Genomic DNA, 92147 nt, shown 5'->3' on the forward strand with positions numbered 1-92147 from the left:
GCACGGTAATCAGCAGCATCTCGTTGCTTTCGAACCTGGCCACGTAGGCCAGCAGCCGCGGGACCAGCAGGATGCCGATGACCAGGGCGACGATCATGAACAGCGAGAGTTTGCCGACGGTGGAGAACACTTCCCCGGAACTGACAGTGCCGCTGACCGCGATGCTCGAGAGCAAGGCGATGATGCCGATGCCGAGGATGTCTTCGACGATCAGCACGCCGAAGATCAGCTGGGCGAAGCGCTGGTTCTTCATCTTCAGGTCGTTGAGCGCCTTGACGATGATGGTGGTCGAGGAAATCGCCAGGATCGCGCCGAGGAACAGCGAGTCCATGGTGTTCCAGCCGAACCAGCGGCCGATCTCGTAGCCGATCCAGATCATCAGCACGATTTCCATGAACGCCGCGATAAAGGCCGTGGCGCCGACCTTGAACAGCTTGCGCAGGCTGAACTCCAGGCCCAGGCAGAACATCAGGAAAATCACCCCCAGCTCGGCCAGGGTCTTGATCGTGTCTTCGTCGTGGATCAGGCCGAACGGCGGGGTGTGCGGGCCGATGATGAAGCCGGCGACGATATAGCCGAGGACCACCGGCTGCTTGAGCCGATGGAAGAGAATGGTCACCACGCCTGCGACCAGCATGATCACTGCCAGGTCCTGAATAAAGCTGATGGCATGCATGGCGTGGGGCTCCTTGGGGTCGTGTTCTTGCGGGCGGCGCGGGGGCGTTGCGCAGCCTGCCGGCCAGCGGGAAAAGCCCTTGGGACGGGCTTTTGAAGGTTAACATCGCGACTTGTGCCAGAAAGGCGGTGCAATATATGGAAACAGATAGATCGCCGCGTGACGGCGATCGCGGGCGCAGCGTCCCGTTATCGATGGTTTGAAACGCTGACCAAGCACCCGCAGAGGTGCGCCCCGCAACCCCTGCCTTAACCCGTGAGTGTGCTATGGAACCCGGAAACGCCCAGCTGTCGATGACGGTATTGATGACCCCTGACATGGCCAACTTCTCAGGCAATGTCCACGGCGGCACCCTGCTCAAGTACCTCGATGAAGTCGCCTACGCCTGCGCCAGCCGTTATGCCGGCCGTTATGTGGTGACCCTGTCGGTGGACCAGGTGATCTTCCGCGAGCCGATCCACGTCGGCGAACTGGTGACCTTCCTGGCCTCGGTCAACTACACCGGCAACACCTCGATGGAGGTCGGTATCAAGGTGGTCACCGAGAACATCCGCGAGCGCTCGGTGCGCCACACCAACAGTTGCTTCTTCACCATGGTAGCCGTGGACGACCAGCGCAAACCCGCCGCCGTGCCGCCACTGCAACCGCAAACCAGCGAAGACAAGCGCCGCTTCATGCAGGCCCAGCAACGCCGGCAGATCCGCCAGGAGCTGGAAAAGCGCTATCAGGAAATCAAGGCCGACGCCTGATCGTCCGAGACAGGCTCGCTTTTACCGAGCGAGCCTGTTGGCGATAAGCCCCCGCGCAACCCGTTAGTTACAGATCGATCGGTACCGCCTCGAACCGCACCCGTGGATGGGTGATCCGGTCCTGGGCCCGGATCAGTTGCAGTTCGTAACTGGCGCAGGCCTGGGTTTCCAGCAGCACTTCATGCACCGCCGCGGCGGTGAACTCGAACGCCGCCACCAGGCTGTCGCCCAGCAGCACCCGGGCCAGGAACAGCCCCGAAGTCAGGTCGCCCACACCCACCGGCTGACGCGGGAATGCCAGCAGCGGACGACGCAGGTGCCAGCTGCCTTCGGCGGTCACCAGCAACATCTCGAAGCCGTCCGGCAGCTTGCCCGGGTAATCCAGATGCTTGACCAGCACCGCTTTCGGACCACGCGCCAGCAGCGCCCGGGCCATGGCCAGGCAGTCGAACAGCGACTGCGGCTTGCGCCCGGCGAAGCTGTCCAGCTCCAGTTGGTTGGGGCAGAGGAAATCCGCCACGGCCGCCGCCTCTTCCAACAGGAAGTCGCTGACCTCCTGGGGCACGCTGCAACCCTTTTCCGGGTGGCCCATCACCGGGTCGCACAGGTACAGGGCCTTGGGGTTGGTCGCCTTGATCCGCGCCACGCCACCGAGGATCGCCCGCCCCTGCGCCGCGCTGCCCAGGTAGCCGGACAGCACCGCGTCGCAGTTACCCAGTTCGCCGATGGCGGCAATGCCTTCCACCAGCTCCGGGATCTGGTGCGGCGACAGCACCTCGCCGGCCCACTGGCCGTATTGCGTGTGGTTGGAGAACTGCACCGTATTGAGCGGCCAGACATTCACCCCGACCCGCTGCATGGGAAACACCGCGGCGCTGTTGCCGGCATGGCCGAAGACCACATGGGACTGGATCGCGAGCAGATGAGGCGTACGTTTCATTCGGGTCATTCCGTAAAACGATTGAAATTCGAGCCGCGCAGTATGCGACTAAACGCAACCTGTACGACAGACCGAAGACGCAGTTAAGCTGGTGCGACTTCGTTGGAGCGCACCTCATGCTGACCCTTGGAAACATTTTCGTGCTGATGCTGCTGGCGACCGGCGCCGCCTGGCTATGGCACAACCACGGCCTGCGCGAGCGGGCGCTGGAGAGGGTCAAGCAGCATTGTGCGCGGCTCGATATCGAGCTGCTGGACGGCAACGTGGCGTTGAAGCGCATCGGTTTCGTCAGGGACGCCAGTGGTCGCCGGCGCCTGGCCCGGATCTACACCTTCGAATTCACCGTCACCGGCGAAACCCGCCATGCGGGGACCATCACCCAGTTCGGCGCCCACAGCGCGCAGATCGAGCTGGCGCCCTACCCGATTGCAACGCCCGCGCCGCCACCCGTGCCGACACACAGCGCCGAAGTGATCGAACTGAGCCAATGGCGCGAAGGACGCAGCAAGTAAGGCCAACCGCCTATGCACTCCTGTAGGAGCGAGGCTTGCCCGCGATAGCCGCGAAGCGGCGATTTTTCCTGGCAAAACGCGTCATCGTTGACGATTTTTTCGCGGGCAATCGAGCGTCGACCGGCCGCTCCTACAGAAGCAGGGGTTGGATTATTGGCAGCACTCAGCCAGGGACTGTTGCAGGGTGGCCACGTCCTGCGGCTCGCTGAAGATCAACTCGATACGTGAATCGCGGCGCCACTCGCTGGCTTGCCAGTGCAGCGCGGCGTTATCCAGGGCGTTGCCCGAAACCCAGCCCTGCGCACCGTGGATCACCAGCTTGGCCCGGCGCCAATCAAGGCTCGCCAGCCATTGCTCGAGGCACCGAACATCGAATACCTGGCTCGGGTGCCAGCGCCAACCGATGCTCCAGCCGCCCTCCTGGGCCTGGCTCAGGCAGATGGGCTGGGCCGGATCGGTCCAGATCGCCGGCAGCTGTGCCAATCCCTTGGGTACTTCGAAGGCCTCGATGGCAGCCCCCGCGCGAGCCTCCACGCCAGGCAAGCGCTCCAGCGCCAAGGTCCCGCGGGTAGTCCAGAGCAGCGGACAGGCCGGCAACTGCTCGAGAATGCCCTGACGCTGCGCCGCGTCGAGCCCTTCGTCCTTGTTCAGCAGCAACAGGCCGGCACTGGGCAGCGCCTCCTGTTGGGCCTGCGGCAGCGGCTTGCCGGCCGCCAGCGCCTGGGCATCGAGGACCAGCACGCAAGGTTGCACGGCCAGGACCGTTTGCCAGGGCGCCTCGCGCAATTGCTGGAGCAGTTGCGCCGGGTGCCCCAGGCCGGAAGGCTCGATAAACAGGCGATCAGGCCGGGCCTTGCGCAACAGGCGCCCCAGGCCCACCTGGAACGGCGCGCCGTTGACGCAGCACAGGCAGCCGCCGGCCACTTCGCCCAGGGCGATACCGTCCTCGTCCCGGGCCAGCAGCGCCGCATCCAGGCCGATCTGGCCGAACTCGTTGATCAGCACCGCCCAGCGCTCATTGGCCGGACGCTGTGCCAACAGGTGCTGGATCAGGCTGGTCTTGCCCGCGCCGAGGGGACCGGCGATGACGTGGGTGGGGATGTTGTGCAGCATGGGGGGAACGCTCGGAAAGGAGGTGATTGATCCTACGCGCTAACCCGCGGCAGCGAAATTCCCGTAGCCGCTGCCGCAGGCTGCGATAAGGCGCGCAGCGCCTTCCGAGGGCCTCAAGAGCACGTCTCCTGCGGAGCCGATCGCACAGCTACAGGGTCAGCCGAGCCAGTCCAGGGTGAGGATCAGCCGGCGCTCGCCGGGGGCCGGTTGCGGCGAGCGGTGGATCAGGCCGAAACCCTCGTTGCCCAGCCATTTCTCACCCTTGAACAGGGCCACCTCGCCGCTGGCCATCTGCTGGATCAGCGCGGCATCCGTGGGTTCGGCCTCGGCCTGGCCCAGTTGCCGACGATCCATCGCGCCCTCGCGCAGCCATTGGCTACCGGCGCCGGCATAGGTGGTGATCAGCCGTACCGGCACATGGTCGACATGAAAACGCGGGCACATGGCCTTATCCAGCACCCGCAGGCGCAGGCCGACGCGCTTGGCGCCCAGCAGGCAGGCAAAGGCGCTGACCAGCCAGGCGACATCGGCGATAAAACCATCGTAGCCCTGCAGATCGCTGAAGCCAGAAGCCAGGCCGCGCAGGTTCGGCTCGGCGTCCTCGGTGTCGAGTTCCAGCGACAGCGACTCGGCCAGCGGCTCGTTCAACGACAGCAGCAAGGCGCCGAAATCGGCGATATGCGCCGGCAACTGGCGCTGCCACAGGGCCAGGTTGACCTCGTCGTCCAGCGCCTCGGCGAGGACGATAGGGGCCGGGCCGCAAGCCTCGCGGCGTATCGGTTTGTGCAGGGTTGGCCGCAGGAGCGGCTTCGCAAGCAGGTTCGCTCCCACAGGGGACAGTGGTTGGTAGAGCATCAGGCGGCGACCTCTTCATGCCAGGGGCCGAACGGATCGCGCATCAGGCGCCAGCCCTCCGCGCCCAAGGCCATTTCGTCGTCCGTCAGCAGGCAATCGTCGAGTTCGACGGTGAGCCGGGCGAAGTCGATGTTCTGGCCGATGAACACCAGTTCCTGGCGGCAGTCGCCGGTGGCGGCGGTCCAGTTCTGCATGATCGCCGCGGTGCTTTCCGCATCCTGCGGCCAGTGCTGCTTCGGCACGAAACGCCACCAGCGTCCGGCGAAACCATGACGCATCAGCCCCCCCGCCTGGGACCAGCTGCCGGCCTCCTGGTGCTTGCTGGCAAGCCAGAAAAAGCCCTTGGAACGCAGCAGTTTGCCGTTGCTCCAGGGGCGGTTGATGAAATCGAAAAAGCGCTGTGGATGAAAGGGTCGGCGCGCCCGATAGGCGCTGGAGGCGATGCCGTATTCTTCGGTTTCCGGCACATGCTCGCCGCGCAGCTCCTGCAACCAGCCCGGCGCCTGGGCAGCGCGCTCGAAGTCGAAACGACCGGTGTTGAGGATCTTCGCCAGCGGCACTTCGCCCATCACCATGGGGATAATTTCCGCCTGGGAATTGAGGCGTTCGAGGATGGCGATCAGTTCCTGGCGCTCGTCGCTGCCGATCAGGTCGATCTTGCTGATCAGGATCACGTCGGCGAACTCGATCTGTTCGATCAACAGATCGGTGATCGAGCGCTCGTCTTCCTCGCCCAGGGTTTCGCCGCGGGACGCCAGGCTTTCCGCGGCCTGGTAATCGAGCAGGAAGTTCATGCCGTCGACCACGGTGACCATGGTGTCCAGGCGCGCGATATCGGCCAGGCTCTGCCCCGCTTCGTCGCGAAAGGTGAAGGTCTCGGCCACCGGCAGCGGCTCGGAGATGCCGGTGGATTCGATCAGCAGGTAATCGAAACGCCCGTCCCTGGCCAATTTGCCGACCTCTTCCAGCAGGTCTTCGCGCAGGGTGCAGCAGATGCAGCCGTTGCTCATTTCGACCAGTTTTTCTTCGGCGCGGTTGAGGCTGACATCGCGCTGCACTTCGCTGCCGTCGATGTTGATTTCGCTCATGTCGTTGACGATCACCGCCACCCGCAGGTTGTCGCGGTTGCGCAGAACGTAGTTGAGCAGTGTGCTTTTGCCGGCGCCGAGAAAGCCGGACAGCACGGTAACGGGAAGACGGTCGGTCATCAGGTGATCCTCATCGGGGGCTGGGGGGCTGGGTCAGATCGCCCGTTGATGGCGTTCGCGCAGCTCTTGGCGTTCTTTGGCTTCGATACACAGGGTGGCGGTGGGCCGCAGCAGCAGGCGCCTGAGGCCAATGGCCTCGCCGGTTTCGCGGCACCAGCCGTACTCGCCACGGGCCAGGCGTTCGAGGGCTTCGTCGATCTTGTCCAGCAGCTTCTTTTCCCGCTCCAGCAGGCGCAGTTGCCACTGACGCTGCTCTTCGGCGCTGCCGATATCGGCGGGGTCGCTGTGGGGCTCCTGCTCGCGCAGCACCTCGAACTCACCGTCGATGCGCTCTTGCAGCTCGACGCGCTGGGCCAGCAGCAGCTCACGGAAATAAGCCTGCTGGACATCGTTCATGTAGTCCGCCTCGGGCTGGGCGAGAAGTTGCGCTTCGGTCATCGGGCGTTCAGTCATGGTGGGTCACGGGTCAGGCTTTATTTAATGTTATAGTATAACAATACAAATAAGCCAACCCTCTCTTGCCGCCCGCGACGAAGGGCGGGATGCTTGAGCCTCCCCAGCCGAGAAACCCCATGCGCCACGCCTTGAAATACACGCTGCTGAGCCTGTCCCTGCTGGTCGCAGACACCGCCATCGCGCAAGTGCCCAGCGCCCTGGCCACCTGCACCCGCAGCGCCAACCTGCTGGCCTGCGTGGATGCCGAAGGCAACGCCTACAGCGTCGCGGCCGCGGGCAGTACTACCTATCTGCGGGGTTTCGAGGTCACCGGCAAACGTTATTGGGCGCAGACCAACAGCCGCTACGGCCAACTGACCTTCTTTACCGGCCTGGCCTCCGACGGCGAAGCCTGGGTCGGCTACAGCCAGCGCGTCGGCTGGACCACCCGCAACCGCTTTTCCAGCTCCGGCGGCAGCAGCGGCAAGTTCACTTGCAGCCGGATCACTGGCTGCTAAGCAAAGCATTTTGTAGAAACGAGGCTTGCCCGCGATGAACGCTTACGCGGTATAGCTGATACACCGCAGCGTCTTCATCGCACGCAAGCTGTGCTCCTATAGAAGAAGGCTGGGCCGCGTCAGGCCTGAGCTTTTTTCTGTTCCTGCAACCAGGCCATATAGCTGTTCACCGGCGGATTCTTCTGGAAGTAGCTCTGCAAGCCCGCGAACAGCCCATCGGCAATCGCCTGCTGGTGCCGCGCGGTGACTAGGCGCTGGCTGTCGCGACTGTTGGAGATGAAGCCCGTCTCCACCAGGATCGAGGGCACGTCGGGGGACTTGAGCACCGCGAAACCGGCTTGTTCCACGCGCTTCTGATGCAGGGTGGTGATGCCCGCCAGGCTGCCCAATACGGTACCGCCCAACTGCAGGCTGGCGGCGATGGTGGCGTTCATCGACATGTCGAGAATCACCCCGGCGAGCATCGGGTCCTTGTCTTTCAGGTTGAGCAGGCTGGTGGCGCCCAGCAGGTCGGCGCCGTTCTCCCGCTGCGCCATGAAGCGCGCCGTGGCCGACGTCGCACCACCTTCCGACAGCGCGTAAACCGAAGCCCCGGACGCCGTCAGGCGTGGCGCCGCATCGGCATGCACCGAGATAAACATGTCGGCCTTGTGCTTGCGGGCGATCTCCACCCGCTTGCGCAGCGGCACGAAGAAATCGTCGTTGCGCACCAGCTTCACATCGAAGCCCTTCTCACGCTTCAACCGCTTGGCCAGCAGCTGGGCGATCGCCAGCACCACATCCTTCTCCCGTTCGCCACGGGCGCCGACCGCCCCCGGGTCCTTGCCGCCGTGACCCGGGTCGACCACGACGATGATGTCGCGCTTGGGATGCGCCCGGTCCGCCGGTGTTTCACGCGGCAAAGCGGGAGCGGCGACCGCCGCGATCTGCTGCGGGACGCGGCTGGTATTGCTCAGATCGAGCACCAGGCGGTGGCCCTGGCCGTCCTGGGGTGGCAGCAAAAAGCTGTCGAGCCGCTGCGGTTCGGCGAGGTCGAGGACGATCCGCGTATCGCCCTGGCCAAAGTGCCCGGAACGGATCGAGCGAATCGGCGTGTTGGCCAGGGCCAGTTGGCTGAAATCGCCGCTGAGCTGCGCGCCGCGAAGGTCGATGATCAGCCGTTCCGGCGCGCTGAGAGAGAAGGTCTTGTAGTGCACCGGCCCACTCAGATCGAGCACCAGGCGCAGCTTGTCGGCCGAGTTCCATAACCGCAGGTTGCGAATCTGGGTGGCGGACACCCCCACAGGCAGAACCAAGGCCGCGCTGGCCAACAGCAGGTTGAGCAACTGACGTCTGTGCATGACTTACACCGCAGATTGAGGAGCATCCGTACTCGAAAGGCTTGGTGAAAAAACGTTCAGGAAAAAGGTTTCATCGACCGCATTGTTATAATATAACATGGCGAATTGTTTCCAACGATGGACCTGCTCATGAATGCGCTGACTCTGCCGGATATCGCCGCGCAGGCCGCACGCCAGGCCCTGCCCCTTGAGTGGGTGGGCATGTGTGGCATTGCCTTACCTGTGTTGTTTGATGGCCAGCGGATTGGCGCAACAGCGGATGCCGGTGTCAGCCTCGACGACGGCGAAGCCCGTGGCATTCATATGTCGCGCCTGTATCTGGCGCTGGAAATGCTCGAACAGGAAAATCTCACCCCGGCCCTGATGCGCCAGGTACTGCAACGTTTTCTCGACAGCCACGACGGGCTGTCCAGCAGTGCCTACCTGCGAATTCATGCCGATCTGCTACTGAAACGCCCCGCCTTGATCAGCCCGTTGGCCGGCTGGAAAACCTATCCAGTGAGCATCGAAGCGCACCTGAAAAACGCAATGTTCCACGTGGAACTAAAAATCGAGGTGCCTTATTCCTCGACGTGCCCTTGTTCCGCCGCGCTTTCCAGGCAGCTGATTCAGCAACAATTCATCGATGATTTCGCCAACCGGGCGCTGCACCATGAAGACATCCTGACCTGGCTCGGCTCCTCGAAAGGCATAGTCGCCACGCCCCACAGCCAGCGCAGCACCGCGCAATTGCAGCTGCGCCTGGATGACTTTCTCGACGAGTTGCCGTTGATGGCGGCGATCAATGACGCCGAAGCCGCCCTCGGCACCGCCGTGCAAACCGCGGTGAAACGCGCCGATGAACAAGCCTTCGCCCTGGCCAACGGGCAAAACCTGATGTTCTGCGAAGACGCCGCGCGCCGCCTGAACCTCGCCTTGCAACGTTCGCCAGGCATCCGCGCCTTCCAGGTGCGCGTGGTGCACGCCGAAAGCCTGCATGCCCATGACGCCGTGGCCGAGAGCCGCTGGAACTGGGAGCTCGCATGATCAGCCTGCAATCGCTACGTTGGGGCGCGCCCGGCCAACCGCTGACGCCGGCACTCGACCTTGAGCTGGAGCCCGGCAGCCTGACCGCCATCATCGGCGCCAACGGCTCGGGCAAAAGCAGCCTGCTGAAAGTCATTGCCGGCCTGCAAAAGCCCTTGGCCGGGAAGATCAAGTTGCAGGTCCCTCGCCGTGGCGGCCTGTCCTTTCTGCCGCAGCAGCAGTACCTCGACCGGCAGTTCCCCATCACCCTGCAGGAATTGGTGGCCGCCGGTTTCTGGGGCGATCGGCAAAGCGCGCAACAGCGTGCCGGACGTTTGCAGCAGGTGCTCGCAGACTGGTGCCTGAGTGGCCTGGAACAACGCCCGTTGATGGCCTTGTCCGGCGGCGAATTGCAGCGTGCCCTGCTCGCCCGCCTGAGCCTCGCCGATGCCCCGCTGTTGCTGCTGGACGAACCCCACGCCGCCCTGGACGAACTGGGCCAGGCCCTGCTGTGGAAACACATCCACACCTGGCAGCAGCAAGGTCGCACGCAAATCGTGGTCTGCCATGACCTCGCCGCCGTGCGCCAGCACATCCCCCAGACCCTGCTGATCAAGGCCAGCGGTTGCCGGTTCGGCAGCAGCGAGGAACTGATCGTCCAGCCCATTCAGATGCAGGTGGCCTGATGCTCGCCGCCGCCCAGCTCTGGCAGCCCTTCCACGAGTTCGTGTTCATGCGCCGGGCATTGCTCGGCGGCCTGGCGCTGGCATGCAGCACCGCACCGTTGGGGGTGTTCCTGATCCTGCGGCGCATGAGCCTGATCGGCGACGCCGTGGCCCACGGCATCCTCCCCGGCGCGGCGCTGGGCTTCTGGTTCGCCGGGCTGAGCCTACCGGCACTGACGCTTGGCGGCCTCGGCGCCGGACTCGGCATGGCCGGCCTGGCCGCCTGGATTACCCGGCGCACCGGCTTGCGCGAGGACGCCAGCCTGGCCGCGATCTACCCGATTTCCCTGGCCAGCGGCGTGCTGATTCTCGGCCTCGCCGGCAAACGCCTGGACCTGCTGCACCTGCTGTTCGGCTCGGCCCTGGCGGTGGACGGGCCGACCCTGGAGGGCATGCTCTGGGTCTCCGGGTTCAGCCTGCTGGCCATGGCGCTGATCTACAAGGCACTGCTGCTGGATACCCTCGACCCACTGTTCCTCAACAGCGTCAGCCGCCTCGGCCCCCTCGCCCACGGCCTGTTCCTGACCCTGGTGGTGCTGAACCTGGTGATCGGTTTCCAGGCCATCGGTGCCTTGATGGTGGTCGGCCTGATGATGCTGCCGGCCGCCGCCTCGCGCTTCTGGAGTCGGCGCCTGCCGGTGCTGATCGGCATTGCCGCGCTGCTCGGTTGCCTCTCGGTATGGCTCGGCCTGTTGCTGTCGTTCCACTACTCGCTGCCCAGCGGCCCGGCCATCGTCCTGGTGGCGGGCGGCCTGTACCTGCTGTCCGTGGTGTTCGGTCCGGTGCACGGTCTGCTGCGCCGCCCGCCTTTGCTCACATCCCCATGAGGTGTTCCCCGATGCGCGCCCTACTCGTGCTCTTCAGTCTGTTGCTGCCGTTGTCGTTGTCGCCCGCCCAGGCCGCGGACAAACTCGCTGTGGTCACCAGCTTCAGCATCCTCGCCGACATCACCCGCCAGGTCGGCGGCGAGCACATCCAGATCACCGACATGGTCGGCCCGGACGCCGACGCCCACACCTACGAACCGACGCCGGACGATGCCAAGGCCCTGCTCAAGGCCCGGCTGATCATCAAGAACGGCCTGGGTTTCGAGCCCTGGCTGGATCGCCTGGTGGCCAGTACCGGCACCCGGGCCACGGTGATCACCGCCAGTCGCGGAGTGATCCCGCGCTCGCTGGATGAGGACGGCGAGACCATTCCCGACCCGCATGCCTGGCACAACCTGGCGAACGCCGAACTCTATGTGGGCAACATCACCAAGGCGCTGGTGGCCGCCGACCCGGCGAACAAGGCTGATTACGAACGCAACAGCCAGGCCTACCTGAAACGGATCTACGCGCTGCTGGCCGAAGCCAAGGCCAAGTTCGGCGCGTTGCCGCCGGGCAATCGCAAGATCGTCACCTCCCACGACGCCTTCGGTTACCTGGGGCAGGCCTATGGCATCGACTTCATGGCCCCGCAGGGCCTGTCCACCGAACGCGAACCCTCGGCCGCCGAAGTCGCGGCGCTGATCACCCAGATCCGCAACGCCAAGGTCAAGGCGGTGTTCATGGAGAACATCAAGGACGCGCGCCTGCTCAAGCAGATCGCCGACGAAAGCGGCGCCCATATCGGCGGCACCCTGTACTCCGACGCCCTCGCTGCGCAGGGCCCGGCTAGCACCTTCACCGGGTTGTTCGAATACAACCTGAACACCCTGTACGACGCCCTGAGCCAACCATGAACAAGCGCCCACCGCTGTCGATGCTCGACCTGGAAAGCGCGCCCCTGGGCAGCCGTTGGCCGCTCACCAGCGTTCTCGATGCCCTGCCATGGAACGCCGACGGCCTGATCGCCGCCATCGCCCAACAGCACGACAGCGGCGAGGTGCTGATGCTCGCCTGGATGAACCGCAAGGCGCTGGCCGAGACCCTGGCCAGCGGGCAGGTCTGCTACTGGTCGCGCTCGCGCCGGCAACTGTGGCGCAAGGGCGAAAGCTCGGGGCATCGCCAGCGTCTGCTCGAAGCGCGCCTGGACTGCGACGGCGACGCCGTCCTGCTGCTGGTGGACCAGCAAGGCCCGGCCTGCCACACCGGGCGCCCCAACTGTTTCTACAACGCCATTCGCGACGGTGCGGTGCAGGTCATCAGCGCGCCGCTACAGGAAACCCCAGCATGATTCGCAAGAACCCCTCCGGTGATCTGCCGGTCATCGCCGAGTCGGCCTATGTCGACAAGACCGCCATCATCTGCGGCAAGGTGGTGATCGGCGAGAACGTATTCGTCGGCCCCTACGCGGTGATCCGTGCCGACGAAGTCAACGAGCAAGGCGCCATGGACCCGATCGTCATCGGCGCCAATTCGAACATCCAGGACGGCGTGGTGATCCACTCCAAATCCGGCGCGGCGGTGACCATCGGCGAGTTCACCTCCATCGCCCACCGCTCGATCGTCCATGGCCCGTGCACGGTCGGCGACCGGGTCTTCATCGGCTTCAACAGCGTGCTGTTCAACTGCGCGGTCGGCAACGGCAGCGTGGTGCGACACAACTCGGTGGTCGATGGCCGCGACCTGCCGCAAGGCTTCTACGTGCCCTCCACCACCCGTATCGGGCCCAACACCGACCTCTCGCAGTTCCCGCCGGTCAGCGTCAGCGCCTCGGAGTTTTCCGAAGACGTGGCGCGCACCAACGTCGATCTGGTGCGCGGTTACAAAGCCCTGCAGAACGAGTTCTGAACATGAACAGCGTGCTGATTCGCAACGCCCGGCTGGTCAATGAAGGACGCGAGTTCGACGCCGACCTGCTGGTGGACCACGGGCGCGTCGTCAAGATCGCCAGCAGCATCGAAGGCGAGAACGCCCGCACCGAGATCGACGCCCAGGGCCAGTGGCTGCTGCCGGGAATGATCGACGACCAGGTGCATTTCCGCGATCCCGGCGCGCCGGAAAAAGGCAGCTTCTACAGCGAGTCGCGGGCGGCCGTGGCGGGTGGCATCACCAGTTTCATGGACATGCCCAACACCCAACCCGCGACCCTGACCCTGGCCGCGCTGGAGGACAAGAAGCGCCGAGCGGCGATCCACTCGGTGGCCAACTATGGCTTTCACTTCGGCGTCAGCCGCGACAACCTCGACACCGTCGCCGCCCTCGATCCGTGCCTGGTGGCCGGGGTCAAAGTGTTCATGGGCGCCTCCACCGGCAACATGCTGGTGGACGATCCGCAGGTCCTCGAGCGATTGTTCGCCGAGGTGCCGACCATTCTCCTGGCGCACTGCGAACACACGCCCAGCATCCAGGCCAACGAGCGGCGCATGCAGGAGCGTTTCGGCGAAGCGATTCCCGCCGTGGCCCACCCGCTGATCCGCGATGCCGAAGCCTGCTATCGCTCCTCGTCGCTGGCCGTGGATCTGGCCAGGCGTCACGGCACGCGCCTGCATGTCTTGCACCTGACCACAGCCCGCGAACTGGAACTGTTCGAAGACCAGCCCCTGGCGCAAAAGCGCATCACCGCCGAAGTCTGCCTGCACCACCTGCTGTTCGACGACCGTGATTACGCGCGCCTCAGGCACCTGATCAAATGCAACCCGGCGATCAAGACCCGCGCCGACCGCGACGCCCTGCGCCAGGCCTTGCTCGGCAACCGCCTGGATGTAATCGGCAGCGATCACGCGCCGCACACCTGGGCACAGAAACAGCTGCCCTACCGCCAGGCGCCTTCCGGGCTGCCGCTGGTGCAACACGCCCTGCCCGCCCTGCTGGAACTGGTGGCCGATGGCGTGCTGCCCATCACCACCCTGGTGGAGAAAACCAGCCACCGGGTCGCCGACCTGTTCACCATTCCCGATCGCGGCTACCTGCGCGAAGGCTACTGGGCCGACCTGGTATTGATCAGGCCCGAGCCCGAGGGCCTCGCCGTGGCCCAGCAACCGATCCTCGCCCAGTGCGGCTGGACGCCCTTCGCCGAACAGCGTTTCCGCCATAGCGTCGACACCACCCTGGTATCGGGGCAACTGGCCTGGCACGCCGGGCGCCTCTACGACAACTGCCAGGGTTTGCCGCTGCGTTTTACCCGCTGATCCCTTCCCTGAACCCCTCCCCAGGAACACCAAGGAACACCCGATGATTCACATCACCCTGCCCGACGGCTCACAACGTGAGTACGACCAGCCGCTTTCCGTGTACGAGGTGGCCGCGAGCATCGGCCTCGGCCTGGCCAGGGCGGCGGTCGCCGGCCGGGTGAACGATCGACTGGTGGATTGCTCCTTTATGCTGGAGGGCGATGCCCGGATCAGCATCGTCACCGCCCGCGAGCCCGAGGGCCTGGAGATCCTGCGTCACTCCTGCGCGCACCTTTTGGCCATGGCGGTGAAGGAGTTGTACCCCTTGGCCCAGGTCACCATCGGCCCGGTGATCGAGGACGGCTTCTTTTACGACTTCGCCTACGAACGGCCCTTTACCCCCGACGACCTGCAGCGCATCGAAGCGCGCATGACCCGCCTGGCCGCGACCAACCATGCGGTACGCCGGCGCGAGCTGAGCCGTGACGACGCCCTGGAATACTTCGCCAGCCTGGGCGAGCACTACAAGGCCGAGCTGATCCGCGACATCCCGCAGGACCAGGTGCTGTCGCTGTACCGCCAGGGCGATTTCGAAGACCTGTGCCGTGGCCCCCACGTGCCGTTCACCGGCATCCTCCAGGCGTTCAAGCTGACCAAGGTCGCCGGCGCCTACTGGCGCGGCGATGCCAGGAACGCGCCGCTGCAACGGATCTACGGCACCTGCTGGGCCACGCCGAAAGACCTCAAGGACTACCTCACTCGCCTGGAAGAAGCCGGCAAGCGCGACCACCGCAAGCTCGGACAGCAACTGGACCTGTTCCACTTCGACGACTGCGCGCCGGGCTCGGTGTTCTGGCATGCCAAGGGCTGGACCCTGTTCCAGCAACTGATCGGCTACATGCGCCGGCGCCAGGACCAGGCCGGCTACCAGGAAGTGAACACCCCGGACGTGATGGACCGCGGCCTCTGGGAAACCTCCGGGCACTGGCAGAACTACCGCGACCACATGTTCAGCACCACCACCGAAGACCAGCGGGTGTTCGCCCTCAAGCCGATGAACTGCCCTGGCGCGGTGTCGATCTTCAGCCGTGGCCTGAAAAGCTACCGCGACCTGCCGCTGCGCATCGCCGAGTTCGGCAAGGTGCATCGCTACGAGCCCTCCGGCGCGTTGCACGGGTTGCTGCGGGTGCGCCACTTCACCCAGGACGACGCGCACATCTTCTGCACCCCGGCGCAGATGCAGGCGGAATGCGCGAGCACCATCGCCCTGGTGTTCGACATCTATCGCGACTTCGGCTTCCACGACGTCGCGGTCAAGCTCTCCACCCGGCCGGCCCATCGCATCGGCAGCGACGCGCTGTGGGACCAGCTGGAAGGTGCCTTGTCCGGCGCCCTGGAGACGATGGCGATCGACTACCGGATCAACCCCGGCGAAGGCGCGTTCTACGGCCCGAAACTGGAGTTCGTGCTGCGCGACGCCATCGGCCGCGACTGGCAATGCGGCACCCTGCAGGTCGATCTCAACCTGCCGGAACGCTTCGAGATCAGCTACATCGACGAGCACGGCGAACGCCAGCGCCCGGTGATGCTGCATCGCGCGCTGTTCGGTTCCCTGGAGCGTTTTATCGGCATCCTCATCGAGCATTACAGCGGCGCCCTGCCCTGCTGGCCGGCGCCGCGGCAGGCGGTGGTGATCAACATCAGCGAAGGTCAGGCGGACTATGCCCGGTCGGTGGCCGACAGCTTGTCGCGCCAGGGTCTGCGAGCCAGCGCCGACCTGCGCAACGAGAAGATCAGCTACAAGATCCGCGAGCACAGCCTGCAAAAGGTGCCGTACCTGCTGGTGGTAGGCGACAAGGAAAAGGACGGGGGATTTGTCAGCTTGCGCAGCCGCCATGGCGAGGACCTGGGGCGGTGGGCGGTGAGCGAGGTGGCCGAACGGATGCGCTCGGGATTGTAGCGGCAGCGCCTGGGCGGATGCTATCGCGGCCAAGTCGGATCGTCGTCCGCTCGCTCCTACCTCGCCTGTGTAGCGTCATGAACGCCCGCAGCGCGTCTTCTGTAGGAGCGAGGCTTGCCCGCGATGCTTTTAGGCCCTTGGCTTAACGGTCCCGCAATCCTGCCCCAGCCATACCGCACGGGTGTCCATGCTGCCCTTTTGCTGGAAGCCGGTGGCATTGAAGGTACCGATAACGTTGGTGGTGAACTCCCGATCGCTGAGGAATTTTGCCACGCCCGAGCCCTGGGCTTTCGGGCAGCTGAAGCGGAATTTCCACTGGTTGGAGGTGCGGTCGGTGACCTCCTGGCGGCAACCCGATTGCGGGTCCTGCAGCGGGATGGTGTCGGACTTCACCTGCTCCGGCGTCAGGCACACGCGGATGCCCTTGCCGCCCATGGTCACACCCTGCTTCTCCAACTGCGCCCGTTGCTCGGGCGTCAGCTGTTGTTGCAACTGACCGAGAATCAACGACAGGTCCGGCAGGCTCTGGTCATCGACTTTCATGTTGCTGGTGGTCAGTTCCCACAGGCCCGGTTGCAGCATCTGGGCCTGCGCGGCCAGCGGAAGCGAGACAACGGCGGCCATGGCCAAACCCAGTAGACGAAGCTTCATCGAATGACTCCTAGACAGTAGTGGCCGTTAGACGCCAAAAATGCAGCGGCGTTGCATGGCGAATTAATTAGCGACAATCATGCTCGAACATGGTCTGTTAGGGTCTGCAACGAAGAGTTGGCGAGCAAGGTCGCGCCTGTTTGCACGCAGCGCCGAAGGCTCCCGGCACGCCGCTTTTCATACGGACCCCAGCATTGAATCTTCAGGAGCAAGGCTGTCCCCATGGATTATTTTGGCCCACATATTTTTGGCTATCTGATTGCCACCCTGCACTTTCTCGGCCTGATCGCCGCCATCCACGCCGTGCTGACCGTCAGGACCGCCCAAGGCTCCATCGCCTGGGCCCTGTCGCTGTTGTTCATGCCGTACCTGACCCTTATCCCTTATCTGGTGTTCGGCCGCAGCACCTTCGATGCCTATATCAAGGCCCGGCGCCAGGCCAACCTGGAGATGCGCAAGGCGATCAACGAGCTGAACTGGCGCCCCTGGATCGAGGAGGCCCTGAGCGCCCGCGCCTCCGCCGCCTACACCTCGCTGCGGGCCATGCCCAAGCTGGGCCGCATGCCCTGCCTGGCCAGCAACCATGTACAACTGCTGGTCAACGGCGATGCCACCTTCGCCGCGATTTTCGCGGCCATCGAACGCGCCCGCACGGCGGTGCTGATCCAGTTCTTCATCATCCACGACGACAACCTTGGCCGACGCCTGCAAGAGCTGCTGCTGAAAAAGGCTGGCGAAGGCGTGGCGATCCACCTGCTCTACGACCGCATCGGCAGCCATTCCCTGCCCCACGCCTATGTGCAGCCACTGCGCGACGCCGGCATCCAGGTGCATGCCTTCGCCACCCGCAGCGGCTGGCTCAACCGCTTCCAGATCAACTTTCGCAATCACCGCAAGATAGTGGTGGTGGATGGCCTGCTGGGGTTTGTCGGCGGGCATAACGTGGGCGACGAATACCTGGGGAAAAAACCGCCTCTGGCACCCTGGCGCGATACCCATGTTTCGGTCAGCGGTCCGGTGGTGGCCTGCCTGCAGGAATCCTTCGCCGAAGACTGGTTCTGGGCCTCGCGGCAATTGCCGCCGTTGATCCTGCCGGACACCTACCCCGATGACGGCGTGCTGTGCCAGGTGCTGGCCAGCGGCCCGGCGGACCCTTATGAAACCTGCTCGCTGTTCTTCGTCGAAGCCATCCACGCGGCGACCGAGCGGGTGTGGATCACCAGCCCCTATTTCGTCCCCGACGAGGCCGTGTTCGCCGCCTTGCGCCTGGCAGCCCTGCGCGGGGTGGATGTGCGGATCCTGCTGCCGTCGCGCGCGGACCACCGGATCGTCTACGCGGCATCCAGCCTGTACGCCTTCGAAGCCGTACGCGCCGGGGTGCGGGTGTTCCGTTACCAGCCGGGTTTCCTGCACCAGAAAGTGGTGCTGATCGACAGCGAAATCAGCGCGATCGGCAGCGCCAACCTGGACAACCGCTCGTTCCGCCTGAATTTCGAGGTGATGTTGCTGACCGTGGACGAAGCCTTCGCCAGGGAGGTGGAACAGATGCTCAACCTCGACTTCGAGCGTTCCCGCGAAATCGCCAAAGAAGAAAGCCGGGAAACCCACCGCCTGCAACAACTTGGCATGCGGGTCGCCCGGCTTATTTCACCGATCCTCTAACGTCGGCGCTTCATGAGTAATACAGGTCGTCGCGGGTCCAGGGCAGCTCATGACTGCCATCGGCGTGAGCCTTGACCGCGAGAATCTGGTGCAGGTTGATCCAGCCGCGGGCGAAGGCGTAGGCACAGCCGGCCAGGTACAGGCGCCAGATGCGCAAGACCTGTTCCGGCACCAGTCGGGAGGCGGCTTCCAGGTTATCTTCCAGGCGCTCGCTCCAGTGGTCCAGGGTACGGGCGTAATGCAGGCGCAGGCTTTCCACGTCGACGATCTCCAGCCCCGCTTCGCTGATCTCGGCCGAGATCATCGCCAGGTGCGGCAGCTCGCCATTGGGGAACACATACTTCTCGATGAAGTCGCCGGCTCCACGGCCCACGGGACGTCCATCGGTGTGCTTGGCGGTGATTCCGTGGTTCATCACCAGGCCGCCCTCGCGCACCGCGCCGAACAGCGTCTTGCAGTACTGCGCCAGGTTGGCGTGGCCCACGTGCTCGAACATACCGACGCTCACCACCTTGTCGAAGCGGCCGTCCTGGGGCAGGTCGCGGTAGTCCAGCAGTTGCAGTTCCACCTGGTCCTGCAAGCCTTCGGCGATCACCCGCTCCCTGGCCAGCGCCAGCTGTTCCTTGCTCAGGGTGATACCGAAGACCTTGGCCCCGAATTCTCGCGCCGCGTACCGCGCCAGCCCGCCCCAGCCGCAACCGACATCCAGCAGGTACTCGCCGGGCTGCAAGCGCAGCTTGCGGCACAGGTGGCGAAATTTGGCCTGTTGGGCCTGTTCCAGGCTTTCACTGCCGGTCTCGAAATAGGCGCAGGAATAGGCCATGTCGCTGTCGAGCCACAGCTGGTAGAAGTCGTTGGAAAGGTCGTAGTGGTAGGAGATGGCGGCCGCATCGGTGGCCTTGTCGTGCAGGGAACGTACCGGCAGCGCTTCTTCCTCGCCGTCCAGCAGCGCCTGGCTCAGTTCATCGCAAACCCGGATGACTTCGCTGATTGAGCCTTCCAGCTCAAGTTTGCCCTCGACGAACGCCGCTCCCAGCGAGTTGAGAGTGGGATGGGCGAGCTGGGTGACCAGTTGCGGGTCCTTGACCACAATAGTGACGCTGGGCGCCGGCCCCAGATTGAACTCATGGCCGTCCCAGAGTCGCAGGCGTAGCGGTAGTTGCAGATTCTGTAAGGCCGGTGGAAGTTGCGCGAGCATGGATTATCCCCCTTGTTTCAGACGTCTGAGTGAGGTTAGACCATACTGAAAAATTAGCAGGCTATCGATCTGATAGCTGAAATTCATCAGTGCCGGCAGTGCAACAATCCCTGCTGAACAGCCAGCCGACCGTCCCGGAAGCTGGGCCCTCTTCACAGATGACCGCCAGGCGGGCGCACAGTTCGACCTGGTTTAATTCTAGCTCCAGACGCTCAAACCCGCGCTTTCCGCCCCGGCCCACGCCCCTACAACTTGAGCAATGGCTCCTGGAAACGCAGCAAACGCCCGGCATTGCCCAGCACCAGCAAGGTGCTGAGGTTATGCAGCAGCGCCGCGATCATCGCCCCCGCCGCGCCAAGCCAGCCGAACGCGGCAAAGGCGACTATGGCCAGGGTCCAGCCCAGGCCGATGATCACATTGACCTGCAGGGTCTGGCGGCACTGGCGACTCAGGCGCACACAGGTGCCGAGGCGCCGCAGGTCGCTGCCGATCAGCACGATATCGGCCGACGCCAGGGCAATGTCCGCCCCACCCGCGCCCATGGCCACACCGACCACGCCAGCCTTGAGCGCCAGGGAATCGTTGATCCCGTCGCCCACCACCATCGGCCGGAAACCGCTGTCGATTTCCCCCAGCACGCGCTTGAGTTTGTCTTCCGGTAACGCCTGGGCTTCGACATCGCCGATGCCGACATCCCGCGCCAGGCTGTCGGCCACGCTCTGGCGGTCGCCGGTCAGCAACAACTGGCGGCCCAGCCCCAGTTCGCGCAGCTCGTCGAGGGCAAACCGCGCTTCCGGCTTGACGCTGTCGGCCAGCAACAGCCAGGCGAGAAATTCACCGTTCAGCGCCAGCCCGGCAATCGGTCCGTCATGTTCGGGCACCGCCGTGGTGGCGATGTCGAGCTGGCCGAACAACTCGGGACGCCCCAGGGCGGCTTCGCCCTGCTCGGTCTGCGCCACCACTCCCAGCCCCTGGCGTTCGCGAATATCCGACAGCACCAGGAAATGCTCCTGGGCCACCAGGCCGGCCAGCGCGCGGCTGACCGGGTGGCTGCTGGCCGAACCGAGGCTGGCCGCCAGGTTCAACAAGGCCTGGCGATCTTCCCGCGGGCTGTCGATCGATTGCAGGCGCAAGGTGCCGAAGGTCAGGGTGCCGGTCTTGTCCACCACCAGCGAGGTCAGATCCGCCAGTTCCTCGAGGAACGCCGAGCTGCGAATCAGGATGCCGTGCCGCGCCGCCACGGCGATCCCGGCAATCGCCGTGGCCGGCGCGGACAGCACCAAGGCACAGGGGCAGGCCGCCACCAGCACCGCGAGCATCGCCTGGGCATCGTGGGTGATGAACCAGGTCACCGCCGCCAGCAGCAACACCAGCACCATGTAACTGCCGGCGTAACGTTCGAGCAAACGGGTGATCGGCGGCTTGGAACGTTCGGCGCTTTGCATCAGCGCGATGACCTTGCCCAAGGTCGATTCGTGGCCGGTGCGGGTCACTTCCAGGCGCAACAGGCCGTCGAGGTTGATCGCCCCGCCGAACACCTGCATGCCGACATCGGCCTCCAGCGGCACCGACTCGCCAGTGATCGGTGCGGTGTCGAGGCTGGCCTGTCCGGACAGCACCAAACCATCGGCGGGCACCCGGTCACCGGCACGCACTTCGACGACATCGCCGGCCTTGAGCGTGGCGTTGTCCACCTCGCCAATGCTGCCATCGGCCTGCACCAGGCGCGCATGGCTGCGGGTCAAGCGGCCCAGGGCATGAATGGCTTCCTGGGAGCCGATCACGCTGCGCTCTTCCAGCACGTGGCCGAAGATCATGATGATCGGCAACAGCGCCGCGGTCAGCAGGTCGCCGGTGGCCCAGGCGCCGAGCATGGCCAGGGCGATCAACTGGTCGGTGATGCCGTGCAGGCTCGGGTAACGCAGGCTGTACCAGGCCGAACGCATCACCGGCAGTGCCACCAGTAACGAAGCGAAACCCAGCAGCAACTGGCTGACGCCGGTCTGCTCCGAGGCCAGCCAGCGCCAGACCAGGCCCAGACCGAGCAGCCCCAACGCGAGCATGGCCAGGGTCAGCTGACGCGCGGCGCTACGTTGTTCTGCGGAGGTGAGCATGCTCGCCGGCGCGGCGGCATGGGTGTGGGCAGTCATGGTTGGGCTCCCTGAATAATCAGGCGGGAATCGTCTTGGGGATTGACCGTGGTCACCGAGCCGGCCTGGCCGAGAATCTTCGGCAGCCGTTCGCGGTAGATGCGCAGGAGCATTTCCGGGTCGGTGCCGTTGCGTTGCGCCTGGGCCAGGCCCTGGATGGTCGCGGTGTCGGCCTGGGCCTTGGCCAGGCGCTCACCAGCCTGGGCGTGCGCCACCTGCAAGGTGCGGTCGGCCTGTTCGTTGGCGGTTTGCGTGAGTTTTTCGGCTTCGGTGCGAGCGTTGGCCACCGCCTTGTCGGCTTGCTGGCTGGCGGTCAGCACCGCGTTGAAGGCGCTGACCGCCGGCCCCGGCAGACTGGACTGGACGTCGACCCGGGTCACCTCGATGCCGATCCCCTGCCCGGTCGCCGCCAGATCCGCCAGCCGTTGGTTGATGCCTTGCACCAGATCGCCGCGCAGCCTTTCGCGACGCTCGGCGGCCTGATTGTCGGCGCCGATCAGTTCCGGACGCGCCACCAATATCGTGTCGAGATCGCGGGCGGCGGTCAGGGCCAGGGCACTGCGGGTCACCAACCGATCCAGCGCCGGCAACACATGTTCGCCCTGCAATACAAAGGCATAAGGCTCGGTGACCTTATAGAACACCCGCACATCCAGCTGCACCACCCCGGCGTCGCCGGTCAGCAGATAACCGGAACCGGCCAGGGCATCGCTCAGGGGAACGGCGAAACTGGCCACCTTGTCACCCTTTAAGGCCGCATCGGAACGCAGCAGGCTTTCCACCCGGCGTTCGATCACCCGGTCTGCGGCGGGCAACAGCACCACCTGTTCGAACGGCTGCGGCCAGGCCAGTAACAAGCCGGCGTTCTGGATGCGATCCAGGGCGCCGAAATGCAGGACCACCGCGCGATTTTGCGGATCGATCTGCCGCACATTGGAAAACGCCCAGGCCAGGGCTGCCAGCACGGTCACCGCATACAGGGCGAGAAACGCCAGGCGACCGGCCTGAATCCATGGGCTGCCAAGTTCATGTGTTCCACGTGGAACCAAACTCATGGTTGCGACCCGGCGGCTTTATTGCCGAGTGTCGGCGGCCCGTCCACCAGCACCCGGAACGGCGCGGCATCGGTGCGCAGAATCAGCTTGGTGCCTGGGGTCACCACAGTGCCCAAGGTGTCCAGCGACCGCAGCAGGTTGTACAGCTGCGGCGAACCGGCGTAGGCGCGACCGTAGATCTCCGCCGCCTGCACCCGCGATTGCGCTTCGATGTCCGCGGCTTTCACCGTGGCATCGGCCTGGACGATGCGCGCATCGCGCTCGGCGGCGGAACGGATTTGCGCCGCTTCGCGCTTGCCGATGGCCGTGCGTTCGGTGGCGATGGTTTCACGCTCGGCGCGCATACGATCGACGGTGGCGGTCAGGGTCACCGAGGGCAGGGTCAGGCGCTCGACACCGACTTGCAGCACCCGCACCCCGTAAGTGCTCAACAACTGTTGCTCGATCTGTTTACGCAACTGGGCTTCGAAGTCGGCGATGCGCACCTTGCTGGCATCGGTGTTCACCAGATTGGCCAGGTCGAAACTGCTGGCGGTGGTTTCCAGGGCCGAACCGACAAAGGTACGAATTTGCCGCGCCGCTTCATCCGGCTGGTTCTGCACCGCGCGCATAAAGCGCTTCACGTTGTCCGCATCGCCCTGCACCTGCCACGCCACATAGGCCTGGACGATGATGCGCAGACCGTCGCGGGTGCCGACATCCTGCAAACCGCTGGAGGTGGTGCGCAGGCGCAGATCCACCGGGATCGCCGCCTCGAACGGTGCCGGCCAGCGCCAGCCGAGGCCCGGTTCCAGCAGCACCCGCGCCGGGTTGCCGAAACGGGTAATCACCGAGGCTTCGCCGGAGCGCACTTGCACCAGGCTCGCCGCGGCGACGGCGAACAACACCAGCAACAGCGCCCAGGCCATGCGCCGCCAGGGAAAGGGCCCCGCCTCTTCCGGCGCGCCGTGGTGATGATGGTGTCCGTGGTGATGGCCGCCGTGGCCGTGATCGTGGCCGGCGTGATCCTGATGATCGTGGGAATGGGACTGGCTCAATGGACGGCTCCTGGCTGAGCGGTGTTACCCGGTACCGAAGGCTCGGTCGGCAAAGTGAATGTACGCAGGTCGAGGGTCGGTGCGTTGGCGCCGCCCAGGCGATGATCGAGCACCAGCAACTTGGCGTTGCGCAGGCCCTGGCTCAGCTGGCTCAAATACTGCTCCAGCACGAATGCCTGGCCGGCGCTGGCATAGGCCTTTTGCTCGGCGCTGAACCGCAGGTCGGCCGCTTGCGCCGTGGCCTGCACTTCATGGGCCGTGGCCTGGGCCTGATCGCGGGCGATGCTGGCCTGCAATTGCGCCTGGTTAGTCTGCTCGCTGGCCGCGCCACGCTCGCGGGAGATCAGCGCCTGGGCGCCGATCTGCGCGGCCTGGACGCCGTGATAAGCATTGGCGGCGCCGGCCGGCGGGTGAATGGCCTCGACCACGGTGGCGAGAATCTCCACCCCGCTGTCGAGTTTCTCCAGGTCGGCCTGCACCGCGCGGCCGATATCCTCGGCCAGGTTGGTACGGTCTTCGCCCAGCAGGCCGTCGAGGGTGCGCGAGGCGAAGTCGTGGACCAGGATGCGGCTGGCGGTGCTGCGGATCAGCATCGGAATGTCGGCGCTGTTGTAAGTCGCCGCCAGCGCCGCCTGATCGCTCAGGCCGATGCGATAGACGAAGCGCACGTCCATGTTGACGATCTGGAAGCTCTGCTTGTCGGCAGCGCCGCTGGCGATCACTTGGGACTTGTCGTTGACGTGGCTGGCGTCCCACAAACGGTTGGCCACCAACGGGGGCGGCCCTTCGGCGGAGGCCGGTTCGATCACGCCGGGCGCTTCGCCGACGCTGGTGGCCAGCTCGTGCACCACGCCGTTCTCGACACTCAGCACCCGGCCCAGCGGCCAGGGCAGGCCCGCATGCAAACCCGGGCCAAAGACCGCCACCGGCTTGCCGAAACGCTCGTAGATGCCCCGCCCCTGCAACGGCACTTCATGCAGGCCGGTGAGCAGCCAGCCCACCCCGAGCACCACCAGCAGCACCGGCAGGAACGCGCGGCGCATATAAGTGAAGGCCCAGATCTGCCGCAGGTCGATGCCGAAGCGGTTGTGCAATTCGTGCTGCAAGGCCAGCAAGGGTTGTGGCGGCCAGCGCAGCAGATCGGCGACCACGCTATGGGCCAGCATGCGCGGCTCCAGTTGCGCGCGACGCGGGCTGAATAACGACAATACCGCGCGCAGCAGGAACTCCAGGGCCACCAGCGCCGGCAACACGCCGATCAGCACGCCCAGGCGCACCGGCCAGAGCGCCGTGTCGCTGCTGAACAACAGGCACAGCGCCGCCAGCACCAGGCTGATGATCGCCACTCGCGCCAACTGCGCCAGCGCCGCCGCTTCCGGCCATTCGCCGGGGTGTTCCTGGCTCAGTTGGCGCTCGAACACCAGCAAGCCGAAGGCCAGCAACAGCGCCAGCACCGCGCCGACATTGCCCGCCAGGCCCAGGGTTCCAGCGGGCAGGCCGAGGTTCCACGCCTGCTCGATCACCAACAGCACCAGCAAGGCCCAACCGCCCAACCACAAGGTCGGCGCGCCGATCTGCACCAACAAACTGGACCAACGCCGGCTGATGCCATCCAGCAGCCGCTCGTACCAGCCATCGTCGGGTAGCGGTTCATCCGCAACCGGCTCCGGGCTCGGCGCCACCTCTGGCGCCTGCAACGCACCCGCGCGCCAGGCACTGACCCAGCCCGCCGCCTGCAGGCCGCCGACCAGCACCAGCAAGGCCGCGGCCAGATTGACCAGCAACGCCGGCCATAAGGATTGCGGGGCAAACAGGCCGACGAAAAACGCCAACACCAGCCCCATCCCGGCCAGCCCCGCCAGCCCGATGCCCCAACGCTTCAGACGGCGTTCGTGAAAGGCCGCCCGCTGAAACCTCGGCAAGGCTTCGACCCCCGCCCCTTCAGTCTCAAGATCGACTTGCATAGCACCCCAACGCTGGTCGTTAACCCATTCGGGCCTGTGGATAACTCTCCGGCAGGCCGCTGTATTTGTCACAAATCGTTACGATATAACGATAGTAGTGAAATTTTCGTCCCTTACCTATGCCTTTATTTGCCATGGGCGCGTCACAAACCCAGGGAAAACCGCTGCTGTGCTGATGCCAGCCCGCAAGATCTGTGGCCATAATCCGTGGCCCACTTTGTGACAAGGAAACGTCCAGCCATGCTCTCCATCTACCAGCTCAAACCGCGCTTCCAGAACCTGCTGCGGCCATGGGTCCAGCGCCTGTACGAGAACGGCACCACGGCCAACCAGATCACGGTGCTGGCGGGGGTGATTTCGGTGCTGGTGGGCGCCCTGATCGCCAGTTTCGCCAGCCATCTCTGGCTGTTCATCCTGATCCCGCTGTGGATGATCCTGCGCATGGCGCTGAACGCCATCGACGGCATGCTGGCCCGGGAATTCGGCCAGCAATCGCGCCTGGGCGCCTACCTCAACGAATTGTGCGACGTGATTGCCGACAGCGCGCTGATCCTGCCTTTCGCGCTGATTGCCGGCGTCAGCCTGCCGCTGGTCCTGCTGGTGACGCTGCTGGCGCTGTTCAGCGAATACGCCGGCGTGCTGGGGCCGATGATCGGTGCCTCGCGCCGCTACGACGGGCCCATGGGCAAGAGCGACCGGGCGTTCGTGCTCGGCGTGCTGGCCACCGGCATCGCCCTGGGCTGGCTGAGCGCCGCCTGGATCAACGGCGTGCTGGCGCTGGTCGCCGCGTTGTTGGTCTACACCTTGATCAACCGGGTTCGCCAGGGCCTGCTCGACGTACAACAGCAAGACACCCAACGACAAGAAGTGCAGCAAAACGCCCCCTCGGAATAAGGAAGTTGCCATGCGCGAAGCTCTCCATCAGACCTTCACCACCCACGACGGCGTCGAGCTGTTCTACCGCCACTGGCCGGCCACCGCCGCCCCCTCGGACGCCCCGCGCCAGGCGGTGCTGCTGTTCCACCGCGGCCACGAACACTCCGCGCGCATCGCCCACCTGGTGGACGAACTGGACCTGCCGGCCTTCGATTTCTTCGCCTGGGATGCCCGCGGCCACGGCCAGTCGCCCGGCGCCCGTGGCGACAGCCCGAGCTTCGCCACCAGCGTGCGCGACGTGCAGACCTTCTGCGATCACCTGCGGGCCAGCTACGGCATCGACGAAGAACACATGGCCGTGGTGGCCCAAAGCGTCGGCGCAGTGATTGCCGCCACCTGGGTCCACGATTACGCGCCGCGCATCCGCGCCCTGGTGCTGGCGTCGCCGGCGTTCAAGGTCAAGCTCTACGTGCCTTTCGCCCGCCCGGGCCTGGCGCTGATGCGGCGTTTTCGCGGCAACTTTTTCGTCAACAGCTACGTCAAGGCGCGCTTCCTCAGCCACGACCCGGCGCGCGTGGCCTCCTATGACAGCGACCCGCTGATCACCAAGGCGATCTCGGTGAACGTGCTGCTGGGCCTGTACGAAGCCGCCGAACGGGTGGTGGCCGATGCCCAGGCGATCCAGGTGCCGACCCAGTTGCTGATCTCCGGCGCCGACTTCGTTGTCCACCGCCGGCCCCAGGAACAGTTCTTCGAGCGCCTGGGCAGCCTGCACAAGGAAAAACACATCCTGCCGGGCTTCTTCCACGACACCCTCGGCGAGAAGGCCCGGGCCCCGGCCGTCGCCAGCGCCCGGCGATTCATCCTGCAGAACTTCGCGCGACCGCTGAACCGCGCTGCCCTGCTCGACGCCGACCGCCTGGGCCTGACCTGCGCCGAGTCCGAGGCGCTGGCGGCGCCCCTGCCGCACAACTCCCTGCGTGACCTGTACTGGCGCATGACCCGCGCCAGCATGCGCCTGGGCAGCCAGCTCTCGGCCGGGGTCAAGCTGGGTTTCGACAGCGGTTTCGACTCCGGCAGCACCCTGGACTACGTCTACCGCAACCAAGCCACCGGCACCTCGGCCCTGGGCCGGATGATCGACCGTAACTACCTGGACTCCATCGGCTGGCGCGGCATTCGCCAACGCAAGGTGCATGTGGAAGAACTGCTGCGCCTGGCCATGGAAAAACTGCGCACCGAGCAGCGCGAAGTGCGCATCGTCGACATCGCCGCCGGCCACGGGCGCTACATTCTCGAAGCCTTGCAGGGGGTCAGCCCGCTGCCGGAGTCGATCCTGCTGCGCGACTACAGCGACATCAACGTGCGCGACGGCAGCGCGTTGATCGCCGAGAAAGGCCTGGGCGAGATTGCCCGTTTCGTCAAAGCCGACGCCTTCGACCGCGACGACCTCGCGGCCCTGGAGCCCAAACCGACACTGGCGGTGGTCTCCGGCCTGTACGAGCTGTTCGCCGACAACCCGATGGTCAGTGATTCCCTGGCGGGCCTGGCCGCCGCCGTGGAGCCTGGCGGTTACCTGGTCTACACCGGGCAGCCGTGGCACCCGCAGCTGGAGCTGATCGCCCGCGCCCTGACCAGCCACCGCGCGGGCCAGGCCTGGGTCATGCGTCGCCGGACCCAGGCCGAGATGGACCAACTGGTGGAAGCCGCGGGGTTCCGCCGGATCACCCTGCGCGTCGATCAGTGGGGCATTTTCAGCGTGTCGCTGGCGCAGCGGGTGCAATGATGACGGTCGCCGCGACATACCCCCGCGAGCCCGGCCTGCTGAAACCCGCGGTGCTCTGGCTGTTGCTGCTGGCGCCACTGTTTTTCGGCACCTACGGCTTCGCCACCTGGGTCACCGCGCAACGCGCCGAGGTCGGCAGCCTGGTGTTCGACTGGGAGCGGCAGATGCCGTTCTGGGCCTGGAGCATCGTGCCCTACTGGTCGATCGACCTGCTGTACGGCTTTTCCCTGCTGTTGCCCACCAGCCGCGAAGAACTCAAGCGCCACGCCCTGCGGCTGCTGACCGCGCAAGTCATCGTCGTCAGTTGCTTCCTGCTCTGGCCGCTGCGTTTCACCTTCCAGCGCCCGGAACTGGATGGCCTGTTCGGCTGGCTGTTCGATGTGCTGGCCGGCTTCGACAAGCCGTTCAACCAGGCGCCGTCGCTGCACATCGCGCTGCTGGTGGTGCTGTGGGTCTGCTACGCGCGGCATGTCCAGGGCGCCTGGCGCTGGCTGGTGCACGGCTGGTTCGCACTGATCGGCGTGTCGGTGCTGACCACTTATCAACACCACTTTATCGACGTGCCCACAGGCGCCCTGGCCGGCTGGCTGTGCGTCTGGCTGTGGCCGCTGGACCGCCCCGGGATGCTGCACAACCTGCGTCTGGCCCGCGATCGCCAGCGCTGGCGCCTGGCGTCGTTCTATGCCGTGGGCGCCGCGGCGCTTGCCATCCCGGCCTTGGCCTTTTCAGGCGCCTGGCTGTGGCTGTTGTGGCCGGCACTGGCCCTGCTGCTAGTGGCGCTGAACTATGGGCTGTTCGACGCCAAGGGTTTCCAGAAGGGCGCGGACGGCCGCCTGGGCAACGCCACGCGCTGGCTGCTGGCACCTTATCTGGCGGCGGCCTGGATCAATTCCCGGCTGTGGACACGCCAGCATCCACAGCCCGACGAGGTTGTGGATAACGTCTGGCTGGGGCGCATCCCGACCCCGGGCGAGCTGCAGGACAGCCCGTTCAGCGCGGTGCTCGACCTGTGTGCCGAACTGTCCGTGGACGGTCGCCACCTGGCCTATCGCTGCGTGCCGGTGCTCGACTTGACCGCGCCCACCACCGAGCAATGCCGCGAGGCCGCGCAAGCCATCGAAAGCCTGCGCGAGCACGCGCCGCTGCTGGTCTGCTGCGCCCTGGGTTATTCGCGCAGCGCCACCGCCGTGGCCGCCTGGCTGTTGTACACAGGCCGCGCCGCCAGCGTCGATGCGGCCATCGTGCAGATCCGCCGCGCGCGCCCGCAGATCGTCCTGCAACCCGCACACCGCAAGGCCCTGGAGCCTTTATCCACAGCCCAGGGGAGCGCCCATGGCCACTGATATGGAATTGCATGCGGTGGCCAGCCTGTTACGCCGCGGGCATTCGCTGGACCTGTTATCCACAGGCCTGAGCCTGCTCGGCGCCCTGCTCGGCCTCGGCCAGTGGTTGCTTGGCGTATCCGCCCCCTGGGCCATCGCCCTGAGCGTCGCCCTGCTGGTGCTGGGCTTGCTGCAAAAGTACTGGGCGCTGCGGGTGGCCTTCGATGCCGAGCTGTTCCAGCGGGTGGCGGACAGCCCGCAGCCCCTGGCCGAACGCGGCGCCGCCCTGGACCAGGCACTGAGCGCCCTCGGCCTGCAACCGGCGAATGCCGGCGGCCGCCCGTGGCAACAACGCAGCCACGGCGCCCTCAACCTGTTGCGTCGCCAGGCCTGGCTGCTGGCGGCGCAAGTACTGCTGACACTGGGCTTCATCCTGGCCAGCCCCTGGCTGGCCGTCGCCGGATAAGGAATTCTCATGCTCGAACCCCTGGTCGCCACCCTCATCACCTCCGCCGCCCGCACCATCACCGGGGCGCGCAGCCTGTGGCTCGGTTGCGGGCCGCAGGCGGTGCAACGCATCTACTTCGCCAACCACAGCAGCCACGGCGACTTCGTGCTGCTCTGGGCCTCGCTGCCGCCCGCGCTGCGCAAGGTGACGCGGCCGGTGGCCGGCGCCGATTACTGGCAGACCCGCCCGCTGCGTCGCTACCTCATCAACCGCGTGTTCAACGGCGTGCTGATCGACCGCGAGCGCAAGAAGCCTGTGGATAACCCCTTGCAGCCGATGCTCGACGCTCTGGCCAACGGCGATTCGCTGATCATCTTCCCCGAAGGCACGCGCAACCTGGAGGAGGAAGGCCTGCTGCCGTTCAAGAGCGGCCTCTACCACCTGGCGAAAAGTTACCCACAGGCCCAGGTGATTCCGGTGTGGATCGCCAACCTCAACCGCGTGATGCCCAAGGGCCGTTTCCTGCCCCTGCCGCTGTTATGCACCACCAGTTTCGGCGCGCCGCTGTCCCTCGAGGACGGCGAAAGCAAAGAGCACTTCCTCGAACGCAGCCGCGCAGCGCTGCTGGCCATGGCCCCGGAGCATTCTTGAGATGGATAGGCAAACCCTGATGTTGTTCGGCGGGATCGGCGCGGTACTGGTGCTGGCCTCGCTGATCGGTTTTCTGCTCAAGCTGCGCAGCCGTGGCGCGCCGAGCTCGGTGATCGACAACCTCAATGCGCGCATCAACGCCTGGTGGGTGATGGTGCTGGTGATCGGCATCGCCTTCTGGCTCGGCACCAGCGCGGTGATCCTGCTGTTCTACGCGGTGTCCTTCTACGCCCTGCGCGAGTTCCTGACCCTGATGCCGACCCGGCGCAGCGACTACCCGGCGCTGGTGGCGGCGTTCTACCTGGCCCTGCCCGTGCAATACCTGCTGATCTACTTCGACTGGTACGGGCTGTTCTCGATCTTCATCCCGGTCTATGTGTTCCTGCTGCTGCCGATCCTCGCGTCCCTGGGGGGCGACAGCACGCACTTCCTGGAGCGCGCCTCCAAGGTCCAGTGGGGGCTGATGATCGCGGTGTTCTGCGTGTCGTTCGTCCCGGCGCTGCTGACCCTGGATATCGCCGGCTACGAAGGGCGCAACCTGCTGCTGATCGCCTACCTGGTGATCGTGGTGCAGATGTCGGACGTGTTGCAGTACGTCTGTGGAAAACTCTTCGGCAAACGCAAGATCGCCCCGCGGCTGTCGCCGTCCAAGACCGTGGAAGGTTTTGTCGGCGGCATCCTCCTGGCCTCGCTGATCGGCGGCGCGCTGTGGTGGATTACCCCCTTCACCATTTGGCAGTCGTTCCTGATCGCCCTGCTGATCAACCTGCTGGGCTTCGCCGGCGGCATCGTCATGTCGGCGATCAAGCGCGACCGCGGGGTGAAGGACTGGGGCCACATGATCGAAGGCCACGGCGGCATGCTCGACCGCCTGGACTCGGTGTGTTTCGCCGCGCCGATCTTCTTCCACCTCGTGCGCTACTGGTGGACCTGAACACCCCACCTCCCTTCTTCTGTAGGCGCGAAGCTTGCTCGCGAAAAGATCGCCAACGATAACGCGTACCGGTTGACGGCACGCCGCTTCGCGGCTTTCGCGAGCAAGCTTCGCTCCTACAAGGAAGACGCAATTGCGTGCTTGACCGGGGTTGCTGTGCGCGCTCATATTACGGTCATAATTTTTTGCTCGACTACCTTTAAAGCCTTCTTTTCCGATTGCAGGAGAACAGCCATGAGCAGCTACGACGTCGTCATCCTCGGTGGGGGTCCCGGTGGCTACAACGCCGCCATTCGCGCCGGCCAGCTGGGCCTCAAGGCCGCCTGCGTCGAAGGTCGCGCCACCCTCGGCGGCACCTGCCTGAACGTTGGCTGCATGCCGTCCAAGGCCTTGCTGCACGCCTCGGAGCTGTATGACGCGGCCATGGGCAAGGAATTCGCCGAACTGGGCATCGAGGTCAAGCCCAGCCTCAACCTCGCCCAGATGATGAAACAGAAGGACGACAGCGTGGCCGGCCTGACCAAGGGCATCGAGTTCCTGTTTCGCAAGAACAAAGTCGACTGGATCAAGGGCTGGGGCCATATCGACGGCCCCGGCCAGGTCACGGTGACCGACAGCGCCGGGGCCAAGACCCGGTTGCAGGCCAGGGACATCGTGATCGCCACCGGCTCCGAGCCGACGCCCCTGCCCGGGGTGGAGATCGACAACCGGCGCATCCTCGACTCCACCGGCGCGCTGTCCCTCGGCGAGGTGCCCCGGCACCTGGTAGTGATCGGCGCCGGGGTGATCGGCCTGGAGCTGGGTTCGGTCTGGCGGCGCCTGGGGGCCCAGGTGACGGTGGTCGAGTACCTGGACCGCATCTGCCCCGGTGTCGATGGCGAAGCCGGCAAGACCCTGCAACGGGCCCTGGCCAAGCAGGGAATCGCCTTTAGGCTCGGCACCAAGGTCAGCAGCGCCAGCACCTCGGCCAATGGCGTGCAGTTGAGTATCGAACCCGCCGCGGGCGGCACGGCGGAGCTGCTGGAAGCCGACTATGTGCTGGTGGCCATCGGCCGCCGGCCCTACACCCAGGGCCTGGGCCTGGAGAACGTCGGCCTGAGCACCGACTCGCGCGGCATGCTCGCCAACCAGCGGCACCGCACCGCGGCCGCTGGCGTGTGGGTGATTGGCGACGTCACCTCAGGGCCGATGCTCGCCCACAAGGCCGAGGACGAGGCCATGGCCTGCATCGAGCAGATCGTCGGCAAGGCCGGCGAAGTGAATTACGACCTGATTCCCAGTGTGATCTACACCAAGCCCGAGCTGGCCAGTGTCGGCAAGACCGAAGAGCAGCTCAAGGCCGAGGGCCGGGCTTACAAGGCCGGCAAGTTCCCTTTCACGGCCAACAGCCGGGCCAAGATCAACCACGAGACCGAAGGTTTCGCCAAGGTCCTGGCGGACGCGCAGACCGATGAAATCCTCGGCGTGCATTTAGTAGGACCGAGCGTCAGCGAAATGATCGGTGAATACTGCGTGGCCATGGAGTTTTCCGCCTCGGCCGAAGATATCGCCCTGACCTGCCACCCGCACCCGACCCGCTCCGAGGCGTTGCGCCAGGCAGCGATGGATGTCGAGGGGATGGCGACGCAGATGTAGAGCCTGTAGCCGCTGCCGCAGGCTGCGATCGCGACCGAAGGGCGCGCAAGCTCTCAAGATCGCCGAAGGCCTTCGGCCTTATCGTCCGAACGCGGCCCGAGCCTTCGGCAGCGGCTACAGATGATCGCGTCAGGTCGGCAAATGCCCCAGCGGCAGCGCGCCCGGGGTTTTCACCGTGTGGATCGCGAAGTTGCTGCGGATATCGCTGACGCCCGGCAGTTTCAGCAGGCTGCCGGTAAGAAAACGGTCATAGGCGCGCAGGTCCGGCACCACCACCTGCAGCAGGAAGTCCGACTCGCCGGATACCAGGAACGCCGAAAGCACCTCCGGCAGCGCCGTCACCGCCTTGTGAAAGGCTTCGGAATGCTCATCGGTGTGCCGCTCGACCTTGACCCCGACGAACACCGTCAGCCCCAGGCCCACTTCATCGCGATCGAGGTTGGCCTGGTAGCCGCGAATCACCCCGGCTTCTTCCAGCATCCGCACCCGGCGCAGGCAGGGTGAAGGAGACAGGCCGATCTCCTCCGCCAGTTGCACGTTGCTCAGGCGGCCGTCGCGCTGCAGGGCGGCGAGAATCTTGCGGTCGTAGGCGTCCAGTTTCATTTTTGGCATTTTCCGATAGTCACTCCATGTCCAGGTGGAAGATTATGCCAATTTCCACCTCCTTGCTGGCTGACTACGCAAGCACCTGCCCTGCCCTTCGGCCCTAGACTCTACCTACCGAATCGACAACGAAAGGGGGTGGCAAGGTGGCGCAACTGTGGATGTTTTTCCTGGCATTGGCGGTGGTCTATCTGCTGCCCGGCCCCGACATGATCCTCCTGCTGCAAACCGGCGCCCGCCAGGGCAAGGGCCTGGCGCTGGCCACTGCGGTGGGCCTGGCGATTGCCCGGGGCTGTCATGTGGCACTGGCGGCATTGGGCCTGGCCGCCCTGTTCAAGGCCGCGCCCTGGACCTTCGAGGTGGTGCGCCTGGGCGGGGCCGCGTACCTGTTGTGGCTCGGCGTGCAGTGCCTGCGGGCCAACCTGCTGCCCAGCCTGCAGGATGGCGAGGCCGCGAGCGCCCTGCGCTGGCGCGAAGCGATCCGCCGCGGCCTGCTGACCAACCTGCTCAACCCCAAGGCGCTGCTGTTCTGCTCGGTGCTGCTGCCACAGTTCATCGACCCGCAGGCCGGCCCCGTGGCCGCGCAGTTCGCCAGCCTCGGTCTGCTGCTGGTATTGGTGGGGTTGCTGTTCGACAGCGCCTACGCCCTGGCCGGCGCCTGGATCGGCCGCTGGCTGGCGCACAACCGCGCCGCCCAGCGGGTCCAGCAATGGCTGTTCGGCAGCCTGCTGATCGGCTTCGCCCTGCGCCTGACTTTCGTGCAACAGGCCTGAACTCTGTAGCCGCTGCCGCAGGCTCGGGCCGCGTTCGGACGATCGCGACCGCAGGGCGCGCAAGGCCGCAAGATCGCTGAAGGCCTGCGGCCTTATCGCAGCCTGCGGCAGCGGCTACAAAAGCCTGCGTCCTGCCTCATTCAAGTGGGCAATAGCCGGCGTCGGTTCAGGCCGGCTTGCGGGCGATGATGACCTGGCTCTTGGCGACCACGGCGTCCAGCGCGTGCTTGATCTGCACCCCGCGCGGCGAGTTGAGGATGGTCTGCCAGGTGTTCGCCCATTGGTCGAGCAACGGGTGGTCGGGGTTGCTGAATTCGACCTTGGCTTCCCAGAACAGCAGCATCCACATCGACCAGTAGAAGCCGTACTGGCTATGGCTGAGCACCTCCAGCCCGGCGTCGCCGACCATCTGCTTGAACTGCTCTTCGCTGATGATGCGGATATGGTTGGGCTTCTGGAAATACTCCGGCGCGGCGATGTCCTTTTGCAGGTCCTCGGAGCTCGGGTGCGGCACGCTCAACAGGTACAGCGCGCCCGGCTGGCCGACCCGCACCAGCTCGCAGAGAAACTGCGCCGGATCGTCCACATGCTCGATGACCTCGGTGGACACCACCCGGCTGGCGGTGCCGTCGGCGATCGGCAGCGGGTTGCAGTCGGTGACATGGCATTCCACGCCGCGGGCCGGCGTATCGCTCAGCCGCTGGCGCGTCGCCTCGACCTTGGCCGCGTCGATGTCGGCAATGATGATCTTCGCCCCGCGCATCGCGCAGTAATGCACGTTGCCGCCGTCACCACAGCCAACGTCCAGCAGGGTGTCCTCGGCCGTCACCGGAAAGCCGGTGAACAGCTCGCCGTTTTCCTGGTTGAACCAGCCGCTGAGCATGGCGTCCTGCAGGCCCAGCATGTACGGATCGACCTTGGCCGGCGGCGGTGCGTCAGGCATCACGGCCGCAGGAGCGCTCGCCGTGAGTTTTTTCAGAAGGCTCAGCATGAAGTGACTCCAGTGGAAGGAACGGGAGAACGGGATGTGCCCAGGCGTTGCACCAGCTCGGCGCCCCGATTGCGCAGGGGCAACTCGATGACACGGTAGTTGAGTTCGCTGAACAACAGCAGCAGGCCTGCGGCGCAGGCCAGCGCCAGCAGCGGCTGGTCGTTCAGCCCGGTCGTGCCCAGGGGCGCCAGGCGGAACCAGGCTTCGCGGACCAGCAGAAACACCGGGATATGGATCAGGTAGATCCCGTAGGAACGACTGCCGACCCAGGCCAGCAGGCTTTTCAGCAGGCCGCGGGGCAACAGGTAGTCGCGGTTGTAGGAAGCGACCCACACCAGCAGCGCGCAGAGCACGGCCAGGGCGCCCACCCGGTAAAAGGTGGCATGGAAACCATCGGTAGCCAGCCAACCCATGCCCAGGCCGCACAGGATCAGCAGCAACGGGCCGAGCCCCGGATGCCGACCCAACCACTTCGGTTCCCAGTGCCGGTAGCTGGCGCGGGCCGTCCACAGCGCCAGCAACACGCCGAGGGCCATGGCGTCGGTGCGGATGACCATCAGCAGTGCCGAGCGCAGGGTCAGGACTTGCACGAGTACCAGCGCCAGCAACACCCAGGCCAGGTACCTGCGACACAACAGCACCAGCAGCGGCAGCAACAGGTAGAACTGCTCCTCCAGCGACAGGCTCCAGTAGACGAAACTGGCGCCGTACTCATAGTGGAAAAAGCTGTCGGCGAAACGGAAATTGGCGAATTGCAGCAGGCCGGCAACCGTGGCCCAGAGGTTGGCGTGCAGGCTGCCGAAGGCTGCCGAACGATTGAGGAACAGGCTCGCCAGTAACATCAGCAGCAGCCACAACCAGGCCGAGGGCAGCAGGCGGAAGGCGCGGCGAATCCAGAAGTCGCGGATCCGTTGCCAGCACTGCGCGCCGCTGGTGCAGGCGCGCAGCTGCGGGACCAGGCTGCGGGCGATGACAAAACCGGAGATGGCGAAGAACAGGTCCACGCCCCACCAGAACTGCCCGTAGGCGGCGACGCTGCCCAACCAGGCTTGCCCCTCGCGAAACAGATTGCCTTGCAGATGATGGAACACCACGCCCAGCACCGCGATGCCCCGCAGCAGCTCGATGTCCATGATCCGCTTGTCGTTCAAGACGGCTCAGCCACGGCGCCGGGCAGCGGCTTGCGGGCGATGATGACCTGGCTTTTCGGCATGAAGCCATCGAGCACCTGCTTGATCGCCAGCCCGTCGGGTTGCGCCAGCAGCTCCTCCCAGGTCCGCGCCCAGCCTTCCATCAGCGCCGGGTACGGCGCCTGGATGCGGTCGCGCACGGCGCCCGGCGGCTCGCGTCCGGCGGCCCGTTCGCTGGCCCAGAAAAAGATCATGCCCATGACCCAGAAAAAGCCCGTGGCCTGCCGATGCTCAATGACCAGCCCGGCGTCCTCGATCATCTGGCCAAAGCCTTCGCGGGAAAACACCTGCACATGGTTCGGCGCACGGTAGTAGCCGGGCGGCGCGATGCCCTTCTGCAAATGCTCGCCCACCGGGTCCGGAACGCTGATCAGGTACTGCGCGCCGGGACGGCCCATGCGCACCAGCTCGGCGAGGAATGGCTCGGGCTGTTCGATATGCTCCAGCACTTCCATGCACACCACTTTGCTCGCGCAGCCCTGGGCCAGCGGCAACGGCAGGCTGTTGCTGACCAGCCCCAGGGCGGGCACGTCCGATTGCTCGGCGACTTGCCGGGCCAGCTCGCGCACCTTGTCGAACTCACTGTCGGTAAAAATCACCGAAGCGCCCTGGCGCATGGCGAACAGCGTGGCCACGCCCTCGCCGCAGCCGACATCGAGCAGGGTGTCGTCGGCGCTGATGGCAAAGCCCTTGAGCAGCTCGCCGGTTGCGGAACGGAACCAGCCGTCGAGCATGGCGTCGCGCAAGCCGCAATCGCGGGGAGAAACCGCGGGCCTGGGCGCTTCGGCCAGCAGCGGCGCAGGCAACGGCGCCCCCCTGCGCAAACGCCACAGAAACGCCCGCATCACGCGGGAAGCCCGGGGGTGGCAAACGCCTTGCGCCGCTCCAGCACCTGCTGGAAGAACTCGCCCAGGCGCTGTTCGGCCGTGGCCTGGCTACAGAAGCGCCGCAGGCTTTCGATCGCATGGCTCGACATCCGCGCATAACGCTCGGGGTCCTGCAGGGCGACGTCGTAGCTGGCGCGATAGGCCGAGCACAGTGAGTCCCAGTTGGTGATGTAGCGCAGGGTCCGGTAGGCCGCCCGGGGATCGTGGGGCCAGGCGGTCAACTCGTCGGTGGAGTCGACGATGAAAGTGTTGTCGGGGTCAATGTAGTCGGCCATCGCGGTGTTGCACGGCGCCACCGCCGGCTTGCCGCAGGACATGAACTCCATCAGCGGCAGGCACTGCCCTTCGCCGAACGAGGAATTGACCACATAGCGGGTGGCCTCCACCAGCCGCTCGTAGTCCGGGTCGGACAAAAAGCCGTGGATCAGCACGATCCGGCACTGGTAGGACTGGTTCTTGTAGAGGTGGTGCAGCATGTCGGCCAGCGCGTTGCCGATATCGTGGTGGGTCAGTTTCAGCACCAGGGTGGCGTCGGCACAGTCGCGAAAGGTGGTGCAGAACGCGCTGATCATGTCCTGCCAGTTCTTGCGCCCGTCGTAGGGGTTGAACACCGAGGTGTAGACCACCCCGTCGAGCAGCAGCTGACAGTCGCGGGCCGTGGCATCGAGCGCCAGCGGCATGCCTTCGCGCAGCGTGCCCGGGCCGTAGGCACTCAGGTCCAGGGTCCGGCTGTCGAGCAGCAGCCCGTGCAGGTTGAGGGTCACCCGGGACGCCCGTGGCTGCTTGCCCAGTTGCTCGCCACGGCGGGCGAAGCGATCCCAGACCGGGGCCGGGATCGCGCAGATCGGGTAGTCCTCGCCCATCACATCGCGCACCGCTCGCACGGTAAAGCTGGAGTGGGTGATCGCCGCGCCCGCGGTGCCCAGGACCAGCCGCCAGTCATGGCGCGGCTCGCCCTGCCAGCTTTCGGTGGGAATGGTGCTGAACTCCCAGGCGAACACCGGGATGGTCGGGCAAGCGTAATGGTTGGGCGTGCGATGGGGCGGCGAGAACGACAGGAAGATGCACGCCTCGCCTCGGCTCTGGCAGTCGAAATACAGGCGGTCCACCAGCTCGTCGGGGTTGCTGACCTCCAGCACCTGGCCCAGGCGTTCCAGCACCGGCCGGAACTCCTTGAGCACGAAGTAGTAGCTGTATTCGGGACGGCCCAGGTTCTGCTGGATGTTGCTCTTGTTGGTTTCCGAATGGATGAGGATCAGCATCAGGCGTTACCCGCCACGGCCAGGGAGGACGCGCCGTCGGCCTCGGTCAGCGGGGTCAGGGCGAAGAACTCCCGCAGGCGCCCCTGGACGCTGGCGAAGCTGCTGTACTCCTGCATGCGCCGGGCCGCGGCCAGGGACATCGACTGGTACCCCGCGGGGTTTTCCTTGGCCATGCGGTAACTGTCCTGGTAGGCGGTTTTCAACGAGCCCCAATCCGGGCGGTGGCGCAGGGTGCGAAACAGGATGCGCGAGTCCTGCGGCCAGATCGCCGGCTCCTGGCTGGACTTGACGACGAAGGCCACGTCCTCGTCGATGTAATCGAGCATGGCCGTGTGCAGCGGCGCGATCACCGGCTTGCCGCAGGCCATGAACTCCATCAGCGGCAGGCACAGGCCTTCGCACCGCGAAGCGTTGACGTAGAAACTGGCCGCGCCGTACAGCCTTGCGAACTGCTCGTCGTCCAGATAGCCGTGCATGGCCACCACCCGACAGCTGAACGGTGACAGCTGCGACAGCAGGGTCAGCATTTCGACGTAATAGGTCGACAGGTCGTTCTGGGTCATCTTCAACACCAGGGTGGCGTCTTCGGTGTCGCGCATTGCCCAGCAGAACGCGGTAATCAGTTGATGCCAATTCTTGCGACCGTCGTCTGGGTTGAACACGCTGACATAGACCACGCCATCGACCTGGAACTCCACCTGCCGGTCGGTGGGCGGGAGGACGGCCTGGGGGTGTTCCGGCTCAGGCGCGGGTACCGGCAGGACGACGGGCAGCGCTGCCGCGTGCTCCGGTCTCGATTTCGCCATCAGCGCCCGCAGGCGCTCGGGAACCCGGTCGCGCAACCCCTCGCGGTAGCATTCGCGAACATAGTGCTTGCTGATGAACAGCGGCCGGCGCCATTCGCCGCCGGCCAGCGCCCGATACCATTCGCGCAGATAGTGCTTGGCGATGAATAGCCGGCGCCTGACGGTCAGCGGTGGGGCTTCGACGATTTCGGCCTCGACGGGAGCGGGAGGCGGCGGTGCCTCATCCAGCACCGGCGCGATCAGGCCGTCGGCGGAAAGTCCCAGGGCCCGGCTGTCGATGATGCAGCCCTTGATCTGCAGGGTGGTGCCGGCGTTGACCGGCACATTGGGGTATTGCCCGCGGACGCCGTCGAAGCGCTCCCACAACGGGGTAGGCAGCACCAGCACCGGAAAATGCTCACCCAGCACCCGACGCACCGCACGGGCCGTATGGCTGGACAGGGTGATCACCCGGCCATGGCGGCCAAGGGTGCGGCTCCAGTCCTGGTGCGGGTCGTTATCCCAGTATTCGTGGGGGATCGAGTCGAACTCCCAGGCCACCACACACAGGGTCGGGCAGTCCAGGTCGACCGGGGTTTTCTGGGGTGGGGTGAACGAAAGAAACAGGCAGTCTTCGCCCTTGAGTCGCAGCTCGTGATACAGCCGGTCGACCTCGGCCGGCGTCTGCACCACATGCACGCGCCCAAGGCTTTCCAACACCGGGCGATAGGCCTTGAGCACGAAGTAATAGCTGTATTCCGGACGCCCGAGGCTCTGGCTGATGGAGCCGTCGTTAACATCCGAATAAAGAATGAAATTCATGGCATCTCACGATGAAGCCGCCGTCCTGGCACCTTCACACAATGACGGTAGAGCCATGGCGCCACGCCTGTGTTGTGGGCGTGCATCCATCGTTCTCATGCCCGTCTACGTTCTTGTTCTATTGGTCAGTTTTGCATGACTGCGAGACAGCCATTCTGATCGCTTTGGGGTCGAGACGAGGGGCATTCTAAACACATCCATTGAAGATTCGGGAACCTCCCGACAAGATTTTTCCTATGCTGGAAAACGAGAACTTACCGGTCACGGTAGGACCTGTTGAAATTCCAAAGCAATTGGCACAGATTGAGCGCCAAACAACTACAACAAGCTTCGTCAATAGAAAGGCCCGGGGGAAATAGCAGAGTTTTCGTATTTCTCATATGAATTATGTGTCCAAATATTGCCGAAGCCTCCGTCTAAAGAGGCTGCTGCTTGAAAAAGCGTCTGTTTGTAACGGGCCTGAATGGATTTGTGGGACGCCATCTGCGATCCCGCCTGGGCGCTGCCGATTCCGGCTGGGAACTGCTGCCCGCGCCGCCCTTTGACCTGACCCAACCGCAAAGCCTGCAAGACCTGTGGCCCGAGTTACCGGATGCGGTGATTCACCTGGCTGGCCAGACCTTTGTCCCCGAAGCCTTCCGCGATCCTGCCCGGACCTTGCAGATCAACCTGCTGGGCACCCTCAACCTGTTACAAGCGCTGAAAGCCCGCGGCTTCAGCGGCACCTTCCTGTACGTCAGCTCCGGTGACGTCTACGGCCAGGTCGGCGAAAACGACCTGCCCATCGACGAGCGCCAGCCCCCCTCCCCACGCAATCCTTATGCAGTGAGCAAGGTCTCGGCCGAACTCTTGTGCCTGCAGTGGGGCATGAGCGAAGGCTGGCCCGTGATGGTGGCCAGGCCGTTCAACCACATCGGTACCGGGCAGTTGGGCAGCTTCGCCGTCGCCAGCGCCGCGCGCCAGATCGCCCGGATCAAGCTCGGCCTGCAGGCTCCGAGGCTGGAAGTCGGCGATATCGACGTCACTCGCGACTTCCTCGATGTCGCTGACGTGGTGAACGCTTACCTCGCCCTGTTGCGCAGTGGCGTGCCGGGCCAGGTCTACAACATCTGTTCCGGCCAGGAGCACAGCATCCGCGGCCTGATCCAGCAGTTGGCGGACATCGCTCAGGTCGAAATGGAGCTGGTCCAGGACCCCGCCCGTCTGCGACGGGCAGAACAGCGTCGTGTCTGTGGCAGTCACGCCAGGCTGCAAGCAGTCACCGGATGGACGCCCGAAACCACAATAAAACAATCCCTGCGGGCGATCCTGTCCGACTGGGAGTCACGGGTACTACAAGAATGACAAAAAGTGCACTGATCACAGGGATCACGGGGCAGGACGGCGCCTATCTGGCCAAGTTGCTGCTGGACAAGGGCTATCAGGTTCACGGACTGGTGGCGCGACGCAGCAGCGACTCGCGCTGGCGCTTGCGTGAGATGGGCATCGAGGGCGAGATCCTCTACCTGGATGGCGACATGGCCGACGCCTGCTCCGTGCAACGGGCGGTGATCAAGGCGGCGCCCGACGAACTCTACAACCTGGCGGCGCAAAGCTTTGTCGCCGCCTCCTGGGACCAGCCGGTGACCACCGGTATCGTCGACGGGCTGGGCGTGACCCACTTGCTCGAGGCGATCCGCCAGTTCAGCCCGCACACCCGCTTTTACCAGGCCTCCACCAGCGAAATGTTCGGCCTGATCCAGGCCGAGCAGCAGGACGAAAATACCCCGTTCTACCCGCGCAGCCCCTACGGCGTGGCCAAGCTCTATGGGCACTGGATCACCGTGAACTACCGCGAGAGCTTCGGCCTGCACGCCAGCAGCGGCATCCTGTTCAACCACGAATCGCCCCTGCGCGGCATCGAGTTCGTGACCCGCAAGGTCACCGACGCCGCCGCCCGGATCAAACAGGGCAAGCAGCAGGAGCTGCGCCTGGGCAACATCGACGCCAAGCGCGACTGGGGATTCGCCGGCGACTATGTCGAAGCCATGTGGCTGATGCTGCAACAGGGCAAGGCCGACGATTACGTGGTGGCCACCGGCGTCACCACTACCGTGCGCGAGATGTGCCAGATCGCCTTCGAACACGTCGGCCTGAACTACCGTGACTACGTGAAAATCGACCCGGCGTTCTTCCGCCCCGCGGAAGTCGACGTGCTGTTGGGCAACCCGGCCAAGGCCCAACGGGTGCTCGGCTGGAAACCCAAGACCCATCTGGAAACCCTGATCCGCATGATGATGGATGCGGACATGAAACGCGTCGCCAAGGAGTAAGGCATGCTGATTCCAGTGATTCTTTCCGGCGGTGCCGGGACCCGGTTGTGGCCGGTTTCGCGCGAAGGTCATCCCAAGCCATTCATGCTCCTGCCCGACGGCCAGAGCCTGCTGGGCAAGACCTACCGCCGCGCCGCCGGGTTGCTGGCCGGTAGCGGCGATATCGTCACGGTGACCAACCGCGACCACTTCTTTCAAAGCAAGGATCACTTCCTGGCCGCCAGGCTGGATCGGCATCACGGGCATTTCATCCTCGAACCCTCGGGCCGCAACACCGCTCCGGCCATCGCCGCCGCGGCCCTGGCCCTGCAGGCTCGGCACGGCGACCAGGTGACCATGGTAGTGATGCCGGCCGACCACCTGATCCGCAACGAAGAAGCCTTCAAAAGCGCGGTCGCCCACGCCGCGCAACTGGCTGAAACCGGGCACCTGGTCACCTTCGGCGTCACGCCGAACGCCCCGGAAACCGGCTTCGGTTATATCGAGTCAGGCGACGCCCTCGACGATAACGGTGCCGCCAGGGTGCTGCGTTTCGTGGAAAAACCCGACCTGAAGACTGCCCTGGGCTACCTGGAAAGCGGCCGGTTCCTGTGGAATTCGGGCCTGTTCTGTTTCACCGTCGCCACGCTGCTGGAGCAGCTGCAACAGCACGCCCCCGAGCTGCTGGAACAGGGCCGCGCCTGCCTGGCCGCGAGCACGCCGGTGGAGACCGGCAACATCATCCAGCATGAATTGTCCGCGGAGCATTTCGCCAGGATGCCGGACATCTCCATCGACTATGCGCTGATGGAAGTCTCGGACCAGGTCGCGGTCGTGCCCGCCCGGTTCGACTGGAGCGACATCGGCTCCTGGGGCGCGATCAGCGCCCTGGTCGACGCCGATGCCCAGGACAACCGCGCCACTGGCGAAGCCCTGTTCATCGACAGCCACGGCAACTTCGTGCAAAGCGAAGGCCGGATGATCGCCACGGTGGGCGTCGACAACCTGATCGTGGTCGAGACCGCCGACGCCATCCTGGTGGCCCACGCCGACCGCGCCCAGGACGTGCGCCAGGTGGCCAGGCAGCTCAAGGATCGCAACCACGAATCCTATCGCCTGCACCGCACGGTCAGTCGCCCCTGGGGCAGCTACACCGTGCTGGAGGAAGGCCCGGGCTTCAAGATCAAGCGCATTGTGGTCAAGCCGGGCGCGGCGCTGTCGCTGCAGATGCACCACCATCGCAACGAACACTGGGTGGTGGTCAAGGGCACGGCCATGGTCACCAACAACGGCGACGGCTCGCATCTGGTCAACAGCAACGAATCCACCTTCATCGCCGCCGGGCACAAGCACCGCTTGGCGAACCCGGGGGTGATCGACCTGGTCATCATCGAAGTGCAGAGCGGCGAATACCTGGGCGAGGACGACATCGTCCGTTTCGAAGACCAATACGGCAGGACAGCCTGATGCTGCTCAATCTGTACCGCTCGCTGCGCAGCTACCGGGGCTTCATCCTCGGCAGCGTGCAGCGCGAGTTCCAGGCGCGTTATCGCAACTCGCTGTTCGGCGCCTTGTGGACCGTGCTCAACCCGCTGTCGATGATCGTCGTCTACACGGTGATCTTTTCCCAGGTGATGCGCGCCCGCTTGCCGGGCGTGGAGGATGGCCTGGCCTACAGCGTCTACCTCTGTGCCGGGCTGCTGACCTGGGGCCTGTTTTCCGAGCTGACCCTGCGCAGCCAGAGCATGTTCCTGGAAAACGCCAACCTGCTGAAGAAGATCAGCTTCCCGCGCATCTGCCTGCCGGTGATCGTGCTGCTCAACGCCGGCATCAACTTCGCGATCATCCTCGGCCTGTTCCTCGGTTTCCTGCTGATCACCGGGCGCCTGCCGGGCCTGGCGCTGCTGGCGCTGATCCCGCTGCTGCTGTTGCAGGTGCTGTTCTGCACCGGCCTGGGGATGATCCTCGGGGTGCTGAACGTATTCTTCCGCGATGTAGCGCAGTTCTTCGGCATCTTCCTGCAGTTCTGGTTCTGGCTGACCCCCATCGTCTACCCCATCAGCATCCTGCCCGAGTCGATCCAGCGCCTGCTGGCGCTCAACCCGCTGACCGCGCTGATGCACAGCTACCAGAACCTGTTCCTGTACGACCAGTGGCCGCAATGGAGTTCGCTGACCCCGATGCTGGTGATCAGCCTGTTGTTCTGTGGCATGGGGCTGCGGCTTTTCCGCCAGCGCGTCGGTGAAATGGTGGATGAGCTCTGATGGGACATATACGCGTCACCGGCCTGGGCAAGGCCTATAAGCAGTACCCGAACCGCTGGAGCCGGCTGTTCGAATGGATGATTCCGTTTTCCAGGCCGCGCCATCACCTGCACTGGGTGCTGCAGGGCGTCGATTTCGAGATCGAGCCGGGCCAGGCCGTGGGCATAGTCGGGGTCAACGGCGCCGGCAAAAGCACCTTGCTGAAAATGATCACCGGCACCACCCAGCCGACCTGCGGCGAGATCCATCTGCGGGGGCGGGTAGCGGCGTTGCTGGAGCTGGGCATGGGTTTCCACCCGGACTTCACCGGGCGCCAGAACGCGGTCATGGCCGGCCAGCTGCTGGGCATGCAGGTCGAGGAAATCCAGGCCCTGATGGCGGAAATCGAAGCCTTCGCCGAGATCGGCGAGGCCATCGATCATCCGGTACGCACCTATTCGAGTGGCATGCAGATGCGCCTGGCGTTCAGCGTGGCCACGGCCCGGCGCCCGGACATCCTGATCGTCGACGAAGCGCTGTCGGTGGGCGACGCCTACTTCCAGCACAAGAGTTTCGAGCGCATCCGCAGCTTCCGCCGCGCCGGCACCACCCTGCTGATCGTGTCCCACGACCGCTCGGCGATCCAGTCGATCTGCGACACCGCGATCCTGCTCGAACAGGGCCGCGTGGCCATGCACGGCAAGCCGGAAGAGGTGATGGACTACTACAACGCCATGCTCGCCGAACGCGAAGGCCAGACGGTGCGCCAGGAAATGCTCGCCAACGGCCAGGTACGGACCATTTCCGGCACCGGCGAAGCCGCGATCCTCAGCGTGCACCTGCGCGACGAACGCGAGCGTTCGATCGAGATGGCCGAAGTCGGCCAGCCGGTGGTGCTGGAAGTACAGGTCGAGGTGCGCCAGGACATCGAACGGCTGGTGCTGGGCTTCATGATCAAGGACCGTCTCGGCCAGCCCATGTATGGCATCAACACCCATCGCCTGGACCAGGCCCTGACCGACTTGAGCGCCGGCGAAAAGGTCACCTTCCGCTTCGCCTTCACCATGGGCCTGGGCAAGGGCAACTACTCGGTGGCCCTGAGCCTGTCGCGGCTGGATTCGCACCTGGATCGCAACTTCGAATGGCGCGACTACGGCCTGGTCTTCCACGTCATCAATAACCGCCAGGAAGACTTTGTCGGCTGCTCCTGGTTGCAGGCGCGGACCAGCATTGTTCGCTCACCGTCGAAGTCCACTCAGTCAATGCCTCAGCGAGCGGCGCCATGACCCGACTGTTGATTGAATGCACCTATGTGTTCGAACACCCCGAGACCAACTCGGGTATCCAGCGCGTGGTGCGCAACGTCATCCGTGAACTGCCCGCGGCCGATGCCTCGGTGGAATGCATTCCGGTGGTCATGCTCAAGGGCAAGCTCTACCGGGTATTGAGCCTCAAGCCATTGAAACCCGAGCGCTGGAACCTGATGGGGCTGCGGGTGCGCCTGGAACAGATGGCCAACGTCTTCTGGCTGCGTCACCGCACCCTGGAGCGACGCAAACCTTTCGATTCCTACCTTGCGCGCCGCTTGCTCTATGTGGCGTGCCGCCTGACCGCTCTGGTCTGCTTCAGCATTCCGTTGCGGCTGTGCAACCGGTTCCTCGACACCCGGGAAATCCCCCAGCGCTGCGTACCGCTGCAACATCAACCGGGCGATCAACTGGTGCTGCTGGACTCGTCCTGGCACGCCGATTTCTTTCCCCTGGCCGAACAGCTCAAGCGCGATGGCGTAGGTATCGTCTCGGTCATCTATGACCTGATCCCCCTGACCCACCCGCAGTTCTGCGACGCCGGGCTGGTCCGGGTGTTCAACCACTGGTTCGACTGGATAGCGCGCACCGCCGACGGCTACATCGCCATTTCCGCGACCATACGCGACCAGGTTCGCGAAGAGATGCTCCGCCGGGTCGGGCGCCAGCAGGTGGCACAGCGCTGGTTCGACTATTTCCACCTGGGCTCGGAACTGGATCAGTGCAGCAAAAACGCTCGGATCAACCCAGATCTGGCCCAGCTGTTCAAGGGCCAGGCAGCGGTGTTCCTGATGGTCAGCACCATCGAACCACGTAAAAACCATGGTTTCCTGCTAGACGCCTTCGAGCGTGTCTGGGCCAGTGGGTCCCAGGCCCGCCTGTGTATCGCCGGGCGCATCGGCTGGAAGTGCGAGGCGCTGATCGAACGGATTCGCCGGCACCCGGAGTTGAACCGGCGCCTGTTCATGTTCAATTCACTGGACGACAACAGCCTGGAGTACGCCTATTCCAAGGCGACGGCGCTGGTGTTCCCCTCCTATGTCGAAGGGTTCGGCCTGCCCCTGGTGGAAGCCATGCAGCGCGGCCTGCCCGCCATGGGCAGCGACATCCCTGTGTTCCGCGAGATCGGCGGCGAGTTCATGGCCTATTTCGACCTGAACGATCCGCAGAGCCTGGCCGACCTAGTCATCCAGCAGGAAACCAGCGGCGTGTTTCCCGCCGCCCGCCCTGTCGATGACTGGCGCTGGCTGGGTTGGCGAGAAGCCAGTACCCAGCTGGTCGAACGCATTGTGTTCCACAGGAACCACGCCCCCACGGTCATGGAGACGCACGATGCGGATAGCCCTTAACGCGCGCATTCTCCAGTCGCCGCGCACCGGTATCGGCCATTACGTAGCGGAACTGGCCTCGGCCCTGGTCACCGAGCAGGGACTGGAGCTGTCGCTGTTCCATGGCTGGGGCTGGAGCCCCGAACTGCCGGCGGCCGCCATGCCAGGTTATTCCCGACTGGCGCCTTGGCTGCGACAGATCCCCGGGGCCTACCAGGCCAGGCGCTGGCTGGAACAGCGACGTTTCGACCAGGGACAGCATGAGGCGATCGACCTTTACCACGAACCCAGCCTGTGGCCGCTGGAGTTCGAAGGCCCGACCGTGATGACCCTGCATGACCTGACTCACCTGCATTACCCCTCGACTCAGCCGCCGGCACGCTTGAAGGAAATCGAGCGGCGCCTTGGTGCGGGTGTGGAACAGGCGCGGCTGATCCTGACAGACTCGCAGTTCATCGCCGATGAAGCCCAGGATTATTTCAGCCTGCCGCGCGATCGTTTTGTCGTGGCGCCCCTGGGCGTCGCCCCGCGCTTCCATCCTCGTGAGCATACCGAGCTGGAGCACAGCCTCGCGGCCCATGGCCTGCAGCCTCAAGGCTACTTCCTGTGCGTCGGCACGCTGGAGCCACGCAAGAACCTGTCCCAGGCCCTGCAAGCCCACGAACTGCTGCCGCCAGCGCTGCGCCAGCGTTATCCGTTGCTGATCGTCGGCATGGCGGGTTGGGAGCAAGGGCAGTTCAGCGACCCCCTGCAAAAGGCCTTGGCCAGCGGCCATGTACAGCTGCTGGGCTACCTGCCGGACGAACAGGTGGCACAGCTGGTGGCCGGAGCCAAGGCGCTGATCTTTCCATCGCTGTACGAAGGCTTCGGTCTTCCGGTCCTGGAAGCCATGGCCAGTGGCACACCGGTGGTCGTGACGCGGCGTTCGGCGATGCCGGAAGTCGCGGGGGTAGCGGGCAATTATGTCGAGCCTGGCGATGTGCACGGCTTGAGCAACACTATGCTTCGCTTGATTGACGATGAGCTCCATTGGCAGGCGTGCCGCGAAGCGGGTTTGCAACAAGCCGGGCTGTTTTCCTGGAGGCACTGCGCACAGATCACCGCACGTACCTACCGTCAGGCTATAGGAGGCTGAATGCGTGTCCTACATTTCTTCAAAACCTATTTGCCTGACTCGGTCGGCGGTATCGAACAGGTCATCTTCCAGCTATGCGAAAGCGGCGCCCAACAGGGTATCGAAGGCCAGGTCCTGACCCTGAGCGCCGACCCGCAACCCACGGTACTGAAGCTCGGTCAGCATGAGGTGCACCGGGCCAAGCTCGACATACAGTTCGCCTCCACCGGCTTTTCCTACAGCGTGTTCAAGCAGTTTCGCGAAATGGCCGCCGAAGCCGACGTGGTCAACTATCACTTCCCCTGGCCGTTCATGGACCTGGTGCATTTCATGAGTGGCATGAACAAGCCCTGCGTGGCCACCTACCACTCCGACATCATCCGCCAGCGCCACCTGCTCAAGCTGTACCGGCCATTGATGAACCGCTTCCTGCACAGCGTCGACCGGATCGTCGCCGCGTCGCCGAACTACCTGCACACCAGCGATGTGCTGCAACAGTTCCCGGACAAGACCCGGGTCATCCCCTACGGCCTGAACAAGGCCGGTTATCCACAGCCCGACACCGAACGCATGGCCCAGTGGCGCCAGCGCCTGGGCGAGCGTTTTTTCCTGTTCGTCGGGGTGATGCGTTACTACAAGGGCCTGCACATCCTGCTCGATGCCCTCAAGGACGTGGACTACCCGGTGGTGATCGTCGGCGCCGGCCCGCTGGAGGCCGAACTGCATGCCCAGGCCGCGGCGCTGGGCCTGCGCAACCTGCATTTCCTCGGCCGCCTGGGGGATGAAGACAAGGTGGCCCTGCTGCAACTGAGCTATGCCATCGTCTTTCCCTCGCACCTGCGCTCCGAGGCTTTCGGCATCTCGTTGCTCGAAGGCGCGATGTACGGCAAACCGATGATCTCCAGCGAGATCGGCACCGGCACCAGCTACATCAATATCCATGGCGAAACTGGCCTGGTGGTGCCGCCCAGCGATCCCCTGGCCTTCCGTGCCGCCATGCGCCAGCTCTGGGACAACCCGGAACAGGCCGCTCGGATGGGCCTCAAGGCCGAAGCCCGTTACCGGCAGCTGTTCACCGCCGACCAGATGGGCCAAAGGTGGAACGAGCTGTACCAGGAGTTGCTGGAGGAAAAAGCCCTGTCCTACGTCTGACGCAGCTCGCTCCTACATTTTCCTGAACGCCGCAACACCTGTAGGAGCGAAGCTTGCTCGCGATGCAAACACCGTGGTGGGTCAGACACGGCCCTATCGCGGGCAAGCCTCGCTCCTGCGATTTTTTACGTCGGACGCCAGCGCAGGGCCAGCGCCGCGGGCCGGCGCACCAGTTGCTCGACCTCGAAGCGCCACAGGCGCTCAGCGCCTGGGAAGGTGGCGATCTGCGGGTCGTCGAGCACGACTTCAGTGCGGCCGCTGAGCTGCAGCAGGTCTCCACGGCTGAAGTCGATGAACAGCAGGCCGGCGCGGGGGTTGAGCAGCAGGTTGCCCAGGGTGTTGAAGTGCAGGTTGCCGGCGAAATCCGGAATGCTCAGGCGGTTGCCCTCGACCCGCACGAAACCGGCCGGGCCGCCGCGGTGGGACACATCGACCCAGAGCCGTCCCTCGACCTCCACGTAACTGGCGACGAAAAACGTATCGGCGTCCCGGATCATCGCCCTCGCCGTTTCATCCAGCGCGTTCAGGCGCTGCACCGGCCGGTGCGCGGCCAGCGGCACCGACTCGAACTGACGCAGCTGGATGTAGCGCGGGCAATTGCCGAAGGACTGTTCGACCCCCAGGGCAAAACCGCTGTCGTCCAGCTCGACGATCCGCCCGTTGAGGCGGTTGCGCCGCCGGGTGTGCAGCTCGATGCCCAGCAGGCCGATGGCCGCGCCCGGCGCCAGTTGGGCGGGGTCTTCGACGGCGGGCAGGCTGTCGAGCCTTAGCCGCCCGGGGGTTGGCGATTGGGCGAAACCGACAGCCCCTTCGAGCACGCTGGCCCAGGGGTTGCCCTGGTTATCCACAGCCCCGAGCAGCATGAACGGCAGCTGTTGATAAAACTGCCGGTGCTGGTCGGGCATCTCGCTGCGGATCACCTTGCGCCCGACGACGTCCATGCGCTCGGCAACGCCAGCCTGGGCTTGCAGGCGGGTTTCGCCTGCATGCCAGGGGGATTCGATGTTCATGATGGGGCTCCCCTGCGTCGATGACGCAGCAGTCAGCGGGCCCGGAGGGTGCCGGGCCGCCAGATTCAGGCGCTTTGCAGGCCCACCGCGGTGCGCGGCATGCCGACGAAGCCAGGCAAGGCTTCGATGCGCGCCAGCCAGGCGCGGACCTGTGGATAATCCGCCAGCGACACATTGCCCTCGGGGGCGTGGGCGATGTAGCTGTAGCCGGCGATATCGGCGATGGTCGGTTCGCTGCCCGCCAGGTAAGGGCTGGCCGTCAATTCCTGCTCGACCACCTTGAGCAGCGCATGGGAGCGAGTGATGGCCTCCTCGGCGTTGCGCTGGGCGCCGAATACGGTGATCAGCCGCGCCACCGCCGGGCCAAACGCAATCGGCCCCGCCGCCGCCGACAACCAGCGCTGGACTCGTGCCGCGCCAACCGGATCGCTGGGCAACCAACGGCCCTGGCCGTACTTCTGCGCCAGATACACCAGAATCGCGTTGGAGTCGGCCAGTATCACGCCCTGGTCGTCGATCACCGGCACCTGGCCAAAGGAGTTCAGCGCCAGGAAGTCCGCCTGCTTGTGCTCGCCTTTCGCCAGGTCGACGAAGACCAGCTCGAAAGGCAGCCCCAGCAGCGACAACATCAGTTCGACGCGATGGGCATGACCGGAACGGGGGAAGTTGTAGAGCTTGATGGCGTGCATGGCAGACTCCGCTGGGCAGGGGTGCGGCTCACAAGAGCGGCACTGACGGACGCCATCTTCTCTCTCGGGTCAAAACAACAGAATCACCAGAAAACACAATCCATCATTTCAGCCAGCGTAATAATCCGCGCTACGGTTGCAACGCCGGATGTCCGCGCAGCGCCTGCACCGCGAAATCGACGAAACTGCGCACCCGCGCCGGGGCCTTGCGCCCGCCCTGATACACCACATGGATCGACAGCGGCGCCAGTTCGAACTCCGCCAGGACAATCTCCAGCTCACCCGTCGCCACCTTGCCCGCGACCTGGTACGACAGCACCCGGGTCAGGCCCAGCCCCAGGCAGGCGGCACTGATCGCCGCCTGGTTGGCGGTGACCACCAGCCGCGGCTCCGGACGAACGCTCAAGGGGGTTCCGCCCTCGTCGAACAGCCAGCTTCTGGACTGGCCGATGGACGACGGCGCAATCACCGGCGCCTGGCGCAGTTCCTGGGGATGCCGTGGTCGGCCATGCCGCGCCAGAAAAGCCGGGGAGGCACAGATGACCCGCCGCACTTCGCCGACACGCATCGCGTGCTGGCCGCTGTCGGGCAACTCGCCGATGCGCACCGCGACGTCCATGCCTTCCTCGACCATGCTCACCACCCGGTCGACCAGCAGGGCATTGATGCTGACCTCGGGAAAGCGTTCCAGGTAATCCACCATCAGCGGAGTCACGAACAGCTCGCCGAACAGCACCGGAGCGGTGATCGTCAGTTGGCCGCGCGGGAGGGCATGGATGCCGGCGGCCGAGGCCTCGGCGTCCTGCAACTCGGCGAGGATGCGCCGGCTGTCTTCCAGGTAACGCTGGCCGGCTTCCGTCAGCAGCACATTGCGCGTGGTGCGGGTCAGCAGCTGGGTGCCGATACGCTGCTCCAGCGCCGCCACCGCGCGGGTTACGCTGGGCGCAGACAGCCCCAGGCGCCGGGCCGCGGCCGCGAAGCCCTGCTCCTGGGCGACGCTGATGAACACCTGCATTTCCTGGAATCGGTCCATGACGGTCCTCGCAGTACGGCGCCCTGCCCCGGCACCGTCCCGCATGGACCGCCCGGGCTCAGGCAGGGACCTGGAGTCGCTGCCACAAGGCCTCATCGTTGAAGTCCCGGATGATACTCCGCGCACCCGCCTCGCGAAGCTGAGTTTCCTCCAGACCCGAGAGCATGCCAAAGGTGTGGATACCCGCCGCTGCCGCGGAACGCACGCCGGCCAGCGAGTCTTCGAAGGCCAGCGCCTGATCGGCGCTCGCATCCAGCAAGCGCAAGGCCGTCAGGTAAGGCAGCGGGTCGGGCTTGCCGCGCGCCAGCTCACCGCCGATCACCAGTGCATCGAAGCGCTCGGCAATCCCCAGGCCCTGGAGCATGGCTTCGGCGTTTTCCCTGGGCGCGTTGGTCACCACCGCCATGGGGATACCGGCCGCCTGGGCATAATCCAGGGTACGCAATACGCCAGGCACCGGCGTGGTCTCGCGCAGCTGGGCGCGGAACATGGCCTCCTTCTGCGCCGCCAGCTCCGGGTACTGCGCCGCAGGGGCATGGGGAAACAGGCCGGAGAAAATCATGTCGTCGGGAAAGCCCATCACGTGGGCCTTGTAGTAATCCAGGCTCATGGATTTTCCCCAGCGCGACAGCAACTGGTTGTAGGCGTTGAGGTGCAGGTCATCAGTGTCGATGAGGGTGCCGTCGAGATCGAACAACAGGGCAGAAAGCTTCAAGGGTGTGCTCCGGAAAAATGCAGACCGCGGGCGATCAGCAGCATGAGAAAGGGGTAGACGATCAACAGGCTGAAAGCCGCTTCGACACCGATCCGCGAGGACAGCAGGCCCAGCAGGAAAGGCGCCAGCAACAGCGCCACGCCCACCGCCTGCGAAGCCTGGGCGCTGATGGCCGAGCTGGCCTGGGGCGCGATGCGCATCGCCGAACCGAGGATCAGCGGGAAGAAATTGCCCAGGCAAGCGCCCAGGACAAAGATGAACAAGGCCGTCGGCAGCCGGGTCTGGCTGAAGTACAGCAGCACCAGGGTGGCGATGGCCCCGAGCATCACGCCGACCAGCAGCGGCAACGGACTGATGCGGATCAACGCATAACGGCTGGCCAGGCGCCCGCACACCGTGCCGGCAAAATACAGGCTCATCAGCGTGGCCGCGGCCGAGGCGCTGACCTGGACATGCACGGCCAGGTATTCCGCGCCCCAGAAACCGACGCCCCATTCCGCGGAAATACCCAGCAGCACCAAGGCCCACAGGCTCAGTTGCACCCGCCGGGTCATGAGGGTCTGCCCGCTCTCGCGGGCTTGATCGGTGGCGGCGAGTATTGCCGGGGCGTTCCAGGCACTCCGCGAGAGCAAGGTCACCAGCAGCGCGACGGCGGCGATGCTGCTTGGCACCAGGCGCCAGGACAGGCCCAGGCCGGTCATGCCACCCACCAGCAGGGCGCCGCCGAGCACGCACAACCCAGCGACGATGTGCGCCTCTACCAGCCTCGGCGCGGCCTGTTCGCGATAACGCTCGCCCAGGGCCGCCTGCCCTACCGCCAGTACAAATCCGCCCGACAGGCCCATCGCCCCGGCGGCGAGCAAGCTCAGCGACCAGTGTCCGGCAAGGGCGAACAGGCTGCTGGCAATAACCACCGAGAGGCAGGCAATGGTGCTCATGCTCGTCGAGCGCAGCCGTCGTTCCAGCCAGCGATAGGGCCAGCCGACCAGCGCCAGGCCGGCGGCATAGGCGGCGAAATGCAGGCCGGCCCAACCGAGGTCGAGCGCCAGGGTGTCGCGCAGGAACGGCATGATCGGCCCGAGCAACCCTTGCTGGGCGCCGAACAGCCCGAACAGTAGGTAAAGAAACCACGGGCGCGCCTCGCGGACCTGCTCCTGGCGGCTGAGCGCTTGACTGGAATCTCGCGCGGCTTCAGCCATGAGCCGTCTCCCGGCTAAACAGCGCCTGCCAATGCCGACAGCGCGCCGCCTTGTCGCGACTGGCCTGCAAGGCCGCCAGCGGTTGCAGCGCGCCGACCGGGTGGGCCTGGCCCGGCACGACCTTGCCATAGCGCTGGCTGATCTGCGCCGCGGCCGGGGTGAGCATCCATTGCAACGCCTGCTGCGCATAGGCGGCGTTGGGTGAGCCGGCCCGGCAGGCGAACACCTCGTCCTCATAACAGCGCGCATCTTCGGGCACGCACCAGCGCAGCTGCGGGTGCTGTTCGGCGGCGCGGGTGGCCGCGGTCGACACCGTCACTCCCAGCCAGGCCTGCCCCTGCACGACGGCCTCGATCGGCGCCGTGGAGGAGCCGCTGATCGCAGGGCCGTGCCCGGCCATCTGGGCCAGCAGCGCCCAGGCGGGTTCGCCGTAATGCTCGAGCAACGCGCTGAGGTGCAGGTAACCGGCACCGGAGCGCGCGGGATCGGGCAAGGCGATGCGCCCGGCCCATTCGGGGCCTGTCAGGTCCTGCCAGCGGGTCGGCACCGACAGGCCTTCGCGGGCCAGGACCTTGGGGTCGTAACAAAAGGCCGGGACGAAACCCGATGCCGCGAACCAGCGGCGATCCGTGGCCACCGCGGCGTCCGGCAGGCCGGCGAATTCGATGTCGGTCAGCGGCATCAGTTGCCAGGCCAGGGCCGGGTCAAGCAAGGCGGTGGCCGCCGTGCCCAGCAACAGGTCCCAGGCCCCGGCGCTGCCACTGTGCAGGCGCTCGATCAGCTCCGAGGTGGAACAACGGGTCAGGCGCACCGGCATGCCGATGTGCTGGCTGATGCCGGCGATGAATTCGGCCAGTTCGGCATGCTCCATCGAGCTGATGGCGTTGAGCTCAGTCATCGGCGGCGACCTCCAGCAGCCGATGCAGCTTGGCGTACTGCAGCAGCATGATGGTCTTGCCGTCGCAGATCTCGCCGCTATCGATCATTGCCAGGGCCCGGTCGATCGGCAGCTCCAGCACTTCGATCTCTTCGCCCTCGTGTTCCAGGCCGCCACCCTCGCTTTGCTTGTCTTCATCGAAATATTCGCCGACGAAGAAATGCAGGCGCTCGGTGACCGACCCCGGGCTCATGAAGGCTTCGAACACCTTGCGCACCTCACGGATGCGATAGCCGGTTTCCTCCTCCGTCTCCTTGTGAATGCAGGTCCGCGCATCGTCCTTGTCCAGCAGCCCGGCGCAGGTTTCGATCAACATGCCGTCGTGTTCGTTGACGAAGGCCGGGAAACGGAACTGCCGGGTCAGCACTACCGTCTGCTTGGCCCTGCTGTACAGCAGGATGGTGGCGCCATTGCCGCGGTCGTAGGTTTCCCGGTCCAGGGTGCGCCAGACCCCGTCACGGCCCTGGAAGTCGTAGGTGGTCTTGCGCAGCACGTACCAATTGTCCGAAAGCACTTCGACCTGATGGATCCGCACCCGGTCCTTGGTAGAGATGGCCTGGTTCATCGCTTTATTCCTTGCTCGCAGAGAGATGAGTGGCATGGGGCGCAACGCTCAACAGACGCTCGACCATCCGCGGGTCCCGGTGCTCGGGCGCGGTCATCACCGCAGTGTCCAGGGCACGGTCGCAACCGCAGGGGCAGGCACCGGCATGCTGGCCCAGGCGCGTCACGGCTTCGGTCACCAGGCGCCGGGTCAGGTTGAAGGTGTCCGCCATGCGTTGCGCCACCAGGGTGGCGTTCACCGGCTCGTGGGATTCGTGCCAGCAGTCGAAATCGGTCGGAATGGCAATCATCGCGTAGCAAAGCTCGGCCTCGCGGGCCAGCTTGGCTTCGGGCATCGCAGTCATACCGATCACCGTGCCGCCCCACTGGCGGTACAGGTGGGACTCGGCGCGGGTGGAGAACTGCGGGCCTTCCATGACCACGTAGGTGCCGCCGTTGCGCGCCTGGATATCAGTGGCCTCGGCACTCTCGGCGAGCACGCCACGCATACGCGCGCAGACCGGCTCGCCGAAAGGCACATGGCCAACCAGCCCGGGGCCGAAAAAGGTTTTTTCCCGCTGGATGGTGCGGTCGATGTACTGGTCGATCAGCACAAAGCTGCCGGGAGGCGCGTCGTGGGTCAGGCTGCCCACCGCGCTGACCGACAGCAATTGCGTGCAACCGACGCTGCGCAGCGCGGCGATGTTGGCCCGGGCATTGATCGAGGCCGGCGGAATCACATGCCCCACGCCATGCCGCTGGACAAAGGCCACGGGCACGCCATTGAGCGTGCCCAGGGTGAGCGGCGAGGACGGCGTGCCGAAGGCGGTCATGCATTCCACTTGCTGAATGTCCTGCAAGCCAGGCAGCTGTTGCAGGCCGCTGCCGCCGATGATGCCGATACGTTGAACGTGCTGGGTTGGAGTGGAATGGGTCACAGGCTACCTCTCGACTTCAGGGGGGACGGTTCGTGTTCGGTGCACACCAGGCGCTCATAGAGTTCGGACAGGGCCGTGGGCGCATTGCCGCGAGGCAACAACAGCCCTTCGCTGGCGTTGCTGCTGTAGCGCGGTTCGTGGATTTTCAGGTGCCGGTCGATCGCCGGCAGGTAGTTCCAGCGCACGCCGGGGTACAGGGAATGCGCCAGGTGATAGGCGTCGGACGTCGGGGCGATGAATACCCGCACCAGCCAGCCGGAAACCCCGAAGTAATCGGTGGGCCGGCCCGCCAGGTATTCCAGCTCGCGGCGATTGCGCGCGGTGCCCTCGATGAACCAGCGGTGCTCGGTCAGCAGCGAGATCCAGGCAAACACCGGATAGGACGTCAGCAACGGCAGCAACCAGCCGAACAACACGCCTTGCCAGCCACCGAAGGCGTACAGCAACGCCGCCACCGCCGCCACGCTCAGGCAGCGCACCAGGGTGGTCAGGCGTGAGTGGTTGAGCAGGCTGCTGCGCACCAGGGTGGTGAGATTGACCCAGGCCCCGCGGGGGGTCAGCGGGTATAGCAACAGCGCATAGAAACCGCTGGGCGACAGGCCCGCCACATAGCCGCCGGCATGCACCCGGGCGCGGTTGGGGTCGAGTTGCGGATGGTTGGGGTGGCGATGGTGTTCCAGGGTGTGGGTCTGGTGCCGGCTGCGCATGTCGCGCTTGAACATCGGGAACTGGTAGAACACGTTGCTCAGCCACCACTGCCAGGCATGGTGGCGACACAGGGCAAAGTGCACCGCGTTGTGCCCGAACTCCTGCAACGCGCGCATGCGCCCGCCGCTCCATAGCAGCACGGCCAGCCAGGCCAGCGGCGACGAGTAGATCGACGCCGCCTGCACTGCGGCGACTATATCCAGCCACGTCCAGACAAAGGGCAACGGCGCGAACCAGGTATCCAGCGGGCGGTAGTACTGCTCCCGCCGCCCCTCCAGGCGCGGTATCAGCTTGAGCAGGCGCAGCACCCGCTGCGCATCGCGGTAATAGAACGCCACCAGCGCGCGCAACAGCAGCGAAGCAGCGATCAGGCCCAACAGGACAATGTGCTCGGTGTCCATGATCAGGCTCCCTCGTGAACGACGGCGCGCCGCTCGTCACTGGCGTAATGGCCCAGCAGTTCGCCCAACCCACCGAAGACCGGGGCGTCGGCCTGTCGCAGGCGGTTGAGGTCCTGATGGCCGGTGCTGACCAGCAGCGGCTGCCAGCCGACGGCCCGCGCCACGTCGTAGTCGTGCAGGGTGTCGCCGATGAACAGGGTGCGCCCGGCCGGTGTGCCGAGCTTCTCCTGCAGCATCAGGGCCTCGGCGGTCTTGCTGGTGGCCTGGTTGTGGCTCAGCCCCACGACATGCTCGAAATGCCCGAGCAGGCCCTTGGCTTCCAGGGTCTTGCGCAGCACGTCGCAATGCGAGGCGGACACGATGGAGACGCCGATACCGGCATTGCGCGCGGCCTCCAGCACCTCGAATACCCCAGCGTGCAGCGGGCACTGCGCGACATGCGTATCGAAATGCTCCAGGTAGTGCTCGACGATTCGCGCGAAGGGCGTGCGCTGCAGGTCGAACCCCAGGGAGGCGTAGAAATCGGCAATCGGAAAGTCGAACAGCGCACGGTAGCGCACGGCATCGATGGGCGGCACCGCATAGCGCTCGCCACAGCGATTGACCGCGCTGACCGCCAGGGCGATGTCGTCGATCAGGGTGCCGTTCCAGTCGAAGACCAGGTGTTCGATCCCCGAGAAGTGCAGTCGATCATCGATCATGGTCGGGTTTTCTCCGCAAGAAGGGCGTTGAGGGCGATACGCGAGGCGATCGCCGGTGTGTAGAGCTTGCTGGGCTCCATCACCAGGTTGGTCACGCCAATCTGGGTTTCCAGGGCCCGCCGATTGTTCGCCGAGACCTGGCCCAGGCCGGCGCCGTACCAATGATGGAAACGCGTGCGCCAACTGCGCTGGCCAACGGTTTCGGGAAAGCGGAAGTCTTCGGTGGTGGCCATGCTCCAGGCGCCATCGACCACTTCGCACAGGCGGCCCTGCAATTGGCGAAAGCCCTGGCCGCCCTGCAATACCTGGTCGATGTGGCGGTCGATGCAATCGGCCTCCAGCGCGCCGATGGTCATGCCCTGGCTGTACAGCGGGTTCATGCTGCTCAGGGCATCGCCGACCACCAGCAGCCCGGCCGGCCAGTGCTCGACCCGATCGAAGTGCGTGCGGCGACTGCCGGGCATCTTGAAGGTGTGGACCGGCGACAGCGGCTCGGCGTCGCGGATCACCTCATGGATATCCGGCACCGGCAGCGCCGCCAGCGCCTGCAGGAACTCCTGCGGGTCGTTGCCGGGAAAGTGACCGAACCAGCCACCAGTGGTGACCATCCAGCGGTCGCCTTCGATCGGGCTGATCACTCCCATGGAACGCTGCAACGGCGCCTTGGGCAGCACCAGCAGGACCTGCCACTGCTCGGCATAGGCCGGAAGACGTCGGTAGATGCGCGACGCATAACCCAGCTCGGTCTTGACTACGCTGGTCTCGACCTCGCCGAAGCCGGCCTCTTTCAGCCACGTCGGCAAGCGCGTGCCACGCCCGCTGGCGTCGACCAGCAGGTCGCAGCGCAGCGTCCGCTCGCCGTGGCCATCGTCGACGGTCACCGCCTCGACCCGCCGGGAAGGATCGACCCCGGTGAACTCGATCTGCGTGACCCGGGTACTGGACAGCACCTCGACGTTCAGCACGCCGAGCAGGGCCCGGCGCAGCTGGTTGTCGATCAGGCGCCGGCTGCAGTAATGGGCATAAATGCCACTGCGGTAGCGGTTTTTCCAACGCCCGCCCTGGTACCACTTCACGTCGTGACCCAGGTCGGCCACCTGCGCGCCGCCCTGCTCCAGGGCGCTCAAGGTGCCGGGGAAGATGCCTTCGATGATCTGCTTGCCACGCAGCAGCAACAGGTGGACGTGATGCTCCTGGGGCAGGCTCTGGCGCGGCCCGGTCTCGTCGAAGAAATCGCTCTTCTCGATCACCGTGACCCGCTGGAAACGCCGGGCCAGGACCGCGGCCGTCAGGCAGCCCGTCACGCTGCCGCCGATGACCACGGCATGTCGACCGCCCGTGGCGGTATCAGGCTGGGGAGTAGTCATTGAGCACCTTTGCAATGTAGGCCAGGTCGTCGCCCGCCAGGCCCGGATGCAGCGGCACCGTGGTCAGCGAACGCAGCAACCGGGCGGCGTTGGGGCAATCGCGGCGGTACTGCGCCAGCAGCGGCAGCTGGTACAGCGGCTGGTTGTCGTACTTGCCAATGTCCGAAGGGATGCCGTGACGCTGCTGGTAGTGCACCAGTTCACGTCCGTCGTTCCCCACCGCCTGCAACAGCAAGGCATAGGCGTTGGCCTCTCCACCGGGGGTCAGCGGCAGTTCGCGGATCGCCGGGTTGTCCAGTAGCTCCAGCAGCTGCCGGCGGTTGGCCTGGCGCTGGTGCAAGCGGCTTTCCAGCTGCCGCGAACGCGCCAGCCCGAGGGCGGCCTGCAGGCCGCCGAGCTTGAGGTTGATGCCCAGGGTTTCGCCGGTGAGGTTGCCGAAACGGGTGTAGGCGCGGATACGGCTGGCGCGCTCGTCGTCATCGGTCATGACAAAACCGCCCTCACCGGTGGACATGAACTTGCAGTCGTGGGTGCTGAAGCAGCTGATGTCGCCATGCTGCGCCAGCCAGCTGCCGTTCAGGCGCGTCAGGTGCGCATGGGCCAGGTCCTGGATCAGCGGGATACCGGCCTGGCGCGTGGTGGCCCAGGTGATATGCGAGGCGATCGGGTACCCCCACATCGGCACCTCGATCACCGCACAGGTGCGCGGGCCGATGCAGCGTTGCAGGTCATCCGGGTCGAGCCCGAAGTTGTCCGGCGCCACATCGCAGAACACCGGGACCAGGCCCAGGGACAGGATCGGCAGGACGGTGCAGATCGGGCACGTGGGCGCGACTATCACTTCGTCCCCCGGCTGGAACCGCACGCCGGCCAGCGCCGCGGTGACCGAAGCGGCCCCCGACGACACGGCGATCACATGACGCACGCCGTACAACACGGCGAGCGCGGTCTCGTAGTCCTCGACGATCTGCGAGGTGCCGGTCAGCCCTGTCGCCAGGGCGCGTTGCAGCTCGGGCACATCGTCGGCGGTATCGTGGCCGCACTTGTCCGCGATGACCCGGGCCTGTTGAGCAAGGGCCTGGTTCATGACGCCACCTTCCGGCCGACCATGTCCCACACCTCGGCATCGGCGAACACCCGGTCCACCATGCGCCGGAAGTTGGGGAACATCTTCAGCTCGGCGGTTTCCTGCCGGCTGAAGAAGCGCGCGTTTTCCACCTCGCGCTCCGGCGGGCAAGCCCGCAGGTCGGTGGCGGTGAGGTAGATCAGGTCCAGGTGGTAATGCGGCCCGCGCTTGTCATCGATGAATTCGCAGAGGATCCGGTAAGGCTGGTGCAACACAGTGACATCGGTCTCGGCATCGGCCAGTTCCAGGTCACGCTCGCCCAGCAGGGCGGCGTGAATCCCGGTTTCTTCGTAGATCTCGCGCAGCACCGCCACATCAGGGGTTTCCCCCTGTTCTATGTGGCCGCCCGGATACAGCCAGACCCCCAACTTGCGGTGGTGCAACAGGAGCATCTTGCGGTCGGGGTTCAACACGAACGCCGAGGCCGTGAAATGCCGGTCCAGGGTCGAACGATCAAGAACGTCCGTCATCATGCGGCCCCGTACTGGTTGATCCGTTCGGCCATGTAGTCCAGTTCGGCGCGGGTAATGTCCGGATGGACCGGGATGGTGGTCATGCTGGCCAGCAGCGCCTCGGCGTTGGGGCAGTCGTTGCGGTACTGGGCCAGCGCCGGGAACTCGTAGAGCGCCTTGCAGCCGTAGCGCTTGATGTCCGACGGGATGCCCGCCTCGTCCAGATAATCGATGAAGGCCCGGTTGTCGGCGAAATGCAGCTCCAGGTTGAGGAAGTAGTAGTTGGTCCGTCCACCCTCGATGATGACCTTTTCCCGCACCTTGCTGTGGTCGAGCTGCTGCAGGAAGTAGGTGGCATTGGCGCGGCGCTGCTCGATCTGCGCGGCCAGCGAGTCCAGGCGGTTGGCGCCCAGGGCGGCAGGCAGCGCGGCCAGCTTGTAGTTGAGGCCGAAGTCCTTGCCGTTGAGGTTGCCGAAGCGGCTGTAGTCGCGGCAACGCTGGGCCAGTTGGTCGTCGTCGGTGAGGATGAATCCGCCCTCGCCTGTGGCCAGCGGCTTGCGTTCGTGGGTGCTGAAGCACGACAGGTCGCCGTAGGCCGACAGCGGCCGGCCATTGAGGGTGCTGCCATGGGAATGCGCCAGGTCGAGGATCAGCTTGATCCCCAGCTCGCGGGTCAGGCCTTGCAGCTCATCGACTTCGGTGGGGTAGCCCCACATCGGAATATCGATGATCGCCCGGGTCCGCGGGGTAATGCGGGCCTTGATCGATTCCGGGTCGGCGCCGAAACCGTGACGGCGGGTGTCGACGAAGATCGGGTTGGCGCCCGCGGCGATGATCGGATAGATGGTGCACAGCGGGCAGCTCGGCGTCAGCAGGACGTCGTCGCCGGGACCGACGCCGGCGGCGTAGATCGCCACGCTCAGGGCCGCGCCACCCGAGGAGACCGCGATCGCATGCCGCGCCTCGAACCAGGCTGCCAGCTTGGCCTCGTATTCGCCCACCACATCGCTGGTGCCGGACAGCGGCCGCTCCAGGGTGTTCTGCAAGGTCAACAGATCGTCGGCGTACACCGGACGGTATTTGTCGGAAACGGAGATGCGGGCGGCGCTGGAGAGATTAGAGGACATTGGTCTGGGCTCCGAGAAAGGCTGGGGACTTGGCGGCATGGGTGGAGTGGAGGGCAAGCACGGGGGCGACATCGGCGCGGGCGCTGTCGGCATGACAGATCTGCTCGATCACCCGGAAGGTCGGCAGCAGGCTCTCGAAGCTGGCCTCGTAAGGCGTACGGTTGCGCACCGCGTCGAAGAACTTCTCCAGTTCGCCGAAATAACCGCTGCGCTCATAACCCGAATCCAGCGGCCCTGGCTGCCACGCGCCGCGCCAGCGCTTGGCGGTGCCGGTTGCCCCGGTGCCATGCACCGGCTCGTGCAGGGTGATGTTCCAGAGGTTGTTGAGCTCGACCATCATCGAATTGGAGCTGACGATCTTCATGTCGAATTCGAAGTACGGGAACATCGTCCCGCTCAGCAGGCTGACCGTCGCGCCGGAGCTGAAACCGAGCTCCAGGCTCACCAGCAGCGAGTCCTCGTGGCGCTGGACCCGGGATTCGATATCGCGCAATTCGCCGCCGCCGAAGGTCACGCCAAGGTCGATGGTGTGAATCGCCTGGGCCAGCAGGAACGAACGCAGCGTGGAATCCAGCCCCCACAGCGGCGCGGTGGGTTTGCTCGCATAGTGGTTGAGCTGGATGTGCACGACCTTGCCGAACTGCTCGGTGCGCGTCATATCGCGCAGCTGGCGCATGGGCTTGGCATATTTGAAGTTCATGCCCACGCCGGTGACGACCTGGGCCTGGCGCGCCGCGCCGATCAGGTATTCGAGCTCAGCGAGGGTGAAGCACGGCGGCTTCTCGACGAAGACATGCACGCCCTTGGCCATTGCCTTGATCGCCAGGTCGCGGTGCGCCTGGGGCGGGCACGCCATGACTACCGCATCCAGCGCAGCGGTATCGAGCATCTCATCGAAGTCGTCGGTGATCGCGACCTCGGAAATGAAACGGTGAATCTGTCCGGCGCGGGTCAGGTCGCTGTCGCACACCGCGACGATGCGAATATCCGGCATTTGCAGAAGCGTGGGCAGCAGGTTTTCTTGCATCTGCGCGCCGAGGCCGACGATGCCAACTCTGAGTACAGTCATAACCATCTCCATCCTGGAAAAGTGGGTACTGCGTCATGAAAAGGTTGGACGAACGACTACACGGGATCCGCCTCGGGTCACCTGCAGGGTGAGCCGATCCGGTCCGACATTCGCTTCAATCGAGGCAGGATTGCCTCAGAACAACGGATCACCTTTACAGAGTCCGTTCGGGCTGTTGCCCAGGGTCACCCGGGTGGAACACTCGGATGTTTCTCGCCACACGCCAACACCCGGCTGATGCCGAGGAGTGATAGAAGCGCGATGGACAGAAGGGATAGCGCCGCGAAGGCAATAGGAAGGAGGGGAACCAGGTCGAATCGAACGCCGGTGGCAATGAGCTACCTGGCCGAAAACCTGGATCGAAGAATTGTGGCTTCGTTTAAAAACGGAACAACGACCGAAATGCCGATACGCATGCATGGCTGAATCATCCTTGAAGCGCTGTTTCTATCCCTTGTTATGCAGGGGCTCCGGTTCCGTGAGCCCTTGCTTTGCACACACCTCATCAATGTGTGGCTTGGAGGTATAGATCAGGCTTTTTAGGAGCGCAAATCAGTTGCTATATCGTTTCATCATATTGTTTTGAATAATCCGGACATAAGGCAACGGGCCATATAGGCCCGGAGCCGGCGTCGTTGAACCAGCGGCCAAATTGACCCGCGCCATCCATTGCATCTTTTGCGCAAGCGTCGCGACGACCGAGCATAGCGGGTTGCGCAATCTCACGACCTGAGGCCGCACCGGCCCTGGCGCTGAAGTTTGATCATTGTTGAGGATTATTGATTCGGATTATCCAGCCCCTACGGGCAGCATTGCGCCACGCCTTGAGCGACAGGCAGGCATCGCCTCGCGTCAGCTCAAGCGTGTATCGGGGGCAAGGTTAGGAAACCGCAATGTCAACTTTCAACACTGGGAAACAGAACATATGTGCATGTCGAACAAATGGCTCGTAGGAATTGTCCTGAGTTGCGTATTCCAGGTCGGCTGTGTCTCGAAGGTGGCGCAGCAAGAGCAATATTCGGGCTTCTTGCCTAACTATGAGGGCCTGGAAGAACACACCACGCCCAGTGAGCAGACAGTGCTGCGCTGGGTAGCGCCAGGGTTTGATCCTCACGCCTATTCCACCGTCGTGTTCAAGGAAGTGATGCTGTATCCCTCGCCGAAAGCGACCGAGCGGGTCAACCTGCAAACCCTCAGGGACCTGCAGGTCGACGCCAGCAACAGCGTAAGGAACGCATTCGCGCCGTCCTACACGGTCGTCTCGAATGTGCGCCAGGCAGCCGCCCATTCGCGGACCTTGATCCTGCAGGCGGCAATCACCCAGGTCAGCGCCAGCAACGAAGGCATGCATTGGTATGAGGTCGTCCCCATCGCTGCAATCGTCGGCGCAACACAGGCCGCTACCGGTCATCGCGATCAGACGGCGGAGCTATATCTCGAAGCCGATTTGATCGATGCTAAAACCGGTTTGCCGGTCGCCAAGATGGTTCGCAAGGTGTTCGGCGAGACCTTGGAAAATGCCAGCCAGCCGATAGTCGCCAATGACTTCAAGGCTGCATTCAAAAGCATGACAAACGACATGCAGACGTTGCTTTCCAAGCAGTAACCAGCGCGCAGGCCCGGGTGCAAACGTTGCATTGCATCGAAAGGTTCAGGGTTTCAGGAACGGCAGTCGCGCCGCGTCTGCAAAGACAAACCGCCAGGCCGGGTAACGACGGCCAATGAGAGTCCGACTTGATGAAAATTTTCAGCTTTACCTTATCGGCCTTTGTATTGCTCGCCAGCTCCGGTGCGATGGCGGTGACGGTGGTTCCATTAAAGGGCCAGACTTCCCAGGCAATCCAGCAAGACACCAGCGCCTGCCAGTCGCAGGCCAACGCGCAGTTCCCGACACAGAACACCGTGCCGTCCGGCGGCCGGGTAAAAGGCGCCACCACCGCTGCCATCGCCGGGGCCACTGCTGCGGAGGTCCGGGGTCGGCAACATGAAAACGTCTACGACCAGATCGACGACGATATCAAACAGGACTATCGCCAGAACCGTGCACGCAGCGCCGCGACGGCCGGGGCAATGATCGGCGCGTCGAGACAGCGCCAGGAACGCAGGCAGGATCTTAAAACCAGCGAACAGAACATCACCGCCAATAACTCGGTGTACACCAGTTGCCTGCAACAACGTGGCTACAACGTCCTGCCTTGAGCCGCCGGACTTTTACACAGCGCAGGCATTCTTGATACAGATTGGAAAATCAATTTCGCGTGCTGCACTGGAATGCCTGCTAGTTCGCCCCTCCCCCTGCTCCATCTTTCCTTCTCCCTCTGCCTACAACCCTTGTCCAGCGGTTCACGGCAATACGACACAACGGATATGACTGGCCGCAAGCTTGTGCTTGAATAACAGGCCGTCCGATACACTGCCTTGCACTTTTCGGATGGCGCAGATGACTCGCACTGAGCATCATCGCTGTCTGCGATTAACTCCCGTGGACTTCCTTGCTTGATTCCAATGAGACTTTTGATGGGCTGTTCCAGCAGTGTCCAGTGATTCTCCCTGCACTTCGCGCGCCCATCCGCGCGCCATCGACGCCGTCTCAATACTCAGCCAGAACCACCTGAACGAAGGATTCCCATGCGCTACGCCTTCAAGTTAAAAAACGACGCCATGGTTGTTTTCGACCCGGATACCGCCTTGCTCTCTATCACTACACCTCTTGGAGAGGTGCAAAACTCCACGATAGGCAGGGCTGAATCGCGTCTACTGAATCTGCTGCTGATGGAACCGGGTCAGACTAAAAGCCGCGAAGAGATCATCGACTACACCTGGAATGACCGTGTCGTCGCCTCCGGCAGTTTGAATCAGGCCGTTTTTTCCCTTCGCAACATTCTCAACGACAGTCGAGATCACGAGATCTTGATGACGGTTCCGCGAAGAGGTTATTGCTTTAATCGCCAGTATGTAGTCAATGCGCCCGCCGACTTGCCGATGCCGCCAGATACCGCCGCACAACCTGTCGAGCCGGTCATGGAAGTGCTTGAGGCCAACCCGAAAGAAGCCCTGCCGTTGCCTTCGGAAAAAGCCGGGCCATCGACTCGCATCACAAATGCCCAGTTGATCGGTTACGTCCTGACCTTGGGCGTGTGTGCCTTTACCGGTTTTCGCTCCGGCTTCGACACGCCGAAAATTGAAGTTTCCAGCATAAAACAGAACGATCTGGTCATTCATGCAGTGGCCAACACGGTCGCCGAAGCCCAATCGCTGAGGGATCTTTCGGCGAAACAGGTTCAACAGTCACCCGAGTTGAAAGGCCAGGTCTGGTTGAATCTCGCTAAATCAAACTATTCCGTTTCGTGCGTCCGCCCGGATCTAAGCACTGCAAACCTGCAATCGCACAGCGAACAGAAAGACCTCGCACTGATGATCCGGCAATGTTTGGAAGCCACCCTATGAAGCCAACAGTATCGTCGACCGCCCATTGGCTAGTGCTGGGAGCCATCAACGCCGCGTGTATTTTTTTGCTGACTTATTCGCCATCTCACTACATGGAAAACATTAGTTATCAAACCATCACCCAACAATGGCTTGAAGATTCGAACCAACTCAATACGGAAGAGTACATGACCATCGGGCACGGTCGACTTACCCAAACCACGCTGGAAAGCCTGAACGGAAAAATTCGTAACTCTACTATTTCAGCGGACGTTATCCGCGAGAGTAATCACCATGTTCAAATTAAAATCAGGACCGTCAAGCTAAGCCAGGATAACGAACTGTTCGCCATCGAAAAGACGCCCGATCTTTTTTTCAAACGCCAATACGTCCTGCAAGAAGGCGCGGTTCTAAATTACGAACTGATCCCCACTACCGATAAAAACACCATGTGTGTTTATGTGCATGAACTGAGCCGCCTGCGCTGCATGAGTCACTAGCCCCTGCGATGCCTCACCTGAGCTTGACCAGGCGACAGGGCTTGATGCCCGTGGTCCGCCAATGCCGATTCAAACAGAAAAATAATAATCACTGATTTGAATCAGACGCTCCCTCCCCTTCAATATCTCGCCATCGTAGCGTTCGGAGCCGTGCCTGTTGCCCCCCGACAGAAAACCGGCTCCGCGTCCCTCATTCAAACACTCTTGCGGGTGCCCGATGCAAACGTACCTTTTTTTGCGAGTCGTCAAATCGATGATAACCAGGATCCTGGCAGTACTCTCTTTGGCTGCACTGCCCTTTTACTCGGCGGCGCAAAACGAGCACTCCAGCGCCAGCACCGAGATCGAGCTCTACCAGATCGAGTTGAGCCCGAACGAAAAGCTGAAACTGTCGCAATTGAAAATCTACTTTGAAAATGAACAGCATGACGACGAAGGCACGATGGATCTTCCTGCTCCTTTCCCGCCACCGAACACGATTAATGAAGTTCAAGACTTTTCATTAATCCCCATTTGATCATGGCTCCTTAGCGGACTAGCCGGACTTTGAAAAAACGCAAAAATCCGCTACTTGACCATCGACCACCTGAGTTCTGACCTTAATACGCATCGCAAGACTATCCACAGGCCAAGCCGTGAAGCGATGCGGCTGACGCTGTGTTCTGCCTGAAAATCATTAATAGGGAACGCACATCAATGCTGCTGAAAAATCTCGCAACCGTCTCTTTGGGTGTTGTGCTTTCGCTCAAGGCCATGATCAAGGATGAGGAAGTCTACCGACCTGACCTGACCACTATTGAAAACCGCAAAAAGACATTGGCCGATGAACAGTCCAACTACAGGATTCGCAGCGACTATCCAGCCAGCGATTACTTTGCCTTTGATGCAGCGGCCATCGACCCAACAGCTCAGAAAACAGCAATCTTCGGTTCGAAAACAGCGTCATGCAAACTTCAAAACCTGAATTTGCCAACAAGCGATACGTACGTTTTTTCAGCAGCACTGGAGCTTACGCCAGAGCCATCGACGCCTGAAAAAACCGTTTAGCACTATCCATTGGCTGAAGAGTATTCAATTCCATGCGCAACATCCCTGATGACGTCTTTCATGTAACTTCAAGTCCCGCGGGCACTCCCAAGAGAACGATTGGGCCGTGGGGGATGAACCTCATTCCATCAGAGCGCAAAGCAAGCATTCGACAACACAGGCTCATTCACAGCTCCAGGTTCCAATGCAGCAGGCTGGAGTTCGACTCAACCGTCACCCTGAGCGGTTCTGTTCCGCATGGCTTTGTGACCTTTGTCATTTCACAGACTTCCGTCGGCCGTCCGCTGGTAAACAACCACGCACTGCGGCCTAACGAAATCGTCGTACTCTATAGCCGCGAGCCCGTGCATTACATTTGCGAACCGAATGAAACCATTTTCATCCTGAGCACGACCCTGGAACATTATGCACAGTGCCTCGAAGAACATTCGGTGATTGATGTATTTGCACATCGAAAGGAGCAGCGCTTTCAGGCTGCGAACTTCAAGCTAATTCAAGCTGCCCTGCAGAAAATCGGCACTTATTTTATCGACGCCAAACAGCGCCGCGGCGCCGCCATTGAAAGTGTTCTGCTGGTTTCTCTATTACGGGCCCTGACGCCTGCTAATCGCTCCGAACTTAACCCTCCGAGAAGAAGGAAAGTCGCGACAGAAGTCATGGATTACATTCACCAGAACACCAAGAAATCGCTCAACATCACAGCGCTGGTCATGCAGTTTGAAACCACCTCGCGCAGTTTGCACCACGGCTTTTCCGAAACTTTCGGAAGTTCGCCAATTGCCTATATTAAGAACCTGCGGCTCGCCAATGTTCGTCGAGACTTGATCCGCAACACCTGGCCAACGGTTACCGAAACCGCGATGTATTGGAACTTTCACCACCTGGGCCGGTTTTCCAAGGCCTATCAGGACGCCTATGGGGAGCCTCCGTCAGAAACGGCCAGGCGCAACGCCGCGAATTGATGGCCTCGCAGCTCCCTGCAGCGGCATCAAGCCCAAGAAATGACAATCAATAATTTTCATCCGCCAAGCCCAATGGCCAATATTGATTATTTCCAACTCAAGGGACGGACAAGCATGCGCTATCGATTAAATGCACTGTCACTCAAACAGAAGATCTTCTATTGCCTCGCCGCCTATGTGTGTGGAGTCGCATTGGCCTGGTTGATTGATTGTTACTAATAGCCTTGCTTCGAAAACTTCGCCGCAGCAGTAGTTAGTTGTTTCTATCAATAACTCCCGCGTTTCTTTTTGGGCGATGTCACGCATCAAAATCAATCAACGTCGTTATCGGCTTCGCGATCAATCGAATTCAAATAACCCAATCGATAAACCTGTAGAGGATTTTATTTCACATGCTATTGCGAAAAATTGGCTTCGTTTCACTGCTTTCGTTGCTGTCTTTTCAGGCACTGGCCGATGACAAAGGCCTGTATCTTGGCGCAGGCGTGAGCAGCATCGAAACCGACAAAACCCATCTGAGCGATGAGGACTACAGCTACAAGGTTTTTGCAGGTTATCGCGTCAACAGTTATCTGGCCTTTGAGGGCGCATTCGTCGATCTCGGCCAATTCAAGGACGAGGATCTCGATTTCGATGGTAAATCCGTTCAGGCCAGTGCCCACCTCGGCTTTCCGCTGGGAGAGCGGGTGCGCGTCTTCGGCAGTGTCGGTGCCCATGCCTGGGATGCCGACGGGAATGCCAACGACGATGATACCGGGGTGAATATGACCTACGGTGCCGGCGTCGAGTTTGATGTGTTTCGCAACATCGGTCTTCGCGCCGAATATGAAGTGCTGGAAGTCGGCGATATCAACCTGAATCAGACAACAGCGTCCGCTTTTATTCTCTGGTAACGCCCGCAGGCATCGAGCGGCCAGACTGGCCGCTCAACGTGCCTCACATCTCCATGTTGGACTTGCTGCCTGAACCACGGCAGACCGGTCAGCGCCAGCGCCGGTCCTCCCCTCATATGCCCCTCTTGCGAACAGCACGAAACGATTGGAAGCCAGCGCCCGTGCAGCATCATGACCGGCGTCGGAGCGATGTCCGACGCCGGTAGCCAACCATGCAGCCGGCTTGTGGATAACTCACTCCACCGTGACGGACTTGGCCAGGTTGCGCGGCTGGTCGACGTCAGTGCCCTTGAGCACCGCCACGTAATACGACAGCAGCTGCAGCGGAATGGTGTAGAGGATCGGCGACAGGATGTCGTGGATATGCGGCATGTGGATAACATGCGTGCCCTCGCCGTTGGTCATGCCCGCCTGCTCGTCGGCAAAGACGATCAGCTCGCCGCCACGGGCGCGGACTTCCTGCAGGTTGGACTTGAGCTTCTCCAGCAACTCGTTGTTCGGCGCCACGGTGACGACGGGCATGTCGTTATCCACAAGGGCCAGCGGACCGTGCTTGAGCTCGCCGGCCGGGTAGGCTTCGGCATGGATGTAGGAGATTTCCTTGAGCTTGAGTGCCCCTTCCATCGCCACCGGGAACTGTGCGCCACGACCGAGGAACAGGGTGTGGTGCTTCTCGGCGAACAGTTCGGCGATTTTTTCCACCGTGCTGTCCATCGCCAAGGCTTCGCCCAGGCGAGTCGGCAAGCGCCGCAGTTCTTCCACCAGGGTGGCTTCGACGCCTTCGCCCAGGGTGCCGCGGACCTGGCCCAGGGACAGGGTCAGCAACAGCAGGCCAACCAGCTGGGTGGTGAAGGCTTTGGTGGAGGCCACGCCGATCTCGCGACCGGCCTGGGTCAGCAGGGTCAGGTCGGACTCACGCACCAGCGAGCTGATACCGACGTTGCAGATCGCCAGGCTGGCGAGGAAACCCAGCTCCTTGGCATTACGCAGCGCGGCCAGGGTGTCGGCGGTTTCGCCGGACTGGGAAATGGTCACGAACAGGGTATCCGGCTGCACCACCACCTTGCGGTAGCGGAACTCGCTGGCCACTTCGACCTGGCACGGAATCCCGGCCAGTTCTTCCAGCCAGTAACGGGCAACCATGCCGGCGTGATAGCTGGTGCCGCAGGCGACGATCTGCACGTTGCGCACCTTGGCGAACAACTCGGCGGCCTGCGGGCCGAAAGCCTGGACCAGCACCTGGTTCGGGCTCAGGCGGCCTTCGAGGGTGCGTTGCACCACGGCTGGCTGCTCGTGGATTTCCTTGAGCATGAAGTGGCGGAACTCGCCTTTCTCGGCGGCCTCGGCGCCATCACGGTATTGCACGGCTTCACGCTCGACCGCTTTGCCATGGACATCCCAGATCTGCACGCTGTCGCGGCGAATCTCGGCGATATCGCCCTCTTCCAGGTACATGAAGCGGTCGGTTACCTGACGCAGGGCCAGTTGGTCGGAAGCCAGGAAGTTTTCCCCCAGGCCCAGGCCGATCACCAATGGGCTGCCACTGCGGGCGGCGACCAGGCGGTCTGGTTGTCTCGCGCTGATCACGGCCAGGCCATAGGCACCATGCAGTTCCTTGACGGTGGCTTTCAGGGCCACGGTCAGGTCGCCCAGGTCCTTGAGTTTGTGATCCAGCAGGTGGGCGATGACTTCGGTGTCGGTGTCCGAGGTGAACACGTAGCCCAGGCCTTTGAGCTGCTCGCGCAGGGCTTCATGGTTCTCGATGATGCCGTTGTGCACCACCGCCAGGTCGCCGGAGAAATGCGGGTGGGCGTTACGCTCGCATGGCGCGCCGTGAGTGGCCCAGCGGGTGTGGGCGATGCCCAGGCGACCGACCAGCGGCGCGCCGGCCAAGGCCTGTTCCAGCTCGCTGACCTTGCCCGGACGACGCAGGCGCTCGAGCTTACCATCGTTGGTCAGGACCGCCACCCCGGCACTGTCGTAGCCGCGGTATTCGAGACGCTTGAGGCCTTCGAGCAGGATGGGCGTGATATTCCGTTCAGCAACGGCGCCAACAATTCCACACATGGTTTCTCTCCTAGATGACTGCCGCGCAAATCAGCGTAATGCCGCGGGCCTGAATTTGGTCGCGGGCCTCTGCAGGCAGGCGATCATCGGTAATAAGGGTATGGACGCTGCTCCAGGGCAGTTCCAGGTTGGGAATCTTGCGGCCGATCTTGTCGGCCTCGACCATCACCACGACTTCCCGCGCCACCTCGGCCATCACCCGGCTCAGGCCGAGCAACTCATTGAAGGTGGTGGTCCCGCGCACCAGGTCGATGCCGTCGGCACCGATAAACAGCTGGTCGAAGTCGTAGGAGCGCAATACCTGCTCGGCGACCTGCCCCTGGAACGACTCGGAGTGAGGGTCCCAGGTACCGCCGGTCATCAACAGCACCGGCTCGTGCTCCAGTTCGCTCAGGGCATTGGCCACATGCAGCGAGTTGGTCATGACCACCAGGCCCGGCTGCTGACCGAGTTCGGGAATCATGGCCGCGGTGGTACTGCCACTGTCGATAATGATGCGGGCGTGTTCGCGAATCCGTGCAACCGCCGCACGGGCGATGGCTTGTTTATAGGTGGAGACTGGCTGGCCGATATCGCCAACCAGTTCCTGCGGCATGGTGATCGCGCCGCCGTAGCGCCGCAGCAACAAGCCGTTGCTCTCCAGGGCCGCCAGGTCCTTGCGGATCGTAACTTCCGAAGTTTCGAAGCGTTTAGCCAGCTCATCCACGCTCACCTCGCCCTGTTCATTGAGCAAGGCCAGAATGTTGTGACGGCGCTGGGGCGTATTGCGTTTCGACATGAGCACTTAAGTTTCGATTCGAAAGATAACGGAAGCAATCAAAACCTATTGCCGGAAATTCGTCAAGCCAGCGCAAGAAAAAAATCTGTGGATAAAAGCATCGCGGGCAAGCCTCGCTCCTACAGATATCACTGTCTATAGGAGCGAGGCTTGCCCGCGAAAGCAATCTCGAGAGTACCGGCCACTGCGTTGTGGATAACTCAGCTCTTCTTGATTTTCACCGGGCGTTTCCAGCCATCGATATTCTTCTGCCGGGCACGGGCCACGGCCAGCTGGGCTTTTTCCACAGTCTGGTTGATGGTAGAACCGGCCGCCGTGGTCGCGCCATCCTGGATATCCACAGGTGCCACCAACGAGTTGTTGGAACCGATGAAGACGTCTTCGCCCAGCACTGTCCGATGTTTGTTGGCGCCATCGTAGTTGCAGGTAATGGTGCCGGCGCCGATGTTGCTGCGTGCACCGATCTCAGCATCTCCCAGGTAGGCCAGGTGCCCGGCCTTGGCGCCCTCGCCCATGCGTGCGTTCTTCAACTCGACAAAGTTACCCACATGGGCACGGGCTTCGAGAACAGTACCTTGGCGCAGGCGGGCGAACGGACCGGCATCGCTGCCTTCACCCAGTACCGCACCTTCGATATGGCTGTTGGCCTTGATCACCACGCCCTTGCGCAGGGTGCTGTCCTTGATCACGCAGTTCGGGCCGATCACCACGTCGTCCTCGATGACCACGCGGCCTTCGAGAATCACGTTGATGTCGATCAGCACGTCGCGGCCCACCGTCACTTCACCGCGCACATCGAAACGTGCCGGATCGCGCAGGGTCACGCCCTGAGCCATCAGGCGCCGACCTTCGCGCAACTGATAATGACGCTCCAGTTCGGACAGCTGCTTGCGATCGTTGGCGCCCTGCACTTCCATCGGATCGTGAGGTTGCTCGGTGGCCACCAACAAACCATCGCTGACCGCCATCTCGATCACGTCAGTCAGGTAATACTCGCCCTGGGCGTTGTTATTCGACAGACGACTCATCCAGTCGGCAAGGCGATTAGCCGGCACCGCAAGGATGCCAGTGTTGCCTTCGGTGATTGCGCGTTGCGCTTCGCTGGCGTCCTTGTGCTCGACGATGGCTGCGACCCTGCCGTCGGCATCGCGAACGATCCGGCCATAACCGGTCGGGTCGTCCAGCTCCACGGTCAGCAATCCCATTTGCCCGGGAACAACGTGCTTGAGCAAGCGCTGCAGGGTTTCGACTTCGATCAGCGGCACGTCACCGTAGAGAATCAGCACGGTATCGGCGGTAATGAACGGCACCGCCTGGGCGGTGGCGTGACCGGTACCCAGCTGCTTGTCCTGCAGCACGAAATTCAGGTCGTCCGCCGCCAGGCGCTCACGCACCGCATCGGCACCGTGACCGATGACGACATGGATGCGTTGTGGATCGAGTTGCCGGGCGCTGTGGATAACATGCCCCAGCATGGAGTTGCCCGCCACCGGGTGCAGGACTTTCGGCAACGAGGAACGCATGCGGGTGCCTTGACCGGCAGCGAGAATAACGATTTCGAGAGACATGACTGGCTACCAATCCTGGGTGGTCAGCGACTGCGACCATGAGGTGAATTGCAAAAAAAGAAAAAGGGTAGCCGAGGCTACCCTTTTTAATCAATCGCGCGGAAATCCCGCGGCTTAGCCGCCGAACTTCTTGCGGATCTGCTGGACGGTGCGCAGCTGGGCTGCGGCCTCGGCCAGACGTGCAGCAGCAGAACCGTAGTCGAAATCTGCGCCTTTTTCATTCAGGGCCTTCTCAGCAGCCTTGACGGCTTCCTGAGCGGAGGCTTCGTCCAGGTCGGCAGCACGCTGCACGGTGTCGGCAAGAACCTTGACCATGTTCGGCTGAACCTCGAGGAAACCACCGGAGATGTAGAACACCTCGGTTTCCCCGCCCTGCTTGATCAAGCGGATCGGACCTGGTTTCAGATTAGTGATCAGCGGAGCGTGACCCAGGGCGATACCAAGATCCCCCAGCTCGCCGTGTGCGATCACCATCTCGACCAGACCGGAGAAGATTTCTCCTTCCGCGCTGACGATATCGCAATGGACTGTCATAGCCATCTGCTTGCCTCAACCTAAATTAGCGCCCGTTGCCGGGCGCCGGGATTACAGTTTCTTGGCTTTCTCGATCGCTTCTTCGATGCCGCCGACCATGTAGAACGCTTGTTCTGGCAGGTGGTCGTAGTCACCGTTGAGGATGCCTTTGAAGCCAGCGATGGTGTCTTTCAGGGAAACGTATTTGCCTGGAGAACCAGTGAAGACTTCAGCCACGAAGAACGGCTGCGACAGGAAGCGCTGGATCTTACGAGCGCGGGATACCAGTTGCTTGTCGGCTTCGGACAGTTCGTCCATACCCAGGATCGCAATGATGTCCTTCAGCTCTTTGTAGCGCTGCAGCACGTACTGAACGCCGCGAGCGGTTTCGTAGTGCTCGTTGCCGATCACGTTCGGGTCCAGCTGACGGGAAGTCGAGTCCAGTGGATCTACCGCTGGGTAGATACCCAGGGAAGCGATGTCACGGGACAGTACGACTGTGGCGTCCAAGTGGGCGAAGGTGGTCGCTGGCGACGGGTCGGTCAAGTCGTCCGCAGGTACGTATACCGCTTGGATCGAGGTGATCGAGCCTTGCTTGGTCGAAGTGATACGTTCTTGCAGAACGCCCATCTCTTCAGCCAGGGTCGGCTGGTAACCTACTGCGGAAGGCATACGGCCCAGCAGTGCGGATACTTCGGTACCGGCCAGGGTGTAACGATAGATGTTGTCGACGAACAGCAGAACGTCGTTACCTTCGTCACGGAACTTCTCGGCCATGGTCAGGCCGGTCAGAGCTACGCGCAGACGGTTTCCCGGCGGCTCGTTCATCTGGCCGTATACCAGTGCCACTTTGTCCAGAACGTTGGAATCCTTCATCTCGTGGTAGAAGTCGTTACCCTCACGAGTACGCTCACCCACACCGGCGAACACGGAATAACCGCTGTGCTCGATGGCGATGTTACGGATCAGTTCCATCATGTTTACGGTCTTGCCCACACCGGCACCACCGAACAGACCGACTTTACCGCCCTTGGCGAACGGGCAAACCAGGTCGATAACCTTGATGCCGGTTTCCAGGAGGTCGTTGCCACCAGCTTGTTCAGCGAAGGACGGCGCAGGACGGTGAATGCCCCAACGCTCTTCTTCGCCGATCGGGCCAGCTTCGTCGATCGGGTTGCCCAGTACGTCCATGATCCGGCCCAGGGTCGCTTTACCGACCGGTACGGAGATGGCTGCGCCAGTGTTGTTGACGTCCAGACCGCGCTTCAAGCCCTCGGTGGAGCCCATCGCAATGGTACGTACCACGCCGTCGCCCAGCTGCTGCTGAACTTCCAGAGTGGTTTCGGCGCCTTGAACCTTCAAGGCGTCGTAGATGCTCGGTACGCTGTCGCGTGGAAATTCCACGTCGATAACGGCGCCGATGATTTGAACGATACGTCCGCTACTCATAGCTGGATCCTCTGAATATTTGAACCGTTAAACCGCGGCAGCGCCGCCGACGATTTCCGAGATCTCTTGGGTGATCGCAGCCTGACGCGCCTTGTTGTAGATCAGCTGCAAATCGCTGATCAAATCACCGGCGTTGTCGGTAGCGTTCTTCATCGCGATCATCCGCGCAGCTTGTTCAGCCGCGTTGTTCTCGACCACCGCCTGGTAGACCTGCGACTCCACGTAGCGAACCATCAAGCCGTCAAGCAGCTCTTTGGCGTCCGGTTCGTAGAGATAGTCCCAGTGGTGCTTGAGTTCTTGATCCGGGGTTGCCACCAGCGGAATCAACTGCTCCACCGTAGGCTGTTGCGTCATGGTGTTGATGAACTTGTTGGACACCACGGACAGGCGGTCAATCCGGCCGTCCAGGTAGGCATCCAGCATCACCTTGACGCTGCCGATCAGGTCATTGATCGACGGCTCTTCACCCAGGTGGCTGATTGCAGCGACGACGTTACCGCCGAAGTTACGGAAGAAAGCCGCACCTTTGCTGCCTACCACGCACAGATCGATCTCGACGCCATTTTCGCGGTTTACCGCCATGTCCTTGACCAAAGCCTTGAACAGGTTGGTATTCAAACCACCGCACAGACCACGGTCACTGCTCACCACGATATAACCGACGCGCTTGATTGCGCGGTCGATCATGAACGGGTGGCGATATTCCGGGTTGGCGTTGGCCAGATGACCAATAACCTGGCGGATGCGCTCCGCGTAAGGACGGCTAGCAGCCATGCGCATTTGTGCCTTGCGCATTTTGCTGACCGCCACTTTTTCCATGGCGCTGGTAATCTTTTGCGTGCTTTTGATGCTCGCAATCTTACTGCGAATCTCTTTTGCGCCTGCCATGTAACACCTATCAGGTTAGCAAGCGGGAGCCTCGCGGCCCCCGCTGCGGCTTACCAGGTTTGGGTGGCCTTGAACTTCTCGATACCGGCTTTCAGGCCAGCGTCGATTTCGTCATTGAAGTCACCCTTCACGTTGATCTTCGCCATCAAATCGGCGTGATCGCGGTTGAAGTAAGCAATCAGCGCTTGTTCGAAGCTACCGATCTTGGCGATTTCGACGTCAGTCAGGAACCCACGTTCAGCGGCATACAGCGACAGCGACATGTCAGCGATGGACATAGGCGCGTATTGCTTCTGCTTCATCAGCTCGGTAACGCGCTGACCGTGTTCAAGTTGCTTACGGGTCGCTTCGTCCAGGTCAGAAGCGAACTGGGCGAATGCCGCCAGTTCACGGTACTGAGCCAGAGCGGTACGGATACCACCGGACAGCTTCTTGATGATCTTGGTCTGAGCGGCACCACCTACACGGGATACCGAAACACCGGCGTTCACTGCCGGGCGGATGCCGGAGTTGAACATGGCCGATTCCAGGAAGATCTGACCGTCGGTGATGGAAATCACGTTGGTCGGAACGAACGCGGAAACGTCGCCAGCCTGGGTTTCGATGATCGGCAGTGCGGTCAGGGAACCGGTCTTGCCAGTTACCGCGCCGTTGGTGAACTTCTCTACGTACTCTTCCGAAACGCGGGATGCGCGCTCCAGCAGACGGGAGTGGAGATAGAACACGTCGCCTGGGTAAGCTTCACGGCCTGGTGGACGGCGCAGCAGCAGGGAAATCTGGCGGTAAGCCACTGCTTGCTTGGACAGATCGTCATAAACGATCAGCGCGTCTTCACCGCGGTCGCGGAAGAATTCGCCCATGGTGCAACCGGAGTACGGTGCCAGGAATTGCAGGGCAGCGGATTCGGAAGCACTGGCAGCCACGATGATGGTGTTGGCCAGAGCGCCGTTTTCTTCCAGCTTGCGAACAACGTTGGCGATGGTCGATTGTTTCTGACCGATAGCCACGTATACGCAGAAGATGCCGCTGTCTTTCTGGTTGATGATCGCGTCGATCGCCAGAGCGGTCTTACCGATCTGACGGTCACCGATGATCAGCTCACGCTGGCCACGGCCGACAGGGATCATGGCATCGACAGCCTTGTAGCCAGTCTGTACAGGCTGGTCTACCGACTTACGCCAGATCACGCCTGGAGCAACTTTCTCGACCGCGTCGGTCTCGGTGTTGTTCAGCGGACCTTTGCCGTCAACTGGGTTACCCAGTGCGTCGACTACGCGACCCAGCAGTTCCTTACCAACCGGAACTTCGAGGATGCGGCCGGTGCACTTGGCGCTCATGCCTTCAGCCAGAGTCGTGTATGCGCCCAGTACAACGGCACCTACGGAGTCTTGCTCAAGGTTGAGTGCCATACCGTAGACACCGCCCGGAAACTCGATCATCTCGCCGTACATGACGTCGGCCAGACCGTGAATCCGCACGATACCGTCAGAAACGCTGACGACAGTGCCTTCGTTACGGGCTTGGGAGGTCACATCGAGCTTTTCGATGCGGCCCTTGATAATTTCACTTATTTCGGAAGGATTGAGTTGCTGCATTGCTCTGCTGCCCCTTCAAACTCAAGATTTCAATGCTTCGGCAAGTTTCGCGATTTTGCCGCGAATCGAGCCATCGATAACCAGGTCGCCGGCGCGGATGACGACACCACCAATCAGGGCAGCGTCCTCCGCAACTTGCAGGCGCACTTCCCGGTCGAGTCGTGCACTGAGAACCTTGGCGAGTTTGTCTTGCTGTTCTTGGTTCAACGCAAAAGCACTGGTGACTTCCACATCTACCGACTTCTCTTGCTCGGCCTTGTACAGGTCGAACAGGGCGGCGATCTCCGGCAGAAGCAGGAGACGGTCGTTTTCGGCAACGACGTGGATGAAATTCTGTGCCTTGGCATCGAACTTGTCGCCGCACACGTCGATAAACGTGGCGGCCTTGTCTGCGCTCGTCAGTCGCGGGGCCTTGAGCACGCGCCGCATGGTGTCGTCTTGCGACACTGCTGCAGCCAGGCCGAGCATGGCTGACCAAGAGGCCAGTTGCTGGTGGGCCTGAGCGTGCTCGAAGGCCGCCTTAGCGTAAGGTCGGGCCAACGTGGTCAGTTCTGCCATGATCGCCCTCGCTTAAATTTCAGCAGCCAGTTTGTTAACCAGCTCCGCGTGCGCGTTTTGATCGATTGTGGCACCCAGGATCTTCTCGGCGCCGCCAACGGCCAGCACACCCAGTTGGGCACGCAGCGCGTCTTTGACACTGTTCAGTTCCTGCTCGATCTCGGCCTGAGCCTGAACCTTCACACGGTCAGCGTCGACACGGGCTTTTTCAACAGCCTCTTCGACGATCTGGTTACCGCGTTTCTTGGCTTGCTCAATGATTTCGGCTGCCTGAGCTTTTGCTTCGCGCAGTTGCTGACCCGCTTTCTCTTGGGCCAGTTCCAGGTCGCGAGCTGCTCGGCTGGCAGCGTCCAGTCCATCCGCGATCTTCTTCTGACGTTCGTGCAAAGCCGCGATGACCGGAGGCCACACGAACTTCATGCAAAACAGTACAAAAATGAAGAACGCAACGGACTGGCCAATCAGGGTTGCATTAATGTTCACGCCAACACCTCGCTCGTTCGTTGTCCATCACACCAATCAACTCGAAAATTCGAGTGATTAGCCAGCGAGTTGACCAACGAAGGGGTTCGCGAAGGTGAAGAACAGAGCGATACCAACGCCGATCATGGTTACGGCGTCGAGCAGGCCGGCAACGATGAACATTTTAACTTGCAGCATTGGAACCATTTCTGGCTGACGCGCAGCGCCTTCCAGGAACTTGCCGCCCAACAGGCCGAAACCAATTGCGGTACCCAGTGCGCCCAGGCCGATCAACAGTGCAACAGCGATAGCGGTTAGACCAACTACAGTTTCCATCTTTCCTCCCGACTTTTACGTCGTATGGTTTAGGTTTTTTAGATTAAAGCGGTAAAACAAATCGTTTCATCGTGCCCTAGACGGGCCCCCTCCCGTTTGACCGGGAGGGACATCAGACTGGTCGAGACCGGTCTTAATGGTTCTCTTCGTGTGCCATCGACAGGTAGACGATGGTCAGCATCATGAAGATAAACGCTTGCAGGGTGATGATCAGGATGTGGAACACAGCCCACGCCCATTGCAGCACCACGCCCAGGCCGCTGAGCCAGAGCAGGCCGCTGCCGAACATCACGGCGATCAGGATGAACACCAGTTCGCCAGCGTACATGTTGCCGAACAGACGAAGTGCCAGAGAGATTGGCTTGGCGATCAGCGTCACGAATTCAAGCAGGAAGTTCACCGGAATCAGCAGCGCTTGAATAAAGATATTCTTGCTGCCGAACGGGTGCAGGGTCAGTTCGCCGATGAAACCGCCGATGCCCTTGATCTTGATGCTGTAGAAAATGATCAGTGCGAACACCGAGAAGGCCATGGCCAGCGTGGCGTTCGGGTCGGTAGTCGACACGGCACGGAAAGGAATGTGCGCATCGCCGGAGATCAGGATGGCCAGCTGAGGAATCCAGTCGACCGGGATCAGGTCGATGGCGTTCATCAGGAACACCCAGACGAAGATGGTCAGTGCCAGCGGTGCAATCACTGGGCTACGGCCATGGAAGCTGTCTTTCACGCTGCCATCGACGAACTGGACCAATACTTCAACGAAGTTCTGCAAAGCACCTGGCTGACCAGAAGTTGCCTTCTTGGCCGCCATGCGGAAAAGAAGAACGAAGATCAGACCCAACGCCACAGACCAGCCGAGAGTATCGACGTGGAATGCCCAGAAGCCCATTTCTTTGGCTTCTGCTGCGGTGTGGGCAAAGCCCCAGCCGCCATTAGGTAGCTGACCGAAGGTCAGGTTCTGCAAGTGGTGCTGGATATAGCCCGAAGCGGTTGTTTCTGCCATGGTTGCCTCAAACGCCCTAAGGTCTCGAAAGTCTTGTTCTCATAAGCAGGGGAGCGAACCAGCTGACCAGTTGGGTCAGCACGAAGACGCCGAATACAGTTAGCGGCGCCAATGGCTTCACACCTGCGAACGTCAATGCAAAGAGCACTGCCGTCAAAATCAGTTTGCCCGCCTCGCCGGCATAAAAAGACCGGACGATGGCTTGAGCTGCTCGGGCGCCGGAAAACCGAAATGCCCTATGAGCGAAATACACATTGGGGAGCAAGGCTATCAGTCCCCCACAAAGGCCTGAGTATCCGGCTACGACTCCATGCCAATGCCAGAGCGCCAAGGCGGCCAGCAATAAAACGACCAACTGAGCCAATAAAACCGGGAAAACCGCCAAGCGATGGAACGGCAAGCGGTTTGGCGTGCGGGTTTCCATCACTCTTGCTCCTCATGGGTCGGCTGCCAGAATTCAATAACTTGGCATAATTTGTGCCGACAAAATGCGCGCAGAGTATAGGGGCGGTTCAGCCCCTATTCAACTGCCGGGTAGTGATTTCCGACTGCACGCTACATGAGGAAATGTTTCAGCGGATGTGTGCAAGGACGCCTTGAAGCTCATCGAGGGAGTTATACCCGATCACCAACTGACCTTTCCCTTTCTTTCCGTGACGAATCTGCACCGCAGAGCCTAGGCGCTCGGCCAGGCGTTGCTCCAGGCGCGCGATATCCGGGTCGGGTTTGACAGGTTCGGCAGGCTGCTGTTTGCCACTCAACCACTGGCGAACCAAGGCTTCGGTCTGGCGTACGGTGAGGCCGCGTGCGACAACGTGTCGCGCCCCTTCAACCTGTTGATTTTCCGGCAAACCCAGCAAGGCACGGGCATGACCCATTTCCAGGTCGCCGTGGGACAGCATGGTCTTGATCACTTCAGGCAAAGCGATCAGGCGCAGCAAGTTGGCTACAGTGACACGGGACTTACCCACAGCCTCGGCAACCTGCTGCTGAGTCAGCTGGAATTCCTGCTGCAGGCGCTGCAGGGCAACCGCTTCCTCGATGGGATTGAGATCTTCGCGCTGGATATTCTCGATCAGCGCCATGGCGATGGCGGTTTCGTCGGGCACATCGCGGACCATCGCCGGAATGGTTTCCTGACCCGCCTGCTGGCTGGCGCGCCAGCGGCGCTCGCCGGCGATGATTTCAAAACGGCCGGAACCGATCGGACGCACCACGATTGGCTGCATCACGCCCTGAGTCTTGATCGAGCTCGCCAATTCTTCCAGCGCCTGAGGGTCCATGTCCCGGCGCGGCTGATACTTGCCGCGCTGGATCAGGTCCAGCGGCAAATGTTGCAGCTCACGCACATCGGCTTGAACCGCTTGTTCTTCCAGCGAGCTGACAGTCGGACCACTCAACAGTGCATCCAGTCCACGTCCGAGACCTCGTTTCTTGACGGCCATGGGGATTCCTTAAGTTGGCTGGGCAGCAGCTGCGCGTGAATTTTTCCGTTGCCGACGAACCATCTCGCCAGCAAGGGCCAGATAGGCGATGGCACCGCGCGACTGTTTGTCGTAGACCAACGCCGGCATGCCATAACTGGGGGCTTCCGCCAGACGGATGTTGCGTGGGATCACTGTGTCGTACAGCTGATCGCCGAAGTGTTCCTTGAGTTGCGCGGAAACATCATTCATCAGGCTCAGGCGCGGGTCGTACATGGTCCGCAGCAAGCCTTCGACCTTGAGGTTCGGATTGAGCAATTCGGAGATGCGCTTGATGTTATCCACAAGGTCGCTCAGCCCTTCGAGAGCGAAGTACTCGCACTGCATGGGGATAATGACCCCATCGGCGGCGACCAAAGCATTGAGCGTAAGCATCGACAGCGACGGCGGGCAGTCGATCAGAATGTAATCGTAGTTTTCCCGGATCGGCGCCAGGGCACTGCGCAGACGGCTTTCCTTCATCTGCATTTCCAGCAGAACCACTTCCGCGGCGGTCAGGTCGCGGTTCGCCGGCAGCAGTTGATAACCGCCGTGCTCGGAGTAATGCATGGCCTGGGCCAGATCGCATTCGCCGATCAGCAGGTCGTAGACCGAATTTTCCAGGCCATGTTTATCCACACCGCTACCCATGGTGGCGTTGCCCTGTGGATCGAGATCGATCAACAGCACCCGGCGCTTGGTAGCAACCAGCGATGCTGCGAGGTTGATGCAGGTGGTGGTCTTGCCCACACCACCTTTCTGGTTCGCTATCGCGAATACCTTAGCCATTCTTGCTTGTGTTCCCAATCATGCCGTGCGGCGCAGTATCAGCAGATGGCGTTGGCCTTGGCAACCGGGTACGGCCAGGGCGTGTTCGCTATCGAGGTGGAAGTCTGCCGGCAATGCTACCAGCTCATCGGCGGGATGAACGCCCTTCATTGCCAGCCAACGTGTATCGCGGTCGCCGAGGTGGCGAGTCCAGTTGGTGAAGTTCTCCATGCTACTGAATGCCCGGGAAATGATCCCGTTGAATGGCTGCTGCGGCTGGAAAGCTTCGACACGACTGTGGATAACTTGCAGGTTATCCAGCTTCAGTTCCAGTTTGACCTGGGTCAGGAAGCGGGTTTTCTTGCCATTGCTGTCCAGACAGGTCACTTGCGAATCCGGAAACAGGATAGCCAATGGAATGCCCGGCATCCCGCCGCCGCTGCCAACGTCCAGCCAGCGGCCGTTTTCGATGAACGACATCACGCTCAGGCTATCGAGCAGATGACGCGAGACCATTTCATCCGGATCGCGTACTGCGGTCAGGTTGTAAGCCTTGTTCCATTTGATCAGCAGGGCCAGATAACCCAGCAGCAACTCGTGCTGGGCTTCTGTCAGGTTGACACCGAGTTGGCGAGCACCTGTGGATAACTCTTCTGCATGTTGCGAGGTGACCTGCGAACTCAAGCGCTTTGCTCCAACTGACGGCCCGCGCCGCGTTTTTTCAAGTGAATCATCAACAGCGAAATCGCTGCTGGGGTCACGCCCGGAATCCGCGAAGCCTGGCCCAGGGTTTCAGGACGCGTGGCGCCGAGCTTGCTCTGGATCTCTTTCGAGAGACCGGAAATGTTGCTGTAGTCGATATCCACAGGCAGCTTGGTGTCTTCGCTGGCCCGCAGACGAGCGATTTCGTCCTGCTGGCGATCGATGTAGCCGGCGTACTTGGTCTTGATCTCGACCTGCTCGGCGACCTGTGGATCTTCTGCGCCCTGCCCGGTCACTTCGACCAGACCAGCGTAGTCGATTTCCGGACGGCTCAGCAGATTCAGCAAGTTGTACTCATGGGTCAGCGGTGTGCCGAACTTTTCGGCGATCGCATCACCCTGCTCGGTACCCGGACGAACCCAAGTGCTTTTCAGGCGTTGCTCTTCCAGGGCAATACCTTCGCGTTTTTTGCAGAACGCGGCCCAACGGACATCGTCCACCAGGCCCAGTTCCCGACCTTTTTCGGTCAGGCGCAGGTCGGCATTGTCTTCGCGCAGGATCAGGCGGTATTCAGCACGGGATGTAAACATCCGATACGGTTCCTGGGTTCCCAGGGTAATCAGGTCGTCGACCAACACACCGATGTAGGCTTCATCGCGACGCGGGCACCAGCTGTCTTTGCCCTGCGCGCGCAATGCGGCGTTGGCACCGGCGAGCAAACCCTGGGCGCCGGCTTCTTCGTAACCGGTGGTGCCGTTGATCTGGCCGGCAAAGAACAGGCCGCCGATCACTTTGGTTTCCAGGCTGTACTTCAGGTCGCGCGGATCGAAGTAGTCGTACTCGATGGCATAGCCGGGACGCACGATGTGCGCGTTTTCCATGCCGCGGATCGATTGCACGATCTGCAACTGCACATCGAACGGCAGGCTTGTGGATATTCCGTTCGGGTACAGCTCGTGAGTGGTCAGGCCTTCCGGCTCGATGAAGACCTGATGGCTTTCCTTGTCGGCAAAGCGATGGATCTTGTCTTCGATCGACGGGCAGTAGCGCGGGCCGATGCCCTCGATCGAGCCGGCATCGGAATACATCGGCGAACGGTCGAGGTTTGCAGCGATGATTTCGTGAGTCCGCGCATTGGTATGAGTAATCCAGCAACTGACCTGCCGCGGATGTTGTTCCTTGTTGCCCAGGAAAGACATGACCGGGATCGGCGTATCGCCCGGTTGCTCGGTCATCACCGAGAAATCCACAGACCGGCCATCGATGCGCGGTGGCGTACCGGTTTTCAGGCGGCCCACACGCAGAGGCAATTCGCGCAGACGGCGAGCCAGAGCGATCGACGGCGGATCACCGGCACGACCGCCGGAATAATTCTGCAACCCGATGTGGATAAGTCCGCCGAGGAAGGTACCGGTGGTCAACACCACGGATTCGGCGAAGAAACGCAGGCCCATTTGGGTCACTACGCCGCGGACCTGGTCTTGTTCGACGATCAGGTCATCCGCTGCCTGTTGAAATATCCACAGGTTCGGCTGGTTTTCCAGGATTTCGCGGACAGCAGCCTTGTACAGAATACGGTCGGCCTGGGCGCGGGTAGCACGCACGGCTGGGCCTTTACGGCTGTTCAACACCCGAAACTGAATACCACCTTTATCGGTAGCCATGGCCATCGCACCGCCGAGAGCGTCGATTTCTTTGACCAGATGACTTTTACCGATCCCGCCAATCGCGGGATTGCAGCTCATTGCTCCGAGGGTTTCCACGTTGTGCGTCAGCAACAGGGTTTTTACCCCCATGCGTGCTGATGCAAGTGCTGCCTCGGTACCGGCATGACCGCCGCCGATGACGATCACTTCAAAACGGGAAGGGAAATCCACCACGCACCTCGTGCCTGCTTATATGGGTAAAAAAGGATGGGTTCTTGGGATAACGGACAAGTATAGGGTCTTCGCCCTTCCTAAAGAACCCTTTGCACAAAATTTAACCAGCTGTGGATGACTCACGGACAATAGAAATTAAAAAGAAAGAAATTTATTAAATCTTTGTTTTTATGTTTATTCTTAGGCACCGACCTATCTGTGGATAGATTCATACAGCCCTTTGTTTTCAATGTGTACAGAGATTCAAAAGTCTGTGGTTAGGTGGCAACGAGGCCCTTGGATAACCGGTGTAAGCCTGTGGATTAAAGTGCTGCTTATCCACAGAGCGGGTTTTCCTCAGTTTTGACGCTCTGTTATCAACTGAGCCTAAGGGCAGTTATTCACAGGGCTTAATCCACAGAAAAAGCTCGTCCGACCAAACGGCGGCCACAAGAAATCCGCCGGAGCGCCCAATTGCGCCCGACAAACTTGGAAATGATGGGGAGTACGAGGGATTGCAGGAGCGGGTTTGCCTGTGATGCCGGCGGAACACCGTCATGAGCATCACAAGCAACCAAGCCGTCGAACGGCTGCTCTGGGGTTATTTACCGATGCAGAAGCTGGAGAAGATCCGGCCTAGCAGGTCGTCCGAGCTGAAAGCGCCGGTAATTTCTCCCAGGGATTGCTGGGCCTGGCGCAGGTCTTCAGCCAGCAGCTCGCCGGCGCCGGCCAGGGTCAGTTGCGCACGGCCATGCTCAAGCGCGTCGCTGGCGTGGTGCAGGGCTTCCAGGTGACGCCTGCGTGCACTGAAGCTGCTTTCGGAAGTCTGTTCGTAACCCATGCAGGCCTTGAGGTGCTCACGCAGCAGTTCCAGGCCCTCGCCGCCTGCCTTGGCACTGAGGCTGATAGTCACGTGGCCATCGTCGCTGACCTCCAGGGCGATCGCTTCGTTGGTCAGGTCGGCCTTGTTGCGGATCAGCGTGACTTTCGCCGGATCCGGCCGCAGTTCCAGGAACTCCGGCCACAAGGCAAAGGGGTCCAGCGCTTCCGGAGCCGTGGCGTCGACCACCAGCAATACGCGATCGGCCTCGCCAATGGCCTTGAGGGCACGTTCCACGCCGATCTTTTCCACCTGGTCTTCGGTATCGCGCAACCCCGCGGTATCCACAACGTGCAACGGCATGCCGTCGATGTGGATATGTTCTCGCAGCACATCCCGGGTGGTGCCGGCGATCTCGGTGACAATCGCCGCTTCGCGTCCGGCCAGGGCATTGAGCAGGCTGGACTTGCCAGCGTTGGGCCGGCCAGCGATGACCACGGTCATGCCGTCACGCAGCAAGGCGCCCTGCCCGGCTTCGCGGACCACGGTGGATAACTCGTCACGCACCGCGTCGAGCATCTGCAGGACATGGCCATCGGCCAGGAAGTCAATTTCTTCCTCGGGAAAATCAATGGCCGCCTCGACGTAGATGCGCAGCGCGATCAATTGCTCGGTCAGGTTATGCACACGCTTGGAGAATGCCCCCTGCAAAGAGCGCAAGGCATTGCGCGCGGCCTGTGCGGAACTGGCTTCGATCAGGTCGGCGATGGCTTCGGCCTGGGCCAGGTCGAGCTTGTCGTTGAGGAACGCGCGCTCGCTGAATTCCCCCGGCCGGGCCAGGCGGCATCCCAGCTGCAGGCAACGCTGCAGCAACATATCCAGGACGATCGGGCCGCCGTGGCCCTGAAGTTCCAGCACGTCTTCGCCGGTAAAGGAGTTCGGCCCCGGGAAATACAAGGCGATCCCCTCATCCAGGACTTCGTTCCGATCGCTGAAAAACGGCCCGTAATGGGCGTAACGCGGTTTCAGCTCGCGGCCGCTGATGGCCTTGGCGGCGACATTGGCCAACGGTCCGGAAATACGCACGATGCCCACACCACCGCGCCCCTGGGCGGTGGCTACGGCTGCGATGGTTTCACGAGGGACATTCATAACCCGCTCCAGACATAAAGAGGCAGACAAAAGTGACAGATAGCAAAACGCCCCACTAGGGGGCGTTTTGAGTGGTTATCCACAGAGTAGGTCAGGCAGCTGCTTTCTTGGTAGCCGCTTCGATCTTACGTGTGATGTACCACTGTTGGGCGATCGACAGGCAGTTGTTCACCACCCAGTACAGCACCAGGCCCGCCGGGAACCACAGGAAGAAGAAGGTGAAGATGATTGGCATCATTTTCATCACCTTGGCCTGCATCGGATCCGGAGGAGTCGGGTTCAGTTGCTGCTGGATGAACATGGTGGCGCCCATGATGATCGGCAGGATGAAGAACGGATCCTTGATCGACAGGTCGGTAATCCACAGCATGAACGGTGCCTGGCGCATTTCCACGCTTTCCAGGAGTACCCAGTACAAGGACAGGAACACCGGCATCTGCACGAGGATTGGCAAGCAACCACCCAGCGGATTGATCTTCTCTTTCTTGTAAAGCTCCATCATGGCTTGCGACATTTTCTGCCGGTCGTCGCCATGTTGCTCTTTCAGAGCCGCCAGTTTCGGCGCCACTGCACGCATGCGCGCCATGGATTTGTAGCTGGCCGCCGACAGTGGGAAGAAGATCCCCTTGATCAGCATGGTCAGGAAGATGATCGACCAACCCCAGTTACCCACAATGCTGTGGATATGTTGCAGTAGCCAGAAGATCGGCTGGGCAATGAACCACAGAATGCCGTAGTCGACAGTCAATTCCAGACCTGGGGACAACTCTTTCAGCACGGCCTGGCTTTTCGGACCGGCGTACAGAGTGGCGGTGGTTTCAGCCTTGGCACCTGGTGCAACGGTCAGCGCCGGGCCGGTGAAACCGATGATGTAGTTGCCTTGGTTGTCTTTGCGGGTCTGCACCACGTTGCTTTCGTTCTTCGCCGGGATCCAGGCGGTCACGAAGTAGTGTTGCAGCCAGGCAACCCAGCCACCTTGCACGGTTTCTTTCAGCGAGCCCTTGTCGATATCTTTCATCGACACTTTTTTGTACGGCTCGGAACTTGTCCACAGGGCGGCGCCCAGGTAAGTCGCGGTGCCGGTGGCGGTGCTGGAAGAAGGATCGGAGCTGGCGTCGCGTTTGAGCTGGGCAAACAGGTTGCCAGTCCAGGCCTTGTCGCTGGTGTTGTCGATCAGATAGGTGACTTTCAGATCGTACAGACCGCGGGTAAAGGTGAAACGCTTGATGTAGTTGACGCCGGCGTCGCTGAATTTCAGGTCGACATTCAGCTGATTCTGGCCGTCAGCCAGTTGAAAAGTCTTTTTTTCGGCCGAGTAAACCGGGCGTCCGGCAGGACGGGCATCCGGGCCGTTGGTACCGGTCAGGCCGCTTTGCGCCAGATAAGTACGTTCGCCACCGTTATCGAACAGCTGGAACGGAATTTCCGGATGGTCCTGGCGACGTGGATACAGCGGCAGCTTCAGCTGGGCGATATCACCACCTTGAGGATCGATAGCCAGATCGAGCACATCCGTTTTTACCTGGATGAGGTCTTTGCTTGCCGCTACCGGAGTTTCGGTAGGGGTGCTGGTATCAGTATTCGCGCTGGGTACATCGGCACTGGCGGAAGCATTGTTACCAACAGGCGTATCCGGTAGAGCCGGGGTGGCGGTGTTGGCAGCAACATTCTGAGTCGGCAGGGCAGCCTGGCCATAATCCTGGTTCCACTTAAGAACCATGACGTAGGACACGATTGCCAGGGCGACGATCAGGATCGTGCGTTTAATATCCATGATTACTCGGCCATCGAAGAAGAACGGGAGGTAGGGATAGGTGGAACCGGGTCATAACCACCGGGATTCCACGGATGACAGCGACCTAAACGACGAAAGGTCAGCCAGCCACCGCGCAGAAGGCCATGATTTTCGATGGCTTCATACGCGTAGCAGGAACAGCTGGGGTAGAAACGACAGTGACTGGCCATCAGAGGACTAATGGCATAGCGATAAAACTGGATCGGAACGAGTGCCAGTTTACGCATTCGGGCTGTCTACCCCTACAGTTTCGGGTTTGGCTGCTGGTGCCGGCTTGTTACGGGCCAAACGCTTCCAGAGCTTGTCGAAATGCTGAATCAATTCGGGGTTTTCTACATCGCCCAAACCTTTGCGCGCGACGATAACGATGTCCCAGCCGACCAGAGCATCCTGGTGCAGGCGAAACGATTCGCGCATCAGACGTTTGAGGCGATTGCGCTCAACGGAGAGCTTGACGCTCTTTTTTCCGATAACCAGCCCCAGACGGGGATGATCCAGATCGTTGTTGCGCGCAAGGAGCAGGAGATTTTTCCCCGGAACCTTGCCGGTAGGGGAGTCAAAGACTGCCTTGAAATGCCGGGGGGTAAGCAGACGCTTTTCCCGACTGAAGTCCTGACTCACCTCCAGTGCCGGAGTATCAAACTGCCAGACGCGCACGACCTTTGGCGCGACGACGCGACAGGACGGCACGACCGTTCTTGGTAGCCATGCGAGCACGGAAACCGTGGGTACGAGCGCGTTTGATAGTGCTTGGTTGGAAAGTACGTTTCATTGTCGTGTTACCTGGTTCGTCCACAACGGGCCGGAATGGCCCCCGTTTTAAGAGATCGGCGATTCTAGAGAAAGCAAGCCTCTAGGTCAATTTCCAACCAGCTTTTCCTTTGTCTGGGTATGTCCACATCGAAGACTGAAGAACCCAGTCAGCCAGATATAAAAATAAAGAAGGGAATTATTTAAAGCTTTTCTGTAAAGCTTATAAAGGCTAGGGATGCCTCTATTTGTGGATAACTACATTCAGCCCTTGTAGACCGTGGTGTACAGAGAATGACAACACTGTCGAGAAACGGTGCTCTGCCTGTGCTGCGCTATCGGAAAAGCTGTGTGTGGAAAGGTGAGTTATCCACAAGCAGGTTATCCACCGATTTTCGCCCCCAGTTGTGCAATGCCCTCAGGCATGGTTATCCACAGAGCTTATGCACATACCATTGGTCGTGTTTTTTCGGGATAAAGCGTTGATTCATAGTGCCCTGTGATCAACCTACATGTGGATAAGTGTGCGTCTGGTCGCTACAATGGCGGCTTGTTTTTGCCTCACCGGCTTTCAACTTAGGGGATATCC

General features: G+C 62.7%; 91 protein-coding genes (1 of these 91 running past the window's edge). 36 read left to right on the forward strand and 55 right to left on the reverse strand.

Annotation, left to right across the window (positions count from 1 at the left end):
* Positions 1–676, reverse strand: the 5' portion of a protein-coding gene (locus C4K27_RS30675) for a cation:proton antiporter (RefSeq protein WP_009041400.1). It extends 1088 nt beyond the left edge of the window; only the first 676 of its 1764 coding nucleotides appear in the window; the start codon lies at positions 674–676; its stop codon lies off the left edge, out of view.
* A gap of 266 nt (positions 677–942) precedes the next feature.
* On the opposite strand from C4K27_RS30675, the gene C4K27_RS30680 reads away from it, so the two are divergent.
* Complete coding sequence (locus C4K27_RS30680; protein WP_007927601.1) at positions 943–1425, forward strand: acyl-CoA thioesterase; 483 nt, start codon at positions 943–945, stop codon at positions 1423–1425.
* Positions 1426–1492: 67 nt separating this feature from the next.
* Here the strand turns inward: C4K27_RS30680 and pdxY are convergent, their stop codons facing one another.
* Positions 1493–2365, reverse strand: a complete 873-nt coding sequence (pdxY, locus tag C4K27_RS30685) for a pyridoxal kinase PdxY (RefSeq protein WP_053263155.1) — start codon at positions 2363–2365, stop codon at positions 1493–1495.
* A 116-nt stretch (positions 2366–2481) separates the two neighbouring features.
* Between pdxY and C4K27_RS30690 the strand changes: the two genes are divergently transcribed.
* Positions 2482–2877 carry a DUF3301 domain-containing protein gene (locus C4K27_RS30690; protein WP_007927603.1) on the forward strand — a complete coding sequence of 132 codons (396 nt, stop codon included), beginning with the start codon at positions 2482–2484 and terminating at the stop codon, positions 2875–2877.
* A 150-nt stretch (positions 2878–3027) separates the two neighbouring features.
* On the opposite strand, the gene C4K27_RS30695 is transcribed toward C4K27_RS30690, so the two are convergent.
* From C4K27_RS30695 to dksA, 4 genes are all read right to left on the reverse strand, one after another.
* Complete coding sequence (locus C4K27_RS30695) at positions 3028–3990, reverse strand: CobW family GTP-binding protein (protein ID WP_053263156.1); 963 nt, start codon at positions 3988–3990, stop codon at positions 3028–3030.
* Positions 3991–4146: 156 nt separating this feature from the next.
* Complete coding sequence (locus tag C4K27_RS30700) at positions 4147–4845, reverse strand: DUF1826 domain-containing protein (RefSeq protein WP_053263157.1); 699 nt, start codon at positions 4843–4845, stop codon at positions 4147–4149.
* The gene (gene zigA, locus C4K27_RS30705; RefSeq protein WP_053263158.1) at positions 4845–6053 is read right to left on the reverse strand and encodes a zinc metallochaperone GTPase ZigA; all 1209 of its coding nucleotides are present in this window, start codon (positions 6051–6053) and stop codon (positions 4845–4847) included. The genes C4K27_RS30700 and zigA overlap by 1 nt, the downstream gene beginning before the upstream one ends.
* Positions 6054–6086: 33 nt before the next feature.
* A complete protein-coding gene (gene dksA, locus C4K27_RS30710; RefSeq protein WP_009051641.1) occupies positions 6087–6491 on the reverse strand; it encodes an RNA polymerase-binding protein DksA in 405 nt (134 codons plus the stop codon).
* Between the two features lie 134 nt (positions 6492–6625).
* Between dksA and C4K27_RS30715 the strand changes: the two genes are divergently transcribed.
* Entirely contained in the window at positions 6626–7006 is a 381-nt protein-coding gene (locus tag C4K27_RS30715) for a hypothetical protein (RefSeq protein ID WP_053263159.1), read from the forward strand.
* Positions 7007–7125: 119 nt separating this feature from the next.
* Here C4K27_RS30715 and C4K27_RS30720 read toward each other — a convergent pair whose 3' ends face one another.
* Positions 7126–8346: an N-acetylmuramoyl-L-alanine amidase gene (locus tag C4K27_RS30720; protein ID WP_053263160.1), complete on the reverse strand. Its 1221-nt coding sequence runs from the start codon at positions 8344–8346 to the stop codon at positions 7126–7128.
* 129 nt (positions 8347–8475) lie between these two features.
* On the opposite strand from C4K27_RS30720, the gene folE2 reads away from it, so the two are divergent.
* Genes folE2 through thrS form a run of 8 tightly spaced genes read left to right on the forward strand, consistent with a single transcriptional unit; the run spans position 8476 to position 16072 of the window.
* Positions 8476–9372, forward strand: coding sequence for a GTP cyclohydrolase FolE2 (gene folE2 / locus C4K27_RS30725; RefSeq protein WP_007927611.1), 897 nt, complete (start codon positions 8476–8478; stop codon positions 9370–9372).
* Positions 9369–10037, forward strand: a complete 669-nt coding sequence (locus C4K27_RS30730; RefSeq protein WP_007927612.1) for a metal ABC transporter ATP-binding protein — start codon at positions 9369–9371, stop codon at positions 10035–10037. The genes folE2 and C4K27_RS30730 overlap by 4 nt, the downstream gene beginning before the upstream one ends.
* On the forward strand, positions 10037–10903 hold the full coding sequence (locus C4K27_RS30735; RefSeq protein WP_053263161.1) for a metal ABC transporter permease: 867 nt from the start codon (positions 10037–10039) through the stop codon (positions 10901–10903). Before C4K27_RS30730 ends, C4K27_RS30735 begins: the two co-directional genes overlap by 1 nt.
* Before the next feature lie 11 nt (positions 10904–10914).
* Positions 10915–11799, forward strand: coding sequence for a metal ABC transporter substrate-binding protein (locus C4K27_RS30740; protein WP_053263162.1), 885 nt, complete (start codon positions 10915–10917; stop codon positions 11797–11799).
* Positions 11796–12233: a phosphoribosyl-AMP cyclohydrolase gene (gene hisI, locus C4K27_RS30745; protein WP_007927616.1), complete on the forward strand. Its 438-nt coding sequence runs from the start codon at positions 11796–11798 to the stop codon at positions 12231–12233. The genes C4K27_RS30740 and hisI overlap by 4 nt, the downstream gene beginning before the upstream one ends.
* Positions 12230–12790, forward strand: a complete 561-nt coding sequence (locus tag C4K27_RS30750; protein ID WP_053263163.1) for a gamma carbonic anhydrase family protein — start codon at positions 12230–12232, stop codon at positions 12788–12790. Before hisI ends, C4K27_RS30750 begins: the two co-directional genes overlap by 4 nt.
* A gap of 2 nt (positions 12791–12792) precedes the next feature.
* Complete coding sequence (locus C4K27_RS30755; RefSeq protein ID WP_053263164.1) at positions 12793–14130, forward strand: dihydroorotase; 1338 nt, start codon at positions 12793–12795, stop codon at positions 14128–14130.
* A 43-nt stretch (positions 14131–14173) separates the two neighbouring features.
* Positions 14174–16072 (forward strand): threonine--tRNA ligase, encoded by a 1899-nt coding sequence (gene thrS / locus C4K27_RS30760; RefSeq protein WP_053263165.1) that lies wholly within the window; start codon positions 14174–14176, stop codon positions 16070–16072.
* Between the two features lie 129 nt (positions 16073–16201).
* Here thrS and C4K27_RS30765 read toward each other — a convergent pair whose 3' ends face one another.
* Complete coding sequence (locus C4K27_RS30765) at positions 16202–16723, reverse strand: DUF3617 domain-containing protein (RefSeq protein ID WP_007927620.1); 522 nt, start codon at positions 16721–16723, stop codon at positions 16202–16204.
* A gap of 222 nt (positions 16724–16945) precedes the next feature.
* Between C4K27_RS30765 and cls the strand changes: the two genes are divergently transcribed.
* Positions 16946–18385, forward strand: a complete 1440-nt coding sequence (cls, locus tag C4K27_RS30770; protein WP_053263166.1) for a cardiolipin synthase — start codon at positions 16946–16948, stop codon at positions 18383–18385.
* A 10-nt stretch (positions 18386–18395) separates the two neighbouring features.
* On the opposite strand, the gene cfaB is transcribed toward cls, so the two are convergent.
* The 5 genes from cfaB to hflK (C4K27_RS30795) form a co-directional block, all read right to left on the reverse strand.
* Entirely contained in the window at positions 18396–19583 is a 1188-nt protein-coding gene (gene cfaB / locus C4K27_RS30775) for a C17 cyclopropane fatty acid synthase CfaB (protein WP_053263167.1), read from the reverse strand.
* Positions 19584–19828: 245 nt separating this feature from the next.
* A complete protein-coding gene (locus C4K27_RS30780) occupies positions 19829–21733 on the reverse strand; it encodes a cation-translocating P-type ATPase (RefSeq protein WP_053263168.1) in 1905 nt (634 codons plus the stop codon).
* Positions 21730–22788 carry a protease modulator HflK gene (gene hflK / locus C4K27_RS30785; protein ID WP_053263169.1) on the reverse strand — a complete coding sequence of 353 codons (1059 nt, stop codon included), beginning with the start codon at positions 22786–22788 and terminating at the stop codon, positions 21730–21732. The genes C4K27_RS30780 and hflK (C4K27_RS30785) overlap by 4 nt, the downstream gene beginning before the upstream one ends.
* Complete coding sequence (gene hflC, locus C4K27_RS30790; RefSeq protein ID WP_053263170.1) at positions 22785–23825, reverse strand: protease modulator HflC; 1041 nt, start codon at positions 23823–23825, stop codon at positions 22785–22787. The genes hflK (C4K27_RS30785) and hflC overlap by 4 nt, the downstream gene beginning before the upstream one ends.
* Positions 23822–25789, reverse strand: coding sequence for a protease modulator HflK (gene hflK / locus C4K27_RS30795; protein WP_053263171.1), 1968 nt, complete (start codon positions 25787–25789; stop codon positions 23822–23824). Before hflK (C4K27_RS30795) ends, hflC begins: the two co-directional genes overlap by 4 nt.
* Positions 25790–26029: 240 nt before the next feature.
* Here hflK (C4K27_RS30795) and C4K27_RS30800 point away from each other — a divergent pair, with 240 nt between their 5' ends.
* The 7 genes from C4K27_RS30800 (at position 26030) to lpdA (ending at position 33441) form a co-directional block, all read left to right on the forward strand.
* Positions 26030–26683, forward strand: coding sequence for a CDP-alcohol phosphatidyltransferase family protein (locus C4K27_RS30800; protein WP_053263172.1), 654 nt, complete (start codon positions 26030–26032; stop codon positions 26681–26683).
* Between the two features lie 10 nt (positions 26684–26693).
* A complete protein-coding gene (locus C4K27_RS30805; RefSeq protein WP_053263173.1) occupies positions 26694–28451 on the forward strand; it encodes a bifunctional alpha/beta hydrolase/class I SAM-dependent methyltransferase in 1758 nt (585 codons plus the stop codon).
* Positions 28451–29794 (forward strand): phosphatase PAP2/dual specificity phosphatase family protein, encoded by a 1344-nt coding sequence (locus C4K27_RS30810; protein ID WP_053263275.1) that lies wholly within the window; start codon positions 28451–28453, stop codon positions 29792–29794. Before C4K27_RS30805 ends, C4K27_RS30810 begins: the two co-directional genes overlap by 1 nt.
* Positions 29784–30239 (forward strand): hypothetical protein, encoded by a 456-nt coding sequence (locus tag C4K27_RS30815; protein ID WP_053263174.1) that lies wholly within the window; start codon positions 29784–29786, stop codon positions 30237–30239. The genes C4K27_RS30810 and C4K27_RS30815 overlap by 11 nt, the downstream gene beginning before the upstream one ends.
* Before the next feature lie 9 nt (positions 30240–30248).
* On the forward strand, positions 30249–30872 hold the full coding sequence (locus C4K27_RS30820) for a lysophospholipid acyltransferase family protein (RefSeq protein WP_053263175.1): 624 nt from the start codon (positions 30249–30251) through the stop codon (positions 30870–30872).
* A gap of 1 nt (position 30873) precedes the next feature.
* On the forward strand, positions 30874–31806 hold the full coding sequence (locus tag C4K27_RS30825) for a phosphatidate cytidylyltransferase (protein ID WP_007927638.1): 933 nt from the start codon (positions 30874–30876) through the stop codon (positions 31804–31806).
* Between the two features lie 234 nt (positions 31807–32040).
* Positions 32041–33441 (forward strand): dihydrolipoyl dehydrogenase, encoded by a 1401-nt coding sequence (lpdA, locus tag C4K27_RS30830; RefSeq protein ID WP_053263176.1) that lies wholly within the window; start codon positions 32041–32043, stop codon positions 33439–33441.
* 129 nt (positions 33442–33570) lie between these two features.
* On the opposite strand, the gene C4K27_RS30835 is transcribed toward lpdA, so the two are convergent.
* Entirely contained in the window at positions 33571–34044 is a 474-nt protein-coding gene (locus tag C4K27_RS30835) for an Lrp/AsnC family transcriptional regulator (protein WP_007927641.1), read from the reverse strand.
* 146 nt (positions 34045–34190) lie between these two features.
* Between C4K27_RS30835 and C4K27_RS30840 the strand changes: the two genes are divergently transcribed.
* On the forward strand, positions 34191–34817 hold the full coding sequence (locus C4K27_RS30840; protein WP_053263177.1) for a LysE family translocator: 627 nt from the start codon (positions 34191–34193) through the stop codon (positions 34815–34817).
* Between the two features lie 166 nt (positions 34818–34983).
* Here C4K27_RS30840 and C4K27_RS30845 read toward each other — a convergent pair whose 3' ends face one another.
* From C4K27_RS30845 to C4K27_RS30865, 5 genes are read right to left on the reverse strand one after another with little or no spacing between them, the layout of a single operon-like run.
* On the reverse strand, positions 34984–35808 hold the full coding sequence (locus tag C4K27_RS30845; RefSeq protein ID WP_053263178.1) for a class I SAM-dependent methyltransferase: 825 nt from the start codon (positions 35806–35808) through the stop codon (positions 34984–34986).
* Positions 35802–36959 (reverse strand): acyltransferase family protein, encoded by a 1158-nt coding sequence (locus C4K27_RS30850; RefSeq protein WP_053263179.1) that lies wholly within the window; start codon positions 36957–36959, stop codon positions 35802–35804. Before C4K27_RS30850 ends, C4K27_RS30845 begins: the two co-directional genes overlap by 7 nt.
* Positions 36956–37843: a class I SAM-dependent methyltransferase gene (locus tag C4K27_RS30855; RefSeq protein ID WP_053263180.1), complete on the reverse strand. Its 888-nt coding sequence runs from the start codon at positions 37841–37843 to the stop codon at positions 36956–36958. The genes C4K27_RS30850 and C4K27_RS30855 overlap by 4 nt, the downstream gene beginning before the upstream one ends.
* On the reverse strand, positions 37843–39147 hold the full coding sequence (locus tag C4K27_RS30860) for a glycosyltransferase (RefSeq protein ID WP_053263181.1): 1305 nt from the start codon (positions 39145–39147) through the stop codon (positions 37843–37845). The genes C4K27_RS30855 and C4K27_RS30860 overlap by 1 nt, the downstream gene beginning before the upstream one ends.
* Positions 39147–40754: a glycosyltransferase gene (locus tag C4K27_RS30865; RefSeq protein WP_053263182.1), complete on the reverse strand. Its 1608-nt coding sequence runs from the start codon at positions 40752–40754 to the stop codon at positions 39147–39149. The genes C4K27_RS30860 and C4K27_RS30865 overlap by 1 nt, the downstream gene beginning before the upstream one ends.
* A 432-nt stretch (positions 40755–41186) precedes the next feature.
* On the opposite strand from C4K27_RS30865, the gene C4K27_RS30870 reads away from it, so the two are divergent.
* Genes C4K27_RS30870 through C4K27_RS30905 form a run of 8 tightly spaced genes read left to right on the forward strand, consistent with a single transcriptional unit; the run spans position 41187 to position 50189 of the window.
* Complete coding sequence (locus C4K27_RS30870) at positions 41187–42098, forward strand: GDP-mannose 4,6-dehydratase (RefSeq protein ID WP_053263183.1); 912 nt, start codon at positions 41187–41189, stop codon at positions 42096–42098.
* Positions 42095–43066 (forward strand): GDP-mannose 4,6-dehydratase, encoded by a 972-nt coding sequence (gmd, locus tag C4K27_RS30875; protein WP_053263184.1) that lies wholly within the window; start codon positions 42095–42097, stop codon positions 43064–43066. Before C4K27_RS30870 ends, gmd begins: the two co-directional genes overlap by 4 nt.
* Positions 43067–43069: 3 nt before the next feature.
* Positions 43070–44512, forward strand: coding sequence for a mannose-1-phosphate guanylyltransferase/mannose-6-phosphate isomerase (locus tag C4K27_RS30880; RefSeq protein WP_053263185.1), 1443 nt, complete (start codon positions 43070–43072; stop codon positions 44510–44512).
* Positions 44512–45309 carry an ABC transporter permease gene (locus C4K27_RS30885; protein ID WP_007924587.1) on the forward strand — a complete coding sequence of 266 codons (798 nt, stop codon included), beginning with the start codon at positions 44512–44514 and terminating at the stop codon, positions 45307–45309. The genes C4K27_RS30880 and C4K27_RS30885 overlap by 1 nt, the downstream gene beginning before the upstream one ends.
* A complete protein-coding gene (locus tag C4K27_RS30890; RefSeq protein ID WP_007924581.1) occupies positions 45309–46574 on the forward strand; it encodes an ABC transporter ATP-binding protein in 1266 nt (421 codons plus the stop codon). The genes C4K27_RS30885 and C4K27_RS30890 overlap by 1 nt, the downstream gene beginning before the upstream one ends.
* Entirely contained in the window at positions 46571–47944 is a 1374-nt protein-coding gene (locus C4K27_RS30895) for a glycosyltransferase family 4 protein (RefSeq protein ID WP_053263186.1), read from the forward strand. Before C4K27_RS30890 ends, C4K27_RS30895 begins: the two co-directional genes overlap by 4 nt.
* Positions 47928–49058, forward strand: a complete 1131-nt coding sequence (locus C4K27_RS30900; RefSeq protein ID WP_053263276.1) for a glycosyltransferase family 4 protein — start codon at positions 47928–47930, stop codon at positions 49056–49058. Before C4K27_RS30895 ends, C4K27_RS30900 begins: the two co-directional genes overlap by 17 nt.
* Positions 49059–50189 (forward strand): glycosyltransferase family 4 protein, encoded by a 1131-nt coding sequence (locus C4K27_RS30905; protein WP_053263187.1) that lies wholly within the window; start codon positions 49059–49061, stop codon positions 50187–50189. It begins immediately after the preceding gene.
* Between the two features lie 125 nt (positions 50190–50314).
* Here C4K27_RS30905 and C4K27_RS30910 read toward each other — a convergent pair whose 3' ends face one another.
* The 15 genes from C4K27_RS30910 to C4K27_RS30980 form a co-directional block, all read right to left on the reverse strand.
* The gene (locus C4K27_RS30910) at positions 50315–51199 is read right to left on the reverse strand and encodes a pyridoxamine 5'-phosphate oxidase family protein (protein ID WP_053263188.1); all 885 of its coding nucleotides are present in this window, start codon (positions 51197–51199) and stop codon (positions 50315–50317) included.
* Between the two features lie 65 nt (positions 51200–51264).
* Positions 51265–51888: a glutathione S-transferase family protein gene (locus C4K27_RS30915; RefSeq protein WP_053263189.1), complete on the reverse strand. Its 624-nt coding sequence runs from the start codon at positions 51886–51888 to the stop codon at positions 51265–51267.
* Between the two features lie 130 nt (positions 51889–52018).
* The gene (locus tag C4K27_RS30920; protein ID WP_053263190.1) at positions 52019–52921 is read right to left on the reverse strand and encodes a LysR family transcriptional regulator; all 903 of its coding nucleotides are present in this window, start codon (positions 52919–52921) and stop codon (positions 52019–52021) included.
* Between the two features lie 58 nt (positions 52922–52979).
* A complete protein-coding gene (locus C4K27_RS30925; RefSeq protein WP_053263191.1) occupies positions 52980–53636 on the reverse strand; it encodes an HAD family hydrolase in 657 nt (218 codons plus the stop codon).
* The gene (locus C4K27_RS30930; RefSeq protein WP_053263192.1) at positions 53633–54835 is read right to left on the reverse strand and encodes an MFS transporter; all 1203 of its coding nucleotides are present in this window, start codon (positions 54833–54835) and stop codon (positions 53633–53635) included. Before C4K27_RS30930 ends, C4K27_RS30925 begins: the two co-directional genes overlap by 4 nt.
* Positions 54828–55733, reverse strand: coding sequence for an ABC transporter substrate-binding protein (locus tag C4K27_RS30935; RefSeq protein ID WP_053263193.1), 906 nt, complete (start codon positions 55731–55733; stop codon positions 54828–54830). Before C4K27_RS30935 ends, C4K27_RS30930 begins: the two co-directional genes overlap by 8 nt.
* Complete coding sequence (nudK, locus tag C4K27_RS30940; protein WP_007924545.1) at positions 55726–56337, reverse strand: GDP-mannose pyrophosphatase NudK; 612 nt, start codon at positions 56335–56337, stop codon at positions 55726–55728. Before nudK ends, C4K27_RS30935 begins: the two co-directional genes overlap by 8 nt.
* A 4-nt stretch (positions 56338–56341) precedes the next feature.
* Positions 56342–57253: an S-methyl-5'-thioadenosine phosphorylase gene (gene mtnP / locus C4K27_RS30945; RefSeq protein ID WP_053263194.1), complete on the reverse strand. Its 912-nt coding sequence runs from the start codon at positions 57251–57253 to the stop codon at positions 56342–56344.
* Entirely contained in the window at positions 57250–58362 is a 1113-nt protein-coding gene (locus C4K27_RS30950) for a fatty acid desaturase family protein (protein WP_053263195.1), read from the reverse strand. The genes mtnP and C4K27_RS30950 overlap by 4 nt, the downstream gene beginning before the upstream one ends.
* 2 nt (positions 58363–58364) lie before the next feature.
* Positions 58365–59063 (reverse strand): HAD family hydrolase, encoded by a 699-nt coding sequence (locus C4K27_RS30955; RefSeq protein WP_053263196.1) that lies wholly within the window; start codon positions 59061–59063, stop codon positions 58365–58367.
* Positions 59060–60430 (reverse strand): NAD(P)/FAD-dependent oxidoreductase, encoded by a 1371-nt coding sequence (locus C4K27_RS30960; protein ID WP_053263197.1) that lies wholly within the window; start codon positions 60428–60430, stop codon positions 59060–59062. Before C4K27_RS30960 ends, C4K27_RS30955 begins: the two co-directional genes overlap by 4 nt.
* Entirely contained in the window at positions 60411–61517 is a 1107-nt protein-coding gene (locus C4K27_RS30965) for a DegT/DnrJ/EryC1/StrS family aminotransferase (protein WP_053263198.1), read from the reverse strand. Before C4K27_RS30965 ends, C4K27_RS30960 begins: the two co-directional genes overlap by 20 nt.
* On the reverse strand, positions 61514–62026 hold the full coding sequence (locus tag C4K27_RS30970; protein ID WP_255313570.1) for an NUDIX hydrolase: 513 nt from the start codon (positions 62024–62026) through the stop codon (positions 61514–61516). Before C4K27_RS30970 ends, C4K27_RS30965 begins: the two co-directional genes overlap by 4 nt.
* On the reverse strand, positions 62026–63135 hold the full coding sequence (locus C4K27_RS30975; RefSeq protein ID WP_009041455.1) for a DegT/DnrJ/EryC1/StrS family aminotransferase: 1110 nt from the start codon (positions 63133–63135) through the stop codon (positions 62026–62028). Before C4K27_RS30975 ends, C4K27_RS30970 begins: the two co-directional genes overlap by 1 nt.
* Positions 63125–64204 carry a Gfo/Idh/MocA family protein gene (locus tag C4K27_RS30980; protein ID WP_007924527.1) on the reverse strand — a complete coding sequence of 360 codons (1080 nt, stop codon included), beginning with the start codon at positions 64202–64204 and terminating at the stop codon, positions 63125–63127. Before C4K27_RS30980 ends, C4K27_RS30975 begins: the two co-directional genes overlap by 11 nt.
* Before the next feature lie 925 nt (positions 64205–65129).
* Here C4K27_RS30980 and C4K27_RS30985 point away from each other — a divergent pair.
* The 8 genes from C4K27_RS30985 to C4K27_RS31025 all read left to right on the forward strand — a co-directional run bounded on the left by C4K27_RS30985 (position 65130) and on the right by C4K27_RS31025 (position 71032).
* Positions 65130–65810, forward strand: coding sequence for a DUF3313 domain-containing protein (locus C4K27_RS30985; RefSeq protein WP_053263200.1), 681 nt, complete (start codon positions 65130–65132; stop codon positions 65808–65810).
* A gap of 131 nt (positions 65811–65941) precedes the next feature.
* Positions 65942–66403 (forward strand): hypothetical protein, encoded by a 462-nt coding sequence (locus C4K27_RS30990; RefSeq protein WP_053263201.1) that lies wholly within the window; start codon positions 65942–65944, stop codon positions 66401–66403.
* A gap of 429 nt (positions 66404–66832) precedes the next feature.
* Positions 66833–67651, forward strand: a complete 819-nt coding sequence (locus C4K27_RS30995; protein WP_053263202.1) for a winged helix-turn-helix domain-containing protein — start codon at positions 66833–66835, stop codon at positions 67649–67651.
* Complete coding sequence (locus tag C4K27_RS31000) at positions 67648–68130, forward strand: hypothetical protein (RefSeq protein WP_053263203.1); 483 nt, start codon at positions 67648–67650, stop codon at positions 68128–68130. The genes C4K27_RS30995 and C4K27_RS31000 overlap by 4 nt, the downstream gene beginning before the upstream one ends.
* A 217-nt stretch (positions 68131–68347) precedes the next feature.
* Positions 68348–68647 carry a hypothetical protein gene (locus C4K27_RS31005; protein ID WP_169834592.1) on the forward strand — a complete coding sequence of 100 codons (300 nt, stop codon included), beginning with the start codon at positions 68348–68350 and terminating at the stop codon, positions 68645–68647.
* A 179-nt stretch (positions 68648–68826) separates the two neighbouring features.
* Positions 68827–69177: a hypothetical protein gene (locus tag C4K27_RS31010; RefSeq protein ID WP_053263204.1), complete on the forward strand. Its 351-nt coding sequence runs from the start codon at positions 68827–68829 to the stop codon at positions 69175–69177.
* 32 nt (positions 69178–69209) lie between these two features.
* A complete protein-coding gene (locus C4K27_RS31015) occupies positions 69210–70139 on the forward strand; it encodes an AraC family transcriptional regulator (RefSeq protein ID WP_053263205.1) in 930 nt (309 codons plus the stop codon).
* Between the two features lie 392 nt (positions 70140–70531).
* Positions 70532–71032, forward strand: a complete 501-nt coding sequence (locus C4K27_RS31025; protein ID WP_053263206.1) for an outer membrane beta-barrel protein — start codon at positions 70532–70534, stop codon at positions 71030–71032.
* A gap of 234 nt (positions 71033–71266) precedes the next feature.
* Here the strand turns inward: C4K27_RS31025 and glmS are convergent, their stop codons facing one another.
* From glmS to rpmH, 21 genes are all read right to left on the reverse strand, one after another.
* Positions 71267–73099: a glutamine--fructose-6-phosphate transaminase (isomerizing) gene (glmS, locus tag C4K27_RS31030; protein WP_053263207.1), complete on the reverse strand. Its 1833-nt coding sequence runs from the start codon at positions 73097–73099 to the stop codon at positions 71267–71269.
* 10 nt (positions 73100–73109) lie between these two features.
* Positions 73110–73877, reverse strand: a complete 768-nt coding sequence (locus C4K27_RS31035) for a DeoR/GlpR family DNA-binding transcription regulator (protein WP_053263208.1) — start codon at positions 73875–73877, stop codon at positions 73110–73112.
* A 200-nt stretch (positions 73878–74077) separates the two neighbouring features.
* The gene (gene glmU, locus C4K27_RS31040; protein ID WP_037034405.1) at positions 74078–75445 is read right to left on the reverse strand and encodes a bifunctional UDP-N-acetylglucosamine diphosphorylase/glucosamine-1-phosphate N-acetyltransferase GlmU; all 1368 of its coding nucleotides are present in this window, start codon (positions 75443–75445) and stop codon (positions 74078–74080) included.
* A 114-nt stretch (positions 75446–75559) separates the two neighbouring features.
* Positions 75560–75985 (reverse strand): F0F1 ATP synthase subunit epsilon, encoded by a 426-nt coding sequence (locus C4K27_RS31045; RefSeq protein ID WP_007924512.1) that lies wholly within the window; start codon positions 75983–75985, stop codon positions 75560–75562.
* A 45-nt stretch (positions 75986–76030) separates the two neighbouring features.
* Positions 76031–77407, reverse strand: a complete 1377-nt coding sequence (atpD, locus tag C4K27_RS31050; RefSeq protein ID WP_007924510.1) for a F0F1 ATP synthase subunit beta — start codon at positions 77405–77407, stop codon at positions 76031–76033.
* Between the two features lie 27 nt (positions 77408–77434).
* On the reverse strand, positions 77435–78295 hold the full coding sequence (gene atpG, locus C4K27_RS31055; protein ID WP_007924507.1) for a F0F1 ATP synthase subunit gamma: 861 nt from the start codon (positions 78293–78295) through the stop codon (positions 77435–77437).
* Positions 78296–78345: 50 nt separating this feature from the next.
* Positions 78346–79890, reverse strand: coding sequence for a F0F1 ATP synthase subunit alpha (gene atpA / locus C4K27_RS31060; protein ID WP_007924506.1), 1545 nt, complete (start codon positions 79888–79890; stop codon positions 78346–78348).
* A gap of 21 nt (positions 79891–79911) precedes the next feature.
* The gene (locus C4K27_RS31065) at positions 79912–80448 is read right to left on the reverse strand and encodes a F0F1 ATP synthase subunit delta (RefSeq protein ID WP_007924505.1); all 537 of its coding nucleotides are present in this window, start codon (positions 80446–80448) and stop codon (positions 79912–79914) included.
* A gap of 12 nt (positions 80449–80460) precedes the next feature.
* Positions 80461–80931 (reverse strand): F0F1 ATP synthase subunit B, encoded by a 471-nt coding sequence (locus C4K27_RS31070; protein WP_007924504.1) that lies wholly within the window; start codon positions 80929–80931, stop codon positions 80461–80463.
* Between the two features lie 57 nt (positions 80932–80988).
* Complete coding sequence (gene atpE / locus C4K27_RS31075) at positions 80989–81246, reverse strand: F0F1 ATP synthase subunit C (RefSeq protein WP_002555987.1); 258 nt, start codon at positions 81244–81246, stop codon at positions 80989–80991.
* 133 nt (positions 81247–81379) lie between these two features.
* A complete protein-coding gene (gene atpB, locus C4K27_RS31080) occupies positions 81380–82249 on the reverse strand; it encodes a F0F1 ATP synthase subunit A (protein WP_025806879.1) in 870 nt (289 codons plus the stop codon).
* 16 nt (positions 82250–82265) lie between these two features.
* Entirely contained in the window at positions 82266–82673 is a 408-nt protein-coding gene (locus tag C4K27_RS31085) for a F0F1 ATP synthase subunit I (RefSeq protein WP_053263209.1), read from the reverse strand.
* A 148-nt stretch (positions 82674–82821) separates the two neighbouring features.
* A complete protein-coding gene (locus C4K27_RS31090; RefSeq protein WP_007924496.1) occupies positions 82822–83694 on the reverse strand; it encodes a ParB/RepB/Spo0J family partition protein in 873 nt (290 codons plus the stop codon).
* A 9-nt stretch (positions 83695–83703) separates the two neighbouring features.
* Entirely contained in the window at positions 83704–84501 is a 798-nt protein-coding gene (locus tag C4K27_RS31095) for a ParA family protein (protein ID WP_007924494.1), read from the reverse strand.
* Positions 84502–84519: 18 nt separating this feature from the next.
* Entirely contained in the window at positions 84520–85164 is a 645-nt protein-coding gene (gene rsmG / locus C4K27_RS31100) for a 16S rRNA (guanine(527)-N(7))-methyltransferase RsmG (RefSeq protein ID WP_007924492.1), read from the reverse strand.
* Positions 85161–87059 (reverse strand): tRNA uridine-5-carboxymethylaminomethyl(34) synthesis enzyme MnmG, encoded by a 1899-nt coding sequence (mnmG, locus tag C4K27_RS31105; protein ID WP_053263278.1) that lies wholly within the window; start codon positions 87057–87059, stop codon positions 85161–85163. Before mnmG ends, rsmG begins: the two co-directional genes overlap by 4 nt.
* A gap of 583 nt (positions 87060–87642) precedes the next feature.
* Positions 87643–89013: a tRNA uridine-5-carboxymethylaminomethyl(34) synthesis GTPase MnmE gene (gene mnmE, locus C4K27_RS31115; protein ID WP_053263210.1), complete on the reverse strand. Its 1371-nt coding sequence runs from the start codon at positions 89011–89013 to the stop codon at positions 87643–87645.
* 91 nt (positions 89014–89104) lie between these two features.
* The gene (yidC, locus tag C4K27_RS31120; RefSeq protein ID WP_053263211.1) at positions 89105–90787 is read right to left on the reverse strand and encodes a membrane protein insertase YidC; all 1683 of its coding nucleotides are present in this window, start codon (positions 90785–90787) and stop codon (positions 89105–89107) included.
* 2 nt (positions 90788–90789) lie between these two features.
* Entirely contained in the window at positions 90790–91035 is a 246-nt protein-coding gene (gene yidD, locus C4K27_RS31125) for a membrane protein insertion efficiency factor YidD (protein WP_010465488.1), read from the reverse strand.
* Positions 91028–91429: a ribonuclease P protein component gene (rnpA, locus tag C4K27_RS31130; protein ID WP_009041465.1), complete on the reverse strand. Its 402-nt coding sequence runs from the start codon at positions 91427–91429 to the stop codon at positions 91028–91030. The genes yidD and rnpA overlap by 8 nt, the downstream gene beginning before the upstream one ends.
* 16 nt (positions 91430–91445) lie before the next feature.
* Positions 91446–91580: a 50S ribosomal protein L34 gene (gene rpmH, locus C4K27_RS31135; protein ID WP_003213577.1), complete on the reverse strand. Its 135-nt coding sequence runs from the start codon at positions 91578–91580 to the stop codon at positions 91446–91448.
* Between the last annotated feature and the right edge of the window lie 567 nt (positions 91581–92147).

The organism is Pseudomonas chlororaphis subsp. chlororaphis, assembly GCF_003945765.1.
Taxonomy (GTDB): domain Bacteria; phylum Pseudomonadota; class Gammaproteobacteria; order Pseudomonadales; family Pseudomonadaceae; genus Aquipseudomonas; species Aquipseudomonas chlororaphis.

Coding starts and splice junctions, on each gene's coding strand:
- C4K27_RS31095 (WP_007924494.1), bottom strand. CDS start 84,501: ATGGCTAAGGTATTCGCGATAGCGAACCAGAAAGGTGGTGTGGGCAAG.
- C4K27_RS30935 (WP_053263193.1), bottom strand. CDS start 55,733: ATGACTGAGCTCAACGCCATCAGCTCGATGGAGCATGCCGAACTGGCC.
- hisI (WP_007927616.1), top strand. CDS start 11,796: ATGAACAAGCGCCCACCGCTGTCGATGCTCGACCTGGAAAGCGCGCCC.
- C4K27_RS30975 (WP_009041455.1), bottom strand. CDS start 63,135: ATGTCCTCTAATCTCTCCAGCGCCGCCCGCATCTCCGTTTCCGACAAA.
- C4K27_RS31000 (WP_053263203.1), top strand. CDS start 67,648: ATGAAGCCAACAGTATCGTCGACCGCCCATTGGCTAGTGCTGGGAGCC.
- C4K27_RS30995 (WP_053263202.1), top strand. CDS start 66,833: ATGCGCTACGCCTTCAAGTTAAAAAACGACGCCATGGTTGTTTTCGAC.
- C4K27_RS30755 (WP_053263164.1), top strand. CDS start 12,793: ATGAACAGCGTGCTGATTCGCAACGCCCGGCTGGTCAATGAAGGACGC.
- C4K27_RS30950 (WP_053263195.1), bottom strand. CDS start 58,362: ATGGACACCGAGCACATTGTCCTGTTGGGCCTGATCGCTGCTTCGCTG.
- pdxY (WP_053263155.1), bottom strand. CDS start 2,365: ATGAAACGTACGCCTCATCTGCTCGCGATCCAGTCCCATGTGGTCTTC.
- nudK (WP_007924545.1), bottom strand. CDS start 56,337: ATGAACCAGGCCATCTCTACCAAGGACCGGGTGCGGATCCATCAGGTC.
- gmd (WP_053263184.1), top strand. CDS start 42,095: ATGACAAAAAGTGCACTGATCACAGGGATCACGGGGCAGGACGGCGCC.
- C4K27_RS30835 (WP_007927641.1), bottom strand. CDS start 34,044: ATGAAACTGGACGCCTACGACCGCAAGATTCTCGCCGCCCTGCAGCGC.
- C4K27_RS30905 (WP_053263187.1), top strand. CDS start 49,059: ATGCGTGTCCTACATTTCTTCAAAACCTATTTGCCTGACTCGGTCGGC.
- C4K27_RS30690 (WP_007927603.1), top strand. CDS start 2,482: ATGCTGACCCTTGGAAACATTTTCGTGCTGATGCTGCTGGCGACCGGC.
- C4K27_RS30815 (WP_053263174.1), top strand. CDS start 29,784: ATGGCCACTGATATGGAATTGCATGCGGTGGCCAGCCTGTTACGCCGC.
- cls (WP_053263166.1), top strand. CDS start 16,946: ATGGATTATTTTGGCCCACATATTTTTGGCTATCTGATTGCCACCCTG.
- C4K27_RS30780 (WP_053263168.1), bottom strand. CDS start 21,733: ATGACTGCCCACACCCATGCCGCCGCGCCGGCGAGCATGCTCACCTCC.
- C4K27_RS31035 (WP_053263208.1), bottom strand. CDS start 73,877: ATGTCGAAACGCAATACGCCCCAGCGCCGTCACAACATTCTGGCCTTG.
- atpE (WP_002555987.1), bottom strand. CDS start 81,246: ATGGAAACTGTAGTTGGTCTAACCGCTATCGCTGTTGCACTGTTGATC.
- C4K27_RS30955 (WP_053263196.1), bottom strand. CDS start 59,063: ATGATCGATGATCGACTGCACTTCTCGGGGATCGAACACCTGGTCTTC.
- C4K27_RS30855 (WP_053263180.1), bottom strand. CDS start 37,843: ATGCGGGCGTTTCTGTGGCGTTTGCGCAGGGGGGCGCCGTTGCCTGCG.
- C4K27_RS30820 (WP_053263175.1), top strand. CDS start 30,249: ATGCTCGAACCCCTGGTCGCCACCCTCATCACCTCCGCCGCCCGCACC.
- C4K27_RS31005 (WP_169834592.1), top strand. CDS start 68,348: ATGCAAACGTACCTTTTTTTGCGAGTCGTCAAATCGATGATAACCAGG.
- C4K27_RS30915 (WP_053263189.1), bottom strand. CDS start 51,888: ATGCACGCCATCAAGCTCTACAACTTCCCCCGTTCCGGTCATGCCCAT.
- atpG (WP_007924507.1), bottom strand. CDS start 78,295: ATGGCAGGCGCAAAAGAGATTCGCAGTAAGATTGCGAGCATCAAAAGC.
- C4K27_RS30920 (WP_053263190.1), bottom strand. CDS start 52,921: ATGGACCGATTCCAGGAAATGCAGGTGTTCATCAGCGTCGCCCAGGAG.
- atpD (WP_007924510.1), bottom strand. CDS start 77,407: ATGAGTAGCGGACGTATCGTTCAAATCATCGGCGCCGTTATCGACGTG.
- C4K27_RS30825 (WP_007927638.1), top strand. CDS start 30,874: ATGGATAGGCAAACCCTGATGTTGTTCGGCGGGATCGGCGCGGTACTG.
- C4K27_RS30980 (WP_007924527.1), bottom strand. CDS start 64,204: ATGACTGTACTCAGAGTTGGCATCGTCGGCCTCGGCGCGCAGATGCAA.
- rpmH (WP_003213577.1), bottom strand. CDS start 91,580: ATGAAACGTACTTTCCAACCAAGCACTATCAAACGCGCTCGTACCCAC.
- C4K27_RS30910 (WP_053263188.1), bottom strand. CDS start 51,199: ATGAACATCGAATCCCCCTGGCATGCAGGCGAAACCCGCCTGCAAGCC.
- C4K27_RS30965 (WP_053263198.1), bottom strand. CDS start 61,517: ATGAACCAGGCCCTTGCTCAACAGGCCCGGGTCATCGCGGACAAGTGC.
- C4K27_RS30970 (WP_255313570.1), bottom strand. CDS start 62,026: ATGACGGACGTTCTTGATCGTTCGACCCTGGACCGGCATTTCACGGCC.
- C4K27_RS30740 (WP_053263162.1), top strand. CDS start 10,915: ATGCGCGCCCTACTCGTGCTCTTCAGTCTGTTGCTGCCGTTGTCGTTG.
- C4K27_RS30810 (WP_053263275.1), top strand. CDS start 28,451: ATGACGGTCGCCGCGACATACCCCCGCGAGCCCGGCCTGCTGAAACCC.
- C4K27_RS30805 (WP_053263173.1), top strand. CDS start 26,694: ATGCGCGAAGCTCTCCATCAGACCTTCACCACCCACGACGGCGTCGAG.
- C4K27_RS30750 (WP_053263163.1), top strand. CDS start 12,230: ATGATTCGCAAGAACCCCTCCGGTGATCTGCCGGTCATCGCCGAGTCG.
- C4K27_RS30680 (WP_007927601.1), top strand. CDS start 943: ATGGAACCCGGAAACGCCCAGCTGTCGATGACGGTATTGATGACCCCT.
- C4K27_RS30985 (WP_053263200.1), top strand. CDS start 65,130: ATGTGCATGTCGAACAAATGGCTCGTAGGAATTGTCCTGAGTTGCGTA.
- C4K27_RS30990 (WP_053263201.1), top strand. CDS start 65,942: ATGAAAATTTTCAGCTTTACCTTATCGGCCTTTGTATTGCTCGCCAGC.
- C4K27_RS30735 (WP_053263161.1), top strand. CDS start 10,037: ATGCTCGCCGCCGCCCAGCTCTGGCAGCCCTTCCACGAGTTCGTGTTC.
- mnmE (WP_053263210.1), bottom strand. CDS start 89,013: ATGAATGTCCCTCGTGAAACCATCGCAGCCGTAGCCACCGCCCAGGGG.
- C4K27_RS31010 (WP_053263204.1), top strand. CDS start 68,827: ATGCTGCTGAAAAATCTCGCAACCGTCTCTTTGGGTGTTGTGCTTTCG.
- C4K27_RS31025 (WP_053263206.1), top strand. CDS start 70,532: ATGCTATTGCGAAAAATTGGCTTCGTTTCACTGCTTTCGTTGCTGTCT.
- C4K27_RS30960 (WP_053263197.1), bottom strand. CDS start 60,430: ATGACTACTCCCCAGCCTGATACCGCCACGGGCGGTCGACATGCCGTG.
- C4K27_RS30860 (WP_053263181.1), bottom strand. CDS start 39,147: ATGCTGATCCTCATCCATTCGGAAACCAACAAGAGCAACATCCAGCAG.
- C4K27_RS31090 (WP_007924496.1), bottom strand. CDS start 83,694: ATGGCCGTCAAGAAACGAGGTCTCGGACGTGGACTGGATGCACTGTTG.
- C4K27_RS31065 (WP_007924505.1), bottom strand. CDS start 80,448: ATGGCAGAACTGACCACGTTGGCCCGACCTTACGCTAAGGCGGCCTTC.
- atpA (WP_007924506.1), bottom strand. CDS start 79,890: ATGCAGCAACTCAATCCTTCCGAAATAAGTGAAATTATCAAGGGCCGC.
- C4K27_RS30880 (WP_053263185.1), top strand. CDS start 43,070: ATGCTGATTCCAGTGATTCTTTCCGGCGGTGCCGGGACCCGGTTGTGG.
- C4K27_RS30845 (WP_053263178.1), bottom strand. CDS start 35,808: ATGCTGAGCCTTCTGAAAAAACTCACGGCGAGCGCTCCTGCGGCCGTG.
- C4K27_RS30715 (WP_053263159.1), top strand. CDS start 6,626: ATGCGCCACGCCTTGAAATACACGCTGCTGAGCCTGTCCCTGCTGGTC.
- glmU (WP_037034405.1), bottom strand. CDS start 75,445: ATGTCTCTCGAAATCGTTATTCTCGCTGCCGGTCAAGGCACCCGCATG.
- thrS (WP_053263165.1), top strand. CDS start 14,174: ATGATTCACATCACCCTGCCCGACGGCTCACAACGTGAGTACGACCAG.
- C4K27_RS30885 (WP_007924587.1), top strand. CDS start 44,512: ATGCTGCTCAATCTGTACCGCTCGCTGCGCAGCTACCGGGGCTTCATC.
- C4K27_RS31015 (WP_053263205.1), top strand. CDS start 69,210: ATGCGCAACATCCCTGATGACGTCTTTCATGTAACTTCAAGTCCCGCG.
- C4K27_RS30765 (WP_007927620.1), bottom strand. CDS start 16,723: ATGAAGCTTCGTCTACTGGGTTTGGCCATGGCCGCCGTTGTCTCGCTT.
- dksA (WP_009051641.1), bottom strand. CDS start 6,491: ATGACCGAAGCGCAACTTCTCGCCCAGCCCGAGGCGGACTACATGAAC.
- lpdA (WP_053263176.1), top strand. CDS start 32,041: ATGAGCAGCTACGACGTCGTCATCCTCGGTGGGGGTCCCGGTGGCTAC.
- C4K27_RS30720 (WP_053263160.1), bottom strand. CDS start 8,346: ATGCACAGACGTCAGTTGCTCAACCTGCTGTTGGCCAGCGCGGCCTTG.
- C4K27_RS30865 (WP_053263182.1), bottom strand. CDS start 40,754: ATGAATTTCATTCTTTATTCGGATGTTAACGACGGCTCCATCAGCCAG.
- C4K27_RS30930 (WP_053263192.1), bottom strand. CDS start 54,835: ATGGCTGAAGCCGCGCGAGATTCCAGTCAAGCGCTCAGCCGCCAGGAG.
- glmS (WP_053263207.1), bottom strand. CDS start 73,099: ATGTGTGGAATTGTTGGCGCCGTTGCTGAACGGAATATCACGCCCATC.
- yidD (WP_010465488.1), bottom strand. CDS start 91,035: ATGCGTAAACTGGCACTCGTTCCGATCCAGTTTTATCGCTATGCCATT.
- cfaB (WP_053263167.1), bottom strand. CDS start 19,583: ATGCTCGCGCAACTTCCACCGGCCTTACAGAATCTGCAACTACCGCTA.
- atpB (WP_025806879.1), bottom strand. CDS start 82,249: ATGGCAGAAACAACCGCTTCGGGCTATATCCAGCACCACTTGCAGAAC.
- folE2 (WP_007927611.1), top strand. CDS start 8,476: ATGAATGCGCTGACTCTGCCGGATATCGCCGCGCAGGCCGCACGCCAG.
- C4K27_RS31045 (WP_007924512.1), bottom strand. CDS start 75,985: ATGGCTATGACAGTCCATTGCGATATCGTCAGCGCGGAAGGAGAAATC.
- C4K27_RS30890 (WP_007924581.1), top strand. CDS start 45,309: ATGGGACATATACGCGTCACCGGCCTGGGCAAGGCCTATAAGCAGTAC.
- yidC (WP_053263211.1), bottom strand. CDS start 90,787: ATGGATATTAAACGCACGATCCTGATCGTCGCCCTGGCAATCGTGTCC.
- hflK (WP_053263169.1), bottom strand. CDS start 22,788: ATGAGTTTGGTTCCACGTGGAACACATGAACTTGGCAGCCCATGGATT.
- C4K27_RS30695 (WP_053263156.1), bottom strand. CDS start 3,990: ATGCTGCACAACATCCCCACCCACGTCATCGCCGGTCCCCTCGGCGCG.
- hflK (WP_053263171.1), bottom strand. CDS start 25,789: ATGCAAGTCGATCTTGAGACTGAAGGGGCGGGGGTCGAAGCCTTGCCG.
- C4K27_RS30730 (WP_007927612.1), top strand. CDS start 9,369: ATGATCAGCCTGCAATCGCTACGTTGGGGCGCGCCCGGCCAACCGCTG.
- C4K27_RS30700 (WP_053263157.1), bottom strand. CDS start 4,845: ATGCTCTACCAACCACTGTCCCCTGTGGGAGCGAACCTGCTTGCGAAG.
- C4K27_RS30895 (WP_053263186.1), top strand. CDS start 46,571: ATGACCCGACTGTTGATTGAATGCACCTATGTGTTCGAACACCCCGAG.
- C4K27_RS30900 (WP_053263276.1), top strand. CDS start 47,928: ATGCGGATAGCCCTTAACGCGCGCATTCTCCAGTCGCCGCGCACCGGT.
- C4K27_RS31085 (WP_053263209.1), bottom strand. CDS start 82,673: ATGGAAACCCGCACGCCAAACCGCTTGCCGTTCCATCGCTTGGCGGTT.
- C4K27_RS30800 (WP_053263172.1), top strand. CDS start 26,030: ATGCTCTCCATCTACCAGCTCAAACCGCGCTTCCAGAACCTGCTGCGG.
- zigA (WP_053263158.1), bottom strand. CDS start 6,053: ATGACCGACCGTCTTCCCGTTACCGTGCTGTCCGGCTTTCTCGGCGCC.